This window comes from Acidovorax sp. ST3 (genome assembly GCF_003231145.1).
GTDB lineage: Bacteria > Pseudomonadota > Gammaproteobacteria > Burkholderiales > Burkholderiaceae_C > Acidovorax.
In genome coordinates this window covers 55475-166863 of record NZ_QKVP01000007.1, presented here as the reverse complement: position 1 = coordinate 166863, position 111389 = coordinate 55475, and the positions used below count along the sequence as shown (strand labels likewise).

The window sequence follows — 111389 nt, the reverse complement described above, 5'->3', positions numbered from 1 at the left end:
GTCGTACGCCACGACCTTCTTGGTGTTGGCGTCGTAATACATCATGAAAGCGCTGCCTGCCAGCGTGCTGGACTGCGGCTCCACCAGGCCCAGCACGGCCTGCACGGCCACGGCAGCGTCCACCGCCGTGCCGCCGGCCTTGAGCACGTCGCAGCCGGCCTTGGTGGCCAGCGGGGTGTTGGCCACCACCATGTATTTGCTCGATTGCTTGGCCTTGTAGCCCAGACGGTAGCCCGATGCCGCCTCGGGCGCGGCCGGGTCGCCCGCCACGCCAGAGCCCACCACCACAGCCGATCCGGAGCTGGACACCACCGAGCAGCTCTGGGCATTGTTGTCCACGGCCAGGTCGTTGTCCGAGCCGCTGCCGCAACCCGACAGCACCAGCGCAACGGCCACGGGCGTGAGTGCCCACAGCGCGATATTCCTCTTCCTCATAGTGAATCTCCTGTTGTTGTCCGTTCGTGGGCACCCATTGACCACGCCACATCGTCGGCGCAAAAGGCATGCCATGTCGAATGTTTTTTCGTATCGTTTTCTCAAGGCAGCCATCTCAGGAAGGCAACGACAGGCAGGCCAAAGCTGCGGCACGGCAGCGGGCCGGTCACGTTGGCTGGGCGACTCCCACGCGCGATCCCCGCATGAAAATGGAAGCAAATCCGGCAGTAGCGCTAGTGCATCATGCGCTGGTAGCTATCATTTTTGAGAGTCCGAGCCCCCACCCTGGCTTTGAGCCCGCACCTACACTGCCCCCGTACCGCCGCAGGAGACCCCATGACCCCCGAACAATTTGCAGACGAACTGGCCCGCGAGGGCTTCGAGCCCGCCGTCACCGTGACCCGCGAGGCCGGCGGCATGCTGGGCGACCACACGCACCCGTTCGAGGCCAAGGCGCTGATCCTGTCGGGCGATATTCGCATCGCCACGGCTACGTCAGAACGCGTGTACCAGGCGGGTGATGTCTTTCACCTGGCGGCTGAAGAGCCGCACTCGGAGTTCTACGGAATGCTGGGCGTGCAGTACCTGGTGGGACGCAAGACGCCGACAGCGGCCTGAGCCCACCGCAGCGGCCTGGCGGCTCAGGTCAGCAGCGCGACGGCGGCAGAGAAGCTCAGAAACGCCAGCGCGGTGGACACCAGGATGATGCGCGCCACCCGCCCGTTGTTGGCGCCAAACTTCTCGGCCAGCAGCGACACGTTGCTGGCGCTAGGCAAGGCGGCCAGCAGCACCATCACCGTGAGCGCGAACGGCGTGAGCGGCACCCCCAGTGCCATGGCCGCGGTGCCTGCGCCCCACACCAGTAGCGGGTGCACCAGCAACTTGGCCAGCGCCACCGGCACGTAGTCGCGCGCGGGCACCTGTTCGTGCTGGTTCATCTGCGAACGGGCCAGCACCGCGCCAATGGTGAACAGTGCCACCGGCGAGGCCGCGTCGGCCAGCATGGCGATGGTCTTGTCCACCGGACCGGGCAGCTTGAACTGCAGCGCCGACGCCAGCGCTCCCAGGGCAATCGACCAGGGCATGGGGTTGGTGGCCATGCCCCTGAAGGCGTTCTTCAGCGCCACGCCCACGCCGTGGGTGCCCGCACCATCCAGGCGCGAGAGCGCGATGCACAGCGAGCTGGTGATGACCATATCCACCACGATGGTGACGATGGCCGGGCCTGCGCTCTGCGCGCCCAGGAGGGCCACCAGCAGCGGCACGCCCATGAAGCCGGTGTTGGGGAAGGCCGCAACGAGCGCCCCAAAGGCGGCATCGTTCCAGCCGATGCGCGCGTTGCGCGTGAGCGCCACGGTGGCCCCCACCATCACCAGCGCACACAGCACATAGACGCCCGCCACGGCCGGGTCCAGCAGTTGCCCGATGGGCGTGCTGGCGCCAAAGCGGTACAGCATGCAGGGCAGCGCAAAGTACAGCACGAAGGCGTTGAGCCCCGGGATGGCCGGCTGCGGCAGCACGCCGCGCCGTGCGGCAAGGTAGCCGCAGAGCACAAGCGCAAAGAAGGGAAAGGTGATGAGCAGGACGGACAGCACGGCCCGATTGTCCTTGTTGCGCCTGCGGCCAGGGCCTGCAGCCCACTAGGTGGTCAGCGCAAAGTCAGGTGGGTGGGCTCGCGGGTGGCGAGCGCAGGCACCCGCTTTTTGTTATTGCTTGCGCTGGATGATGAGGTTGCGCTTGGCATCCTCGGGGTAGGCAAAGGTGATCGCGCCGTTCTTGACCATGCCCATGACCAGCATGTTGCGCGTGATCGCGTCCTTGTCCTGCGCGCTGAAGGGCTTGTCGTAGGTGGTGACCACGCCGTAGTAGGTCTTCATCTTGCCCTCCAGCGACTCCTTGATGGCCTTGCCGTTCAGGTTGCCGTCGCGGATACCGAGGAACGAATACATCAGCAGATAGGTGGCGTCGTAGGCGTTGGCCGCAGCCATGGGCACGGCCACCTTGCCTTGGTACTTGCGGGTGTAGCTCGACAGGAACGATGCCCGGCGCTCGTTGCTGGGCTCGGCGATGAAGGTCTGCACCATGAGCGCGCCCTCGGCCGCGTCCTTGGCGCCTTCGAGGAAAAACGGGAACGACAGCGGCCACGGCCCCACCTGCGGCACCTTCCAGCCGAGCGCCTTCTTGCCATTGGCAATGGTGGCGTTCTCCGGCCCCACGGTGTAGCTGTAGACCACGTTGGCGCCCGCGTTGCGCGCCGCAGTCAGCTCGGCCGTCAGGTCCTTCACCCCCAGATCAAAGCGCGCCACATGCACGGGTTTGAGGTTCTTGGCCGCCAGCGCGGCCACCACGTCGTTGTAGCCGCCTTCGCCATAGCCGGTCTTGTCGGCAAAGATGGCGACCTTGTCCCAGCCGCGTTTGACGATGTCGTCCACCAGGAAGGGCGCCTGGATCGCGTCGCGGGCCTGCACGCGGAAGATGTAGCTGTCGGGCGCAGGGTATTTGGCCGTGACGGCCGTGCCCGTGGCGCAGGGCACGATGAGCGGGCTTTTGGCGTCCTGGAACAGGTCGATGGCCTTGAGCGCCACGCCGGTGTTGCAAAAGCCAATGGTGGCGACGACCGTCTCGGCCAGCAGCTCCTGCGACACCTTGCGGCCCTGGTCGGGGTCGGCCCTGTCGTCCTTGATGACCAGCTCCAGCGGGCGGCCCAGGTAGCCGCCCACGGCATTGATCTCATCCACCGCCAGCTTGATGCCATTGAGCATGGGCACACCAAAGTCGGCCGACGGCCCGGTGAAAGGCCCCACCACGCCGATGCGCGCGGGGGCGTTGCCCCCCGCCTGCGCATGCGCCGCCCGTGGCAGCAGCGCCGCGCCCGCCAGCACACCGGCAGCCGCCAGGGCGGCGCATGCGGTCCATAAAGGCAGGGGCAACCGACCGTGGACGGCGCGGGGCGTGGCGGCGGTCAAAGCGATGGAAGGCGGGGTCACAGGGTTCATGGCGGTGCTCGGTTCACAACACTCCCCTCCCGGTGGGGGAGGGACTCTCCAACCAGTATCAAATTGTGAAAACAAAGCCCCTAGCGGGGTTTCCCGGAGCACAGGGCCTGCCCCATGGGCTGCGGGGCGCTCCTGTCAGCCGACCGTCAGGCACCGGTCGCGCGGGGGCGACCAGGGCATGCCGGGGGGTACGCCGGTATCATTGCGCCCTTGCGCTGCACGTCCCCTCGGCGTGCACCCCACGACCGTGGCGCCCACCGCCCCGCGCCTGTCCGGTTCCCCCTTCGCCCTTTCTGCACGTTCCTTTTCCTCCATGTCTGCCGGTCTCAATCTCGCCCAACTCCAGGCCGTTCACTACACCGACGGGGCCTGCCTCGTCCTGGCCGGTGCGGGCTCGGGCAAGACGCGGGTGATCACCATGAAGATCGCCCACATGATCGAAAAGGGCATGGACCCCAAGCGCATCGCGGCCATCACCTTCACGAACAAGGCGGCGTCGGAAATGCGCGAGCGCGCCGGGCACCTGATTGGCAAACGGGCCAAGGATGTGCTGATCTGCACCTTCCACGCGCTGGGCGTGCGCATGGTGCGCGAGGACGGCCATGTGCTGGGCCTCAAGCCCCAGTTCAGCATCCTGGACGCCGACGATGTGACGGGCATCCTGAAGGAAGCCTCGGGTGGCACCACCGACATGGCCACCGCGCGCCAATGGCAGTGGGTGATCAGCAAGTGGAAGAACATGGGCCTGACCTCGGAGCAGGCGCTGGCCCAGGCGGCGGACGACAACGAGCGCATCATCGCCACGCTGATGGCGCGCTATGAAGAGCGCCTGGCGGCCTACCAGAGCGTGGACTTTGACGACCTGATCGGCATGCCGCTGCGCCTGCTGCGCGACTTCCCCGAAGTGCGCGCCAAGTGGCAGGCCGCGCTGGGCCATGTGCTGGTGGACGAATACCAGGACACCAACGCCACGCAGTACGAGCTGCTCAAGCTGCTGGTGGGCGAAAAGGGGCACTTCACAGCCGTGGGCGACGATGACCAGTCCATCTATGGCTGGCGCGGCGCCACGCTGGACAACCTCAAGAAACTGCCGGTGGACTACCCCCACCTCAAGGTCATCAAGCTGGAGCAGAACTACCGCTCCACCAGCGCCATCCTGCGCGCGGCCAACAACGTGATCGGGCCCAACCCCAAGCTCTTCCCCAAGACACTGTTCAGCGAACTGGGCGAAGGTGAGCCGGTGCGTGTGGTGGATGCCGACAACGAGGAGCACGAGGCCGAGCGCGCCGTGGCCCGCATCCAGAGCCTGCGCGCGGCCAGCAACCCACCGCCGGACTGGAAGAGCTTCGCCATCCTGTACCGCGCCAACCACCAGGCCAAACCGTTTGAAAAGGCGCTGCGCAAGGCCAACATCCCCTACAAGGTCTCGGGCGGCACGAGCTTTTTTGACCGGGCGGAAATCAAGGACCTGTGCGCCTGGTTTCGCCTCTGGATCAACAACGACGACGATCCAGCGTTTCTGCGCGCCATCACCACACCCAAGCGCGGCATCGGCCACACCACGCTCGCAGCGCTGGGCGCGTTTGCCACGCAGCACAAGCAGAGCATGTTCGGTGCGCTGTTCAACGGCATGCTACCGGCCGCCGTGCCCAAGCGCGCCATGGACGGCCTGCACGAGTTTGGCCGCTACATCAACTACCTGGAGTACAGCGCCCGCCGCACCGTCGGCGCCGAAGACGCCCGCGCCTTTCTGAACGAATGGCTCAAGGAAATCGGCTACGAGCAGCACCTGTACGACAACGAAGACAGCGAGAAGGTGGCCGCCGCCCGCTGGAGCAACGTGATGGAGTTCTGCGACTGGATGGCCCAGCGTGCGGGCGGGCAGATTGACGACACCGCGGGCGCCGTGGTGGCCAAGGAGACCAAGAGCCTGCTGGAGGTGTCGCAGACCATTGCGCTGCTCTCCACCATCAGCGAGCGCGAGCAGGAGCAGGACATGGTCACGCTCTCCACCCTGCACGCCAGTAAGGGGCTGGAGTGGCCGCATGTGGTGCTGGTAGGTGTGACCGAGGGCATGCTGCCCTTCAAGCTCGACGACGACGAAGGCCGCCAGCAGAAGGTGACCGACGACGTGCTGCAGCGCCTGCAGGAAGAGCGCCGCCTGATGTATGTGGGCATCACCCGCGCCCAGCGCACCCTGGCCGTGAGCTGGACCAAGCGCCGCAAGAAGGGCCGCGAAATGGTGGCCGCACAGCCCAGCCGCTTCATCGCCGAAATGGGCCTGGACAAGACCACCGCCCGCGAAGACCCGCGCGAAAAGCTCAAGGCCCTGCGCGCCGAGTTTGCGGCCAAGGCCCAGGCCACCACGGCGGCCAACGCCGCTGCGGCCGCCAACCCGGCGCCCACCGCCTGAGAGCGCACACGCACCATGGCAAAACACCCCAGCACGTATCCCCATCCATGCTCGGCCCTGCTCCCTGGCCGCAGCGTCTGGAGCATTGCTGCGCTTTTGATAGCTATCAGCGCTTTTCCTACAAGCGCCATCGGCCAAAAAGGCCCACAATCCACTGCGGCATGCCCTACGGCGGCAGACATGGACCACCAACACCTGCAGGGCCAATGGCGCGCCGAGCTGCAGGCCCCTGCGCCGGGGGACCAGCCCACCACCGCCACGCTGCAACTGGGCCCGCACCCCGAGCTGGCACAGAGCGTGCGTGGCACCGTGGTGCGCGGCGGCACCACGGCCCAGGTCAGTGGTGACGTCGATGGCGGCGACCTGACCCTGGAAGAATCGATCAACGGCACCAACATCAGCGCCACCTGGACAGGCCAGGTGGTCGATGGAAGTTGCGGCAAGGAAATACGCGGAACATGGAACAACGCCCACCCCACCCCCACCACGCCGTCGGCACCGTTTGTGCTGCGCAAACAGGCGGCCTGGCAATGAGCGCTGCAACGCGCGTGCCCGCAGCGCCCCATCGGCACCGCTCTCTGGCCCTGCTGCTGGCGGCCGCCCTGGCCCCGGCCGGCGCGGCGCTGGCGCAATCAGCCCCAGCCGCAGCCACCGGCGCCGCAACAGGGACCGACGCAGCCCTGCGCCGCTGCACCGCTATGTCCAGCGACAACCAGGCGCGCCTGGCCTGCTTTGATGCCTGGGCGGCCGAGCAGGCGCAGGCAGCTCCTGCGGGTGGGCAGGCGTGGCAAGCCACAGCGGCATCAGCCAACGCCAGCGGCGCAACGTCTTCGTCGGCCGTGCCACCCCCGGTGGACGCCACGCTGCCCGCCACGCGCATCATCGACGTGGCGCGCACCGAAGGCTGCCGCGACCCACAGTACAGCGACCTCTCCCGCTTCTGGGAGCTGGAGACGGGCACCGACTGCGGCACGTTCAGCTTCCGCGGCTACCGTCCGATCACGGTGTCGGTGGTGGCATCGAGCAGCGTGAACCGCCAGCCCACATCGGATGCCGACGGCAACTCGGCCACCGACTCCACGCCTTACCGCCGCACTGAAAACCGCATCCAGCTGTCCGTGCGCACCAAGATCGCCCAGGGCATGCTGACCCAGGGCCACCCCACGCTCAAGGACTCGCTGTGGTTTGGCTACACGCAGCAGTCGTACTGGCAGCTGTTCACGCCCGAGATCTCGCGCCCCTTCCGCGCCACCGACCACGAGCCCGAGCTGATGTACGTGTACCCCACCACGGCGCAACTGCCGTTTGGCTGGAAGTGGCGCTACAGCGGCATCGGCCTGGTGCACCAGTCCAACGGCCAGAGCAAACCCCTATCGCGCAGCTGGAACCGCGCCTACCTGATGACCGGCATCGAGCTGGACAACCGCCTCAGCGTGAACGCCCGTATCTGGAAGCGCATACCCGAAAGCGCGGGCAGCGACGACAACCCGGGCATCAGCGACTACATCGGCCGGGGCGAGTTGTCGCTGCTGTGGAACGTGAACAAGGACAACACCCTGGGCGCCACCGTGCGCCACACGCTGGCCAGCAGCGACCGGGGCTCGGTGCGCGTGGAGTGGCTGCAGGCCCTGGGTACCGGCCTGTTTGGCAGCAAGAGCAACCTGCGCCTGCACACCTCGCTGTTCAGCGGCTACGGCGACAGCATGATCGACTACAACCGCAAGCGCACGGTGTTCAGCGTGGGGTTGAGTCTGGTGGACTTCTAGAGGCCATCCCCCTGAGCGGCTGCGCCGCTTCCCCCTTCTCTCGCCTCGCTGCGCGAGTCGGGAAGGGGGACGCCACCAGCGCGGCGGGGCGGCCCTTGCGCGGTGGCCCTGGGGTGGGCCGCGCCCGCTGCACAGGCCCGAGACAGGACACAGCCCAACGCTACCAGGGGCCGCGCGAGTCTGCTCACAACTCGTTACGACATCCTTCTCAAGTTTCTCTGGATGGCGCCGACACGCGGCCACAATGGCACGCGCACAGAAACCGGCGTGGCCCCCAGTGAGAGGCGTTCAAAAAGAGCCCCTTTCCCACCGTTTTACCTGCCATTGCCTGCAGCGTGCCCCTCGACAATGCCGACAAAGAGGAACACACCCATGGACATGCAATACCAGCTCAAGGCAGGCAGCTACTACCTGTATGACATGCGCGAGGCGCCCAGCGCCGTCACGGGTGAACGCCGCTTCAAGCTCAAGACCGACACCGTGGCCATTGCGTTCGACAAACACACGGGCGAGGTGCACCAGCATGGCAGCCCCACGCGCATCCAGTCGTGGGCCAACAACACGCGCCGCCGCCTGCGCGCTGCCGGGGCGCAGGACGTGGCCAACGACATCGTGGTGGTGTCGGGACCGCTGCCGGTGGATGAACTCAACAAGTGCCTGTGGGTGCGCGGCTATGTGCGCCGCATGTTCTCGCGCCTGGCCACCCTGCCCCATGGCAAGCTGCAGCGCCCGGCGGCCGAGCCGTTCCGCAAGGCGGCCTGAGCCCGACGCCTCTTCATCCCATTTCCCCCCTCAGGGCCGCACACAGCGGCCCTGGTCGTTTTGGGGGGGCCGAAACGCTTCAGGGTCTCAGACCTCGGCGTCCTCGGCCACGTCGCTGTCCGCGCCCTCCAGCACCTCGGCATGCTTGACGATGGTCACCGGCACGGGGCTGGCATGCGCCACCTCATGCGACACGGAACCCAGCAGCGCACTGGTGATGGCGCCCTGGCCCTTGGCGCCGATGATGACCATGTCGCAGCCCGACCGCTCGATCATGTCCACCAGCGTGTGCGCCACGTCGCCCACCCCCACATCGGTTTCGTAGGCCACCCCGGCGGCATCGAGCAGCGCGCGTGCCGGGGCCATCAGGTGCTCGCCCGCCTCCAGGCTGGCGGCGGCGATCAGGTCGGGGTCGCGCGTGGTGACCAGCTCGTATAACGTGGCGGGCTCCTGCACATTGGCCAGCACCATGGTGGCCTGCAGGCCCTGGCGCACCAGGGTCAGCGCGTGGTGCACGCCGTCCAGGGAGAGTTCAGAGCCATCCACTGCGATGAGGATCTTGAGCATGGTGTTCTCCTTGAGTGAGTCAGTGCAGACCAGTGTAGCCACGCCATCGTCCAGCGCCAGCCTATGCCCTTGCGCCATGTCTGGCAGGGCGCTTTCAGCCTGTCTGGGACAATGCGGCCCATCATGCTGCAGTTCGAACTCCTCAAAACCGACCCCTCCAGCCACGCACGCCGTGGCCAGCTCACGCTCAACCATGGCGTGGTGCAGACCCCCATCTTCATGCCTGTGGGCACCTATGGCACCGTCAAGGGCGTGATGCCACGCAGCCTGCACGACATGGGCGCACAGATCATCCTGGGCAACACCTTTCACCTGTGGATGCGCCCGGGCCTGGACGTGATGCAGAGCTTTGGCGGCTTGCACGGCTTTGAAAAATGGGACAAGCCCATCCTCACCGACTCGGGCGGCTTCCAGGTCTGGAGCCTGGGCGCCATGCGCAAGATCACCGAAGAAGGCGTGACCTTTGCCAGCCCCGTCAACGGCGACAAGCTCTTCATGTCGCCCGAGGTGAGCATGCAGATCCAGACCACGCTCAACTCCGACATCGTGATGCAGCTTGACGAGTGCACACCGTACGAGACCAAGGGCCACAAGACCACCGAGGCCGAGGCGCGCAAGAGCATGGAGATGAGCCTGCGCTGGGCCAAGCGCAGCCAGGACGAGTTCCACCGCCTGAACAACCCCAACGCGCTCTTCGGCATCGTGCAAGGCGGCATGTACAAGAACCTGCGCCAGGAGTCGCTGGAGCGCTTGGTCGAGATGGACTTTCCCGGCTATGCCGTGGGCGGCGTGAGCGTGGGCGAGCCCAAGGACGAGATGCTGGACATCATGGCCCACACGCCGCACCGCCTGCCCGCCAACAAGCCGCGCTACCTGATGGGCGTGGGCACGCCCGAGGACCTGGTGCAGGGCGTGGCCGATGGCGTGGACATGTTCGACTGCGTGATGCCCACCCGCAACGCGCGCAACGGCACGATGTTCACTCGCTTTGGCGATCTGAAGATCCGCAACGCCCGCCACAAGGCCGACCACAAGCCGATGGACACCAGCTGCACCTGCTACGCCTGCGCAGGCAGCTCGGGCGTGTCGTGGGACGACGGCGGGCGCGAAGGCTTCAGTCGTGCCTACCTGCACCACCTGGACCGCTGCGGCGAAATGCTGGGCCCCATGCTCACCACCGTGCACAACCTGCACTACTACCTGAACCTGATGCGCGAGGTGCGCGAGTCGCTGGAGGTCGGCACCTTTGGCCAGTTCCGCGCGCAGTTCAAGGCCGACCGGGCGCGCGGCGTGTGAGCGGCAGATTCGCCCTCCGCCAGTTTGCTATGTTTTACGTAGCACACTAGGCAAGATCCACTAGCGCATCGGGCCAAAATCATTCCAAAAATCCTGCGCCATCTGCTGCACTGGCCCCTGCGGGCCCTCACGGGCCTGGGCAGCGGCCTGCTCGCCCTGCTGATCCTGTTCGAGGAATGGGGGTGGGAGCCATTGCAGCGCCTGCTGGCGCGCATCGGCCGCTGGCCGGGCCTGCGCTGGGTGGAGGGCTGGGTGCGCTCCCTGCCGCCCTGGGCGGCGGTGGCCTTGTTTGCGCTGCCCACGGCGCTATTGTTGCCCATCAAGCTGCTGGCGCTCTGGGCCATCGGGCGCGGGCATGTGGTGCTGGGCATGCTCGTCATCGTGCTGGCCAAGGTGGTGGGCACGGCGGTGGTGGCGCGGCTGTTCACCCTCACGCAGCCTGCGCTCATGCAATTGCGCTGGTTTGCCTGGACCCACGCGCACTGGATGCAGCTCAAGCATGCCGTGATGGAACGTGCCCGCGCCTCGTGGGCCTGGCGCGTGGCGCGGGTGATCCAGCGGCAGTGGAAGAAGCGGTGGCGCCAGCGCTGAGGACCAGCCCCCCGGAATCCACCCTGCGCCGCGCTGGCATCTGTCACCTGTCACTTCTTTCGGCCACCATACGGGGGGACATAGACCACCCGATCTGATCCGCTCCAACAACTGCCATCACACGACCGCCACGCAGCGCCATGGGTTTACAGCTTGACCTCCCCACCGTCCTCCTGCTCTACAAGACCGCCCTGGTCGCCGGCGCGCTGAGCATCTTCCATGTCAGCCGGCATTCCTGCCGTCCGCAAGGGCTCCGGCCGCTGTCGGCGGCCTACCTGCTTCTGGCCGTCGGCGCCGAGCTGGCGGGCCAGGGCGAGTACCAGGTGCTGCCCCAGTGGCTGTGGACGCACACCAGCCTGCTGCTGGGCACGCTGGGCTACATGCTGGTCTGGGCCGGCGTGCGGACCCTGAGCGGGCGCCGGCGGGTTTCGTTGCCTCTGCTGGCGGCCGTGCCGGGCGGCTGGCTGGCACTGGGCATCGCCACACAATTTCCGCTCGACAACCTGCTGCGCGCGGGCGCCTTCCACCTGACGGCCGCGCTAGCGCTGGCGGCGGCGGCCCACGAGGTCTGGCGCGACCGCCACACCGAGCCCCTGCCCTCGCGCGGGCTGCTGGCAGGGCTTTTGCTAATCAGTGCCGGCCTGTTTGCACTGCAGCTGTTTCTCATCGCGACGCACGCCACCAGCCCGCTGGGGTTTGCCCGTGTGTTCTACGCGCAGATGTTCTGCCACTTCGGCGTAGCGCTCATGGTGTCGTCCCTGTCCAACGAGCGGGCCGAGGTGCGGCTGCAAAAGGTGGCCCAGACGGACACGCTCACCGGCATCGGCAACCGCCGCTGGCTCATGTCCATGCTGCCGGCGCAGCTGCCAGTGGGTAGCGCCATCGCGCAGCTGGACCTGGACCACTTCAAGCACATCAACGATCGCTTTGGCCATGCGGCGGGCGACCGCGTGCTGCGGGCCGCGGCCGAGGCCCTGGGCGGCGAGTTGCGGGGGTCGGACCTGCTGGCCCGCTGGGGCGGTGAAGAGTTTCTGGTGTACCTGCCCGACGCAACGGCAGAGCATGCGGCGGCCGTGGCCCAGCGCCTGTGCAGCGCGGTGCAGAACATCCGTCTCACAGAAGCGGGGGAGGGCATCCCCGTGACCGTGAGCATCGGCATGGTCTGCGTGACCTCTGGCGGCGGCAACTGGGCCGAATGGCTAGGCGCCGCCGACCAGGCGCTGTACGACGCCAAACACGCAGGCCGCAACCGCGTGGTGGTGGCCGCAGGGCACCGGGCCTGATCCCGGCCTGCCGCACAATCCCGCCCCATGCCTACCGCCCTCCAAGCCCCCTTGAATGAAGCGCTGGAACTGGCCTTCAACCTGGCCCCCGTCGGCATGTGCGTGACGCGCGAGCGCTGCATCGAGATCTGCAACGACGCCTTTGCCCGCATGTTTGGCTACGAACAGGCCGAGCTGCTGGACCAGCCGCTGGCGCCGCTGTATCCGTCGATGGACGAATTCACCCACACCGGCAACCTGGGCCTGCCCGCCATGATGGACACCGGCAGCTACAGCGACGAGCGAGTGATGCGCCGCCGGGACGGCACGCTGTTCTGGTGCCATGTGGTGGGCCGCGCGCTGGACCGCGCCCAACCGTTTGCGCGCGCGGTGTGGATGTTTGAAGACATCTCGCACCGCCGGGTGGTCAGCACCCCGCTCACGGTGCGTGAGCGCGAGGTGGCGCAGCACATCGTGACCGGCGCCACCAGCAAACAGATTGCCCGCCACCTGAACATCAGCCACCGCGCGGTGGAGGCCCACCGGGGGCGGCTGATGCGCAAGCTGGGCGCCACCAGCACCGGCGAATTGGTGGCCCTGCTGCTGGGCATGCCCTGACACCGGGGACAATCGGGGCCCACGCGCCCCTCCACGCACCCGCGCACGCATCTGCTGCCCACATGCCGCCCACCCTGCCCCGCCTTTTTGCCCCTGCCCGGACCGTCCCCCCGCCTGTGGCCTGGGCAGGCCTGGCGCTGCTGATCTTTGCCGCCTGCCTGGTGGGCATCTTTGCGCGGCCCATCGGCTTTTTGTCGGCGTTCTGGCCTGCCAATGCGCTGCTGCTGGGGCTGCTGGTGCGCTACCCGCATCTGGCACGGCCACCCGCCTGGGTGGCGGCCGCAGTGGGCTATGTGGCAGCCGATCTGGTCACCGGCAGCGCATGGGGCATGGCACTGTGGCTCAATGCCGCCAACCTGCTGGGCGCCACCGCCGGCTGGCTGGTGCTGCGGGGGCTGGACGAGCGCATCCTGCGGCTGCAGCGCACCGTGGCGGCGCTGTACCTGCTGCTGGCAGCACTGGCGGCCAGCGCGGTGGGTGCGCTGGCAGGCTGCGGCGCGGCACCGGTGTATTTCGACTCTCCGTGGACGGACCTGCTGTCGCTGTGGTTCAGCACCGAACTGATGAACTACATGCTCATCGTGCCCGTGGTACTGGCTGCGCCGCGCGCGGCAGATCCCCCCTCGCACACCCAGGACACCCCCCTGTTCTGGCGCGTCGCACCCGTCAGTTCGCTGGTGCTGGCCGAGGGCATCCGCACGCTCATCGGCGGGCCCGGCATGCTGGCTTTTGTCGTGCCGGGGCTGCTGTGGTGTGCATTGAGCTACAGCGCCTTCACCTCCAGCCTGCTGTCGCTGGTGGTGTGCCTGTGGACCATGGCGGGTGTGGCCACGGGTGTGCTCAATTTCACGCCGGCCCATGCGGGCGATGTGTTCTCGCTGCGTGTGGGCGTCACGCTGCTGGCCCTGGGACCCCTGGCCGTGGCCTGTGCCAGCGCGGCACGCGCCGAGGCCCTGCGGCGCCTGCACCATGCCGTGCGCCACGACGACCTGACGGGCGTGCTGGCCCGCCGCGCACTGCTCAAACAGGGCGATCGCCTGCTGGAGCGCTACCAGCGTGAATCCACCGGGCTGGCGGTGATGATGGTGGACGTGGACCACTTCAAGCAGGTGAACGACCAGCACGGACACGGCGCGGGCGACCGACTGCTGGTCAGCATTGCGCAGACCATGGCGCGCGCACTGCGCGCCGACGACGTGCTGGGCCGCATGGGGGGCGAAGAGTTTGCCGCCGTGCTGCCCGGCGTGTCCCCCACCGAGGCCCAGGCCATTGCCGAGCGGGTGCGCAGCGCCGTGGAACGGCAGGCGCTGGATGCGACACAGGGTGGCCCCCAGCGGGCCACCGTCAGCATCGGCCTGGTACACAGTGCCACCCTGGGCGCAGAGGCAGATATGGACACCCTGCTGCTGGCCGCCGACACGGCCCTGTACCGCGCGAAGGCCGAGGGGCGCAACCGGGTGATGGTGGGCTAGGCCAAGCCCCGCATTGGCCCCAGCGCAGCCTGCCTCACTCCTGCGCCAGCTTCACACCCGCCCCGGTGCCGCAGGCATGGCAGAACCGTGCAAACGCGCTCTTGCGGGTGTTGCAGTGGCCGCAGTGGTCGAACAGGCCGATGCCGCAGTGCGGGCAAAAGTCGATCTTCTCGTTCTTCAGGTCCACGGGCCGCTCGCAGCCGGGGCACACGCTTTTGGCCAGGCGGGCCAGGGCCACGTCATAGCTCAGCTCCTTGCGGCGCTCCTGGTCGGGCAGGGCCTCGGCCAGCTTCTGGCGCTCCAGGTAGCGGTTGAGCGCCTGGATGGCGTAGCGCCCCACCACGGCCGTCACGGCAATGCCCACCACGTAGCGCACGTAGCCGCCGTAGCTCGGCAGGTAGGGCACCAGCTCCACAAAGAAGGCAAACAGCGCAAAGAAGATGAAGCCCCACACAAACGGCCAGTAGGTGCTCTTGCGCTTCTTGACGAACAGCCAGCCGGCGGCGGCCAGCAGCGGCAGCGTGAGGGCCAGGCGGTACAGGAACACGCGCAGCTCGACCTTGCGGCGCTCGGCGGCGAGCTTCACGTAGCCGTCAGACTCCATCTGGTTGAGCTGCTCTTGCCGGGCGGCCGCCGCCTGGCGGGCATCGAGGGCGGCCTGTTGCTGCGTCTCCACCGCCTGCTGGGCCTTGCGCTCCACCAGCTTGAGGGCGTCGAGCGCCTGGGTGCGCGCGATCACCTCAGGGTCTTGGTCCGCCCGCTGCGTGGCGCTGCGCGTGGACAGCCAGTTGTTGAAGCTCTCCCGCTCAGCCTGCACCTCGCTGCGCACCTTGCTGCGCTGCAGCTGGGCCTGCTCCAACGCGGTCTGCGCGTCCTGCTCGGCCTGGCGCGCCGTTTTGACCTCGGCACGCAGCTTGTCGGCTGCGGTTTTGTCCAGAAAGTCGTCCACCCGCAGCGGGGTCTCCACCTTGGGCAGATCGCCCACGATGGTGCCGCCCAGCCCGATGAGGAAGCTGGCAAACACCAGCGCCACCAGCCACAGGCCACGACGGAACCATTTTTCGGACAGTCTCAGGGACTTGCTCATGTTCTTCTCCTCGGTGGCGCTGTGCGCCGGGTTGGGTGCGCGCGGTAGCGCACCGGCGAATGCTCTTCTTTTTATAGCTGTCAACGCATGTATTGATTGCGCTTTCTGGCATTTTGATTCAATTTTTGATCGCCAGCACCACCGGTGCGGCTGCCAGCTGGGTGCGCTGCATCCAGGCCAGCACCGAGTCAACGGTCACGGTCTCGATGCGGTCCGAGAACCGCTTTTCGTTCGGATGGTCGTCAAACGCAATGTTGGCCGACCCGACCCGCCCGCCCATGCGCGTGAGCGGCCCCAGCCTGAGAGTCGTGGGCTCATACCCCTTGAACTGCAGCCAGGCCTGCGCCTGGTCGCGCGAGCGCACGGTGGCGGGCTCCATGGCCATCGCCAGGGTCTCCAGCGCCCACTGGTTGGACTGCTGGTATTTGCGGCCCCACGCGTAGCTGACCATGCTGTAGGGCAGGTGCTGCAGCGTCTTGGTGCGGCCCTTGTCCTGCAGCACGGCCAGCAGGCGCTGCTGCACCTCGGGCGTGGGCACGGCGTACACGGCCTCATAGCGCCACAGGTCGTCCAGAAAGAACTCGCCCAAGCCCTGGCGGTACAGGTGGCCCACCGCAGTGCCACATTCGTTGAGCTTGTGCGCCACGCGCCACGGGCCTTCGGTCGTCTTGTAGGCCCAGCCAAAGTGTGAGTAGCGCAGGCCGTATTTGGAGAGGTCCTGTCCCGCACGGGCCAGGGCCACCACCTGCACGCCCGACTTGGCGTGCTCGGCATCGAGCGCGGCCGAGGTCTGCTCGGCCAGCTTCATGCCGCGCTCGATCACCTGCGGCGGAACGGGCTTGCGCGATTCGCAGGAGCGGCCAGCGTGTGCCGGCGTGGCGGCCAGCAGCGCGGCCCCTGCGAAGAACACCATGCCCACCACCGCAGGGATGCGCTGCACGGGGTCGCGGCCAAGGTTCAGGGCTTTCATCATCGCGCTGCTCCTCACAGGCGCTCGTTGTGCAGCAGCGCACGGCCGATGGCATTGGGCACGAAGGCAATCGCCTCACCCGCTGCCGACAGGATCACGCCCGTGCCGATCACGCTGCAGGTCACCACGGTGCCCACCGCGTAGGCCGAGCCCGCCACACCACGGCCGACCACCTCCACACTCACCTGCGCACCATCCGAGGCACGCTCCAGCAGGTACACCGTGCCCACGGCCGAGGCCTCCACCGCCCGCACCGTCAGCACCGCGCCGCCTACCGACAGCGCCGCCGGCACTGTCACCACCGCACCGGCGGCCGCCGAGGCCACCGACGCTGTGCCCACCACCGAGGCCACCGGCAACATCGACAGCGCGGCAGAAGCCTCGCTCTGCGCCCTGGCTGGATTGGCAACCACCAGGGCCGCACACACCACACCGGCCGCCAGCAGGGCGCGGGGCAGGCGTGCCGCAGAGCCCCACGAAGAAAACACGGTATTCATCATCATTCACTCCTCAGGGTACGGCCCGCCCACACCCCCAAGGTGCGGAACAGACCGGGTCGAAAGACCAGAAAGAACCAGAAAAAAATTCGTCCAGAAGGGCGGCGGGTTGCCGCCTGCGCACACCGGGTGCGATCAGTTCACGCTGCTGCTCTGGGCGGCAGCCTGTGCCGCCTCGCGGCGGCCTTGCAGGCGGGCTTCGAGCAGGTCGGCCTCGTGGCGGTCTCGCAGCATCTTGGCCAGCGTGAAGGCGGTGGTGATCAGGTACAGCCAGCTCACGCCCAGAAACGCCTTGTAGGTCACGTTGATGTCCATGCTCAGCAGGCCCCAGCCCGTCAGGCCCATGGCCACCGCAAAGCCACCCCACACCACCAGCTTCCACATGGGGGTGTCGCCACCGCCACGGCGCGAGGCGCTTTCGTTGTCCCGCACAAACTTGGCCAGCACAAAAGCGGCCGAGAGACAGAACACGTAGCCCATCACCATGAACGCCTGCTCCAGTTGCTCGCCCGGCAGCCATGCCAGGCCCACGGCGCACAGAAAAACCGCGATGCCGAACGAGACCCACACCTGCAGCTGCCAGGCCTTGGTGTCACGCTGAACAACGATGGGAGAAGAAGACATTGCTGTGGTGCCCAGAGGGCGTTGGTTGAACACGGAACAAATGGTGCCCAGACGTAACTTGCGTGTCTGCATTGAACCGTAACAGTGGCCACCGGCAGGCCATCTGGTATCGTTTTGCGATACTTTTTCTCAGTAAACGGGGTGTAAGCCGTTGTTCAGGCCCTACGCGGCCCTCGCCATGCACCTGCGCGACAGAGGCAGCAGGCAGGGCCACAGAGAATGGCGGCCTCTCCGGGCAAGGCAGCTTCTGCCTGCCCCCGGACCTTGCACTTTGACGGACGGAGCCCCCACCATGACCAAACCTTTTGACCTCGTCGTCCACGGCGCCACCGGCTTCACCGGCCGCTTGGTGGTCGAATACCTGCTGCAACGCTACCCCGCCGGCAGCGGCCTGCGCTGGGCCATGGGGGGCCGCAATGCTGACAAACTCGCCGCCGTGCGCGACGAAGTGGGCGCCCCCGCCGACACCCCACTGGTCGTGACCGACACCAGCGACCCCGCCAGCCTGCAGGCGCTGATGGGCGCCACGCGCCTGGTGCTGACCACCGTAGGACCCTACCAGCTGTATGGCAACGAACTGGTGGCCGCCTGCGCCAAGGCCGGGGTGGACTATGTGGACCTGTGCGGTGAGCCTGCCTGGATGCGCCAGATGATCGACGCGCACGAAGCCGCCGCCAAGGCCAGCGGCGCGCGCATCGTGTTCTCGTGCGGGTTTGACTCCATTCCGTTCGACCTGGGCGTGTTCCTGCTGCAAAAGGAATTCCGCCACCGCTTCGGCCACCCGGCCCCGCGCGTGCGCGGCCGGGTGCGCAAGATGAAGGGCACTTTCTCGGGCGGCACCGCCGCCAGCCTCAAGGCCACCATGGCGGCCGCTGCCACCCAGCCCGGTGTGCTGGACCTGCTGAAAAACCCCTTCTCGCTCACCCCCGGGTTTGAAGGCCCGCGCCAGCCTTCGGGCAACAAGCCCATGGTGGATGAAGCCCTGGGCGAAGGCACGTGGGTGGCCCCGTTTGTCATGGCGGCCATCAACACCCGCAACGTGCACCGCTCCAACTTCCTGCTGCAGCACGCTTACGGCACGGATTTTGTCTACGACGAAATGCTCATCACTGGCCCCGGCGAAAAGGGCGAGGCCATCGCCAACGCGGTGGCAGGCGACAAGTCGCTGGGCTCGGACAAAGGCCCCAAACCGGGCGAAGGCCCCTCGCGCGAGGAGCGTGAGAACGGCTTCTATGACGTGCTGTTTTTGGGCACCGACGACGCAGGCCACACCCTGCGCGTGGGCGTGAAGGGCGACCGCGACCCGGGCTACGGCTCCACCTCCAAGATGATCACCGAAGCGGCCGTGTGCCTGCTGCAGGAAGCCACGGAAACGCCTGGCGGCATCTGGACCACCGCTCCGGCGATGGGCGACCGGCTCATCGCGCGGCTGCAAGCGAATGCGGGGCTGAGCTTCGCGGTCGAGTCGACATAACGCCCTCTGAACTTCTTCACGGTCTGGTCCGTTTTTGCACCTTGCCCGTCCTGAAACGACCGGCTGGAGGCCTCCCCGATCCCAGAGAATGCAGGGCATGAACAATTCCCTGCGCCCCCGCGACCTCGCCCTGGCCCTGCTTGTCATCGTGGTCTGGGGCCTCAACTTCGCTGTCATCAAGGTGGGCGTGGCCGGGGTGCCGCCCCTGCTGCTGGGGGCCCTGCGCTATCTGCTCGCGGCCTTCCCGGCGCTCCTGTTTGTCAAGCCGCCCAAGGTGCCGCTGCGGCTGTACCTTCTGTACGGCATGACCATGGCCGTGGGCCAGTTTGCGCTGCTGTTCACCGCCATCCACATCGGTATGCCCTCAGGCTTGGCGTCGCTGGTGCTGCAGTCGCAGTCGTTCTTCACCCTGCTGCTGGCCGCGTGGTGGCTGCGCGAAAAATGGCAGGGCAACCAGGTGGCAGGCCTGGCGCTGGCGGGCTGCGGGCTAGTGCTGATCGGCAGCGCGCATGGCGCCTCCATGCCCCTGGCAGGGTTTGCGCTCACGGTGGCGGCAGCCGCCATGTGGGGCTGCGGCAATATTGTCACCCGCGCTGTGGGGCGGTATGGGCCGATGAACCAGTTTGCCTTCATCGTCTGGTCCAGCGTGGTGGCGCCACTGCCGTTTGTGGCGCTTTCGCTGTGGCTGGACGGGCCCGCCACGGTGTGGACGGCCGTGCAGAATCTGTCCTTCCAATCCATGGCCGCCGTCGCTTACATCGCATGGATATCGACCCTGCTGGGCTTCGGGCTGTGGACCTACCTCATGTCGCGTTACCCCGTAAACCGCGTGGCGCCCTTCACGCTGCTGGTTCCCGTGGTGGGCCTGACCACAGGCTGGGTGGTGTTTGGCGAGCAGTTGCTGCCCGTGCACTTTGCGGGCGCCGGGCTCTTGATGGCGGGGCTGGTGGTCAACGTGTTTGGCGGCCCGGCCTGGGCGGCCATGATGGGGCGGCTGCGCGGCGCGCAGTAAACGGGCAGAGGCCGACCGCTACACCGACAGCGGCAGCTCGGTAGTCGATAGCACGTTGCGCAACACCATGAAAGAACGCACCTGCCGCACCCCGGGCAGGTAAAGCAACTGCTCAGCGTGCAAGCGGTTGAAGCTGTCGTTGTCGCGCGTGCGCACCAGCATGAAGTAGTCGAACTCGCCGGTGACCACATGGCATTCCATGCAGCCCGACACCTTGGCCGCTGCCTTTTCAAACTCGGCAAACGACTCGGGCGTGGAGCGGTCCAGCACCACGCCAATCATCACCAGCATGCCCGCCCCAACGGCCTGGGGGTTGAGCAGCGCCACCACCTTGTCGATGAGCCCCAGGCGCCGCAGGCGCTCCACCCGGCGCAGACAGGCGGGCGGGCTCAGATGCACCTTGTCGGCCAGCGCGACATTGGACAGCGACGCATCACGCTGCAGCTGCCGCAGGATGGCTTTGTCGGTACGGTCCAGCTCGGCAGAGACATCGGCCTGTGGTGCATTCTTGGCACGAACTTTTGTTGCGCACATAAACAATCTGAAGAAATATTTTCTGATTGCATTCTCTTTCAGAAAACTGAAACGCCGAAATTTTGACAATTTTTGCAACCACTTGATGCGCGTGTTTTTCTACGATGAAGGCACTGCAAGCCCCCCGCTTGCGACTTCTCTTCACCGACCGGAACACCGCCATGAACCTGCAGAAATTTGCCCGCCACCCGCTCACCTTCGGCCCCTCGCCCATCACGCCCCTCAACCGCCTGTCAGCACACCTGGGCGGCAAGGTGCACCTGTATGCCAAGCGCGAGGACTGCAACTCGGGCCTCGCCTTTGGCGGCAACAAGACGCGCAAGCTCGAATACCTGATCCCCGAGGCGATTGCAGGCGGCTACGACACGCTGGTGTCGATTGGCGGCATCCAGTCCAACCAGACGCGCCAAGTGGCTGCCGTGGCCGCGCACCTGGGCATGAAGTGCGTGCTGGTGCAGGAGAACTGGGTGAACTACTCCGACGCGGTGTACGACCGCGTGGGGAACATCGAGATGAGCCGCATCATGGGCGCCGACGTGCGCCTGGATGCTGCGGGTTTTGACATCGGCATCCGCCCCAGCTGGGAGCAGGCCATGGACGACGTGAAGAAGGCGGGCGGCAAGCCCTTCCCCATTCCCGCCGGTTGCTCCGAGCACCCCTATGGCGGCCTGGGCTTCGTGGGCTTTGCCGAGGAAGTGCGGCAGCAGGAAAAGGAACTGGGCTTCCAGTTCGACTACATCGTCGTGTGCTCGGTCACGGGCAGCACGCAGGCGGGCATGGTGGTGGGCTTTGCGGCCGACGGCCGCGCACGCAAGGTGATCGGCATCGACGCCTCGGCCAAGCCCGAGAAGACGCATGCGCAGATCCTGCGCATTGCCCAGAACACCGCCAAGCTCGTCGAACTGGGCCAGGAGATCACGGCCGAAGATGTGGTGCTGGACACCCGCTACGGCGGCCCCGAGTACGGCCTGCCCAACGAAGGCACGCTCGAAGCCATCCGCCTGTGCGCGCGCCAGGAAGGGATGCTGACCGACCCGGTGTACGAAGGCAAGTCCATGCACGGAATGATCGACATGGTGCGCAAGGGCGAATTCCCCGAAGGCTCCCGCGTGTTGTATGCGCATCTGGGAGGGGTGCCGGCGTTGAACGCCTACAGCTTTCTTTTTCGCAACGGCTGATGCGTCCAGCGAGCAGCGACGGCTGGCACAGCTGGCCGGGCTGTCGTTGATCTGAGCACCTGTTCAAAGGGCCCCTGACCGCCAAGGCAAGGGGCCCGCCCGTTCCCTCGATCCAAGGAGCCCCCATGAAATGCTTGCAGCTTGTCAGTCGGCGTAGCGTGATCCTCGTGGGGGTGGCCCTTGCAGGGCTGGGAATGGGCCCCTTGCGGCTGGCGCACGCCGACGGGTACCCCGCCAAGCCCGTGCAACTTGTTGTGCCCTTCCCGCCTGGGGGCGCTGTGGACATCGTGGGCCGCACCATCAGCAAGAAGCTGGGCGACCGGCTGGGCCAGCCCATCGTGGTGGAGAACAAGGCGGGCGCGGGTACGGTAGTGGGTGCAGCGTATGTAGCCAATGCGCCTGCCGATGGCTACACGCTGCTGATCAGCTCCGGCTCCACCTTCACCGTGAACCCGGCGCTGAACGCCAAGCTGCCCTACGACCCCGTCAAGAGCTACGAGCCCGTCGGCCTGGTCGCCCGGGTGCCCCTGATTCTGCTGGCCCACCGCGATGTGCCGGTCAATAACCTCCGGCAGCTGATCGCCGCCGTGCAGCGCACGCCCGACAAGTTCTCCTACGGCTCGTTCGGCAACGGCACCACCGGGCACTTTGCAGCCGAGCTGACCTGGTCGGCGGCCGGCATCAAGCTGATGCATGTGCCCTATCGGGGCAGCGCCCCTGCCATGGCCGACCTGATGGGCGGGCAGATTCCCTTCACCATCGACACCGTGGCGGCAGCGCTGCCACAGCTCAAGGCGGGCAAGATCAAGGCCATTGCGGTGACGGGCGCCACGCGGGCCACCCAGCTGCCCGACGTGCCCACCGTGGCAGAAAGTGGCTTTACCGGTTTCTCGGCCGACTCCTGGCTGGCCGTGGTCGCGCCGCGTGGCCTGCCCGCCGAGGCCAGGGCCAAGCTGCACAAGGCACTCGCCGAGACGATGGCGGACGCCGAGATCCGCAGCAAGCTCATCGCCGCAGGGCTGGAGCCGTCTTACGCCACGGGCGATGCCGTGCTGGCGCAGATCGAAGACGAGTTGCCACGCATGCGCGCCATTGCCCAGCGCGCGCAGATCAGGGCGGACTGAGCCCGCCCAGCCACGGGCGGCTCGCACGCCCCTCGGTCAGGCCGTCAGCAGCTTTTGCACCCGCTCGCGCAGCAGCGTGGGCTGGACCTCCGTCGGCGCGACGGCAGAGCCCACATTCAGCCCCACGCGGCTGTAGAAGCCCCGGCGGAACGGCCGCACCATGGCGCCGCCCTTTTCGATGCGGCTGAAGTACGAGCCCCACAGGTTGGTCAACGCCATGGGGATCACCGGGGCATCGACACCCTCGGCCTTCGCCCGCTCGATGATCTTCATGATGCCGCCCTTGAACTCCTGCAGCTGTCCATCCTTGGTGATTCCACCCTCGGGGAAGATGGCAAGCAGGTCGCCCTCACGCAACACCTGGGCGGCGCGGTCAAAGGCGGCTTCGTAGGTCTTCGGGTCTTCCTTGTACGGCGCAATCGGGATCGCCTTGGCCAAGCGGAACAGCCAGCCCAGCACCGGCACGCGGAAGATGCGGTGGTCCATCACGAAGTAGATGGGGCGCGGGCTGGCCGCCATGAGCAGCACCGCATCCACAAAGCTCACGTGGTTGCAGGCCAGGATGGCCGCGCCGGTGGACGGCAGGTTCTCGTCGCCTTGCACCTTGAAGCGGTACACGAACCGCGACGACACCCACGCGATGAAGCGCAGCAGGTACTCGGGCACCAGCATGAAGATGTAGAACGCCACCACGGCGTTGGCCAGGCCGGTAAACAGGAAGATCTGCGGCACCGTGAAGCCCGCGCCCAGCAAGGCGCCGGCGATGAGCGAGCTGCCGATCATGAACAGCGCGTTCAGGATGTTGTTGGCCGCGATGATGCGGGCTCGGTGTGTGGGCTGGCTGCGCATCTGGATCAGCGCGTACATGGGCACGCTGTACAGGCCCGCAAAAAGGCTGAGCAGCGCCAGGTCCAGCATCACGCGCCAGTGGGCGCCCTGGGCCACGAAGGCGGCCAGGCCCATGATCTCGGACGGCGGCAGGCTGCGCGATGCAAAGTACAGGTCGATGGAAAAGACGCTCATGCCGATGGCGCCCAGTGGCACCAGGCCGATCTCGACATGGCGGCGCGACAGCACCTCGCACAGCAGCGAGCCCACACCGATGCCGATGGAGAACACCACCAGCAGCAGCGACGCCACCTGCTCGTTGCCGTGCAGCACGTTCTTGGCCAGGCTGGGGAACTGGCTCAGAAACACCGCGCCAAAGAACCACATCCAGCTGATGCCCAGCAGCGAGCGGAACACCACGATGTTCTCGTGCGCCAATTTGAGGTTGCGCCAGGTTTCGGTGAAGGGGTTCCAGTTGATGGTGAGGCCCGGGTCGGTGGCCGGCACTGACGGAATGAACTGTGCCACCGCGCGTCCCGCCAGGGCGACCACCACACAGGCCACGGCCACAGTGGTGTGACCAATGCCTGGCAACGCCACCAGCAAACCACCGGCCACATTGCCCAGCAAGATGGCCACAAACGTGCCCATCTCGACCATGCCGTTGCCGCCCGTCAGCTCCCGTTCGTTGAGCACCTGGGGCATGTAGGCAAACTTGACCGGGCCGAACAGCGTGGAGTGCACGCCCATCAAGAAGGTGCACAGCAGCAGGATGGGGATGTTGCCCGCGATGAAGCCCACGGCCGCCACCAGCATGATGGCGATCTCCAGGTTCTTCACGAAGCGGATCATCTTCGTCTTGTCGTACTTGTCGGTCAGCTGGCCGGACGTAGCCGAGAACAGCAGGAACGGCAGGATGAACAGTGCGCCAATCACCAGCCCCGCCATCGCGGGCGGCAGCCAGTCCACACTGAGTTGGTAGGTCACCATCACCGTGAAGGCGAACTTGAAGAGGTTGTCGTTGGCCGCGCCGGAGAACTGCGTCCAGAAGAAGGGTGCAAAACGCCGCTGGCGCAGCAGGGCAAACTGGTTCGGGTCCTCGTGCGTGGGTGCGGGGGCCACGCTGGTGGAGGCGGTGTCGGGGCTCATGCGTTTCTCCTCGTTTCCGATGGGTTGGCTTGTTGGAATTTTCCGGACCTGCGCTTCATGCGCCGGATCTGCGGGCGACACCCACGGCGTGGGCGCCATTCTGCCCGGACGGCATGACCCGCGGCATCACCGCCGCGTCACTGTGGCGCAAAGCCACCAGAGCCCCCAGCGCCGCCATCACCGGCCACGCGGCGCCCGCCGCCAGCACATGCTTGAGGCTGTGGCCCGACACCCATCCGCCTGTGGCCTCGAACACCGAATGGTCTGCCGCCTCCAGCAGCTTGGCCAGGGCGTACAGCACCACCACCACGCCCAGGTGCAGCGCCAGTCCGCCGACGCGGCGTGGCAGGCATGCCAGCGCCAGCACCACTAGCAGACCGCCCAGTTGCACCACGGCCCACGGCAGCAGGTTGCCGGTGTGCACCCAGGCCCACACGGCCAGTGGCCCCGCCAGCAGCACGGCACTTGCAGCGGCCACGCCCGCCCGCGCGCTCACCCGGCTGGCCGCCGCCAGCCCAAGCAGCCCCGCAAAAGGCAGCACCATGCCCAGGCGGTCCCACAGCAGGCCCGCGTCCTGCGGCTGCCAGTGGTACAGAGCAGAGCCTGCGGCGGTGCACAGCAGCCCGCCAAAGAAGAGGGCAGCCAGCGCACGGGAGATGGCGTCCAGCGCGGCCGACGGCACGCGGCGCAGCACCCACCAACCCCATGCACCTGCCAAGGCAAAGGCCAAGTTGCTCAACACATCCAGCGCACAAGGGATGCCCCACAGCGTGCGCAGGTCGGCAAAGTCATGCTGGTGCGCACTGGCGGGCAGCACGGGGCCGAACAACGCCAGGGCGAGCAGCGCAGCCGCGCCCAGCAACAGGCCGGTTTCGGCACCCGACAGTCGCGACAGCGTTGCCAGGCCGCGCGCACGAGGGGGAGTCACAGGAGAAGAAGACATCACACACACCGTAGAAAGTGAACGATGCCGCGCAGTGTGGGTAGCGGCGCCATCGGTGGCCTCAAAAAGTCGCGCAAGGGGCTACCCACGCACCTTCGGGTATTGATAATCGATACCTAGGAGCCCCCACCATGAGCACGACCGCCGACCTCGTCACCGCCCTGAAAAAGGAACTCAAGACCGCGCAGATGACCTACGCCGATCTGGCGCAGGCGCTGGGCATGGCCGAGTCCAGCGTCAAGCGCATGCTGGCCAGGGGCGACATGCCGCTATCGCGCATCGACGCCATCTGCCGCGCACTGGCGCTGGACTTTGCCGACCTGGCCCGGCGCGTGGCCGACGAGCAGCCCTTGCTGAAAGAGCTGACCCAGGAGCAGGAAAAGGCCGTGGTGGCCGACAAGAAGCTGCTGCTGATGGCGATCTGTGTGCTGAGCCAGTGGACGCTGGAGCAGGTAACCGGCTACTACCGCCTGACCGAGGCCGAGGGCATCAAGTACCTGGCGCAGCTGGACCGCATCGGCATCATCGAGCTGCGACCGCTCAACCGCTACCGCCTCAAGCTGGCCAAGACCTTTCGCTGGCGCCCGCATGGGCCGGTGATGAACTACTTCCGCGACCATGCGCTGCTGGACTACTTTGCGGGCGGCTTTGATGGCCCGGGCGAAGGCGTGCTGCTGGTGCACGGCAACATCAGCCGCAGCCTGGCGCCCGCCTTCATGGAGCGCATGCAGCGCGTGGCGCAGGACTTTGCCCAGCAGCACCTGGCCGACCAGAAGCTGCCCGACCGCGAGCGCGAGGGCTACACCCTGCTGCTGGCAATGCGCAGCTGGGAGTTCGAGGCGTTTGCCAGCATGCGGCGGTAAGCCTCCCGCCGATTTTGCAGTTACCCGCAATCGACGGCCGTCGCTGCAAGCCAACTCCTGCCCTTGGTTGAGCGCAGCGGCCGCCTCACAGGTGCACGGACTGGCCGCAGCGCCATGAACCAGCCTCCATTTACTATCTTTTTGACAGCTATCAGCGCATGAAATACATGCGCTTGAGGCTAAAAACGCCTCAAAACCCATGCTTGCGCCTGCCAAGAGGTGGCTTGACGCCATAAACAGAAATCACTATTCTTTAAATTGAAAAATCAATCAATTTAAGAATAGTCAAATGAAAACCACCCGCCAGCAGCAAGACGCCACGCGCCGCCAGATCGTGGCCAGCGCGGTGGACCTCATGACCCGCCAGGGCTTTGACGGCACGACGATGAAAGACATCGCACGCGCCGCCGGCATTGGCGACGCCACGATCTACAAATACTTCCCCACCAAGGACCGCATCGTGCTGGGCTACCTGGACGACGTGGCGCACCAGGCGCTGGCCGACACGCTGCAGACACCGGGCTTTGCGGGCTACGGCCTGCAAGAAAAGCTGCAGCGCTTGACCGATGCCGTGCTGGAGCGCCTGCTGGCCGACCGCGAGTTTGTGGCCCAGGTGCGCGGTCTGGCGCGGCGCTCGCCGCTGTCGATGCTGGCCGAGCCGCTGGCCGCGCGCCAGAACCTGCGCGAGGCGGTGGCGAGCTTTCTGGAAGCGGCCGAGGCCAGCGGCGAGATCGAGCCCTGCGACTTCAAGGGCCTGGCAGGCAGCCTTTACACCGACTACCTCGCAGGCGTGGTGACGTACTGGCTGGCCGACACCTCCGACGAATTTGCCGACACCACGCAGCTGGTGGACCTGTCGCTGGGCGTGCTGGTGCAGGCGCTGCGCGGCGGGCTGGTCAACCGTGTGCTGCAACTGGGCGGCTTTGTGCTGCGCAGCCAGATGGCCCGCATGGTGCAACACGGCAGCGGCCTGATGGGCATGCTGCACATGGCCCAGCAGGCCATGGCCAGCGCGCCCGCAGCACGGACATCGCAGCCCCCTGCCGGTAAGGCAGCGGCCGAAGGCCTCGCCCCCAAAACTGCGCAGCCTGCGCGTGCACCCCGCAAACCCCGGGCGGCCACCGGCCCCACGGAGGCCCCCACCGCCCCGCGCCCCGCCACGCCCCGCAAAAGAAAGAGCGCCCCATGAATGCGTCCTCTGCCCTCGCCGCCCCCACCACCGCGCGCGCAACCCAGGTGCCGCCCGGCACGGCCATCCACGCCACGCTGCCCGGGGCCGATTTTTTTGATGCCTACGAAGTGGCCGACCGGCACCCCGCGCGCTCAGCCCTGCAGTCGTGGCTGGACGTGGCGGCCCGCACCCCGGCGTGGACACGCGCCCTCATGTTCGTGCGCAACAAGGTCGTGCGCCTGGTGGGCCTGAAGGACCTGGGCCAGCTGGATGACGGCCACCCGCCCGCCAGTGGCCGATCCCTGCGCGACGCGCGCAGCTACCGCGTGGGCGACCGCGTGGGCATCTTCCGCATTCGACACCTGAGCGACACCGAGGTGGTGATGGGCCAGGACGACAAGCACCTGGACGTGCAGGTGTCCATCTGCAAACAGCCCGCCGCCCCCGGCACCGCGCCCCGCGTGGTGCTGAGCACGGTGGTGCACATCCACAACACGCTGGGCCATGCGTACATGGCGGTGATCACGCCGATCCACCGCGTGATTGCACGCGGCACGGCGCAGCGCCTGGCAGACAATGGCCCAAACTGACGCAAACGCACCCCGCACCGGCAAGCTGGCGCGCAGCGCCATCACGGGGCTCGCTGCTGCGCGCATCGGCATGGCCGAGCTGGGACACCGCACGCGCAAGCGCTCGGCCCAGGCGCAGGCAGAGCACGAGGCAGCGCTGGGCCGCATTTTGTTTGGTGCGCTGGGGCAGCTGCGCGGCTCCGCGCTCAAGGTGTCGCAGCTGCTCAGCATGCACCCGGGCCTGCTGCCCGACGGCGTGCGCAGCGAACTGGCACGCGCCCACCACCAGGCCCCGCCGCTCAACCGCGCGCTGGTGGGACGCGTGTTCCGCCAGGCCTTCGGGCAAGAGCCCGAGGCGCTGTTCGACCAGTTCGAGCCCACCGCGTTTGCCGCCGCCAGCCTGGGCCAGGTGCACCGCGCGCAGCTCGCAGGCCACGGCATGGTGGCCGTGAAGGTGCAGTACCCCGGCATTGCCGCCACCATTGCCAGCGACATGCAGCTGATGCGCGCCGCGTTGCGCGCCCTGGCCCACACCGACATGCCGCTGCCCACCGATGCCGTGCTGGACAGCGTGATGACCGAGATCGAGGCCACCCTGCTGCGCGAGGTGGACTACCTGCAGGAGGCCGAACAGCTGCAATGGTTTGCCCAGCATGCCGCGCAGCCGGGCGTGGTGATGGCGCAGCCCATCCTCTCGCACACGCGCGCCCAGGTGCTCACGCAGCAGTTTGTGCCCGGGCTGCCGTTGCAAGCCTGGCTGGCCACACAGCCACCGCAGGCACTGCGCGACCAGGCCGGGCAGCACCTGTGGGACTGGTTCATGCACTGCATCTTTGTGCTGGGGCGGGTACATGCCGACCCGCACCCGGGCAACTTTCTGTTCGCGCCCGACGGCACGGTGGGTGTGCTGGACTTTGGCTGCACGCGCGCCCTGCCCAGCACATTCCGGGCGCAGGTGGTGCAGGCATGGTCTGCCCTGCTGCGCGCCCCTACCGACCCCACGCGCAACGCACAGGTGCTGCAGGCCTACCAGGCGCTGGGGCTCTTGCACAAGGACCTGACCGTGCAGGCCTACACCACCGAACTTGCCCCCGCACTGGCCGAGATGCAGGCCTGGCAGATCGAGCCCTTCACCCAGCCGGTTTTTGACTTTGGCACCAAGACACCCCCGCCCATCACCCCCAGCCATCACCAGCGCGTGCTGGGCCAGCACCTCGCCCAGATCCCCGGCGAGATGCCCGCGTTCGAACGCATGTGGATGGGGCTGATGCACCTGCTGACGCGGCTGGGTGCCCGGGTGCACACCCGCGCCCACAAGGCGCTGGCCGTTCACCCATGACCAACACGGCGCTGACCCTGGCCGCAGCCTGCCTGGCCCTGGTGGGTGTCGCGCACTCGGTGCTGGGAGAGCTTCTGCTGTTTCGCAGGCTGCGCACGCAGGGCCGCCAGACGGCGGGGCGCGCGGAGGCTGGCACTGCGCAGCAGGTGCTGCACACCCCGCACCTGCGCATTCTGTGGGGCACCTGGCATGTGGCCTCGGTACTGTGCTGGGCACTGAGCGCCCTGCTCTGGCGCCTGGGCACCGCACCTTGGGACGCGGCCCTGGGCGCCTGGGCCGCCGACGCCGTGGGCATTGCCACCCTGGCCAGTGGCATGCTGGTGTTCTTTGCCACGCACGGCAGACACCCGGCGTGGTGCGCGTTGCTGGTGATTGCGACGCTGGTGTGGTGGCGCTGAAGCAAGCCATCGCGGGCGGATGGATGGGGGACGCCGACGCCGGACGCCTGAGCAGGCGTGACAAAAATCACACGGCAACCGTTTGCCTCCGAAGTCGGCAACACAACTTCACAAAGCTTCGCAATTGGCCTACACCGGCTTGACGCAGCGTGCGCACCATGAAGTCTCCGGTTCCGCAAGGAATCACATCTGAGGAGAACCTTATGGCCCGCAAAGCACTTGCCGCTGTGTCCATCGCCCTGCTGTCGCTGGGCGCCGCGAGCGCGGCGCAGGCGCAGACCAGCGCCACCGTTGTCATCCAGGCAGGTACGCCTGTCTACCAGCAACCCGCCCCAGTGCGCGTGCAGTACCAGGCGCCGCCCCCACCCCGCTACGAGGTGGCGCCGCACCCGCGCCGCGGCATGGTGTGGGTGCCCGGCCACTGGGAATGGCGTGGCCACCGCCACGTGTGGATGCAGGGCTACTGGGTGAAAGCCCGCCCCGGCTACCACTACCGCGAGCCCCGCTGGGTGGAACACGGCGGCCGCTGGAACATGCAGCCCGGCGGCTGGGACCGTGATGGCGATGGCATCCCCAACCGCCGCGACCGGGACCGTGACGGAGACGGCGTGCCCAACCGCTACGACCAGCGCCCGGACAACCCCTACCGCCGCTGATCCCCCTTGGCGGGACCGCTGCGCGGGCCGACAGGCAATGGGCAGCCCGGCTGACAGACGCGCCACCACCCACTGGCCACGATGAGGCCACAGACGCAACACCCGGCCCGACGCAGGCAGTGCCTGCGGTCGGCCAGACACGACAAGGAGTTCACCATGACCCACGCCACTTTCTTGCGCAACACCTTCACCGCAGCGGCCCTGTCCGTGACAACGCTGACGGCGCTGACAGGGGCCATCACACCGGCACAGGCCGCCACGCAAGCCACTGTCATCGTGCAGTCGGGCCCGCAGCAGGGCATCGTCATTCCGGCACCCCCGCCACCCCGCCGCGAAGCCGTTCCACACGCCCGCAAGGGACAGGTGTGGGTGCCTGGCTACTGGGACTGGCGGGGCCACCGCCATGTATGGGTGGCAGGCCACTTTGAAAAGGTGCGGCCAGGCTACCGCTATCGCCCCCCCCAGTGGGAGCAGCGCGACGGGCGCTGGGAGCTGCACCGGGGCGGTTGGGACCGCGATGGCGACGGCATTGCCAACCGCAATGACCGCGACCGTGACGGCGACGGCGTGCCCAACCGCCGCGACCACCAGCCGGACAACCCACGCCGCAACTGATCGACGCTCCGCTGGCTAGCCAGGGCGCCAGGCCCTGTGCCTTTATGGCAGGTGCAACACCGCCTGCCCCAGCCCGGGAAAGTCGGCCACCACCTCAGCCCCCGGCGCCACCAGCACGGTGCCGGTGCATGACCCGGTGGTGACCCAGTGCCCCGCGCGCAGTCCACCCAGGCTGCGCGCGCCTTCGTTGGCCAGCCACACCAGCAGGCGCAGCGGGTCGCCCGCCGGGTTGCCCCAGGTGGCATGTTGCACGGCCACGGCCCCGTTCACCGACAAAGTCACCGCTTGCGCCAGGGGCTGTGCGGTGGCCACTTCGTCGGTGCCAGTCCCCACAATCAGCGCTCCGTGGCATGCCTGGTCGGCCAGGCGGCTCCACTCGCCCTGCTGCGCCCAGGCAGCAAAGCGCGTGTCGCACACCTCGATGGCGGCCCGCACCGACGCCACGGCCGCCAGCACTTCGGCGGCGCTGTAGGGGGTGGCGCGGGCGGGCAGGTCGGCCCCCAGTTCGTAGACCCATTCCGCCTCCACCCCCATCACGGCAAAACCAGATGCAGCCAGCAACACGGGCTCGCCCGCTGCAGCCACCCACACCGAATCGCGGGTGAGTGCAGCGCGTGCCGGTTGCGCCTGGGGCGACGCAGCCCCGACCTTCCAGCCAGCGATGTGCCCGCGTGCACGCACCACCGCGTCTTGCACGGCATAGGCCTCGGAGGCATCCCGCGGGCGCAGCCCTGCGGGAAAGTCCAACGGGCGGGGCGTGCGCACTTCCCGGGCCTGGGTGATGACGGCGGCGCTGGCGGCAGGGTCCAAAGCGGTGGGGGACATGACAAAACTCTCCGTGGTGCAAGGGGTCGGCGGGATTATCGGCACCTTCCCCCATCGGCCCCGCCCCGCTGCATCAGCAACGATTGCGCCCCATTAGCCGCCGGAGTTGATCCGGCGCACAGGCTTGCCCCCTAGAATCGGCCTCGCAGGAGAGCACGGCAGGCACAGGCCACCGCTGCACCGAAGGCGCAAACTCCCATACACGCTCAGGTCCCGTACTGCACCATTCATCAAAGCCGTCTGGAGAGCCGCCTCGCGCAACGCGAAGCGCACCGAAGGAGCAAGCCGCAGCCCGGGTGGGTGGCGGTGAATCTCTCAGGTACCAAGGACAGGGGGAGCGGCAGCCAGGGCATTCATGCGCCAGCTGCACGCTATTGAATTCATAGCTGCCAGCGCATGTTGTTCTAGCGCCAGAGCCCAGAAAGGCTTTGAAAATCATGCGCGTGATCGTTTTGGGCGCCGGCTTGCTCGGCGTGACTTCGGCTTATTTCCTTTCGCAACTCGGCCACGAGGTGACCGTCATCGACCGCCAGGTTGCGCCCGGTGCAGAGACCAGCTTTGCCAACGGCGGTCAGATCTCGGTGAGCCACGCCGAACCCTGGGCCAACCCCAGCGCGCCGCTCAAGGTGCTGCAGTGGCTGGGCAAAGAGGATGCACCCCTGCTGTTCCGCCTGCGCGCCGACATGCGGCAATGGCTGTGGGGCCTGTCCTTCCTGCGCAACTGCACGCCCGCACGCACGCGCCACAACATCGAACAGATCGTGCGCCTGGGCACCTACAGCCGCGACACGCTGCAGCAGCTGCGCGCGGCCACTGGCATCCAGTACGACCAGCGCACACAAGGCATCCTGCACTTCTATACCAACCCAAAAGAATTCGACGGCGCGCTGGCCCCGGCCGAGCAGATGCGCGCGCTGGGCTGCGAGCGCCAGGTCATCAGCGCCGACGAGGCCGTGCGCATCGAGCCTGCCCTGGCCCACATCCGCCCACAACTCGCGGGCGCCACCTACACGGCCGAAGATGAATCCGGCGACGCCAACCAGTTCACGCGCGAGCTGGCCAAGCTGTGCGGGGCGGCGGGCGTGCAGTTCCGCATGGGCCACCACATCACCGCCTTGCGCGAGGTGGGTGGCCGCATCGACCACGTGGAAGTGACCAATGCCGAAGGCCGCTTCGAGCGTGTGCGCGGCGATGCGTTTGTACTGGCCATGGGCTCGTTCAGCCCGCTGCTGGCGCAGCCGCTGGGCATCCAGCTGCCCATCTACCCGGCCAAAGGCTACTCGGTGACCATGCCGGTCAAGGACGCGGCCAAGGCGCACCAGGTGAGCCTGACGGACGACGAGTTCAAGCTCGTGTTCTCGCGCTACACCAGCGAGCGGGGCGACCGCCTGCGCATTGCGGGCACGGCGGAATTGAATGGCTATGACCGCCACCTGAACGAGGTGCGCTGCGAGGCCATCGTGCGGCGGGTGGAGCAGCTCTTCCCCGGCGCCGGCGACACCACCCAGGCGCAGTTCTGGAGCGGCCTGCGCCCCGCCACGCCCAGCAACGTGCCGCTGATCGGCAAGACCAAAGTGGGCAATTTGTTCCTCAACACCGGCCACGGCACGCTGGGCTGGACGCACGCCTGCGGCTCGGGCAAGGCGCTGGCCGACATCGTGAGTGGCCGCGTGCCCGAGGTGGACTTTGCGTTCCAGGGGCTGCAAGGGCGCGCAGCCGGGGCGGCGCTGGTGCCGTCGCGCACGGCGGCCTGAGGCAGCGCGCGGTTGCAGGCGGTTGCAGCGAGGCCACGCTGCAACCGGTGCGAAAGGCTGCGCCTACTTGGCCGCGCCCGTGGCGTGCGCCACAAACTGCGCCACGGCCAACATGTCCTTCTCGCTCATGCGCTCGGCATACGAGGGCATTACACCGATGCCCGCCTTGAGCGCGCGCAACACGCGGCCCGCGTCGGGCTTCAGCTCATCCAGCACCGGGCCGACCTGGCCCTCAGCACCTGCGGCCTGCAGGGTGTGACACACGGCGCAGGCGGGCTGGATCTTGGTGAACAGCTCCTTGCCGCGTGCCAGTTCGGCGGGGTCGGCGGCCGCAGCCGACGCACAGGCGCCAGCGACCCACAGCGCCGCTGCAAGGCGGCGCGCTCCGTTGCTCCCACCCATCTCAGGCCACGGTCACGGTGACGGCGTGGTCACGCCAGCTGGCGTTGTTGTAGCCGCCCAGGTTTTCCTCACGCTGCTCGGCCTGCACATTGCCTGCCGTGTCGGTGGCGCGGCTGGCCAGCACATGGGTGCCCGCCTCCAGGCGCAGGGGCAGCGCAAACTGCCGCCAGGCAAAGGGGCCCAGGTCGGGGCCGATGAGCTTGGCCGCCTGCCAGGTCTTGCCGCCGTCGGCCGACACCTCCACGCCCTTGATTCCGCGCGTGCCGCCAAAGGCCACGCCATGCACCTGCACCTGGCCGGGCTTGAGGGGACCCTTGTCGGCCAAGGGGCCGTTGATCCAGGACTTCACGCCCATCTCCCACACCGAAGGCTGGTCGGGGCTGGCCTTGCTGCCGGGTGGCGACATGCGGTAGCCGTGCGACATGATGCGTGCCTGCGACTGCGCGCTGGTGAAGGCCACGCGCTTGACGTACTTGATGTTGTTCACGCCCTGGTAGCCGGGCACCACCAGCCGCAGCGGGCCGCCATGCGCCAGTGACAGCGGCTCGCCATTCATCTCCCAGGCCAGCAGCGCATCGTCCATCGCCTTCACGGGCACCGAGCGCTCCACCAGCACCGACAGCGGGTCCACCCCCTCGGGCAGCTTCTCGCCGCCCGTACCGGTCAGGTAGGCCGCGCCGTCGGCCAGCCCGCCCAGGGCCGCCACCACGTTGCGCAGCGGCACGCCACTCCAGACCACGCAGCCTGCAGCACCCACCGCCCAAGGGGTGCCGCTGGGCTTGCTGGGGAAAAAGCCCCGGCCGTTGCCCGAGCACTGCAACACGGTGACCACGGTTTCCACGCCCAACGTCTTGAGCTCAGCCAGGGTCAGGCTGCGCGGGCTTTTGACCCCTTCGATGGACACCGTCCACGCGTCGCGGTTGTCCAGGATGGCCGCGTCGGGCGCGGGCAGGTTGTTGCGCACGTACAGCTGGTTGGACGGCGTGATGACGCTGGTGCCGAACGCGGAGCGCCGCGTTTCCAGGGTGCTGCTGCTGTGCACGATCAGCGCATCCGGCGACTTCCACCCTGCATAGGCGGGCAGCGGCTTGGCTGCGGGGGCGGCGGCTTGCTGGGCGCGCGCACTGCCCGTCCATCCGGCCAGGCCCAGCGCGCTCAAGGCGGCAGCACTTCCGGCCAGCATGTGGCGGCGCGGCAGGGTCATCGAATCTTTCATGCGAACGTCTCCAAAGAGTGGGTGAACAAAACCTTTCGCCCCCGATTCCCCTCGCAAGCGCAGGGCATCGGGCCAGCCCGCATTCTGTGCGGCAGCCCCTCGCACCGCACGCGCGGCGTCGTTAGCAGAAGTAACAAAAACAAAACATCGGAAACATTCGTACGCAGGTGCGGAGGCCGTGGGCATATTCGCGCTTTGTTGTGGGGAGAGGAAAAGCGCTATGAACATCATCAAAAAACGATCTTGGCGACCCATTGGGCTGCTCCTGCTCTGGGGCCTGGGTTGCAGCACCGCGCTGGCCCAGCTGACGGCGATCGTGGTTGTGGAGCCTACGGCCCGCAAGGCTGCGCACTCCATCCTGCGCACTTCGGCCGAGTCGGGTCTGTCGAAGGCCGTGGGCCAGCCTGTGGCGCTGACCACCAGCGACGACCTGGCCGACGTGATGCGCGCCACCCGCAGCGCGGGCTATGACATCTTCATTGCGCCAGCCCAGGTGGCGGCATCTGCACTGCAACGCGGCTACGAACTGGTGGGCGCCACGCACAAATCGGACAAGTACCTGCTGGTCGGCCTGCAGCCCATCGCCGCCGTGCCCGCCATGAAAGGCCGGCGGCTGTACCTGCCTCAGCAGGACTCGGTCTACACCTACATGGCGCGCGGCATGCTGAACGAAGCGGGGCTGTCGTTCCAGGATCTGCGGGCCGTGCAGTACGAAAAGTTCCCCCAGGCGGGCCTCACGGCCCTGACCCTGGGCACGGCCGATGCCACCGTGGTGCGCGAGGACGACTGGGCCGAATGGTCGGCGGCGCACCCCGGCATCGCGCGGGTGCTAGCCACGTCGCAGCCTGTGCCGGGCGGGTTCTCCATCGTGGTCAAGAAAGACCTGCCTGCGGATGCACGCAGCAAGCTGGCCCAGTGGTTCAGCACATCGTCCTCGGCCAGCGGCCTGCCGCTGGTCTCGGTGCGCCCGGAGGCTATGGAATACCGCCGCGTGGCCGAACTGGGGCTGTTCACCCCCACCAGCCTGCCTGGCGTGAACCGCATCACCGCGCGCGAAGCGCAGACCCTGCTGGCACAAGGCGCCACCCTGGTGGACACGCGCACCGAAAAGGAATTCAAGACCAAGCGCATCCGTGGCGCCGTGTTTGCGGCCTACGTGGAAAAGAGCCTGAAGGACGTGGCCTTCAATGCGGCGCAGGACGACTTCCAGGCGCTGGACAAGCTGCCAGGGCTGGACAAGGCCAAGCCGGTGATTTTTGCGTGCAATGGCGCCGAGTGCTGGAAGTCCTACAAGGCCGCCAAAGTGGCCACCACCAAGGGATTCCAGTCGGTGTACTGGCTGCGCGGGGGGCTGCCTGAATGGGACGAGACCGGCTTGCCCACAGAGGGTGGTTAGGAACCTGCGCGGGGCCTCCGGGCCCCAGTCCTTACAATGGGTTGCTTATCAACACCCAAGGGCGCGTAAGGCGCCCTTTGTATGGAAATAGCAATACTGTTCGCCCTCATCTTCCTCAACGGCCTGTTTGCCATGTCAGAGATCGCTCTGGTCACGGCCCGCAAGGTGCGGTTGCAAAAGCTGATTGATGAGGGCGATAGAGGTGCCGCCGCTGCCGTGAAGCTGGGCGAAGACCCCACGCGTTTTCTCTCCACCATCCAGATCGGCATCACGTCCATCGGCGTGCTGAACGGTATCGTGGGCGAGGCTGCCCTGGCAGCGCCGCTGGCATCGTGGCTGGAGCGCCTGGGCGTGCCGCTGCCCTACGGTGGCTACGCGGCCACCGGGCTGGTGGTGGTGCTGATCACGTACTTCTCCATCGTGGTGGGCGAGCTGGTGCCCAAGCGCATCGGTCAGTCGTACCCCGAAACCTTTGCCCGCTTGGTAGCGCGGCCCATCAACTTTCTGGCACTGGCCACCAAGCCGTTTGTGCTGCTGCTGTCCACGTCCACTCGCACCTTGCTGCGCCTGCTGGGCGTGAAGGAAACCAGCGGCAGCCCAGTGACCGAAGAAGAGATCCACGCCATGCTGGTCGAAGGCACGACGGCCGGTGTGATCGAGTCGCACGAGCACACCATGGTGCGCAACGTGTTCCGCCTGGACGACCGCCAGATCGGCTCGCTGATGGTGCCGCGTGGCGATGTGGTGTGCCTGGACATCGATGCTCCGTTTGAAGAAAACCTGAAGTGCATCGAAGACTCCGACCACGCACGCTTCCCTGTGGTGCGCGGTGGCATGGACAACATCCTGGGCGTGATCAATGCGCGCCAATGGTTGTCGCGCACGCTGCGCGACAAGGCGCGCGGCGGCCTGGCCGACCAGCCGTTGCAGACGGCGCTGTATGTGCCCGAGACCATCACGGGCATGGAGCTGCTGGACAACTTCCGCCTGTCGGACGTGCACATGGCGTTTGTGATCGACGAATACGGCGAGGTGCAGGGCATCGTCACGCTGCAGGACCTGATCGAGGCGATCACGGGCGAGTTCCAGCCGCGCGACCCGGAGACCTCGTGGGCGCTGCAGCGCGAAGACGGCAGCTGGCTGCTGGACGGCCACATCCCCGTGCCCGAGCTGAAGGACCGCCTGAACCTGGACGCCGTGCCCGAAGAAGAGCGCGGCCGCTACCACACCCTGAGCGGCATGATCATGCTGCTGACGGGCCGCCTGCCCAAGGTGACCGACACGGTGCAGTGGGAAGACTGGAAGCTGGAGGTGGTGGACATGGATGGCAAGACCATCGACAAGATCCTGGCCACGCGGCTCACGCCCGAAGAAAAGGCCGAGGCCGAGGACAGCCCGGCCCTCTGACCCCAGCCCCTGCGCTCAGCCCTGCGGCCCGCTGTCCACAAACACGGTGAGCACCCCGGTGTAGCCGTAGAGGTGGTGGTGGGCGATCTCGCCGCCCGCAAAAAAACCGGCCAGCGGCGCATCGCCCAGCGCATGGCGCACGATCTGCAGCTCGGCGCTGGGCCCGCCAAAGTGGGGGCCGCCCCGGCCCGAGCAACTCACGTAGATGGCGCCGCAGATGCGCCGCCCCGTCTGGGGCAACACCCCGGCGCCGGGCGTTCCGGGCGCCGGGGCGGGGCCGCCCCGCGCCTCGGACGACGATTCCAGCGGCGCGGGCTCCAGCTCTTCGGGCGACAGCTCCTCGCGGATTTCGGCGCAGATGCGCATCAGGTCAGCACGCGCCGCCGCCACATTGCGCTGGCAGAACGCCAGGTGCATGCCCGCTTCCACCTGGTCGGCCAGGGCCACGCCCCGGCGGCTGCCGTCGAGCCCCACGATGTGACGCACGCGCGTGTCGGCGCCAAAGTGGCCCGTGCGGCGCTGTCCCTGCGGTTGTTCACCGGCGTTGACCAGCCCTGCCAGTGTGGCGCGCACCTTGCGCAGCGCGGGCTGCGGGTCGCCCCCGTCGAGCGAGACCTGTAGCGTGTCAAGCAGCACATCCAGCGCGGGCTCGCCGTCGAGCGCGAGCACCACGTTGTCCTGCGCGGCCGTGATGGTGTGCAGCGGGCCCACGGGCTGGCAGCCCTGCGTGACACGCGACACCAGCGACACGCCCGCGCCAAACGCCACACCCGAGAGACCGCCATCAAACACCCCACTGGCACCGCCTTGCCCGGCCATGTTGCCGTCGCCGCCCACGGCAAACTGCACGCTGGCGGTGCGGCTGGCGCTCAGGCCGCCAAACAGATAGCCTGTGTCGGTCCGCGCAGCCATCTCGGCAAGCAGTTCGGTCAGGTCCGGCGTGTGGCCGTCGGCATGCACCAGCGCGGTGTGGGCCACAAAACCCGTGCCGGCGTGCGGCGCATGGGCAGGCAGCGGCGCCACGCCCGAGAACACGCGGTACTGGTCGGCCGGCACATCCAGCAGCATGACCGAGAGCGCGGGCTCGTCAAAGTATTCGGCATTGTTGGCCGACACGCCCACACCCACAGTGCCGCTCCAGTCGGTCACTTCCGGCAGCTCGCCGCTCAGGTAGTCGAGCAGCGCCTGGGCTTCGTTGGCGTAGTGGTCGGTGATGTAGAGCAGGCCCAGGGTGGGGGCCGATGCGTAGTCGGGCAGCGCCATCTGGGCGCGCAGCTGCGCCAGCACCAGCGCAGCGGCCATGCGCCACTGGGGGTGGGTGGCGTGGCCGGTGGGAAAGAGTTTCATGGTGAGGGTCTCCGTGCCAGGGCGGGAGGTAGGCCAACGTGGGGCCGCCTGCGTGCTGCCGCACCCGCCCGCGTTGGCGTCAGCCCGCTCGCTTGCGGGCAGCCGGGCTGCGGGTGCTGCTGGCCTTCTTGGCGGCGGGCTTCGTGGTGGTTTTGCGGGCTGCGGGCTTCTTGGCCGCAGCAGTTTTCTTTGCGGCGCCTGCGGATGATGCCGCCGCGCGCTTGGCGCCGCCCTGCATGGTCTGCATGCCCTTGGCGGCAAACTGGCTGGCCATGCCGGTGGCCGTCTTGAGGGCTTCCTTGGCCAGGCCGGTGGCCATGTTCTTGGTGGTGTCGATGGCGGTCTGCTTAGCCGCGTCCTTCATGGCGTTGGCCGCGATCTGCTGGAACTGGCTCGTGAGCGCACCCCACCACTGCATCGGGTCCACCACGGCGGGCTCGGCCGCAGCCGCAGTCTTGCCCTTGGCTTTGGGCTTGGCTTGTGCAGCGGGTGCGGGCTCGGCCTCGGTCTCGTCCGGGGTTTCCTCTTCAGCGGCGGCGCGGCCTGTGACGCGGGCCGCCGCGCCAGCCACGGCCTCGGCGGCGCCGCTCACGGTGTCGGCGGCTTTCTGCACGCCACTCATCACTGTGTCGGCGGTCTTGAGCTTGAAGGCGTTGGCCACATCGCCCATGCTGAAGTTCATGCCCTTGAGCGTGGCCAGGGTCATCTTCTGCACCTCCAGCGCCTGGATGGTGGCGGCCAGCGCGCGCGAGTTCTGCTCCAGCCAGAACTGCACGGCCTTCAGCTCTTCGATGCGCTTTTCCAACTCTTCCACGCTGATGGTGGGGGCCACCCAGTTGGACAGGTTGGGCAACTGCGGAATGCTGCTGGACGCCCCCTTGGCCAGGCTTTGCAGAAAGTCAAAACCGGGGACGAATTTGCCGAAACCGAAGTTGTTGGATGTGTCGCTCATGGCCGCTCCGCGAGAGGTGGGTCGTTGGAACCTGCTCCAGGTTCTTGAGGAGGCACAGCTTACTCCAATGCGTTGCGCCCGCGAAGGCGCTGCGGCCGCGAGGATCTCAGTGTTTGTGCCCATCCATCATGCTGCCCGCCGTGGCGCCGCCGGGCGCGGAGGTGCCCACGGGCACCGTCAGGTTCAGCTTGCTTTCCACGCCCTTGGCGTCCTGGAACACCAGGGTGAGCGGCACCGTGCTGTCCTTGGCCAGCGGCGCCTTCAGGTCCAGCAGCATGACGTGGTAGCCGCCGGGCTTGAGCTCCACCGTCTTGCCTGCCGGCAGGTCCAGCGCGGGCACGGCGCGCATCTTCATGATGTCGCCTTCCATCTTCATCTCGTGCACTTCGGCCAGGCCGGCCGCGGGCGATTCGGCGCGCACCAGGCGCGCCCCGTCCTTGGCCGTGAGGCGCATGAACGCGCCCGTGGCCTTCTGGCCCTGCACGCTGGCGCGGGCCCAGGCGCCTTCGACCTTGACGGCTGCGGTCTGTGCCCATGCAGGGGCGCTGAGCAGTGCAGCAACGATGGCGGCGGTGTGAAGCAGTGTTTTCATGGTGAATGTCTTTCGGTTGGCTCAAAGAAAAGAGGGATAGAGGGGGATAAGGGGCTGGGCCCGACTGTCAATGATTGTGGGCAGCCGCGCCACCGCTGGGCAGAATCTCCAGCGCTGCCGCAGGGGACTTGAGGTCTGACAGCTTCTGGCCCGCCTGGGGCACATCCACCCAGTCGTTACGGCCTTCGACGCAGACCTGGCGCACGGGCCAGTACACGGTTCCTGCTTGCTCGGGGGCGGTGGCGACCAGCACGAACTCGTCGTAGTGGGCGCTCTGCAGCATGTCGTCTGCGGTCTTGGCTGTCCAGGTCACGCGCACCACGTCTTCGGTGATGGTGCGGCCATGGCTGGTGTACGGCTGTGCCAGCTTGTCGCGCTGCACGTCGAGCGTCCAGCCCGGCTTGGGCATGGGGCGCGCGCCGCGCATGCCCGCGGGGATGTCCACCACCACCTGCCGCGTGGGCGATGCGCCGCAGCCGTGGCCCACCTTGAACGCGGCCTTGTAGCTGGCGCCGGCCGGTGCCACCTGGTATTCGAGCACCACATGGGCCGATGCAGTGCCAAACAGGGCGGTAGCGCTAGTCAAACATGCGGCAGCAGCTATCTTTTTCATAGTATTCAACAACATGGGGAGTATTCCTTTCAGAGGGAGACCTTCAACTCAGCCATGTAGCTGCGCTGCGGGTAGGGGTGGAAGTTCCAGAACTGGTAGTTGTTCAGGTTGTCGATGCCCACGGCGGCGCTGACCGCTTTGGTGATCTGGTAGCGCACGCGCACATCGGTGGTGAAGTAGCGGCTCGCGCCCTGGTAGGCAAAACCGTTGGGGTCGCTGTTGTCGAGCGTGCTGTATTGCTTGCCGCTGTAGCGCGCGCCCAGGGTGTACGACCATTTGTCGTCCGGCCGGTAGGTCGCCACGGCAGTGGCGCGCCATTCGGGGATGCGTGGCTGCCACTTCCCTACGCTGGTGGGGAACTTGTCGTTGCGCGTGATCTTGGAATCCGTCCAGGTCAGACTGCTGCCCAGCTCCAGCCCGCGCGCAAAGACGTTGGCGGCCTGGTACGACAGCTCGATGCCCTTGGTGCGGATGGCGTCCACGTTCTGCACATTGGTCACGTTGGGCGTGACGAGCACATTGGTCTGCGAGTACAGCGCGTCCTTGGTGCGCTCAAAAAAAGCCGTGAGGCGCAGCAGGCCGTTGCCCAGGTCCCGCTCCGCCGTCAGCTCGGTGGTCCAGCTCTTTTCGGGGCGCAGGTTGGGGTCGTTGTTGATGAGCGTGCCGCTGCCGCTGATGCCGCCCTGGTACAGCTCAGACACCGTGGGCGTGCGTACGGCGCGGCCTGTCGATGCCTTGAGCACCCAGAGGTCGCTGGCCTGGTAGGCCACGGCCGCCTTGGGCGAGACGTAGGTCTCGTTGCGCTCGGGGTGGCTCACGGTGGTGGTGGCATTGCCGGTCTGGCCGTTGCTGGCGCTCCAGCGTTCGGCGCGGGCGCCCAGCACGGCCTTCCACTTCGGCGCGATCTTCCAGGTGTCTTGCGCCCACAGACCCAGCAGCTGGGTGTCGCCGTTGAAGGCCTGGTTGCGGACGCCCGCAGCGCCGTTGATCCAGTTGGTGGTGGTGTTCTCCACCGTGCGCAGCTGGTAGCTGTCGCGCTGCAGGCCAAAGTCCACGATGTGCGCGCCCAACACGCCATCGGGCCGCCAGGTGCCCTTGGCGGCCAGGGTGTTCCAGCCTGTGCCCTTGCTGTTGACGATGCGCCCTGCCCCGCCGTTCAGCGCCGCAGGCAACGCCACGGTGGCGGCGCGCAGGGTGTCGGTCTGGTAGTCGTACAGGCTGGCGGCCACCTCCCAGTCGAACACGCCTTGCGTGCGGCTCTTGACCGACAGGCCGTGCATGAAATGCGTGAGGTTCTCGTTGGACACATTGAAGTCGGTGGGCGTGAGCGCAAACGAGCGGCCATTGATGTTGACCGTGCCGCTGTAGACCGCATTGCCGTTGGCGTCGCGCAGGTAGCTGGTGGGGCGGCCTTCAGATTCGTTGTGCCACCAGCCAAAGGTGTAGGCGGCACGCACGGTAGGCGAGAAGTCGTAGGCGATCTTGGCCTTGATGTGGTCTTGCTGCGTGTGGTACTGCGTGGCAGTGCCCAGCAGATACCAGGGCTGGTTGCTGCGGTTGTTGTCCAGTACGGCGCCCGTCACGGGTGTGCCCGCACTGCCCACGGTGCCGGCGGACACGAGACGCGTGGGGAAGGTGAGCGGCTGGCCTTCGCTGTCGGTCTTGTTGAAGTTCAGGAACCAGGACCAGTCGCCGTTTTTGTTGCCCACCGAGGCGCTGACCAGCTTGCCCCCGTAGGTGCCGCTGGTGTTGTACAGGTCAAACGGCTGGTGCTGGGTGCTGACCTGCCCGTGCGCCTCAAACTTCGTCGGCATGCGCGTGACGTAGTCCACCACCGCGCCCACCGAGTTGCCCGCGTACGCTGCGGAGAACGGACCGTAGAGCACGTCCACGCGCTCGACTTCTTCGGGAGTGACCAGCATCCAGCGCGGCGCGTTGGTGGGGCCGTTGCCCAGGTAGTTGCTCAGCAAGATGCCATCGGCAAACACCATGGACCGCGCCGGGTTGCCCGTGCCCGATGCGCGGGTGGACAGCACGGCGTGGTTGTAGTCGCCGATATAGCGCTTGCGCACCAGCAGACTGGGCAGGTACTTGAGGGCGTCTTCGCTGTCGGTGGCGTTGATCGCATGCTCGATCTGCTCGCGCGTCACGCCCTCGATTGTGGTGGGGATCTGCGTGGGCAGCGAGGTGGGCTGGCCCCCGGTGATGGTGACCACGCCCAGCTCCTTGACCGGGGCATGGCTGGTAGTGCTGGTGCTCGTGCTCTCAGCGGTCTGGGCGAATGCGGATGACGCCCCAGCGGACGCGATGCCAAGGACGAGGGGAAAGGCACTGGCCACGGCCAGCGCCATGCGGCTTTTGCGCATGGAAACTCCTGAAAATCAAGCCAAATAGGCCGCAAGCGCAGGTGAATCATGCGCAAGCAGCTATCGAATCAATAGCGATTTCAGGAGAGCGATGGGGGCCCGCGCGGCGGCAGCGGCGCGGCGGTGCGCGCTGCAATGTGCGCGGCAGGGATGGGGCGCAGGGCATGCGCCAGGGGGTGAACCACAGGCAGCTGGGCCTGGGATGCGGGAGGGGGAACGCCCACATGCGCGCACAACGGGCAGTCCAGCGTGTGGCTGGACAGTTCCTTGGCGCCGTCGTCGGTCTTGACCAGCACCTTGATCGCGCCCGAGCCCGAGCAGATCAGCTCCATGGCCTGCGGATGCACCAGCGGCGACGCCACAGCCACGCCGATCGACAACACAAACCACGCCAGCACCAGGCGGGCGAGCCAGCGAAGGCTGCGGAGGGTTTGCAGGGACGGCAAGGACATGGAGGCGCCATTGTAGGTGCGCGGCTCACGCCGACCGGCGCGCGGGTCATCTGCGTGACCGCTTGGCGCCACCCACCGACCTAGGATGTGCGCCTGCTAACACCACAAACAAGGAGACACGCCATGCTCACACTCTGCGGCTTTTCGGCCAGCAACTACTACAACAAGGTCAAGCTGGCCCTGCTCGAAAAGGGCCTGCCGTTCACCGAAGAACTGGCCTGGGTGGGCGAGACCGACCGCAGCGCCAGCCCGCTGGGCAAGGTGCCCTACCTGCGCACGCCGCAGGGACCGCTGTGTGAGTCCGCCGTGATGGCCGACTACATCGAAGCCGCCCACCCCGAGCACCCGCTGATCCCGGCCGATCCCTACCAGGCCGCCAAGGTGCGCGAGCTGATCACCTTTCTGGAACTGCACCTGGAGCTGGTCGCGCGCAACCTGTATCCGCAGGCGTTCTTTGGCGGCACTGTGAGCGACACGGCCAAGGAAAAGGTCGGCGCACAGCTGCAGAAGAACATCGCCGCCTTCGGCCAGCTGGCCCAGTTCAGCCCCTACGTGGGCGGCGACACCTTCACCATGGCCGACTGCGCGGCCATCGTGCACCTGCCGCTGGTCAGCTCGGCCACCAAGATCATCTATGGCAAGGACTATCTGGCCGACCTGCCCGTGCGCGACTACCTGGCCCGCATGGCCGAGCGCCCCCATGTGCAGCGCGTTAACGCGGACCGCAAGACCAACACCGCCGAAATGCTGGCGCGCCCGCCCAAGCGCTGAGCATGCCCCCCAGCGGTGTCACCCGGGCAGTGACACCGCGCGCCATCCCTTGACCTTGGTCAACCCCTCGCGGCGGGCACAGGCGCACCATGCAGGTATCCGATCACCCCGAGGAGACCCCGCATGGACAAGACCCAAGCCGCCCCATTTCGCCAGCAGTTGCTGACCCAGCAGTCCGAGTTGCTGGCCCAGTTGGCCGCACAGCGCGGCGGCGTCATCGGCCGCGCCGAAGTGGCCGCTGAACACTTTGGGCAACCGGAAGACCCACGCGCCCAGGTGGCCACCGAGCGCGAACTGGAATTTGCCCTGGGCGAACGCGAAACCGCGCACCTGGCGGCTGTTGAATCCGCCCTCGCCCGCATCGAAGCGGGCACCTATGGCGAGTGCACGGACTGCGGCGCCCACATCACCGCCGCCCGCCTGCATGCCCAACCCGAGGCAGCGCGCTGTGTGCACTGCCAAGAAAAGGCCGAGCAACACCCGCGTGCTGCGTGAGCAGGTTCGCCCGCTCTCCCCTCTTCCTTCCCGTTTTGTCATCACTTCAAGAAAGCCGATTCATGAGCACTTTTCACGCCGTTGTATGGATGGACCAATCCGAAGCCCATGTGGTGATGTTCGACCGCGAACACGCCGAGGCCCAGCGCATCAAGTCCCGCAGCCACCACAAGCACCAGGGCAAGGCCGAAGACCTCGCGCCGTTTTTTGCCGAAGTGGCCCAGGCCCTGAGCCACACCCGCGAGGTGCTGCTGGCCGGCCCAGGCCTGGTGCGCAACCAGTTCCGCGACTGGGCCTCCAAGCACCATGCGGCCGTGGCCGGTGTGGTGGTGGACTCGGTGGCCGCCGACCATCCGACAGACGCCCAGCTGGTGGCCATGGCGCGCCAGTACTTCAAGAAGTTTGACAACATGGCCGCCGATCCGTCGGTCGCCTGAGCGACCTCCCGGCCACGCCACGGCGTGGCCCCTGGCTGCTATCCTCCGCGGGATGCGCAGCCTCTTTCACCTCGCCTTTCACGTCACCGACCTGGACGCCGCCCGCCGCTTTTACGGCGGCGTGCTGGGCTGCCAGGAAGGCCGAAGCACCGACACCTGGGTGGACTTCGATTTTTTTGGCCATCAGATCTCGTTGCACCTGGGCACACCGTTTGCCAGCGCCCGCACCGGGCATGTGGGGGACCACCTGGTCCCCATGCCGCACTTCGGCGCCATTTTGGAACTGCCCGACTGGCATGCACTGGCCGCGCGGTTGAAGGCCGCCGGCACCGCCTTCGTGCTGGAGCCGCAGGTGCGCTTTGAAGGCCAGCCCGGCGAGCAGTGGACGATGTTCTTCCACGACCCCAGCGGCAATCCGATCGAGATCAAGGGCTTTCGCTCGCTGGACGCGGTGTACGCAACGTGAGCTACACCTTCGCGTCGGCCACCATCCTGCTCCTGCTGATCACCGATCCGCTGGGCAACATCCCCATCTTTGCCAATGCCCTGCGGGGCGTGGCGCCCGAGCGCCGGGCGCGGGTGATCCTCCGGGAGGTGCTGATTGCGTTTGCCCTGCTGCTGGTGTTCCTGTTCTTCGGGGCAGAGTTTCTGCGGGTGATGAACCTGAGCGACCTGTCGCTGCAGATTGCCGGCGCCGTGGTGCTGTTTCTGATCGCGCTGCGCATGATTTTTCCGTCGGCAGACGGCCCGCAGGCAGAGCTTCCGGGCGAGCCGCTGATCGTGCCGCTGGCCATTCCTGCGCTGGCAGGCCCGTCGGCACTGGCCACCGTCATGCTGCTGGTGGCACAGGCTCCGGAGCGCCGCTGGGAATGGGTGGGCGCGCTGTGCGTCACCATGGCCGTGTGCGCCGTGGTGCTCTTGCTGGCCGAACGCATCCAGCGCCTGGTGGGCGAACGCGTGGTGATGGCGTTTGAACGCCTGATGGGTCTGATCCTGGTCGCGATCTCGGTCGAGATGCTGATCCGGGGCATCAAGCAGCTCGCACACCAGTTGTAGCGTAGCCATCGGCAGCCAGGCAGCCTGCCGCTGCGCCAGCCTCGGTGGGCTTGGCGCCGCACCGGACGCCTTGCACCACCGCAGGGCCCCTTCGCCTCAGCGGCGCTGCAGGATCGGCATGCTCCCCAAGGCAAACACCGAGTTGGGCACATTGACCCTCGCCATCAGCGGACGGGGCTTGGGCGCCAGGGGCAGCTTGGTACGGGCAGCGGGGGCCTTTTCCTCCACCACCGTGCCCTGCTTCAGGGCCTGGTCCACCAAGTCCTGCAGCGTCACCGACTGCAGGTATTCCATCACGCGGGAGTTGAAGCTGGTCCACAGCTCGCCCGTCATGGATTTGACCTGCGCAGCCTGGCCAGCGCCAAGGTTCTGCAGCTCGTCGTTCTTGAGGTTCTCCACCGCCAGGATGATTTCGGCCACCGACACCTGCTCGGCCCGCCGCGCCAGCGTGTAGCCGCCGCCTGGTCCGCGGGTACTGTCCACGAGGCCGGCACGGCGCAGCGCGCTGAACAGCTGCTCCAGGTAGGAAAGGGAAATGCCCTGCCGCGCGCTGATGGTGGACAAGGGCACGGGTCGCAGCTTCTGGCGCAGGGCCAGGTCGGTCATGGCGGATACCGCCAGCTGTCCTCGGGTCGTGATACGCATCGTTGCTACTCCTTGTGAACACAGGCAGCTACAGGCCGCAGCGCAGATCGCCACGGAAGCTGCCAAACGTCAATGTAGAGAGTTTCATACTTCGCGTATATTCGTTTTATCGTGTTTTTTTCTTCGATTTTTTCGAAGCTTTGAGGTCTCCATGAATTTCAAGCACTTGCGTTACTTCTGGACGGTGGCCAAGGCAGGCGGCGTGATGCGGGCGGGTGAGCAGCTGAACACCACCCCGCAAACGCTGTCTGGCCAGATCAAGCAGCTGGAAGAATGGCTGGGCCACGACCTGTTCCGCAAGCGGGGGCGCGGCCTGGAGCTGACCAGCGAGGGCCGCGTGGCACTGGGCTATGCTGAGCAGATCTTTGCGCTGGGGGACGAGCTGGAAAAATCCATCAGGCTGGCGCGGGGGCAGGAGAAGCCCCTGGAGTTCCGGGTGGGCGTGGCCGACTCGATTGCCAAATCCGTCGCCTACCACCTGCTGGAGCCCGCGCTGGGGATGCCGCAGCGCGTGCACATGACCTGCCATGAGGGCAAGTTTCCCGAACTGATTGCGCAGTTGAGCCTGCACCGGCTGGACCTGGTGCTGGCCGATGAGCCGGTGTCCAACAAGATCGGCGTCAAGGCCTTCAACCACCCGCTGGGCACCAGCAGCATGAGTTTTCTGTGCGCCCCCGCCTTGAGGGCCCAGCTGGAGGGACCCTTCCCACAGTGCCTGCATGGCGCGCCCATGCTCATTCAAGGCCCCATGTCGTCCGTGCGCCAGCAGCTCGACCATTGGCTGAACAAGCACCAACTGCAGCCCCGCCTGGTCGGTGAGTTCGACGACAGTGCGTTAATGAATGCGTTTGGACGTGAAGGCCGGGGCATCTTCACCTCCCCCTCCGTACTGGACGAGGAGACCACGGCCCAGTTTGGCGTGGAAGTCATCGGGCGCTCCTCCGAACTGGTGGAGGAGTTCTTTGCCATCTCCGTCGAAAGGCGCATCACCCACCCTTGTGTGGTGGCCATCACCAAAGCCGCGAAGGCGGATCTTTTTGCCCATTGAGCCCGTCGGAAACGTCGCGGTAGTCGGGCACCTCCACAGCAGTCTGAACAGGAGACCGCGAAGGCAATCCACCCTTGGCAGCGCCTAGCGCGTCAACCATCGGGCGCACAAACAAAAACGCCCACTGGGTAGTGGGCGGTTTGCTTTAGCAAGGATTGCTATGTTTTGGTTGCGCGAGAAGGATTTGAACCTCCGACCTTTGGGTTATGAGCCCAACGAGCTACCAGACTGCTCCATCGCGCGGTAAGAAGTAAATTATACCCTATTATTCAGCTGCTGCCGAATTATTTTCGGTTTCTGCAGCACGGTCGACCAGTTCGACCAGGGCCATAGGCGCATTGTCGCCCACGCGGAAGCCCATCTTCAGGATGCGGGTGTAGCCACCAGGACGCACCTTGAAACGGGGGCCCAGGTCGTTGAACAGCTTGGTCACGCTATCACGGTCGCGCAGACGGTTGAAAGCCAGGCGGCGGTTGGCCACGGAGTCTTCCTTGGCCAGGGTGATCATGGGCTCGATCACGCGGCGCAGTTCCTTGGCCTTGGGAACGGTGGTCTTGATGACTTCGTGCTCGATGAGCGAGTTCATCATGTTCTGCAGCATCGCGAGGCGGTGCGAGCTGGTGCGGTTGAGTTTGCGAAGGCCGTGTCCGTGGCGCATGGTGCTTTCTTTCTACTGTCTATGTAATTAAATCGGGCAGCCGGATCAGGTACTGTCCGAGGCACTGTTCCCCGTGGGGAACGAAAAGTCCCCTTTGCGGGGGACATCAAACCGGGCGCCCAAACTTTGGGCAGCCTTCGATTATAGCTTTGGCTTAACGCTTGTCCAGACCTGCTGGAGGCCAGTTCTCAAGCTTCATGCCCAAGGTGAGGCCGCGCGATGCCAGCACTTCCTTGATTTCGTTGAGCGACTTGCGGCCCAGGTTAGGCGTCTTGAGCAGCTCGTTCTCGGTGCGCTGGATCAGGTCACCGATGTAGTAGATGTTCTCCGCCTTCAGGCAATTGGCAGAGCGCACGGTCAGTTCCAGCTCGTCCACGGGACGCAGCAGGATCGGATCGAACGTCGCATTGCCACGTGGGCCTGCAGGTGCGTCGAACGCAGCCAGTTCGCCGCCTTCGAGCTGCGCAAATACCGCCAGTTGTTCCACCAGGATCTTGGCCGATGCGCGCACAGCGTCTTCGGCAGTGATCGCACCGTTGGTTTCGATCTCGACCACCAGCTTGTCCAGGTCGGTACGCTGCTCCACACGGGCGCTTTCCACGGTGTAGCTCACGCGCTTCACGGGGGAGAACGAGGCGTCCAGCACAATGCGGCCAATCGACTTGGTCGATTCGTCAGCGTAGCGGCGCAGGTTACCGGGCACATAGCCGCGACCCTTCTCCACCTTGATCTGCATGTCCAGTTTCCCGCCGGCAGACAGGTTGGCAATCACGTGATCCGGGTTGACGATTTCCACGTCGTGAGGGGTCTGGATATCGCGGGCAGTGACCACACCTTCGCCATCTTTGCGCAGGCTCAGTGTCACTTCGTCACGGTTGTGGAGCTTGAACACCACGCCCTTGAGGTTCAGCAGGATGTTGACCACGTCCTCTTGAACGCCGTCGATGGACGAATACTCGTGCAGAACACCTGCAATCGTGACTTCCGTCGCTGCGTAACCCACCATGGACGAGAGCAGGACGCGCCGGATGGCATTGCCCAGCGTGTGGCCGTACCCACGCTCGAACGGCTCCAGTGCGACCTTGGCACGGTTGTGGCCAAGCTGCTCGACATTGATCGCCTTGGGTTTCAGCAAATTGGTTTGCATTCAGACTTCCTCTCAATACCCCCAGCTCGTTACACCGGTAAGGCTGGTGAAGCACCTAAACCGCGATGCCTCGCGGTTCAGGGACGGTTTGCTTGAAATACTTCCGTACTCTACGGATTAACGCGAGTACAACTCAACGATCAGCGATTCGTTGATGTCGGCGCCGAACTCGTCGCGGTCAGGCACCTTCTTGAACACGCCTTCGGCCTTGTCGGCGTTCACTTCCACCCAGGCAGGCATGCCCACTTGGGCTGCCAGTTGCAGAGCCTCGACCACGCGGGCTTGCTTCTTGGACTTTTCGCGCACGGCCACCACGTCGCCGACCTTGACCAGGTACGAAGCGATGTTCACCGACTTGCCGTTCACCGTGATCGCCTTGTGGGACACCAGCTGGCGCGCTTCAGCGCGGGTGGAGCCGAAACCCATGCGGTACACGACGTTGTCCAGACGCGATTCCAGCAGGAACAGCAGGTTGGCGCCGGTGTTGCCCTTCTTGCCGTCGGCAGCTTCAAAGTAGCGGCGGAACTGCTTTTCCAGCACGCCGTACATGCGCTTGACCTTCTGCTTTTCACGCAGTTGCAGACCGTAGTCAGAGGTGCGGGCGCCCGAAGTGCGGCCATGTTGGCCGGGCTTGGAGTCGAACTTGGACTTGTCCGCGATGGAGCGACGTGCGCTCTTCAGGAACAGGTCGGTGCCTTCACGGCGGGAGAGTTTGGCCTTGGGGCCGAGGTAACGTGCCACTTGAGCTTCCTTTGTGTCATCTGCCGCAAACCATTGCGGGAGCCGCCTGAGGCGCTTGCGCGTTCACAGGCGGCGGTGGGCTTAGAGAGAAATTAGATACGACGACGCTTTTGAGGGCGGCAGCCGTTGTGAGGCACCGGGGTCACATCGGAGATCGATGTGATGCGGATGCCCAGTGCGCCCAGTGCGCGCACCGACGACTCACGGCCAGGACCTGGGCCCTTGATTTCCACGTCAAGGTTCTTGATACCTTGATCGATGGCAGCGCGGCCGGCCACTTCAGAAGCCACCTGGGCTGCGAAGGGGGTGGACTTGCGCGAGCCCTTGAAACCTTGGCCACCGGACGAAGCCCACGACAGAGCGTTGCCCTGGCGATCGGTGATCGTGATGATGGTGTTGTTGAACGAGGCGTGCACGTGGGCAATGCCGTCCGAAACGTTCTTCCGGACCTTCTTGCGGACGCGCTGAGCTGCGTTATTGGCAGGAGACTTAGCCATGATGATCTTTCAATCTTTATTTCTTCAGTGCAGCAGCACCCTTGCGCGGACCCTTGCGAGTGCGTGCATTGGTACGAGTGCGCTGACCACGCATTGGCAGACCGCGGCGATGGCGGAAGCCACGATAGCAGCCGATGTCCATCAAACGCTTGATGTTCATCGTGGTTTCGCGGCGCAGGTCACCTTCAATGGTGAACTGCTCGATTTGCTCGCGAATTTTTTCCAGATCGCTGTCCGTCAGATCCTTGATCTTCTTGGAGTAAGCGATACCAGTTGCTTCGCAGATCTTGCGAGCGCGGGTGCGACCGATGCCAAAAATGGCGGTCAAACCGATTTCCGCGTGCTTGTGCGGCGGAATGTTAATGCCAGCGATACGTGCCATATGCGTCCTCTAATACTTTCCAATCAACCTTGGCGCTGCTTGTGACGCAGATCCGTGCAGATCACACGCACCACACCCTTGCGGCGGATGATCTTGCAGTTGCGGCAGATTTTTTTGACCGAAGCCGAAACTCTCATTGCATTCTCCTAAAACTTTTCCATCCGTCCCGGCTGCTTCGCACGGAACACAATTTGTGCCCGCGAAAATCGTGGGGCGCCAATTCAACCGATATCCAACTCTTTGCAGACAGCGCCGTGCGCCGCCTTGGTGCCATCACCCGCCTGCACCGCCCTTGAAGTTCGCCTTCTTGAGCAGCGATTCGTACTGTTGCGACATCATGTAGTTCTGAACCTGGGCCATGAAGTCCATGGTCACCACCACGATGATCAGCAGCGAGGTTCCGCCAAAGTAAAACGGAACGTTGTACTTCAGGATCAGGAACTCGGGCAGCAGACACACAAAAGTGATGTACACCGCGCCCGCCAACGTCAGGCGAACCAGGATCTTGTCGATGTAGCGTGCAGTTTGCTCACCTGGACGAATGCCCGGAATGAACGCGCCGCTCTTCTTCAGGTTGTCTGCTGTCTCGCGGCTGTTGAACACCAAAGCCGTGTAGAAGAAGCAGAAGAAGACGATCGCTGCAGCGTAGAACATCACATAGATCGGCTGACCTGGCGTCAGTGCACCAGAGATGTCCTTGAGCCAACGCATCGATTCGCCAGCGCTGAACCAGTTCACCACGGTTGCAGGCAGCAGGATGATCGACGATGCGAAGATCGGAGGAATCACACCCGCCATGTTCAGCTTCAAAGGCAAGTGCGACGACTGGCCGCCATACACCTTGTTGCCGACTTGTCGTCGTGCGTAATTCACCAAGATCTTGCGCTGACCACGCTCCACGAACACCACGAAGTAAGTCACGAGACCCACCACGATGACGATGAAGATCGCTGCAAGGATGCTCATTGCACCGGTGCGTACCAGTTCCAGAAGGCCACCGATAGAGCTGGGCAGACCGGCAGCGATACCGCCGAAGATCAGGATCGAGATCCCGTTACCCAGACCACGCTCCGTGATCTGCTCACCCAGCCACATCAGAAACATCGTTCCTGCGGTCAGGCTGACCACTGCCGTCAGGCGGAAGCCAAAACCGGGGCTCAGTACCAGACCTGCAGAGCTTTCAAGGGCTACTGCAATACCCAGCGACTGGAACAGGGCCAAGCCCAGGGTCCCATAACGGGTGTACTGCGTGATCTTCCGGCGGCCGGCTTCGCCTTCCTTCTTCAACTGCTCGAAGGCGGGCAGCACGTACGTCATCAGCTGCATGATGATCGATGCCGAGATGTACGGCATGATCCCCAGAGCAAACACCGTGAAACGCGACAGCGCGCCACCCGAGAACATGTTGAACAGGTTCAGGATGCCGCCCTGCTGGCCACTGAACAGCTGCTGAAGTTGGGCTGGATCGATGCCCGGCACGGGGATATGCGCCCCGATGCGGTACACGACCAGCGCCAGCAACAGAAAAACCAGACGCCGACGCAGGTCGCCGAATTTTCCGGTCTTTGCAATTTGAGCCGCGCTAGTAGCCACAGATGCCTTCCTTCAGTGCCACACTCAGGCGACGCTGCCGCCAGCAGCTTCGATGGCTGCCTTGGCACCTGCCGTAGCGCCCACGCCAGACAGCTTGACTGCCTTGGTCAGGGAACCGCTCTTGATGACCTTGACCACCTTGGCCAGCTCGCCCACCAGACCAGCTTGCTTCAGTGCCAGAACGTCCACTTCAGCCAGACCCAGTTGGTCCAGGGCTGTCAGCGTCACTTCCGCATTGAACTTCAGCAGGTGCGACTTGAAGCCGCGCTTGGGCAAGCGACGTTGCAGAGGCATTTGACCGCCTTCGAAGCCCACCTTGTGGTAGCCACCGGAGCGGGACTTTTGGCCCTTGTGACCACGGCCAGCGGTCTTGCCCAGGCCGGAGCCGATACCACGGCCTACGCGGCGCTTGGCATGCTTGGCGCCGTCTGCGGGCTTGATGCTATTGAGTTCCATGATCTATCTCTCAGACGATTTTGACCAGGTAGCTGATCTTGTTAATCATGCCGCGAACTTCGGGCGAATCCTTCAATTCGCTGACGCTGTTCAGCTTGCGCAGACCCAGGCCACGGACGGTGGCGCGGTGCGATTCCTTGGTGCCAATCGGGCTGCGCACCAGTTGAATCTTGACGGTTTGTTGCGTTGTCATATTCAGGCTCCCGTTCAGGCGAAGATGTCTTCGACTGTCTTGCCGCGCTTGGCTGCAACGTTCGACGGAGTCGTCGAATTGACGAGCGCGTCAAAGGTAGCACGGACCATGTTGTAGGGGTTGGACGAACCATGGCTCTTGGCCACGATGTCGGTCACACCCAGCACTTCAAAGACTGCGCGCATCGGGCCGCCGGCGATGATACCGGTACCCTTGGGAGCGGGAGCCATCATCACGACAGCCGCGCCATGATGGCCGGTCACATTGTGATAGATGGTGCCGTTCTTCAGAGACACCTTGACCATGTTGCGGCGAGCTTCTTCCATCGCCTTTTGCACGGCAGCAGGCACTTCCTTGGACTTGCCCTTGCCCATGCCCACGCGGCCGTCACCGTCGCCAACCACGGTCAGTGCAGCGAAACCGAGGATACGGCCACCCTTCACGACTTTGGTCACGCGGTTGACCGCGATCATTTTTTCGCGCAGACCGTCGTCACGACCTTCGTCTTGCACTTTGGGTTGAAATTTAGCCATTTTGTATTCCGCTCCGCTTAGAACTGCAGGCCGGCTTCACGGGCTGCGTCGGCCAGAGCCTTGACGCGACCGTGGTAGGCAAAGCCTGCGCGATCAAATGCAACCTTCTCGACACCTGCAGCCTTCGCCTTTTCAGCGATACGCTTGCCGATGACCTGGGCTGCAGCGGCGTTGCCACCCTTGCCCGAACCGCCGAGCGACTTGCGCACGTCGGCTTCTGCCGTCGAAGCGCTTGCCAGCACCTTGCTGCCGTCGCCGGAAATCACACTGGCGTAGATATGGAGGTTCGTACGGTTCACGGTGAGACGTGCCACGCCTTGCTGTGCAATGCGGATGCGGGTCTGACGCGAACGACGAAGACGCTGCTCTTTCTTGGTCAACATGTTGCAGCTCCTTATTTCTTCTTGGTCTCTTTGATCGTGATCTTTTCGTCCGCATAGCGGATGCCCTTGCCCTTGTAGGGCTCGGGCGGACGAACAGCACGGATCTCAGCAGCGATCTGACCGACGCGTTGACGATCGGCACCCTTGATCACCACTTCTGTGGGCGTGGGGGTGGCAACCGTGATACCAGCGGGCATCTCGATGTTGACCGGGTGCGAATAACCGACGGCCAGATTGAGCTTGGAACCGGCTGCAGCAGCCTTGTAACCCACGCCCACCAGGCTCAGCTTCTTTTCAAAGCCCTTGCTGACACCGACCACCATGTTGTTGACCAACTGGCGAATCGTGCCGCTCATGGCATTGGCTTCGCGGGAATCATTGGCAGGCTCAAAGCTGAGCTTGCCGTCATTGCTGGACACCTTCACCAGCGCGTTTTGCGCCAGCGACAGGGTGCCGCCAGAACCCTTCACAGAGATCTGGTCGCTTTTCACGGACACATCCACACCTGCGGGGATGGTCACGGGCATTTTTCCTACTCGGGACATTTCAGTTTCTCCTCAATGCCGCGGGTTAGGCCACGTAGCAGAGCACTTCGCCACCGACACCGGTAGCACGCGCTTTGCGATCGGTCATCACGCCCTTGGGCGTCGTGACAATTGCCACACCCAGACCGTTCATGACTTGTGGAATGGAATCACGGCCTTTGTAGACACGCAGACCAGGGCGGCTGACGCGCTCGATGCGCTCAATCACGGGACGGCCTGCGTAGTACTTCAGGGCAATTTCGAGTTCGGACTTGCCAGCTTCGGTCTTGACCTGGAAGCCGTCGATATAACCTTCGTCCTTCAGCACTTGGGCGATGGCGATCTTCACTTTGGAAGAAGGCACCAGAACCGTGGCCTTGGAGACCATCTGTGCGTTACGGATGCGGGTCAGCAAGTCAGCGATGGGATCACTCATGCTCATGTTTAATCTCTCCTGCCTGCTTACCAGCTGGCCTTGGTGACACCGGGGATGTCGCCATTGAAAGCCAGTTCGCGGATCTTGGCGCGAGCCAGACCGAATTGACGGAAGGTGCCGCGTGGACGACCGGTGATTTCGCAACGGTTGCGCTGACGCGTGGGGTTGGCATTGCGGGGGAGCTTTTGCAGGCCCAGGCGGGCTGCATCACGCTCTTCGTCGCTGCGCTTGGCATCGCCAGCGATTGCCTTCAGCTCCGCATACTTGGTTGCGTACTTGGCTGCCAGTTTTTCGCGCTTCAGTTCGCGCTGGATCAAAGCTACTTTAGCCATGCTTCGCCTCAGTTCTTGAACGGGAAACGGAAACCAGCGAGAAGCGCCTTGGCTTCTTCGTCAGACTTGGCCGTCGTGGTGATGCTGATATTGAGACCGCGCAAAGCGTCAACCTTGTCGTACTCAATTTCAGGGAAGATGATCTGTTCTTTGACGCCGATGTTGTAGTTGCCACGGCCGTCGAAAGCGCGACCGGAGATACCACGGAAGTCACGAACGCGGGGCAGAGCCACGGTCACGAAACGGTCCAGGAACTCATACATCTGCACGCCACGCAGCGTGACCATGCAACCGATGGCCTGGCCTTCGCGGATCTTGAAACCGGCGATAGCCTTCTTGGCCTTGGTCACCACAGGCTTCTGACCGGCAATCTTGGTCAGGTCAGCCACGGCGTTGTCCATCACCTTCTTGTCCGAGACTGCTTCGCTCACGCCCATGTTCAGGGTGATCTTGGTCAGACGGGGAACCTGCATCGGCGAGGTGTAACCGAACTGCTTGGTCAGTTCGGGAGCGATCTTGTCGCGGTAAATGTCTTGGAGTCGTGCCATGTTTACCCCTTAGGCCGCCTTGATTTCAGCGCCGCTGGACTTGAACACGCGAACGCGTGTGCCGTCAGCCTGCACCTTGATGCCCACGCGATCAGCCTTGCCAGTAGCGGCATTGAAGATGGCCACGTTGGACTGGTGAATCGGCATGGCCTTTTCGATGATGCCGCCGGTCGTACCCTTCATGGGGTTCGGCTTGGCGTGCTTCTTGACCAGGTTGATACCGTCGATAACGAGGTGGGAGTCATCCTTGCGCAGCGTGACGGTGCCACGCTTGCCCTTGTCACGGCCGGTCAGCACGATGACTTCGTCGCCCTTGCGAATCTTGTTCATGGCGCGTCCTTAGAGAACTTCAGGAGCCAGGGACACGATCTTCATGAACTTTTCGGTACGCAGTTCACGCGTCACGGGTCCAAAGATGCGGGTGCCGATAGGCTCCAACTTTGCATTCAGCAACACTGCAGCATTGCCGTCGAATTTGACGAGCGAACCATCGCCGCGACGAATACCCTTCGCCGTGCGAACCACCACTGCGCTGTAAACCTCGCCTTTTTTGACGCGGCCACGTGGAGCGGCTTCTTTGATGCTCACCTTGATGATGTCGCCAACGCTTGCATAGCGACGCTTCGAGCCACCCAGCACCTTGATGCAAAGGACGGACTTGGCGCCGGTATTGTCGGCAACCTCTAACCGAGATTCTGTCTGGATCATTTCAATATTCCCAACTTGCACCAGAAGACGACAGCCCCAGAGAACTTCTCAAGGGCTGCAAATCAGCCAGTCAGTCTTGGGCCCGTCGTCCGCACCGCAAACCATTTGCAGCACTTCCCGCTGGGCAGAAACTTCACGTAGGAAACGCGAAGCCCTCGATTATTGCAAAACACTTTCGGGAAGTCAAGCCCGTGTTATGCAGGCACATGCAGATACTGTGGTGCCAGCGCCAGGAAGGCGTCCAGTTGCGGGTCGGAGCCCAGCTCTTCGCGCAGGATGCGAGCGACGACGGGCGCCAGCTCCATGGCCTTGCGGGCGTCCAGGAACAGCAGGCGCGAACGGCGTGCCAGCACATCTTCCACCGTGCAGGCATATTCAAACCGGGCCGCAAAACGGACCATGGCCTCGGTCAGGCCGCCGCCCAGATCTGTTTGTGCGCCCGGCATTGCCTGCACTTCGGCCGCTTCGCTACCGTAAGAGTGCAGCCCCTGGGCGTCGCTGATCCGGTGCTGGACCGGCTCCCGTGGCGTGCCCACCAGCAGCAACTGGTTCGTCACGCCGGCGGGCTTTTCGGGCAGCAGGCCCGTGGTGAAGCATTTTTGCAACACATCTTCGGCCATGGCCCGGTAGGTGGTCCATTTTCCGCCGGTCACGGTGATCAGGCCGCTGCGGCTCGCCAGCACCGTGTGCTCCCGGCTGATTTTCTTGGTGTTGTCGCCGTCGTCGTCCTGCGGCTTGACCAGTGGGCGCAAGCCCACCCAGATGCTGCGGATGTCCTCGACGCGGGGCGCGCGGGTCAGGTAGCGGGCGGATTCCTCCAGGATGAAGCGCACTTCCTCCCGGAAGGGCTCGGGCTCCCGCACCACGTCTTGGCGCGGGCTGTCGGTGGTGCCCAGAATGAGTTTGCCCAGCCAGGGCACGGCAAACAGCACGCGGCCATCGGCCGTCTTGGGCACCATCAAGGCGTGGTCGGACGGCAAGAACTCCCGGTCCACCACGATGTGCACGCCCTGGCTGGGCGCCACCATGGGCTTGACGGGCCGCCCGATGGCTTCGCCGTCCATCTGGCGCAGGGTGTCCACCCACACGCCCGTGGCGTTGACCACCGAACGGGCGCGCACGGTGAACTGCCGGCCGCTGTCCGCGTCCTCGCAGACAAAGCCCACGACCTTGCCGGCCTCGTGGACCAAAGATTTGGCTGGGCAGTAATTGACCACCAAGGCGCCCAGGCTGGCCGCCGTGCGCGCCAGCGCCAGCGCCAGGCGCGCATCGTCAAACTGGCCGTCCCAGTATTTGACCCCGCCTTTGAGACCCTCGGTCCGCGCGGTGGGCAGACACCGCAGGGTGCTCTCGCGCCCCAGGAACTGGGTGGAGCCCAGGCCTGCCTTGCCCGCCAGCGCGTCGTACATCATCAGTCCGACGCCGTAAAAAGGGGTTTCCCAGAAACGATACGACGGCATCACGAAAGGCAATGGCTGCGCCAGATGGGGCGCGTTGTGCAGCAGCGTGGTGCGCTCGTGCAGCGCCTCGCGTACCAGGGCGATGTTGCCCTGCGCCAGGTAACGGACTCCGCCATGCACCAGCTTCGTGGCGCGGGACGACGTCCCTTTGGCGAAATCGTGGGAATCCACCAGCACCACGCTGAAGCCGCGTGCCGCAGCATCCAGCGCCACCCCCAGGCCCGTCGCGCCCCCGCCGATCACGGCGAGGTCATATTGGTGCGGCTGGGCCAGGCGGGCCAGGAGGTCGGCGCGCCGTGTGGGGAGGGGAGCGGTGGCAATGGTCATGGGGTGATTGTCCATGGGCGGAGTAAAAACCAAGGGTTTACCCTTGAATTCCTGACACTCCCGGGGTGAGAACCCGCCCCAAACCTTATGGAGGCCGGGGCGGTATGGAGCAAAAAAGGCAGCCAGAGACCTTGTGAGCCCTGGCTGCCGATCAATGGTGGCTACAAGAACCCCTTGATCTGCGGATCAGCGCGTCTTGCCGTCCTTCCACGCCTGCAGCAGTGTGTTGTAGGCAATCGTCTGGCCCTTGGGCTTCTCATTGGCGAGCTTGGCCCAAGGTGCCTGCTTGTCGCTCAGCCATTTGGAAGGATCGCTCTTGGGGTTCAGCTTGGGCGCGCAGTGGGCCATGCCGGCACGCTCCAGACGGGCCATCACCTGGTCCATTTCGTCGGCCAGCGTGTCCATGGCGCCCTGGGGCGTCTTTTCACCCGTCACAGCCTGGGCCACGTTCTTCCACCAGAGCTGAGCCAGCTTGGGGTAGTCAGGCACGTTGGTGCCGGTGGGAGACCATGCCACGCGGGCAGGGCTGCGGTAGAACTCCACCAGGCCACCCAGCTTGGGTGCCATGTCGGTCATGGCCTTGGACTGGATGTCGGACTCGCGGATCGGGGTCAGGCCCACCATGGTCTTCTTCAGCGACGTGGTCTTGGCGGTCACGAACTGGGCGTAGAGCCAGGCGGCAGCCGTCTTGTTGGCATCGTGGTCCTTGAAGAAGGTCCAGCTGCCCACGTCCTGGTAGCCGTTCTGCATGCCCTGCTTCCAATAGGGGCCGTTGGGGCCGGGGGCCATGCGCCACTTGGGCGTGCCGTCGGCGTTCACCACGGGCAGGCCGGGCTTGGTCATGTCGGCCGTGAAGGCGGTGTACCAGAAGATCTGCTGGGCGATCTGGCCCTGGGCGGGCACGGGGCCGGCTTCGCCGAAGGTCATGCCCGTGGCTTCCTTGGGCGCGTACTTCTTCATCCAGTCCACGTACTTGGTGAGGGCGTAGACGGCGGCGGGCGAGTTGGTCGCACCGCCACGGGCCACGCTGGCGCCCACGGGGGTGCACTTGTCGTCGGCCACGCGGATGCCCCACTCGTCGATCGGCAGGCCGTTGGGCGTGCCAATGTCGGCAGAACCTGCCATGGACAGCCAGGCATCGGTAAAGCGCCAGCCAAGGGATGGGTCCTTCTTGCCGTAGTCCATGTGACCATAGATCGGCTTGCCATCAATGTTCTTCACGTCGTTGGTGAAGAACTCGGCGATGTCTTCATAGGCCGACCAGTTCAGTGGCACGCCCAGGTCGTAGCCGTACTTGGCCTTGAACTTGTCCTTCAGGTCCTTGCGGTCGAACAGGTCGGCGCGGAACCAGTACAGGTTGGCGAACTGCTGGTCAGGCAGCTGGTACAGCTTGCCGTCGGGCGCCGTGGTGAACTTGGTGCCGATGTAGTCCTTGATGTCGATGCCGGGGTTGGTCCACTCCTTGCCTGCGCCGCCCATGTAGTCGGTCAGGTTCATGATCTTGCCGTAGCGGTAGTGCGTGCCGATCAGGTCCGAGTCCGAGATCCAGCCGTCATAAATGGACTTGCCCGACTGCATGGAGGTCTGCAGCTTCTCGACCACGTCACCTTCCTGGATCAGGTCGTGCTTGACCTTGATGCCGGTGATTTCTTCAAACGCCTTGGCGAGCGTCTTGGACTCGTACTCGTGCGTGGTGATGGTTTCGGAAACGACCGAAATTTCCTTCACGCCCTTGGCCTGGAGTTTTTTGGCTGCGTCGATGAACCACTTCATCTCGGCCATCTGCTGGTCTTTGCTCAGCGTGGATGGCTGGAATTCGCTGTCGATCCACTTCTTGGCCTCGGCCTCGCCGGCCCAGGCAGCCTGCCCCATCGCCAGAGCCGCGGCGGCGAAAGCGATCGCCTTGAACTGCATCTTCATTGCTGTCTCCTCTCAGATTGAGACCCCCATTGGTAGACCGGCACCAACCCGGGGGGGAACCAGGCCAGGCCTTCGACACTACAAAATCAATAGCTAGCAGCGCATATTCCTCTAGCGCTACCGGCTGTTTTTGCTTCAACCCTTGCGCAGAATCAGCACCAAGAGCGCCATCGACGCCACAAAGCTGATCCACACCGATGGCTCGGCCGACAGGCTGAACCACTGGACCAGCTTGCCGCTGATGCCCACAAAAATCAGGTTCACGTAGGCCGCCGACAGCAGGCCGATAAAGAGGCGGTCACCGCGCGTGGTTTCCAGCGGCAAGAAGCCCTTGCGCATCGTCGTGGGCGACTTGATCTCCCACACCGTCATGCCGATCAGCATCAGCACGATGCACGTGAAGAACACCGCCACCGGCAAAGTCCAGGCCATCCAGTCAAACATGGGTACCCCCCTGAGCGCCTGCGGCGCTTCCCCCCAGGGGGACGCAGCCCGCGGCCGGGCAAAGCCCGCTCCGCGGCTGCCGCTGGCTCGGGAAGCAGCGCGCGCGCTGCTGCGGGTTGTTGTGGTTCATAGGTCGGCTTCCCCTCATATCAAACCCGGCCCATCGCAAAGCCTTTTGCGATGTAGTGCCGCACAAACCAGATCACGATGGCGCCGGGCACGATGGTCAGTACCCCGGCGGCAGCCAGCGTCGCCCAGTCCATGCCGCTCGCGCTCACGGTGCGTGTCATCGTGGCTACGATGGGCTTTGCGTTCACGCTGGTCAGCGTGCGGGCCAGCAGCAGCTCCACCCAGCTGAACATGAAGCAGAAGAACGCCGCCACACCCACGCCCGCCTTGATCAGCGGCAGGAAGATGGTCACGAAAAAGCGCGGAAAGCTGTAGCCGTCGATGTACGCCGTCTCGTCGATCTCGCGCGGGATGCCGCTCATGAAGCCTTCGAGAATCCACACCGCCAGCGGCACGTTGAAGAGCAGGTGCGCCAGCGCCACCGCGATGTGCGTGTCCATGAGCCCCACGGTGGTGTACAGCTGAAAGAACGGCAGCAAAAACACGGCCGGCGGCGTCATGCGGTTGGTCAGAAGCCAGAAGAACACATGCTTGTCGCCCAGGAACTGGTAGCGGCTGAAGGCATAGGCCGCAGGCAGCGCCACGGTGAGCGAAATCACCGTGTTGATGCCCACGTAGATCAGGCTGTTGATGTAGCCCGAGTACCAGGACTCGTCCGTGAAGATGGTCTTGTAGTTGGCCCAGGTGAAGTGCTGGGGGAAGAACGTGAAGGTCGACAGGATCTCCTCGTTCGTCTTGAAGCTCATGTTGACCATCCAGTAGATGGGCAGCAGCGCGAACAGCAGGTAGACCACCAGGAAGATCGACCGCTTCTGGAAGCGCTTTTCATTCATGGCCGGCTCCTTCGTTGCTGGCGGTGCCCACGCGCTGCATCCAGTTGTAGAGGATGAAGCACAGCAGCAAGATGATGAAGAAATAGATCAGCGAGAACGCTGCGGCAGGCCCCAGGTCGAACTGGCCCACGGCCTTGGTCGTGAGGTACTGGCTCAGGAAAGTGGTGGCATTGCCCGGTCCGCCACCGGTGAGCACGAAGGGCTCGGTGTAGATCATGAAGCTGTCCATGAAGCGCAGCAGCACGGCAATCATCAGCACGCCACGCATCTTGGGCAGCTGGATGTAGCGGAACACCGCGAACTTGCTCGCGCCGTCAATGCGGGCCGCCTGGTAGTACGCGTCGGGGATGGAGCGCAGACCGGCAAACGCCAGCAGCGCGACCAGCGGCGTCCAGTGCCACACGTCCATCAGCAGCACCGTGAGCCAGGCCTGCGTGGCGTTACCGGTGTAGCTGTATTCGATGCCCATCTCCTGCAGCAGCCGGCCCATCAGGCCAATATCGGCACGGCCATAGATCTGCCAGATGGTGCCCACCACGTTCCAGGGAATCAGCAGCGACAGCGCCACCACCACCAGCACTGCGGACGACTTCCAGCCCTGCGCGGGCATGGACAGCGCCAGCAGGATGCCCAGCGGAATCTCCACCGCCAGCACGGCCAGCGAGAAGGTAAGCTGGCGCAGCAGCGCGGCGTGCAGCTCCTCGTCGCGCATCACCTGCACGAACCACTCGGTACCCACAAACACGCGGCGCTCGGGGCTGATGATGTCCTGCACCGAGTAGTTCACCACCGTCATCAGCGGCAGGATGGCCGAGAAGGCCACACACAGGATCACCGGCAGGATCAGGAACCAGGCTTTCTGGTTGACGGGCTTGGTCGTTGTGCTCATCCTAGGAGCTCCTCATTTTGGTAGAAGCAGGTGTGCTCGCCCAGCACCTGCAGCCAGGCCGTGTCACCGGCCGATGGCAGGCGCGTCTCGGGCGTGAAACGCGCCTTGACGGTGTGCTCGCCCACCTTGGCGGTCAGCATCTGGTAGGTGCCAATGTCCTGCACCTGCACCACCGTGCCGGGCAGTGCACCGGCCTGTTGCGGCTGGGCCAGCGCCAGGTATTCGGGGCGGATGCCGACCTGCAGGGCGCCAGCGGGTAGCATGCGGCCCACGGGGCTGGCCAGGCGGTTGCCGGCCACGGTGAGGCTGTCGCCCTCGCTGTGCGCCGGCAAGAAGTTCATGCCCGGCGAGCCAATGAAGTGCCCCACGAAGGTGTGTGCGGGCCGCTCGAACAAGGCGTCGGCCGAGCCGACCTGCACGGCCTTGCCGCGCGTCATGACTACCACCTTGTCGGCAAAGGTCAGCGCCTCCACCTGGTCGTGGGTCACATAGATCAGCGTGAGCTTGAGTTCGTGGTGAATCTGCTTGAGCTTGCGCCGCAGCTGCCACTTGAGGTGCGGGTCGATCACCGTGAGCGGCTCGTCGAACAGCACGGCCGCCACGTCCGCGCGCACCAGGCCACGGCCCAGCGAGATCTTCTGCTTGGCATCGGCCGCCAGGCCTGCTGCGCGCTGGTTGAGCTGGCCGCTCATCTCCAGCATCTCGGCAATCACGCCCACGCGCTGCTTGATCTGGTCCTCGGGCACCTTGCGGTTGCGCAGAGGGAAGGCCAGGTTCTCGGCGACCGTCATGGTGTCGTAGATCACGGGGAACTGGAACACCTGCGCAATGTTGCGTTCTTGCGGGCTGGCGCGCGTCACGTCGCGGCCGTCGAACAGCACCTTGCCATGCGAGGGGACGAGCAGACCCGACATGATGTTGAGCATGGTGGTCTTGCCACAGCCCGAAGGGCCGAGCAGCGCATAGGCGCCGCCGTCCTCGAACTCCATCTTGAGCGGCAGCAGCGCGTAGTCGCTGTCCTGCTGCGGGTTGGGCTTGTACGAATGCGCCAAGTCCAGGCTGATGCGGGCCATGTCAGCGCCCTCCTTGTGCGGTAGCAGGCCGGGCGGGCGCCCAGGCCAGTCGGCCGTCGGCACCAAACACGTAGGCCTGGGCGGGGTCCAGGTGCAGCGTGATGGGCGTTCCCAGTTCAAAGTAATGCACGCCGGTCAGCTGCGCCACCAGGTCGCCCCAGGGCGTGGCCGCGTGCACAAAGGTGTCGGAGCCCGAAATCTCGGCCAGTTCCACCACCCCGGCCACGCTGACGTCGCCCGGGCGGGCCGCAACCCGCAGCGCACTGGCGCGCACGCCCACGGTGAGGCCGGCGGCTGCCGCCACGCCTTGTGGCAGCGGCACACTCAGCTCCAGGCCGCCCTGCAGGCGCACCCCGGAAGGCGTGGCCGATGCGGCAATCAGGTTCATCGGCGGGTCGCTGAAAGCGCGCGCCACGCGCAGCGAATTGGGCGCATGGAACACCTCGGCCGTGGGGCCGTACTGCAGCAGCTGGCCTTCGTCCAGCACCGCCGTGTAGCCGCCCAGCAGCAGGGCCTCGCCCGGCTCGGTGGTGGCGTAGACCACGGTGGATTGGCCGGCGGCAAACAGCTGGGTCAGCTCCTCGCGCAGTTCTTCGCGCAGTTTGTAGTCCAGGTTGACCAGGGGTTCATCCAGCAGCATCAGCGGCGCGCCCTTGGCCAGGGCGCGGGCCAGTGCCACGCGCTGCTGCTGGCCGCCCGACAGCTCGGCCGGGTAGCGGTCCAGGAACATGTCGATGTGCAGGCGGCTGGCAATTTCAAGCACGCGGGCGTCGATGTTCTTTTCGCCACGCAGCTTCAGGGGCGACGCAATGTTGGCCGCCACCTTCATCGAGGGGTAGTTGATGAATTGCTGGTAGACCATGGCCACATTGCGGTCGCGCACGGGGGTGCCCGTCACGTCCTTGCCATCTACCAAAACGCGCCCGTGGGTGGGCACATCCAGCCCCGCCATGATGCGCATCAGGCTGGTCTTGCCCGCCTGGGTCGCTCCCAGCAACACCGTCACGGCATTGGGCTGCAGCGACAGGTTCATGTCGTACAGCCAGGTCTGCGCCCCGACTTTTTTGCTGATGCTGTCCAACGCCAGCTGCATGAAGCATCCTCTTCCGGCCCTGCGGCCTGTGTGAAAGGGCTGCACACACGCACGGCAGCCCTCAAATTTCGATTTTTTTCATTTTTGTTCCTTTTTGTTCGAATCGAATCAAGGTTTACCCTTAATAAATTCGTTTTTGTTCGATTTACAGTCTTTAGCGTGTCACCGGGCGCCCAAGCGGATGTTTCAGATTCGTTACGATTCGGTGACAAACCACTGCGCACCACACCCCACCGTGAACACCAATCCCCGCCAACTCCAACTCCTCGAAGAAGTGCGCGCACGCAAGTCCGCCACGGTGGAACAACTTGCCGACACCCTGGGGGTCACGCTGCAGACGGTGCGCCGCGATGTGCAGCGCCTCGCGGAGTCGGGACTGCTCACGCGCTTTCATGGCGGCGTGCGCGTGCCCAGCTCCACGGTGGAGAACCTGGCACACACCCAGCGCGAAAACCTGCATGCCGAAGGCAAGGCACGCATTGCGCGCGCCGTGGCCGAACAGGTGCCCAACGACTGCTCGCTGATCCTGAACATCGGCACCACCACCGAGGCCATTGCCAAGGCGCTGCTGCACCACCGGGGCCTGCGCGTGATCACCAACAACCTGAATGTGGCCGCCATCCTGAGCGGCAACCCCGAGTGCGAGGTCATCGTGGCGGGCGGCGTGGTGCGCGCGCGCGACCGGGGCATCGTGGGCGAAGCGGCGGTGGATTTCATCCGCCAGTTCAAGGTGGACATTGCGCTCATCGGCATTTCGGGCATCGAGCCGGACGGGTCGCTGCGCGACTTCGACTACCGCGAAGTGAAGGTGGCGCAAACCATCATCGAACACGCGCGCGAGGTCTGGCTGGCGGCCGACTTCAGCAAGTTCAACCGCCCGGCCATGGTGCAACTGGCCACGCTGGCACAGATCGACCGCCTGTTCACCGATGCACCGCCGCCTGAGCCGTTTCCTGCCCTATTGCAAGACGCCGAAGTCCTCTGCACAGTCGCCGCCTGAATTCCCGAATCTTCCTCACCATGACCTACTTGCTCGCCCTCGACCAAGGCACCTCCAGTTCCCGCAGCATCGTTTTTGACGAAGGCGGCCACATCGTGGCGCAGGCGCAGCTGGAGCTGCCGCAGATCTACCCCCAGCCCGGCTGGGTGGAGCACGACCCGCTGGAGATCTGGCGCACCCAGCTCGCCACCGCGCGCGATGCGCTGGCCAAGGCGGGCATTGCGGCCCGGGACATCCGTGCCGTCGGCATCACCAACCAGCGCGAAACCACGGTGCTGTGGAACCGCAAAACCGGCCAGCCCGTGCACCACGCCATCGTGTGGCAGGACCGGCGCGCCGAGCCTGCCTGCGCCCAGCTGCGAAGCCAAGGCCACGCCGCCGCCATCCAGGCCAAGACCGGCCTGCTGGTGGATGCGTATTTCTCGGGCACCAAGCTGCAGTGGATGCTGGACCACGTGCCCGGCGCGCGCGACACGGCCGAGCGTGGCGAACTGGCCTTTGGCACGGTGGACAGCTGGCTGATGTGGAAGCTCACCCACGGCAAGGTGCATGTGACGGACGTGAGCAACGCCTCGCGCACCATGCTGTTCAATGTGCACACCAACCAGTGGGACGACGAACTGCTGGCGCTGCTGCGCATCCCCAAGGCACTGATGCCCGAGGTGTTGCCGTCCAGCGCCCACTTTGGCGACACGGCGGCCGACCTGCTGGGCCACGCCATCCGCATCGGCGGCGTGGCGGGCGACCAGCAAAGCGCGCTGTTCGGCCAGGCCTGCTTCACGGCCGGTATGGCCAAGAACACCTATGGCACCGGCTGCTTCATGCTCATGCACACGGGCGGCACGTTCCAGACCTCGCAGAACGGGCTGCTCACCACCAGTGCGGCACAGGCATCGACCCAGCCTGAATTCGCCATGGAAGGCAGCGTCTTTGTGGGCGGCGCCGTGGTGCAGTGGCTGCGCGACGGCCTGCGCGCCATTTCCACTAGCGGCGAGGTCGAGTCGCTGGCCCAAAGCGTGCCCGATTCGGGCGGCGTGATGATGGTGCCCGCCTTCACCGGCCTGGGCGCCCCCTACTGGAAGCCCGACGCACGCGGCACCATCACCGGCCTGACGCGCGGCACCACACTGGGCCACATTGCGCGCGCGGCGCTCGAAAGCATTGCCTACCAAAGCGCCGCCCTGCTGCTGGCCATGAGCCGCGACGCCGTGGCCGCCGGCGGCGCCCCGGTGAGCGAGCTGCGCGTGGACGGCGGCGCGTGCATCAACGACTTGCTGATGCAGTTCCAAGCCGACCTGCTGGGCATCCCAGTGGTCCGGCCCGCGGTCATCGAGACCACCGCTTTGGGCGCGGCCTACCTGGCAGGGCTGTCGAGCGGCGTGTACCGCAGCACGGATGAACTCTCGCGGCTGTGGCGCGCCGACCGCCGCTTTGTGCCCACGCTCAGCAGCGCGCGTGCACAGGAGCTGATGGCGAACTGGGAACACGCTGTTCGCCAAACTATTGCAGAGTAGCCCCCCTGAGTCGCCTTCGGCGCCTTCCCCCCGCTCTCGCATCGCTGCGCGTTGCGGGCGGGGGGACGCTCCCAGCGCGGCGGGGCGGCCCTTGCGCGGGAGCACTGGCATGGGCCGCGCCAGTTGCGCAGGCCATTCGGACAATCACAGGTCTCCGGCGCTACCATGGCGCCTCCCTTTCTCGCCTGACCGTAGCATGACCTCCTCCGCTTCCGCCGCAGCAAATTCCCAACTCCCCACCATCGCCTTCATCGGCGGCGGCAACATGGCCAGCGCCATCATTGGCGGGCTGATCCGCCAGGGCCACCCGGCCAGCCAGATCGAGGTGGTCGAGCCCTACGCCCCCACGCGCGAGGCGCTGCTCAAGAACTTCGGCCTCATCGCGCAACCCGAGGCTGGCCCCGCACTGCAGCGCGCCAGCATCGTGGTCTGGGCGGTCAAGCCCCAGACCTTCAAGGACGCTGCGGCACAGGCCAAGGCCCACACGCAGCAGGCCCTGCACCTGAGCGTGGCGGCGGGCATTCGCTCTGACAGCATCGCCCAGTGGCTCTCCACCGAGCGCATCGTGCGCACCATGCCCAACACGCCCGCGCTGGTGGGCAAGGGCATGAGCGCGATCTACGCACGCCCCGCCGTGACCAGCGCCGAGCGCCAGAGCGTGGAGGCCATCATGGCGTCCACCGGCGAATTCCTGTGGGTGGAGAGCGAGACCCAGCTGGACGCTGTTACCGCCCTCTCAGGCTCGGGCCCGGCCTATGTTTTCTACTTCCTCGAAGCCATGACACGCGCCGGCGTGGGCATGGGCCTGACCGAAGCGCAGGCGCACCAGTTGGCCGTGGGCACGTTTGTGGGCGCGTCCGAGCTGGCCCGCCGTTCCGACGAATCCCCCGCCGTGCTGCGCGAACGCGTCACGTCCAAGGGCGGCACCACCTACGCGGCCCTGCAGTCGATGGAAGCCAGCGGCGTATCGCAGGCGTTCGAGGCCGCCATGCGCGCCGCCGAAAAACGTGCCAACGAACTGGGCAACGAGTTCGGATCTTGATGTTTTGGGGCGGTAGCGCTAGTCGATCAAGCGCTGACCGCTATCAATTGGTGAGCATTGCGCGCACGAGGTAACTGCCCGCAATGCCCGCAAACACCGTGGCGCCCAGCCAGTGGTTGATGCGGAACGCCTTGAAGCAGCCCTCGCGGGTGCGGGTGCGGATGAGCGTGAAGTGCCACACGGCCTGGGCCAACGCCACCGCAAGCGCTATATAAAAAATAGCGCCCAGGGCATATGGTTGTAACGCTACCGCCCAAATTCCCAAGAAAAGCAGATAGAACACCACGATGGCGGCCACATCCAACCGCCCCAGGGTGATGGCCGAGGTCTTGATGCCGATCTTCAGGTCGTCGTCGCGGTCCACCATCGCGTATTCGGTGTCGTAGGCCAGCACCCAGAACATGTTGCCCAGCCACATCCACCACGCGACTGCAGGCACGCTGCCCTGCACAGCCGCAAAGGCGATGACGATGCCAAAATTGAACGCAATGCCCAGCACCGCTTGCGGCATGGAGATGATGCGTTTGGTGAACGGGTAGGCAATGGCCACCAGCACGGCGGGTACCGACCACGCGATGGCGGCGGTGTTGGTGGTGAGCACCAGGCCAAAAGACACCAGCGCCAGCACTGCCCCCAGGCCCAGCGCCTCCTTCACCGACACCGCACCGGTGGTCACCGGGCGCTGCGCCGTGCGCTTGACGTGTTTGTCAAAGTCGCGGTCGGCCACGTCGTTCACGCAGCAGCCTGCGCTGCGCATAAGAAAGGTTCCAAGAACAAACACTGCCAGCAGGTGCCAGCCCGGAAACCCGTCGGCCGCAATCCACAACGCGCTCAGCGTGGGCCACAGGCACACCAGCCAGCCCGCAGGGCGGTCCCAGCGGATCAGGTCGAGGTAAAGCGAAAAACGGCTGCGGGCAGGGACAGATTGCGGCGACATGGCGGGACGATCAAATGCGAAAAAAGCAGGCCCGGCAGCAAGGCGCTGCGGCGGGTGGCAAACCACGGGCGCACCGAATGTAGCAGCTGCGCCGCAGCCCGCTGGCGCAGCGCGCGCAAGCCGCGTAACAGCGCCCTACTGGCGCGTAAAACCCGTTACAGTCTCCGGTCCTCCCCCAACGCACCCGCCCTTTGGGGCACCAACGCATGCCCCATACATCGACCTCCCAGGCCGCCACGCGTTTTGCTGTCCCCCGCGGAATGCTGGTGGGATTTGTGATTGCCGCCCTCGCCACCGTGCTCATCGCGCTGGTGAACTTCCGCACCGCCCATGTGCGCGCGCAAGCGGTGGAAGCCATGGACGAGACCACGGTGACCATGCGCCACCTCAACCTGTTCGTGTCGTCGCTGAAGGACGCCGAGACCGGGCAGCGCGGCTACCTGCTGACGGGGGACGACACCTACCTGCAGCCCTACAACCTGTCGCTGAGCGCCATGGAGCGCAACATGGCGCGCCTGAAGGAACTGACGGACGACAGCGCCGTGCAGCGGCGCCTGGTGCTGCAGATCGACGACCTGCGCCACGAAAAACTGCGCGAGCTGGGCGAGACCATTGAACTGCGCCGCTCCAAGGGCCAGGAAGCCGCCGTGGCCGTGACCCGTAATGATGCCGGCCGCGTGCTGATGGACCGCATCCGCGACCTAGCGTCGGACCTGTCCACGCTGCTGAACCAGCAACTGGAGAGCGACCGCAAGCAATGGGTGGAGGCTGCGGCCATGTCCACCTACTACTCCTGGGGCGGCTCGTTCGTGCTGCTGGTGCTCATCTGCCTGTCGGCCGCCGCCAATGCGCGGGAGTACCGCCTCAAGGCGCAGCAGTCCTGGGTGGCGGCCGGCCTCAACGGGCTGAGCCAGCGCATCCAGGGCGACCACCGGCTGGAAGACCTGGGCCAGCTCACACTCGAATACCTGGCGCAGTACCTGCGCGCCGCCGTGGGTGCGGGCTACCTGGCCGACTGCAATGGCGCACTCACCCTGTTTGGGGGCTACGCCCTGCCCCGCGAGCGGCTGGAGCAGCGCCTGCTGCCCGGCGAGGGCCTGGTGGGCCAGGTGGCGCGCTCGCGCCAGATGCTGCATGTGCGCGATGTGCCCGCCGGGCACCTGATGGTGTCGTCCAGCACCGGCCAGTCCGCACCGACCGAACTGCTGCTGGCACCCGCCATCGAGAACGGCGAAGTCTTTGCCGTGATCGAGCTGGGCTTTCATCGCCCGCTGACGGAGCCCGAGCGCACCCTGATGGAACGCGCCTCGGGCATCCTGGCGGTGGCGATTCGCGCGGGCATTGACCGCAACCGTCTGGAGGCCTTGCTGGAAGAAACCCAGCGCCAGTCCGAAGAGCTGCAGACCCAGCAAGAAGAACTGCGCGTGAGCAACGAGGAGCTAGAGCAGCAAAGCCGCATCCTGCAAGAGTCGCAGGCCCAGATGGAGGTGCAGCAGACCGAGCTGGAGCAGACCAACGCCCACCTGGAGGCGCAGACCCAGCAGCTGGAATACCAGCGCGAACAACTGCTACGCGCCCAAAGCGCCATGACGGACAAGGCCCGCGAGCTGGAGCTGGCCAGCCAGTACAAGAGCGAGTTCCTGGCCAACATGAGCCACGAGCTGCGCACGCCGCTCAACTCCACCCTGATCCTGGCCAAGCTGCTGTCCGACAACAAGCCGGGCAACCTGAGCGCCGAGCAGGTGAAGTACGCGCAGACCATCTACGCGGCAGGCAACGACCTGCTGGCCCTCATCAACGACATCCTCGACCTGTCCAAGATCGAGGCCGGCCAGGCCACTGTGTCGGTGGAAACGGTGACGCTGTCCAAGGCCCTGCAAACCCTCATCGACCCACTGCGCCCGCTGGCACAAGAGAAGGGCCTGACGCTCACGGCCACCGTCGCCCCCGACGCCCCCGCTACGCTGGACACCGACCCGCAGCGCCTGGGACAGGTGCTGAAGAACCTGCTGTCCAACGCGCTCAAGTTCACCGAGAAGGGCTCGGTGGCGCTGCATGTGTCGCGCAACCCGGACGACACCCTGTCGTTCGCCGTCAAGGACACGGGCATCGGCATCCCGGCGCACCAGCAGGAGCTGATCTTCGAGGCCTTCCGCCAGGCCGATGGCAGCACGCACCGCAAATACGGCGGCACGGGCCTGGGCCTGTCGATCTCGCGCGACCTGGCGCAGCTGCTGGGCGGATCGATCCACGTGCACAGCACGCCGGGCGAAGGCAGCGTCTTCACCCTGGTGCTGCCCCAGAAGCTGGTGCCCCCGTCGCCAGAAGCGGCCCCCGCAGCGCCGCTGGCGGCACCTGCTCCAGCCCATGCGGCGGCACCGGTCGTCGCACCGATTCCTACGGCCTCCGCGTTGCCACCCGTGGCGGCCCCGGTTGCGACCGAAGCCCCGCGCCGTGCGGGCGCGCGCAGTATCCTGGTGATCGAGGACGACGTGCGCTTTGCGCAGATCCTGAGCGACCTGGCGCGGGAGATGGACTTTGACTGCCACCTGGCGCACAACGCGGCCGACGGCCTGGCGTATGCGATACACAGCCTGCCCAGCGCCATCGTGCTGGACGTGAACCTGCCCGACTTCTCGGGCCTGGGCGTGCTCGACCAGCTCAAGCGCAACCCGGCCACGCGCCACATCCCGGTGCATGTGGTCTCGGTGGCCGACTACTCACAAGAGGCCCTGGGCCGGGGGGCCGTGGGCTACGCCCTCAAGCCCGTCAAGCGCGACGAACTGGTGCATGCCCTGCAGCGGCTCGAAGCCAAGTTCACCCAGAACCTGCGGCGCGTGCTGGTGGTGGAAGACGACGAGCGCCAGCGCGAGAGCGTGCGCCACCTGCTCACCAACGACGACGTGGAGATCGTGGGCGCCGGCACGGCGGCCGAGGCGCTGGCGCACCTGCGCGGCTCCACCTTTGACTGCATGGTGATGGACCTGAACCTGCCCGACCTGAGCGGTTACGAACTGCTGCAGCAGATGACCGAGCAGGACGGTGTCTCCTTCCCGCCGGTCATCGTGTACACGGGCCGCGCCCTCTCGCGCGATGAGGAGCAGCAACTGCGCCGGTTCTCAAAATCCATCATCATCAAGGACGCGCGCTCCCCCGAGCGGCTGCTGGATGAAGTCACGCTGTTCCTGCACCAGGTGGAGTCGGAGCTGTCGGCCGAGCACCGCCAGATGCTGCAGGTGGCCCGCAACCGCGAGACCGCCCTGGAAGGCCGCAACGTGCTGGTGGTGGAGGACGATGTGCGCAACGTGTTCGCGCTCTCCAGCATCCTGGAGCCCACCGGCATCCGCGTGGAGATTGCGCGCAACGGCCTGGAGGCCCTGCAGGCGCTGGAGCGCGCCGGCAGCGGCGGCCAGCCCGCCATCGACCTGGTGCTGATGGACATCATGATGCCGGAGATGGACGGCTACACCGCCATGCGAGAGATCCGCAACCGCCCCGAGTGGCGCCGCCTGCCCATCATTGCGCTGACCGCCAAGGCCATGAAGGACGACCAGGAAAAATGCCTGGCCGCCGGGGCCAATGACTACATCGCCAAGCCGCTGGACGTGGAAAAGCTGCTGTCCCTGGTGCGGGTGTGGATGCCCAAGTAGGCCCCGCCATGCCGCACCGCAAGGCCCGCACCGCAGACATCGAGCAGCGCCTGCTGATCGATGCGATCTACCACCGCTACCACTACGACTTCCGGGGCTACGCGCAGGCGTCGCTCAAGCGGCGGCTGGCGTCGGCGCTGGTGCAGTTTGACTGCAAGACGCTGTCGCAGCTGCAGGACCGCGTGCTGCACGAACCCGCCGTGTTCCCTGCGCTGCTCGAATACCTCACCGTGCAGGTGAGCGACATGTTCCGCGACCCGAGTTACTTCCAGGCGCTGCGCCAGGAGGTGGTGCCGCTGCTGCGCACCTACCCATCGCTCAAGGTCTGGGTGGCCGGATGCAGCGCGGGGGAGGAGGTGTATTCGCTGGCCATCCTGCTGCAGGAAGAAGGCCTGCTGGACCGCACCCTGATCTACGCCACCGACATCAACCCGCACGCGCTGCGCGCCGCCGAGGCGGGTGTGTTCGACCTGTCCCGGGTGCCTGCCTTCACCGAGAACCATGCGCGCTCCGGCGCCCGCAGCTCGTTGTCGGACTACTACGCTGCCGGCTATGGCCGCGTGGTGTTCGACAAGGGTTTGCGCGAGCACATGGTGTTCTCTGACCACAGCCTGGCCACCGACAGCGTGTTTGCCGAGGTCCATCTGGTGTCCTGCCGCAATGTGCTCATTTACTTCGAGCGCGACCTGCAGAACCGTGCACTCGGGCTGTTCCGCGAGTCGCTGTGCCACCGGGGCTTCCTGGGCCTGGGCTCCAAGGAGTCATTGCGGTTTTCTGCGCACACCGATGCCTTCGAGGACTTCGTGCTGGAGGACCGCATCTACCGAAAAAAGGCCGGACAATGACCAGCCCCGCCCTGGCGCCAAGGCCATCGCCACCGGGGGGCTACCACGCCGTCGTGGTGGGTGGCTCTTCGGGTGGTATTGATGCCCTCTTGCAGCTGCTGCCCGCGCTGCCCGCCACACTGCAGGCCGCGGTTCTGGTCGTGCTGCACCTGCCCCGGGACCGGCGCAGCCTGCTGGTGGACATCTTCCAGCCCCGCTGCGCCCTGGCGCTGCGCGAGGCGCAGGACAAGGACGCCATCACGCCAGGCTCGGCCAGCTTTGCGCCACCCGACTATCACCTGCTGGTCGATGCTGGCCCCCAGGGACCGCATGTGGGGCTGTCGCTGGACGCGCCTCTGCATTTTTCCCGCCCCTCCATCGACGTGCTGTTCGAATCGGCGGCAGACCACTACGGCCCCCGGCTGGTGGGCATCCTGCTGTCGGGAGCCAACGAAGACGGTGTGCACGGCCTGCAAGCCATTCAGGCGGCGGGCGGCCTCACGATCGTGCAAGACCCCGCCAGCGCCAGCATGCCCACCATGCCGCAGGCGGCCATCGCGGCCTTGGCGGTTGACCACATCCTGCCCCCCGAAGGCATTGCCAGGCTGCTGGTGGACCTGCACCGCCGCCAGCAGCTTTGATACGGGCATATGCGTCCTTCCTTGAGAACCCCATCCACCCTCCCCACCGCCCATGCCCCAGACCGACCGCACCAAATGCCTGCTCGTTGACGATGTTGAGGAAAACCTCATCGCCCTGGAGGCGCTGCTGCAGCGCGACGGGCTGGACATCCTCAAGGCCCAGTCGGGCCCCGAAGCCCTGGAACTGCTGCTGGCCCACGACGATGTAGCCCTGGCCTTGCTGGACGTGCAGATGCCCGAGATGAACGGCTTTGAGCTGGCGGAGCTGATCCGGGGCAGCGAACGCACCCGGCACATTCCGCTCATCTTCATGACGGCGGGATCGCGCGAGCAGAACTGGCAGTTCCGGGGGTACGAGAGCGGTGCGGTGGACTTTCTGTACAAACCCATCGACCCGCACATGCTCACCAACAAAGCGAGCGTGTTCTTTGAACTGCACCGGCGCAAGCAGGCACTGGCGCACGAGCTGCGCGCGCGCACCGAGGCGTTGCGCATCAACGAAATGTTCATGGCCGTGCTGAGCCACGACCTGCGCACCCCCCTGCAGTCCATCGTCGCTGCCGCCACCGTGCTCAAGCGCCAGCCGCCGCCCGACAAGGCCGCACTGATGGCCGACCGGGTGCTGGGCGCGAGCCAGCGCATGGGCCACATGATCGAAGACCTGCTGGACGTGACCCGCATCCGCCAGGCGGGCGGGCTGGCCCTGCAACTGGGCCCTGCCCACATGCAAACGCTGGTGCAACGTACGCTGGATGAGGTGGCGACCAGCCACCCGGAGCGCCCCATCGACTCCACGCTCGCGGGGGACCTGGCCGGCACCTGGGACGCCGAGCGCCTGTGCCAGGTGGTCACCAACCTGGTGGGCAACGCCCTGCACCACGGCAGCGTCGACCACCCGGTGCGCATTGCGGTGGACGGCACCCGCCCCGAGGAGGTGAGCATCACGGTGTCCAACGGCGGCACCATTCCCCCGGGGCTGCTGCCACATCTGTTTGACCCGTTCCGGGGCGGTGAGCGCGAGCCGGGCCGCCACCAGGGGCTGGGGCTGGGGCTGTTCATTGCGCACCAGATCGTGCGGGCCCACCATGGAACCATCGAGGCCCGGTCACACAACGATGTGACGAGCTTTCGGGTGACGTTGCCACGCCACGCGCCCGCACGCAGCCCCCGCAGCTGACACAGCGCAGCCCCATCACACGTCTCAGACCCTCAGGGTCCAGGGAGGCGCGATGGGGGAAGAAGAAAAGAGGAAGGCAGGAAACCCGAGCGGTGGCCGCCCGTCAGACTTAGAGCGGCTAACAAACTCAGCGAGGCGGTTCTGGCTAGGCGCTGTGTCGCAGGCAGTACGAGCAGTACGACAAGACACAGCAACGACGCCAGAAGAGTTTTGTTGGCCTCTCCTAACCGGCGGCTGCAGCCAGCGCGGTATGAATGGAAGTCAGGAGTTGCTCCAGCTCTTCCAGCTCGAAAGGCTTGAGCAAGAGGCGCACATTCGGGCCCCATTGGGTTGGATGGCTGCCCAGTTCGTAGCCGGAGCACAGCACTACCCAGCGCTGCGGGTCATCCGCCAGCAGCTGGCGGGCCAAGTCCGTGCCCGAGAGGCCGGGCAGGCTGACATCGGTCACCAGCACGTCAAAGGGGTCGCCAGCATCCAGGGCCATCGCCTCCTCGGCAGAGGCGCAGGGCGTGACCGTCCGGCCTTCACCTTCCATGAGCATGCCAATGGTTTCGCGCAGCTCCGGATGGTCTTCAACGTACAGGATTCGCATACATCAGAGGGGGGTTGAGCCGCCATGCCACCCAGCGAAGAGAGGACATGGCCCAAACACGCATCATGTGCAGGCGGCCATGCCGCGCCGTGTAGGACAAGGCGCTCTTTTGCACCCTAGTGCCCCCTGCGCCCGCGCTGGCTACGCCAGACTTCGGGCAACGCAGGCGGGTGCAACTGGCCTTTTTATTCTTCCAGCAGCGAGCGGAGCATCCACGCCGTCTGCTCATGCACCGTGAGGCGCTGCGTCAGCAGGTCGGCCGTGGGCTCGTCGCTGGCCTTGTCGGCCAGGGGGAACAGGCTGCGCGCCGTGCGGGCCACGGCCTCGTGGCCCTCGACCAGCACGCGCACCATGTCCATCGCCTTGGGCGGCTTGGCCGGTGCGTCAGGCACGGTGGCCAGCTTGCCAAACTCGGCATAAGAGCCCGGGGCCACATGGCCCAACGAGCGGATGCGCTCGGCAATCGGGTCCACCGCGTTCCACAGTTCGGTGTACTGCGCCATGAACATCGTGTGCAGCGTGTTGAACATGGGGCCCGTCACGTTCCAGTGGAAGTTGTGGGTGGTGAGATACAGCGTGTAGGTGTCGGCCAGCAGGCGCGACAGGCCTTGGGCGATGGCAGCGCGGTCTTTGTCGCTGATGCCGATGTTGATGCTGGGGGCAGAGGTTTTGCCGGATGCGGCTTTGCCAGGAGCTTTGGCCATGGGGGAGGTTCCTTCCGTGCGGAAAACATGAAACACCCCGCGCTGTGCGGGGTCCTCAAACACTGTAGCGCAAGCCGCAGCGCCCCTGTGTCAGCCAAGGCCGATGCCTTGTACCAGGGTCAACAAACCAGCGCGGGCGCCCCCATCGGCTGGTTTATTGCATCTTCGGCAAGTTGCCGATGCGCAACAGCATCTCGGTGAACATCTGCATATCGGCATCCAGGTCCGCCACTTCCTTGAACTCCTTGGCGTTGTGGGCCGTGTACTTCTTGCCCGGCATGGCAGGGCCAAAGTTGATGGCATTGGGCATCAGCTTGGCGGTGGTGCTGCCGGCCGTGGGCACGGGCTTGGCTTCGAGGCCAGTGGTGTCGCCGAAGGTGTTGAGCAGCGTGGCCAGCCAGGCGCCCTTGGGGTCGCGCGCCATCCAATTGCCCTGCTGGTGGTCCACTTCCACCGCCACACCGGCCTGGGCGCCCCAGGCCTTGATCTTGGCCGACGTGGCCTGCGTGAGCGCCTCAGGCGTGCTGCCACGGGGCATGCGCACGTTCACCAGCACATCGACCTTGCCGTCCTTTTCACGGATGAGGTTGGGCGACATCGTGAGCGGGCCCATGAAGTCGTCGCTGTAGGCCAGGCCCATCGTGCGCCCCAGGTAGTCGGTGCCGTAGAGGTCGGTCAGGTAGCGCACGGCCTGCGCGTAGCCGTTGGGTGCCAGCGCAAGGCCCGACTCCTTCAGGAACAGCGCCAGGCGCGGCAGGGGGTTCACGCCTTCTTCGGGGCGCGATCCGTGGGCCGATGCGCCCGTCACTTTCACCACCACCGCGCCGCCGTCCTGCGCCACGTCGATGCTGAATGCGCCGCCTTGCGGCTGGTACTTGGCGACAAAGGCGCCCTTCGCCGCGTTCAGCCGCGCAGCCACGTCGGCCAGGTTGCCGCCCTGCAGGCGGGCGGTGGCCGTCTGGGGCACAGCGTTGGCCGATGCAGCACCCGCCATGGCGGTGATGGCCGTAGCGCCCAGGTTGGCAGCCGGTGACAGCGGGAAGGAGGCGCGCAGTGCGCCCGATCCCTTTTCGGCCACCACGGCCGGGTACTTGCTGTCGAGCACGATGTTGTACTCAGGCAGCGCGGTCTTGGCGCGGTAGTACTTCATCGCGTCGCCGCCGGTTTCTTCGGTGGTCTCGATCATGAGGCGGATGGTGCGGGCCAGCGGCAGGCCGCTGTCCTTCACGGCCTTCATCGCAAACAGCACGGTGGCGATGGAGCCTTTGTCGTCGATGGAGCCCCGGCCATACAAGTTACCGCCCACGCGGGTCAGCTTGAAGGGGTCGAGCCGGGTGCCGTCGTCCAGCACCCATTCGTCGGCCACCACGGGCACCACGTCGGCGTGCGTGAGGATGCCGAACTCCTCGGGGCCGCTGCCGGGCAGCTTCACTTCAAAGATGCGGTTGTCCACATTGCGGTACTGCAGGCCAAAGTCCTTGGCCATGCCCTCTACCAGGGCGCCAAACGCAATGATGTGTTTGTCTTCATGCGGCGGCACCTTGTCGGCGCGCACGGTGGGGATGGCCACCATCTTCGCGGTGGCGTCGATCACCGCCGCCTGGTTGCGCAGCCGGTTGTGCAGGCCCAGCAGGCGGCTGATGTTGACCAGGTCATCGCCCGCCAGGGGCTTGTGGGCCAGATACGCCGACACGCCAGTTTGCAACTGCGGCTGCATCTGCGCGGCCAGCGCCAGGAACTGGCGGAAGTCCGCCGACGTTGCTGCCGCAGGCGCCGCCGCAATGCGGTCGAGTGCGGGTTTCTTCAGCGTCTGGGTGGCAGGCGGAGTGGCGGGGGTGGAGCATGCCGTCAGGGCAGCGGCCAGCGTGGCGGTGAGCCAAAGCGTCTTCATGGGAACCTCTTGTGGGGGCAAAGGCACCGACCGCCGATGGGCGGAGGGTGCCGTGGAGGGAGCATCGCCTGCCCAGGCCGGGTGGACCTGAGCAGGGGCGGCGCGAGTGTAGCGCCGATCCCCCGCCGCGAATCGGAGTCCTGACGCAGTCAGGACAGTCGCGTCACGCCCGGGAGCTCACACGCATAGATGGCATTGCGCAGAGCCGCAATGGCTTCATAACGGGTGAAGCTGCGGCGCCAGGCCAGCACCACGCGGCGCATGGGCGGCGGGCCGCCGTCTTCTTCGCGGATGGGCAGGTAGCGGATATAGGTCTCGTCGCTCTTGCGGCGGCGCGACACGGTGAGCAGCGCATCGCGTGGCACCGACAGGCGGGGCACCAGCGTCACGCCCATGCCTGCGGCCACCATGTGTTTGATGGTCTCCAGCGACGAGCCCTCGAACGACTTGCGGATGCCCTCGGCGTTGCTCGCAAAACGCGCGAACTCGGGGCACACCTCCAGCACATGGTCCCGGAAGCAATGACCTGCGCCCAGCAGCAGCATGGTTTCGTTCTTCAACTCGGCCGCCGTGACCGACTTCTTGGATGCCAGCGGGTGCGTGCTGGGCACAGCCGCCATGAAAGGCTCGTCATACAGCGGCGCCATGGCCAGGCCCGTATCAGGGAAGGGCTCGGCCAGGATGGCGCAGTCGATCTCGCCCGTGCGCAGCATCTCCAGCAGCTTCACGGTGAAGTTCTCCTGCAGCATCAGCGGCATTTGCGGCGTGCGCGTGATGGACTGGCGCACCAGTTCGGGCAGCAGATAGGGGCCGATGGTGTAGATCACGCCCAGCGTGAGCGGCCCGGCCAGCGGGTCCTTGCCGCGCTTGGCGATTTCCTTGATGGCCGCTGCCTGCTCCAGCACGCTTTGCGCCTGGCGCACGATGTCTTCGCCCAGCGGCGTCACCGTCACCTCGCCCGCGCTGCGCTCGAAAAGCTTCACGTCCAGCTCTTCTTCCAGCTTCTTGATAGCCACCGAGAGCGTGGGTTGCGACACATAGCAGGCATCGGCCGCATGGCCGAAGTGCTTCTCGCGGGCCACCGCAACGATGTACTTGAGTTCGGTGAGGGTCATGGTGTCATGCCTTGAGATAGTCCGATTTTCCACCCAACCAGCGCGCCACGTGTTTGGCGGCCAGGTCAGGATACCGGTCCAGCATCTGCGGCGCCAGTTCGCGCGCCCATTCCAGCAGATGGGTGTCGGTGGCCAGGTCGGCAAACCGGAGCAGCGCATCGCCCGACTGGCGCGCGCCCAGAAACTCTCCGGGGCCGCGGATTTCCAGGTCGCGCCGGGCAATCTCGAAGCCGTCGTTGGTCTCGGCCATGGCGCGCAGGCGCTCCTTGGCCGTTTCGCCCACGCGGCCGCTGTCGTTGGTGGCGTACAGCAGCACGCAGGCCGACGCCGCCGCGCCCCGCCCCACCCGGCCGCGCAGCTGGTGCAGCTGGCTCAGGCCAAAACGCTCGGCGTGCTCGATGACCATGAGCGATGCGTTGGGCACATCCACGCCCACTTCGATCACGGTGGTGCTGACCAGCACGCCCATCTGGCCGCTGGTGAACAGCGCCATCACGGCCTTCTTCTCGGCCGTGGGCATGCGCGAGTGCAGAAGCCCGACCATCACGCCGGGCAGGGCCTCGCTCAGGTCGGCGTGCGTGGCGGTGGCGTTGGAGAGGTCCAGCGCCTCGCTCTCTTCAATCAGCGGGCACACCCAGTACACCTGCCGCCCGGCCTCCACCTGCGCGCCGATGCGCTCGATCACCTCGTCCTTGCGGCTGTCGGCGATCAGTTTGGTGACGATGGGGGTGCGGCCCGGAGGCAGTTCGTCGATGACGGACACATCCAGATCGGCGTAGTAGCTCATGGCCAGGGTGCGCGGGATGGGCGTGGCACTCATCATCAGCATGTGCGGCTCCATGCCGTGGGCGGCGAGCTTTTGCCTGAGCGCCAGCCGCTGCGCCACGCCAAAGCGGTGCTGCTCGTCAATGATGGCCAGCGCCAGGTTCTTGAACTGCACTTGTTCCTGGATCACGGCGTGCGTGCCCACCACCAGCGCGGCCTCACCGCTGGCCACCAGGGCCAGCATGGCGGTGCGGTCCTTCTTTTTCTGCCCGCCCACCAGCCAGGCCACCTTGCGGCCGTGCTGCGCCAGCAGCGGCTCCAGCCAGCCGATCATCTTGGCGAAGTGCTGCTCGGCCAGGATTTCGGTGGGTGCCATCAGCGCACATTGCCAGCCCGCATCCATGGCCAGGCAGGCGGCCAGGGCCGACACCACCGTCTTGCCCGATCCCACATCGCCCTGCAGCAGGCGGTGCATGGGCACCTGGCGGGCCAGATCGGCCGCAATCTCCTCACCCACTCGGCGCTGGGCAGCCGTCAGGTCGAACGGCAGCACGGCCATCAGCTGTTCGTGCAAGGGCAAGGCGCCCGGGACACCAGGCCGGGGCCGCAGCACGGGCGCACGCAACATGTCGCGTTCGCGCCGCGACTGCTGTTGGGACAACTGCTGGGCCAGCAGCTCTTCCGCCTTCAGGCGCTGCCAGGCGGGGTGGCTGTGGTCCTCCAGCGTGGACAGCGCCACGTCGGGTGTGGGGTGGTGCAAAAATGTGAGCGCCTCGCGCAAGCTGAATGCGCGGTGCAGGCCATTTTTACCATAAAACCGCGCCCAGGGCGGCTCTGCACCCGGCGGCAGCGTGTCCGACAAGTCCACCCGGGTCAGCGCACTGACCACGGCGCGGCGCAGGTAAGGCTGGGGCAGCCCGGCGGTGGTGGGGTACACAGGCGTGAGCGCGGCGGGCAGTTCCCCCCCGGCCAGGCGAAATGCGGGGTGCAGCATCTGCCTCCCCCAGAAGCCACCCTTGACCTCGCCCCGGATGCGCAGCCGGTTTCCCACGGCCAGGGTCTTCTGGTGCGACGGGTAAAAGCTGAAGAAGCGCAGCTCGCAACTGCCGGTGTCGTCCTCCACCTGCACCAGCAACTGGCGGCGGGGGCGCAGTTGCACCTCGCAGGCCGTGACTGTGGCCTCGATCTGCACCGTCTGCCCGTCCCGCGCGTTGGCCAACGGGGTGATGCGGGTTTCGTCCTCGTAGCGCAGGGGCAGGTGCAGGGCCAGGTCAATGTCGCGGCGCAGGCCCAGCTTTTGCAACGCCTTCTGCGCGACCGAGGCCGCGCCCTGGCCCCGCGCTGCCGGGGCGGCGGTGCGTGCAGGGGCTTTGGCGGGGGCTGGGGCGGCAGCGGGCATGGAGAGCAATTTGCTAGGGAAAACGAGCGGAGATGGCAGCCCGAAAAGGCTACCATGGTTACTATTGCTCACGCCTGACCAGGGCGTGTTTTCGAGTCCCGGGTTTCTGCCATGCTCAAGCGCATCCACATCCAACACCTCACCCTGGGCATGTATCTGCACGAGTTTTGTGGCTCGTGGATGGATCACCCGTTCTGGCGGGCCAAGTTCCTGCTCAAGGACCCCAAGGACCTCGCCCGTATCCAGGCCACGGCCATCCAGGAAATCTGGATCGACACGGACAAAGGCCTGGACGTAGCGGAGGGCACCGCATCCATGTCCCGCGAAGAGGTGGATGCGCAGATCGAAACCGACTTCAGCCGCCTGGAAGAACTGCCCCCGGTCAAGGTCAAGCTGCCGTCGCCCCCCCCGCCCCCCAAGCGCGACCGCAAACCGGCCGACATGCACAGCGAGCTCAAGATGGCCGCCGCCATCTGCGTGAAGTCCAAGGAAGCCGTGGTGTCGATGTTCAACGAGGCCCGCATGGGCCGGGCGGTGGACTCTGCGGGCGCCCAAAGCCTGGTGGAGGAGATTTCGGACTCCGTCACCCGCAACCCCGGCGCACTCATCAGCCTGGCGCGGCTGAAGACGGCCGACGACTACACCTACATGCACTCGGTGGCCGTGTGTGCGCTCATGGTGGCGCTGGCCAAGCAGCTCAAGCTCAAGGAAGACCAGCAGCGGCTCGCCGGCATGGCGGGCCTGCTGCACGACCTGGGCAAAGCGGCCATTCCGCTGGCCGTGCTCAACAAGCCCGGCAAGCTCACCGACCAGGAGTTCACCGTGGTGCGCAGCCACCCGGTGGAGGGCTTTCACATGCTCAAGGAGGGTGGCAACGTGCCCGATGCGGTGCTGGACGCCTGCCTGCACCACCACGAAAAGGTGGACGGATCGGGCTACCCCGACAAGCTGGCGGGCGAAGGCATCAGCGTGATCGCCCGCATGACCGCCATCTGCGACGTGTACGACGCCATCACCTCCGACCGGCCCTACAAGCGCGGCTGGGACCCGGCCGAATCGCTGCGCCGCATGGCCGAGTGGACCAAGGACCACTTCGACGCGCGCATCTTCCAGGCGTTTGTCAAGAGCATCGGCATCTACCCCGTGGGCTCGCTGGTGCGGCTGACCTCGGGCCGCATCGGGATCGTGACGGAACAATCGCCCACCGCGCTCACCACTCCCATCGTCAAGGTGTTCTTCTCGACCAAGTCCGACCTGCGCATTCCGCCCGAGGTAGTCAACCTGGCCGCCCCGGACTGCAACGAGAAGATCGTGGCACGCGAAGACCCTGAGAAGTGGCGCTTTCCCGACCTGGACGAGCTGTGGTCCGGCTTCTCCGACAAGGTCTGGTAGACCATGCCCGCACTGATCACGCTGACGCTCAACCCCGCCCTCGACCTGGCGACCACCACCGACCACGTGGCCCCCACCCACAAGCTGCGCTGCGGCCCAGTGCGGCGGTTTGCGGGCGGCGGCGGCATCAACGTGGCGCGGGTGCTGCACCGCCTGGGCGCGGACGTGTGCGCCTGGGCACTGGCGGGCGGCGCGGCGGGCGCCCAGGTGCAACAACTGCTGGCCGACGAGGGCGTGCCCACGCAGCTGCAGCGCATTGCGGGCGACACGCGCGAGAACTTTTCGGTGGTCGAGACCACCACGGGCCAGGAGTTTCGGTTTGTGCTGCCCGGCCCCACGCTGCAGGCCAGCGAGTGGCAGGCCTGCCTGGATGCGCTGGCAACGCACGCCCCACCACGCCGCTGGCTCATTGCCAGCGGCAGCCTGCCGCCCGGCACGCCCGACGACTTCTATGCCCAGCTGGTACGCGCTGTATCCGCTGTATCCGGCCAGGGCGTGCGGGTGGCCGTTGACACCTCGGGCCCGCCGCTGGCGGCGGCATTGCAAGCCGGGGTGGCGCTGGTCAAACCCAGCCTGCGCGAGCTGCGCGACCTGCTGCAACGGCCGCTGGAGCACGCCGCCGACTGGTGCACGGCTGCCCAGTCGCTGGTGCGCAGTGGTGCCGCCGACACCGTGGCCCTGTCAATAGGCGAACAAGGCGCGGTGCTGGCCACGCGGGAGGGGGTATGGCAGGCCCCCGCCCTCAACGTGCCCGCCACCACCGGCACCACGGGCGCGGGCGACTGCTTTCTGGCCGCGCTGGTCTGGGCGCTGGACCGGGGCGATGCGCCTGCCGAGGCGCTGCGCTGGGGCGTGGCCGCAGGCGCTGCCGCGCTGCTGCACCCAGGCACCAGCCTGGCCCAGGCTGGTGATGTGCAGCGGCTGGTGCGCAGCGTGCCCGCACCGGTGGCATTCAACATCCAGCCATAGCACCCCGCCTGCAGGGCCTGCAGCCCCGTGGGACAATCGCGCCTTCCGCAATTTTTACCTTGGCACGGGCCCGTTCGGCCCTCAAGCACGATGACTGATCTTTCCTCCGGCGCAGCCAGCGCGCCCCACGCTCCCCGCGTGTTCACCCTCAGCGACTTCGACTTTTCGCTGCCCCCCGAACTCATTGCCCAGCACCCCGCGCCCGAGCGCAGCGCCTCGCGCCTGCTCGACGGCCGCGCCATGCAGCCGGTAGACCGCATCTTTCGCGAGCTGCCCGGCCTGCTGCGCGAAGGCGATTTGCTGGTCTTCAACGACACGCGCGTGGTCAAGGCGCGCATCTTTGGCGAGAAGACCAGCGGCGGCAAGCTGGAGCTGCTGATTGAGCGTGTGCTGCCCGCCGAAGCCGGTGGAGACTCAGGCGGTAGGGGCAACGAAGTCGTGGCCCACATGAAGGTCAGCAAGAAACCCCTGCCCGGCAGCGTGGTACACATGGCCGGTGGCCGCCAGGCCGGTGGCTTTGACGCCCAGCTGCTGGGCCGCTGGCCCACCGAGGACGGCCCGCTGTTCCGCTTTGCGCTGCACGGCCCGGCGGGCGAATCGCCCTGGGAGCTGATGGACCGCCACGGCCACCTCCCGCTGCCGCCCTACATCGAACGCCACCAGAACAGCGACCACGACCCCGACGAGGCCGAAGACAGCCAGCGCTACCAGACCGTGTTTGCCAGCAAGCCCGGTGCCGTGGCCGCCCCCACCGCCGCGCTGCACTTTGACGAAGGCGTGCTGGCCGACCTGGCTGCGCGCGGCATCGAGCGCGCCAGCGTCACGCTGCACGTGGGCGCAGGCACCTTCCAGCCCTGCAAGACCGAGAACCTGGCCGAACACCAGATGCACAGCGAGTGGTACGAGATTCCGTTGGCCACGCTCGCTGCGCTGGAGCGCTGCCGCCAGCGCGGCGGCCGCGTGGTGGCCGTGGGCACCACCACCGTGCGCACGCTGGAGTCGTGGGCGAAGACCGGTCAGGCCTCGGGCGACACCAACATCTTCATCACGCCGGGCTTTGCGTTCCAGGTGGTGGATGTGCTCATCACCAACTTCCACCTGCCCAAGAGCACGCTGATGATGCTGGTGAGCGCGTTTGCGGGCTACGCCCACATCATGGGCCTGTATCGGCACGCGATTGCGCAGCAGTACCGCTTCTTCAGCTATGGCGACGCGATGCTGCTAGAGCGCGCACGCAGCACGCCGTGAGTCCCCCCGGCCCTAGGTTGTCGACCAGCCCTGCAGCCCGCCGGCGTGCGGCGCTGGCAGGCATCGCGCTGGCAGTGGTGGCCTGCGCGTTCTTTGCGCTGCTGGACACCGCCAGCAAGCTGGTCAGCGTGGGCGTGCCCATCGTCATGGCGCTGTGGATGCGCTATGTGTTCCAGTCGCTGCTGACCACGGCCTTCGTGCTGCAACGGGCGGGGCGCCCAGCCCTGCGCACCACACAGCCCCGCTTCCAGGCCTTGCGCGGCGCGCTGTTCGCCATGACCAGCCTGTTCGGCTTCATCAGCCTCACCGCCCTGCCGCTCGCAGAGTTCACGGCCATCGTGGCGACGGTGCCGCTGTGTGTGACGGTCGTGGCAGCCCTGTGGCTGCACCAGCCTGTGAGCCCTTTGCGCTGGCTGCTGGTGGTGGCCGGGCTGGCGGGCACGCTGGCCATCATCCGGCCCGGGGGTGATGCCTTCACCTGGGCGCTGCTGTGGCCGCTGTGCATGCTGGCTGCGGGCACGGGCTACCAGGTGCTGAGCAGCAAGATGGCGGGCCAGGAGAGCCCCGCCACCACGCAGCTCTACACCAGCTGGATCGCCACCGCGCTGGTGTCGCTGGGCGTGCCGTTCTTCTGGCAGCCGGTGAGTGACCCGTGGATGTGGGCGGGCATGTTCACCATGGGCCTGTCGAGCGCGGTGGGACACATGTTGCTGCTCAACGCCTATGCACGCACCACGCCGGTGACGATTGCGCCGTTTCTGTATTCACAGATCGGGTTTGCCATGCTGGCGGGCTGGCTGGTGTACCGCCATGTGCCCGATGCGTGGTCCATGGCGGGCATCGCGGCCATTGTGCTCAGCGGCGCGGCCAGCGCCTGGCTGACCGTGCGCGAGACACGTTAAGCACCCAAACAGCCGGTAGCGCTAGTGCAATATGCCCGAGCAGCTATATATTCAATAGCGTCAAGCCCGCCGCCTGGGCATGGATCAGAACGCCACCGCGTGCCCGTCCTTGCGCGGGTCGGAGCCCGCGATGTAGCTGTTGCCGTTCTTGAGCACCAGCTGGGCGCCGCCAAAGGCGAACACGCCGTTGCCCTCTTCCACCGTCACCTCGTGCCCGCGCGCGCGCAGCGCGGCGACCACGGCGGGGTCAAAGCCTGGTTCCACCGCCACTCCCTTGCCACCCGTCACGCGCCAGCGGGGCGCATCGGCCGCCGCCTGCGGGTTCTGGCCGTAGCGCAGCACGCGCAACGCCATCTGGGTGTGGCCCTGGCTTTGCATGGGGCCACCCATCACGCCAAACGCCATCTGCGGCGTGCCGTCGGCATGCATGGCAAAGGCCGGGATGATGGTGTGCGAGGGGCGCTTGCGCGGCGCCACCTGGTTGGCATGGCCCGGAGTCAGGTTGAAGCCGTGGCCCCGGTTCTGCAGGCTGATGCCCGTGCCCGGCACCACCACGCCCGAGCCAAAGCCCATGTAGTTGGACTGGATGAACGAGACCATCATGCCGGACGCATCGGCCGCTGCCAGGTACACCGTGCCGCCGGGGCGCGGCGCGCCGTAGCCGGGGTCGCCAGCGCGCGTGGTGTCGATCAGCGCGGCGCGGCTGCGCAGGTAGTCGGGGTTCAGCAGCGCATCGGGCTTGACGTGCATGGCCTCGATGTCGGCGTTGTACTGGTGCAGGTCGGCAAACGCGAGCTTCATGGCCTCGATGCTGGCGTGCACGGTCTCCACATCGTCCACTGGGTGCGCGCCAATGCCGTGCGCGTCGAGCATGCCCAGCGCCATCAGCGCGGCGATGCCCTGGCCGTTGGGCGGGATCTCGTGGATGACCGAGTCGCCAAACCGCTGCTGGATGGTGCCCACCCAGTCGGCCTGGTGTGCGGCCAGATCGGCCATCGTCATGGCGCCGCCGTTGGCTTGCGCATGGGCGGCGATACGCTCGGCAATCACGCCGCGGTAGAAGGCCTCGCCCTCGGTTTCGGCAATCAGCTCCAGCGTACGCGCATGGGCTTCACTGCGAAAGATTTCACCCGCCTTTGGCACCCGACCATTCGGCATGAAGCACTCGGCAAACCCGGGCTGCGTGCCCAGCTTGGCCGCGCCCAGCGCCCACAGGCGGGCGATGGTGGGCGACACCGGAAAGCCATTGCGCGCGTAGTCGATGGCGGGCTGGGCCAGCTGCGCAAACGGCAGCTTGCCCAGGCGCTTGGACAGCGCCACCCAGGCCGACACGGCGCCCGGCACGGTGACGGCATTCCAGCCGGTTTCAGGAATGCCGCCCAGCTTTTCGAAGTATTCAGGCGTCCACGCCGCAGGCGAGCGGCCCGAGGCGTTCAGGCCGTGCAGCTCCTTGCCATCCCACACGATGGCAAACCCATCGCTGCCCAGGCCGCAGCCCGTGGGCTCCACCACCGTGAGCGCCATGGCGGCGGCAATGGCGGCGTCCACCGCGTTGCCACCGACCAGCAGCATGCGCAGGCCCGCCTGCGCGGCCAGCGGCTGCGAAGTGGAGACCATATTGCGGCCCATGACCGCGCTGCGGTTTGAGGCGTAGGGAAGGGACCAGTCGAGGGATGGGGTATTCATAGCGTTCTGACTCTGTTGCCCCGCACAGGGCGGGCTGCATAAAACCGGCGCGGCGCAAAGCGAGGGACGCCGAGGAAGGGCCGCCCCGCACCGAGGGCGTCGTCCCCCTTCCCGAATGGCAACGCCATTCGAGAGAAGGGGGGAAGCGGCAAAGCCGCTCAGGGGGATGTCACTCCAGGGTTATTTTGTGCTGGCGAATCACCGTCGCCCAGCGATTGCTATCGGCCTGCACCATGGCACCAAACTGCGCGGGCGTGCGCGGTGCGGCGGGCTCCACGCCCAGCTTGGCCAAGCTCTCGGCCACTTCGGGAGCCTGCACGGCTTTGGCAAAGGCCTTGTGTACCTTCTCCACCAGCGCGGGGGATGCCCCGGCAGGCAGGTACACACCAAACCAGGTCACCGACGAATAGCCGGGCAGGCCAGATTCGGCCAGCGTGGGCAGCTCGGGCGCCAGGGTGCTGCGCTTTTCGCTGGTCACGGCCAGCGCGCGCAGGCGGCCGGCCTTGGCGTGCGGCATGCCGGTGGGCAGCGAGTCAAACAGCACATGCGTCTGCCCGGCAATCAGGTCGGGGATGGCCAGGGCCGTACCCTTGTAGGGGATGTGGGTCATCTCCACACCCGCCTGGGCGCTGAAGGCCGCAGTGTTCAGGTGCACGATGGTGCCGTTGCCGCTGGTGGCGTAGTTGAGCTTGCCGGGGTGGGCCTTGGCATAGGCAATCAGTTCGCCCACGGTCTTGACCGGCAGCGAGTTGGTGACCAGCAGAACGCTGGGTGCGTCAGCCACATGGGCCACAGGTGTGAAGTCCTTGCGCGCGTCGTAGGCCAGCTTGGGCATCAGGTGCGGCGAGATGGCGTGCGTGCTGCTGGTGGTCAGCAGCAGGGTGTAGCCGTCGGGTGCGGCCTTGGCCGCCTCGGCCGTGCCCAGGGTGCCGCCCGCGCCAGGCTTGTTGTCCACCACCAGTTGCTGGCCCAGGTCGGCCGCTACGCGCTGGGTGACCACGCGGGCCACCAGGTCGGTCGCGCCGCTGGCCGGGAAGGGCACGATCACCCGCACGGGGCGGTCGGGCCAGTTGGCTTGTGCCTGCGCGGCAGACGCCAGCACCAGCAGGCCGGCCAGGCCCCAGACACCACGGCCCCAGGAAAGTAGACGCATACAGAGCACTCCCGCAAAGAAATCGGACACAACAAAGGATGGACCCATCTTAGGAAGCTGCGCCTTGCTTGACCACCAGCATTTCAGCAAGCTGCTTTGCCACCACGGCAAACCGTCGCATACTGCGGGCTTCCCTCTGCCCCTTCCCCCATGCGCCCTCACCTGCTGCAAGACACCACCCTGCGCTACTTTCTGGCCGTGGCGCAGAGCGGCTCGCTGACCGAAGCCTCGGCCCGCCTGCATGTCGCCGCCTCGGCGCTAAGCCGCCAGATCGCGGGGCTGGAGGCCCAGCTGGGCACGCCCCTGTTCGAGCGCCACCCGCGCGGCATGGTGCTGACGGCGGCGGGCGAGATCCTGGCGGTGCATGCACGCCGCACCTTGCTGGACGCCGAGCGCGCGCTGGGCGAGATCGGTGCGCTGCAGGGCCTGCGGGCCGGGCAGGTGCGCCTGGCCACGTCCGACGCGTTTGCCAACGAGCTGGTGCCACGCCTGTGCGTGGAGTTCCAGCGCACCTATGCCGGGGTGCAGTTCAGCGTGATCGCCCTGCCCACCGCCCAGGTGCCCGACGCCGTGCGCAGCGGCGCGGCCGACATCGGCCTGTGCTTCAGCCGCGCGCCGCACAAGGACATCGACGTGGCCTACCGCCAGAGCGCCCCGGTGCTGGCCCTGCTGCCGCCCGGCCACCCGCTGGCCAGCGCAGGCAGCGTGACCCTGGCGCAGATGGCCGCCTACCCCCTGGCCCTGCCCCCGGCCGAAACCACGGTGCGCCAGATGATCGACATCGTCTGCAGCCGCCAGGGCCTGCAGCTCGAAGCCGTGCTCATCAGCAACCACGCCAAGACGGTGGTCAACTTTGTGCAGCAGGGCGGCGGGCTGTCCGTGGCCAGCGAGATCGCCGTGCGCCACCTGGTGGCCGAAGGCGCCATCGTGGCCCTGCCCATCAGCGACCCTGGCATGGACCTGCGCGACATCGAAATCCAGACCCTGGCCGGGCGCAGCCTGCCGGTGGCGGCGCAGGCGTTTCTGGAGCTGCTCAAGGAACAGTTGCCGGGCTCGGCCACGCCCGTCACTGCGGCTGCCAGAGGTGGGCCAGCCGCGTGAACCCATGGGTGTGCGGGTCTTCCCGCGCGACGATGTGGTCCGCCTCGCCAGGGCGGGACAGGTCCAACACCCGCTGCTCGATGTGCGAGCCGGAGCGCAGTGAAAAGAACACGCGCACCCGGGGCGCGGTCAGTGCCCCGGGGTTGTGCACCACCACCACGGCGAGCCGGCCCGACGCCAGGCGCACCAGCGACCCCACGGGGTAGATGCCCACCACGCGCACAAAGGCGTGCAGGATCGACGGGTCGAAATGCCCCTCCCACTGCGCCATGCGCGCCAGGGCCAGGGCCGGGTCCCATGCGTTCTTGTAGGCCCGCTCGGAGGTCACCGCGTCATACACATCACAGACCGCCGCCATGCGCACCAGCAGGCTGATCTGCCCCTGTGGCAAGCCATGCGGGTAGCCGCTGCCGTCCATCTTTTCATGGTGGTGCAGACAGACGTCGATCACGGAGTCCGGCACCTGGCCGCCACGGCGCAGGATCTCCACCCCGTGCTGCGGATGCATCTGCATCACCCGGAACTCTTCGGGCGTGAGCTTGCCCGGCTTGTCGAGAATATGGCCTGGCACCCGCAGCTTGCCCACGTCGTGCAGCAGCCCACACATGCCTGCCTCGCGCACCTGATCGGGCGCCAACCCCAGCTGGCGCGCCAGAGCGATCATCAAAGTGCACACCGCCACGGAATGCGCGAAGGTGTAGGTGTCCTTGCTCTTGAGGCGCACCAGCCCGATCAGCGCCCCAGGCTGCGTCGCCACCATGGCCGTCAACTCATCCACGATGGCCAAGCTGTGGTCCAGAGAGATCGCCTGCCCCGCACGGGCCTGGCAGAACAGTGACCGAACCACCTCACGCGCCTTCAGCGCCAGCCGCTCGGCGCGGTGGGGCGGCGCAGCCGAATCGCCAAGGGCCGACACGCGGTGCTGCAGCGCTGCAGGCTCTGCGGCGGGGGCGGCGGACGACTCCGCTGGAATATCCACACCGTCCTCGCGCGCGGGCGCCGCCTTGGGCGCCACATCTAAGCCGCGCGAAATGTCGATCCAGCAATGTTCCACGCCGCTGCTGCGCAAGGCCTGCACGTCGCCCTCGCTCTGCAACACAAACCGGCTGCGCCAGAACGGATGGTCCATCCACGACGCATCCAGTGCGTGGACAAACATGCCAGGCAGGGCCTGATCCACCGGAATCCTTTTCAACACGGGGGCACGGTCCATGGCTATCTACCTGGCAAGGGCAACCCGGTGGGGTTCAACCCCTGCCACTGCACAGGGTGGATCAGAACCGCTTCCAGCTGGCATCCGCGCCCGGTGCCGCGCTTTGCGCCGCCTTCTGTGCGGCGGGGGGCAGTGCCGGGGCCTGCCGCTGCAGTGCGCCGGGCGCAGCAGGGCGGGTGGCGGGTGCAGGCCGCTGTGCTTGTGTCCCCAGGCGAAACACGGCCACCGCCTGCACCAGTTGCTGGGCCTGGTGGTTCAGGCTGTCGGCGGCTGCCGCCGCCTCTTCCACCAGGGCGGCGTTCTGCTGGGTCACCGTGTCCAGCTGGGTCACGGCTTCGTTGATCTGGCTGATGCCTGCGGTTTGCTCCTGCGTGGCGGTGGTGATGTCGCCAATCAGGTCGGCCACGCTGCGCACCTGGGCCACAAGGGTGTCCATCACCTGGCCGGCGTCGTTCACCAGCTGGCTGCCTTTTTCCACCCGGCCCACGCTGTCCTCGATCAGGCCCTTGATTTCTTTGGCCGCTGCGGCGCTGCGTTGGGCCAGGCTGCGCACCTCGCTCGCCACCACGGCAAAACCACGGCCCTGCTCGCCCGCACGCGCAGCCTCCACCGCCGCGTTCAGCGCCAGGATGTTGGTCTGGAAGGCGATGCCATCGATCACGCCGATGATGTCGGAGATGCGCTGGGAGGATGTATTGATCTCCGCCATCGTGGCCACCACCTGCCCCACCACGCGGCCGCCATCGTGGGCCGCCGCGCTGGCGCTGCGTGCCAGCTCAGCCGCCTGGCGCGAGACGTCGGCACTGCTTTGCACGGTGCTGGTCAGCTCTTCCATCGAGGCCGCCGTCTCCTCCAGGTTGCTGGCCTGCTCTTCGGTGCGCTGGGACAGGTCCGCATTGCCCACCGAGATTTGCCCGGCGCCCGTGGCAATGCTGTCGCTGGCCTCGCGCACCGTGCCCACCACGCTGCGCAGTGCGCGCTGCATGTCGTGCATTGCGGCCACCACACTGCCCGCCCGGGCGCGCGAGGTATCGATGGGCAGGGACAGGTCCCCGGCAGCGATGGCGTTGGCGGCCTGCGCCACGGCGGCCGGCTCGCCGCCCAGCGCGCGTGTGAGGCTGCGGGTCAGGGCCACACCAATCGCGAGCCCCACCAGCGCACCGCCGGCCGTCAGGGAAATCAGCAACACGCGGATGCGGCTGTAGATAGTGTCCGTTTCATCGTTGAGCGCCTTGGCGTCGCTGCGCTTGCGCTCGACCAGCTTGCCCAGCAGGTCGTCGGCCTTGTCGGCGAGGGTGCGCACCGCGCGCATCTTGTCGGTGGAGGCGCGCACATTGGCCAGCTCCTCCTCCTTGAGCAGCGCCGCCACCTGGTCCAGCCCGGCGGCGTAGTCGCGCAAAGCCGCACCAGCGTCCCGCGCAAGGGCCTTGCCACTGTCGGTGACGAAGTACTGGGCGGATCGCTCCAGCTCGCTCTGCGCCTGCGACACGCTTTCTCCGGCAGAGCGCAACTGCGTGGCACGCTCCTGCTCCGACGCCGCCAGCAGCGCGCTGCGCATGGCGCGCCCGGCCATGACGAGGTTGATGTTGGCCTCGGTGGCATGCAGCATGCCTGTCATCTCGCGCTCATACATCAGCTGGGCCAGATCGTTGATCTGGGACGATTTCTGGATGCCGTTGATCCCGATCACCGCCCCCACTGCGGCGACGGCGAGAAACCCGCCAATCAGCTTGCTCCCCACCGGAAGCTTCTTGAACCATTCCACGATGTCGTTTCCTTTGCTGTGTTCGTGTCGATGGCAAGACACCGTGGATGCACCGCGCCACAGCCACCCGGCGGCGACATGCGCCGCCGGGCCCGCAGACCTCCCCCGACTCGGCGGGATTGTCCGGATGGAGCCCGGCCGCCGTCTACACGATTCGCGCAGTTGTCTGCATGTTTAACGCAAAAGTAACCTCCAGGCGTTTTTTTGACAGCTATTGACAGCTTGGACTGCTTGTACACTGCGCCACTCGGGACCTCCCTGCGGACCCCAGGGCTCACACCCGGCCATCTCCGGTTTCTCTCTTCCTGCCTTCAGCGGTACCACGCTCTGAACCCCACGTCCGCCCCGTCCCCTTTGCTGTTCGGCAACGACCGCTGCGCCACCTTCTCCGCCCCTGCGGCGTTTGGAGAGTCGGTCTTGCCCCTGTGGCCCAAACTCCAGGATTGCGATGCCCAGCCACGGGACAAAGCCTTTGCGGGCCAGTCGGCCTCCGTGGTGCTGCCCGGCATCTCAGCCATAGCCGCCTCGTTCACGTCGCTGCGTGTGGCGGTGGCCGACAACACGCGCGCCTCCGTGTCCTTCAAGCTGCAAGGCCACAACGAGCTGCGGGTGCAAAACCAGAAGCTGGAGTTGACCGGGCCCCGCTGCGTGTTCATTCCGGCGGGCTCCGGCCCCCAGGAGGCCATTGGCCAGGGGCAGAACGTGCTCATGCTGCAGCTGGACCCCCACGGGCTGCACATGGCGGCGCGCGCACTGCGGGGTCTGGAGGCGGGGTGTCCGGTCGATCTGGACCAGGGGCGGGTCCGCTTCCTGACCTCGCAGACGGGCCCCTCTCTGGAGGCCCTGGCGCGGCACATCGGGGCCACCATCCATCTGCACCTGGACCAGCCAGAGGTGTTGCACCGGCTGGGCTTCCAGGATTTTGTCTACCGCCAGCTGGTGCTGCTGTTCCGGCCCGACTGGCTGACCGCCGAGATCCGCCCGCCCCGCCCCGGCAGCCTGCGCGAACGCCTGGCCGTGGACAAGGTGTGCGATGCCATGCTCGCCGAGCCTGGGGCGCGCTTCACCCTCAGCGAACTGGCCCAGCTGGGCTGCCTGTCGGTGCGGGCGCTGCAGTATGCGTTTCAGCACCGGTTCGGACAATCCCCCCTGCAGTGGCTGCGCGACCAGCGTCTGGCAACCGCGCGCCAGCGCCTGCTGCAGGACAGCGCAGACACCATCGCACAGATTGCCATGGATTGCGGGTTTGCCAGCGCCAGCAGCTTTTCAGCGTTCTACCGTGAGCGCTATGGCGAGTTGCCCGCCCAGACCCGCACCCGGAGGTTTTGACGGCGGAAAGGACGGCCCATGCAGGGCCCATGGCTGCCGCCCGGCAACGGCTCAGTAGCCGTGCTGCGCGCGAAAATCCCGCGCCTTGCTAAAGTGCCCGTTGCCAATGAAGGGCACCGGCGGGCGCAGCGCGGACAACGGCGAGGGGTGGTTGGACGTGAGCACCAGGTGCCCCCGGTCGGCGGGAATCCACGCCCGCTTGGACTGGGCGTGCGAGCCCCAGAGCATGAACACCACCGGGCGCGGCCCCTCGGCCACGTGGCGGATGACGGTGTCGGTCAGCTCCTCCCAGCCTTTGCCTGCATGGCTGGCGGCCTGGCCCTCTTCGACCGTGAGGCAGGTGTTGAGCAGCAGCACGCCATTTTTGGCCCACTTAACCAGACTGCCGCCCGGGTTCGGGAACGGGGGGAAAGCCACCCCCAGGTCGCGCTGCATCTCCTTGAAGATGTTCTGCAGCGAGGGCGGCAGGCGCACGCCTGGCGCGACGGAAAACGCCAGCCCCTCGGCCTGGCCCCGGCCGTGGTACGGGTCCTGCCCGAGGATGACCACACGCACCTCATCGGGTGGCGTCAGCTCCAGCGCGCGCAGCGGCTGGGGCGGAAAAATCGCCGCCCCCGCCTGCAACCGCGCCTGCAAAAACGCGAGCAGTGCCTGCCCACGCGCGCCGGCAAAGAACGCGTCCACCAAGGGCTGCCAGCCCGGGGCTACCGGCCAGTCGGCGGGTTGGGCCGTCTGGAGTTGCGTGGCGGGCATTTCAGAGGGATTCATGGCGAAATAGGCTGATAGCTCATGTGATATATGCGCCAACAGCTATCAAAATCATAGCGATTGATCACTGTCAAGCAAACAGCTTGGCCAGCGCCAGGCCGGGGTCGTCGGCGCGCATGAAGGCCTCGCCCACCAGGAAGGCGTGCACACCCGCGTCGCGCATGGTCTTCACGTCGGCAGGCTTCAGGATGCCCGACTCGGTGACCAGCAGGCGGTCGGCGGGCACGTCCTTGAGCATGCCCAAAGTGGTGTCCAGCGTGACCTCGAACGTGCGCAGGTTGCGGTTGTTGATGCCGACCAGCGGGGTCTTGAGCTTCAGCGCGCGCTCCAGCTCGGCGCGGTCGTGCACCTCCACCAGCACCGCCATGTCCAGGCTGCGGGCGATGGCTTCAAAGTCGGCCATCTGGGCATCGTCCAGGCAGGCCGCGATCAGCAGGATGGCATCAGCGCCCATCGCGCGCGATTCGTAGATCTGGTACGCGTCCACCATGAAGTCCTTGCGCAGCACGGGGAGCGTAGTGCTGGCGCGGGCCTGCTTGAGGTAATCGGGCTGACCCTGGAAGAACTGCCGGTCGGTCAGCACCGACAGGCAGGCCGCGCTGACCTTGCCATCGCCTTCCATGTAGCTCTGGGCGATGTCGGCCGGCTCGAAGTTGGCACGCAGCACACCCTTGCTGGGGCTGGCCTTCTTGACCTCGGCAATCACGGCCGCCTGGCCCTTGGCGATCTTGGCGCGCAATGCGCCTTCAAAGTCGCGCGTGAGCACGCGGCTCTCGGCGTCGGCGCGCATGGCGTCAAAGGGCAGGCGCTTTTTGGCGGCGGCCACTTCTTCGTGCTTGACGGCCACGATCTTGTTGAGGATGTCACTGCTCATGGTGGGCTGCCTTGTCGGTTTCAGTGGGCTCGGCGGAGCCCTGTTTCAGAATACGGGTGAACACGCGGTGCAGCACGACCCCTGCCACGATGAACAGGGCAGAGACGCCCAGTGCAATCCAGGTGCCAGGGTCGCGCCACATGGCTAGGTCAGGCCGTCGTATCAGACCGCTGCCGCCAGCGCGTGCGTGCACGTAACCACCTGCTCCAGCTTGGCCAGCGCGGCGCCGGAGGCAATCGCGGCGCGTGCCTTGGCGATGCCGGTCTGGATGGAGTCGGCCACATTGGCGGCGTACAGGGCCACGCCTGCGTTCAAGCAGACGATGTCCTGCGCAGCGCCGGGCTCGCCCTTGAGCACGCCGATCAGCATCTCACGCGACTGCTCGGGCGTTTCGACCTTGAGCGCGCGGTTGCTCGCCATCGGCAGGCCGAAATCTTCGGGGTGGATTTCGTACTCGGTGATCTGGCCGTTCTTCAGCTCACCGACCAGCGTGGCGGCGCCCAGGCTCACTTCGTCCATGCCGTCACGGCCGTAGACCACCAACGCATGCTCGGCGCCCAGGCGCTGCAGCGCGCGCACCTGGATACCCACGAGGTCGGGGTGGAACACGCCCATCAGGATGTTGGGTGCGCCTGCGGGGTTGGTGAGCGGGCCCAGGATGTTGAAGATGGTGCGCACGCCCAGCTCCTTGCGCACCGGGGCCACGTTCTTCATGGCGGGGTGGTGGTTGGGTGCGAACATGAAGCCGATGCCGACGTCGGCAATGCACTGGGCGATCTGCTCGGGCTTGAGGTTGATGTGGATGCCCAGGGCTTCCATCACATCAGCGCTGCCGCTTTTGCTCGACACGCCGCGCCCGCCATGTTTGCTGACCTTGGCGCCTGCGGCGGCGGCCACGAACATCGAGCAGGTGGAGATGTTGAAAGTGTTGGCACCGTCGCCGCCCGTTCCCACGATGTCCACCATGTGGGTCGCGTCCTTGACGTGCACCTTGGTGCTGAACTCGCGCATCACCTGCGCGGCGGCGGTGATCTCGCCGATGGTTTCCTTCTTCACACGCAGGCCGGTGATGATGGACGCCGTCATGACCGGCGAGAGTTCGCCATTCATGATGAGCCGCATCAGGTGCAGCATCTCGTCGTGGAAGATTTCGCGGTGCTCGATGGTGCGCTGCAGCGCTTCCTGGGGGGTAATGGGCATGGAATGTCTCCTGGTATTTATGCAGAGGGCTGGTCCGTGAAGGCCAGCTTGAGTCCGAAGCCGACGAACATGGCACCCGCCACGCGGTCCAGCCAGTGCATGCCGCGCTGGATCACCCCGGCGCGGCGCGCCATCCAAGACGCGGCCAGCGCCCAGCCCACGTTGACGGGGATGGCGTTGAGGTTGAACAGCACGCCCAGCAACACAAAGGCCAGTGCCTTGTTGTCCGCACCCGGCGCGATGAACTGCGGCACAAAGGCCAGGAAGAAAATCGCCACCTTGGGGTTGAGCACATTGGTCCAGAAGCCCCCCAGGAACACCTTGCGGAGCGGCGTGTGCGGCGCAGGGGCCGCCTGCGCAGCTTCCAGCGCTGCGCTGTTACCGCCATCAGCACCGGGCTTGGACAGCAGCATGCGCACACCCATCCACATCAGGTACGCGGCACCGATCCACTTGAGCACGGTGAACGCGGTGGCCGATGCGGCCAGCAGTGCGCCCACGCCCACGGCAGCCGCAAAGATGTGCACAAAGCACCCGGCCGTGATGCCCAGCCCCGCCACGATGCCAGCACGCGTGCCGGACTTGAGCGCGTTGGTCACGATGTAGAGCACATCCGGCCCGGGCGTGAGGTTGAGCAGCCAGCCGGCAGCGATGAACATCACCAGCTGGTGGGCGTCGATGAAGTTCATGCGCGCTGCTCCAGAAAGTTCTTCAGCATGGCGTGGCCGTGTTCGGTGAGGATGCTTTCGGGGTGGAACTGCACGCCTTCGATCGGCAGCGTCTTGTGGCGCACGCCCATGATTTCGCCGTCGTCCGTCCACGCCGTCACCTCCAGCACCTCAGGGCACGAGGCGCGCTCGATGGCCAAGGAGTGGTAGCGGTTGACCGTGAACTTTTCGGGCAAGCCCGCAAACACGCCCTTTTGCGTGGTGGAGATAACGCTGGTCTTGCCGTGCATCAACTCCTGCGCGCGGACGATGTTGCCGCCGAAGGCCGCACCAATGGCCTGGTGGCCCAGGCACACGCCCAGGATGGGCAGCTTGCCGGCAAAGTGCTGGATCGCGGCGACCGAGATGCCGGCCTCGGCGGGGGAACAAGGACCGGGCGAGATGACCAGGCGATCGAGCTGCCCAGCATTCAGTCGCGCCTCGATCTCGGCCACGGTGATCTCGTCGTTGCGGAACACCTCCACCTCGGCACCCAGTTCACCGAAGTACTGGACGATGTTGTAAGTGAAGCTGTCGTAGTTATCGACCATCAAGAGTTTTGTTGTCATGCGGCGCTCCCGGCCAAGGCGGGCTCGCGCAGACGGGCGAACTCGCGGTGTTCATAGGCAATGCAGGCTTCCATGAGGCTGCGGTAGATGGCTTCGATCACGTCGGCGTCGCCGCCTTCGGCCGTTGCACGCTCGCGCACCCGGTCCACGATGGCCTGGATACGCGCTTCATCGCGCACCTGCTCAGCGCCTTGCTTGATGCGCGCGGCCTGGGTCATGTAGCCCACGCGCTCTACCAGCAGGGGCACCAGCACGTCGTCCAGCGCGTTCACTTCGCGGCGCACGTCCTGCATGGTGGTGCAGTCCTTCACTTTGGCAATGGCCTTGGTTTCAGAGGACGTCATTCCAGCCCCTCCTCGACCAGCTCGGCGGCACGCAGCAGTGCGCGGGCTTTGTGCTCGGTTTCCTTCCACTCCAGCTCGGGCACCGAATCGGCCACCACGCCCGCAGCGGCCTGCACGTAGAGCGTGCCGTTCTTGATGATGCCGGTGCGGATGGCAATGGCCACATCCATGTCGCCCGCGTAGCTCAGGTAGCCGCAGGCGCCGCCGTACAGGCCGCGCTTGGTGGGTTCGAGCTGGTCGATCAGCTCCATCGCATGCACCTTGGGCGCACCGGTGAGCGTGCCGGCGGGGAAGGTGGCCTTGAGCACATCCATGCTGGTCATGCCGTCGTGCAGGATGCCTTCCACGTTGCTCACGATGTGCATCACGTGGCTGTAGCGCTCCACCGCAAAGGCCTCGGTCACCTTCACGGTGCCGGTCTTGGCGATGCGGCCGATGTCGTTGCGCGCCAGGTCGATCAGCATCACGTGCTCGGCACGTTCCTTGGGGTCGTTGATGAGTTCGACCTCGGTGGCCTTGTCCTTCTCGGGCGTGGCGCCGCGCGGGCGGGTGCCGGCCAGGGGGCGGATGGTGACCTTGGTGCCTTCGTCGGTCTTTTCCTGCCGCACCAGGATCTCTGGGCTGGCGCCCACCACATGGAAGTCGCCAAAGTCGTAGAAGTACATGTACGGCGACGGGTTCAGCGAACGCAGGGCGCGGTACAGCGACAGGGGCGATTCGGTGTAGCGCTTGTGGATGCGCTGGCCCACCTGCACCTGCATGAAGTCACCGGCGGCAATCAGCTCCTTGGCGCGCTCCACGGCGGCCAGGTAGTCGGCCTTGGCAAAGTCGCGCTGGGCGGGGTGGCTTTCGGTGGGCTTGACCACGGGCGCGCTCACCGAATATTTGAGCTGCTCCTTGAGGTCGCGCAGGCGCTTCTTGGCCTTGGCATACGCCTCGGGCTGGGCCGGGTCGGCGTAGACGATGAGGTAGAGCTTGCCCGACAGGTTGTCGATGACGGCCAGCTCCTCGCACTGCAGCAGCAGGATGTCGGGGCATCCCAGGGTGTCGGGCGGGCAAGTGGTTTCGAGCTTCTTCTCGATGTAGCGCACCGCGTCGTAGCCAAAGTAACCGGCCAGGCCACCGCAAAAACGCGGCAGGCCGGGGCGCAGGGCCACCTTGAAACGTTTTTGGTAAGCCTCGATGAAATCGAGCGGGTTGCCTTGCGCGGTCTCGACCACTTGGCCATCGGTGACGACTTCGGTGCGCGCTGCGGCCCCGAAGCCGCTGGCCCGCAGCAAGGTGCGTGCAGGCAGGCCGATGAAGCTGTAACGCCCGAAGCGCTCACCGCCCACCACCGATTCGAGCAGAAAGCTGTGCTTGCCGCCGTCTTTGGTATGCGCCAGCTTCAAATAGAGCGAGAGCGGGGTTTCCAGGTCCGCAAAGGCTTCGGCCATGAGCGGAATGCGGTTGTAGCCTTCGCTGGCCAAGCTTTTGAATTCAAGTTCTGTGATCACGGGGAGGGCTCCCAGCTGTCGCAGCACGTGTCCCTGTGCAATGAAAAGGGGTGCTGCGGTCCATTCAATCGGCCTCACCGCATCGGGGTGGAGGCCACGGGTGCACGCTGGGGCTGCTGCCCAGGTGCCATCAGGCGTTCAAAGCGACAGGCTGACGCCAGGGCCAGGCTCCCCGGTCGCTGCAACCTGTGATGAACACGTGGTGAATGAACATGGGCCAAAGTGTAGCAAAGCTTTTTTGGCGGGCCGATTTGACCGTCCTCACAGCGAGATCGCACAACCGCTCGAAAACCCTGTTGCGGCCCGAAGGGAGCGCTGCAACAATTTGAAACGAACGACCGTTCTTTTTTAGGAGCTGCGCATGAAATTCCTGACGCGATGGGCTGTGATGGCCGGTGCATGCCTGCTGGCAGCCAGCGCCGTTGCCCAGCCCATGACCGTGGCCGACGTGAAATACGAAGAAACCGCCAGCGTGAGCGGCAGCACCCTGCAGCTCAATGGCGCCGGGGTGCGCTACAAGGCGGTTTTCAAGGTGTACACGGCAGGGCTGTATCTTGAAAAGAAAGCCGGCACACCTGCCGACGTCATGGCCCAGAAAGGCCCCAAGCGCATGAGCATCACCATGCTGCGCGACATCGACTCCACCGAGCTGGGCAAGCTGTTCTCGCGGGGCATGGAGGACAACATGGACCGCGCTGCGTTCTCCAAGCTCATCCCGGGCGTGCTGCGCATGAGCCAGATCTTCTCGGACCACAAGAAGCTGGTGGCGGGCGACCAGTTCCAGATCGACTGGATTCCCGGGACCGGCACCATCATCACCGTCAAGGGCAAGCCGCAGGGTGAGCCTTTCAAGGAGCCCGAGTTCTTCAACGCGTTGCTGGGTATCTGGCTGGGCAACGCGCCAGCGGACTGGAAGCTCAAGGACGCCTTGCTGGGCAAGACCGCCCAATCCCCGTCCTAAAAGGCTCTGTTTGCCCTAGGGCAAACACCCACGCTCTCCCGGCCCCAGTTGTCGCGCGTCCGACAGACGCGCCCTCTACCCGGGAGTAGCCTGCCTCTTACTTATTTCGCCACAGCCATTTCCCATCTTTTTGAGACTTCCGACGACGCGACAACCGGCCTCCCGCTGCGCACACCCGCAGCGCCCGAGGCCACGGCCTGAACCGAGTTTTATGCGCTACCCGCGCCCCGCAACGAGCCGTCTGTAACGCCCCTTGTGATCCCTGCCCTCCTTCGCGCCAGACACCACCATGAAACTCAGCAACCTTTCCGTCGGCTTGCGCCTGAGCGCATCCTTCGGCGCCATTTTGCTCATCACAGCCCTCATCGCGGCCACCGGAATGTGGCGCATCGCCAGCCTGCAAAGTGCCAGTGAGCGCGTCGCCACGCAGGAGATCGAGCAGCAGACCCTGGTGGAAGACTGGGCGTCGGACATCCGCCTGAACTGGGTGCGTACCGAAGCGTTTCTCAAGGCCATCGACCGCGACTACATGGACAAGCTCACCGCAGACACGCAGGCAACGGCCAAGGGCATGGAAGCCAAGGTCAAGCGCATTGAGGGGCTGGTGCAAGGTGACAAGGCCAAGGGCCTTTTGGCTGCGATTGCCACGGCCCGTCAGGCCTACAACGACAAGCTCAACGAAATCCGGGAACTGCATCGCGGCGGTGAGCCCAACGTGCCCGCCCTGGTGGACAAGGACCTGCGCCCGCTGGCCGACAAGTACCTCCAGTCCCTGGACGACCTGCGCAAGACCATGGCCGCCCAGCTGGCCGAAAGCCAGGCCGACACCTCCACCCTGGCCAAAGCCAGCCAGGTGCTACTGGGGGTGGGCACGCTGGTGGCCGTTGCGCTGGGCGCGCTGATGGGCCTGACCGTCACGCGCTCCATCGTCCGCCCCTTGCAGCAAGGCCAGCAAGCCGCCGAAAGCATTGCCGATGGCGACCTGACCCACCCCATCACCGCCAGTGGCAACGATGAAACCGGCCAGCTGCTCCAGGCACTGTCCACCATGCAATCACGTCTGGCCACCATCGTCGGCAACGTGCGCTACAGCGCTGAGGGCGTGGCCACGGCCAGTGCCGAGATTGCATCGGGCAATAACGACCTGAGCGCCCGCACCGAACAGCAGGCCAGCGCACTGGAAGAAACCGCCGCCTCCATGGAAGAGCTGGGCTCCACCGTGCGCCAGAACGCCGACAACGCCCGCACCGCCAACCAGCTGGCCATGAGCGCATCCACCGTCGCCCAGCAGGGCGGCGACGTGGTGGCCGAGGTGGTGGACACCATGAAGGGCATCAACGACAGCAGCCGCAAGATCGCCGACATCATCAGCGTGATCGACGGGATCGCCTTCCAGACCAACATCCTGGCGCTGAACGCCGCTGTGGAGGCTGCCCGTGCCGGCGAGCAGGGCCGGGGCTTTGCCGTGGTGGCGGGCGAGGTGCGCAGCTTGGCGCAACGCAGCGCCGAAGCCGCCAAAGAGATCAAGGGCCTGATTGGCACCAGCGTGGAGCGCGTGGAGCGCGGCACAGCCCTGGTGGACAAGGCCGGTGCTACCATGACCGAGGTGGTCAGCGCCATCCGCCGCGTGACTGACATCATGGGCGAAATCAGCGCTGCCAGCAGCGAACAGAGCCAGGGCGTCTCACAAGTCGGCGAAGCCATCACGCAGATGGACCAGGCCACGCAGCAAAACGCCGCCCTGGTGGAACAAAGCGCCGCAGCCGCCGACAGCCTCAAAACCCAGGCCGGCCAGCTGGTGGATGCCGTGGCAGTGTTCCGCCTTTCGGACAACGCCACGCGCCACAACAGCTCCGCGCCCGCCCCAGTGCGCAGCAGTGCCCCCACAGCGTCGCGTCTGGACTACCGCAACGTGGCGCCGCGCCAGCTGACCGCCTGAACGCCAGCGCCCCGCGGACCGAACCGGCAGGCTCAGGTCAGCTGGGCCAGCGAATCCACAAAACCATCGGCGTCCACGGCCCGCACGGGCTGGCCGTGGTTGTAGCCGTAGGTGACCAGCACGACAGGGCACCCGGCCGCCCGTGCAGCCTGCGCATCGTTGCTGGAGTCGCCCACCATGAGCGTGCGCGCGGGGTCGGTACCCAAGGCTTCGCAGGTCTTGAGCAATGGCAACGGGTCGGGCTTTTTGCGCTCGAACGAGTCGCCACCGAAGACATTCTCGAAATACCCGTCAAGGCCCTTGGACTGCAGCAGGGGCAGCGCAAAGTCCCGGGGCTTGTTGGTCAGGCACGCCAGCCGCAGGCCACGGGCTTGCAAAGCCTGCAGCCCCGCCTTCACACCGTCATACACCCCCGCGTACTGGCCATTGATGGCGAGGTAGTGGCGCTGGTAGCTGGCCCATGCCGACGGATAGAGCGCTTCAATTTCCGTAGCAATAGAGGCTTGATTGACATGCGCCAGGACGTGATTCAGCACTGAGCGCAACAGATGCTCCGACCCCTTGCCCACCATGTGCTCGATCGTCTGGGCTGCAATCGACGGCAGCTCCAGCTCACGCAGCATGCGGTTCAGGGCCTCGTTGAAATCACCCATGGTGTCCACCATGGTTCCGTCCAGGTCGATGATGGCGGCGTCCACACGGGTGAGCAAGGTGGACAGCGAAGGCGTAACGGCAGCGGGCATGAAGCAGGCATTCAGTGAGAAAGACGGGGCCAAGTTTACGGACCCCGCCAAATCCTCCCCCGACCTAGCTTGCTTCGTTCAACGCAAGCTCAGCGTTTCGCGCTTCCATGCCGGGTCTTGCCAGCGCTGGAACAGGGGCAGCGCTGCCACATCGCCCGTCACGCGTTCGGTGGTTAAACCCTCCAGCCGCACCACCTCAAAGCTCTTGCGGTAACGGCCCTGGCCCCGGGCTTCGCGGGCCACCAGCATTTGCTGGCCGCCGGGCACCCAGCCCGCCCATTCGGCCACGCCGGTCTCGGGGGTGGTGGCGGCCGGCGGCAGCACGTCGGCCAGCCAGCCGCCTTCGGTTTTGCGCAGCACCCACAGCTCGCGCCAGCCTTCCATGGGTTGCACAGCCAGGGCCACGGCCGTGCCTTCGCGGTTGGTGCTGGCCGATGCGGCCCATACCACGCCATAGGTGCAGCGGCGGAGTAGCGGGGCCTTGGCGCTGTGCTGTGCGTCCACCAGCAGCACGCAGGTTTCGCCGGGGGCGCCGGGTTCGGTCAGCAATGTGGGGCGGTTGCCCGCAGCCGCCACCGGGGCCGTAGCAGGCACCAAGGCCCAGCGCACAGCGCTCACGCGCATGGCGGCGTCGTTGTAGGCGGCCTGGTCTTCGTCCGGCAGTTCGGCCTTGCTCACGCCGCTGAGTTCAGTCAATGCGCGAGCAGCGGCAGCGGCCACCGGTGGGTCGGCAGCGTTCTTGCGCGCCAGCTGAAAGGCGGCAGCACCCCACACGCTGGCGCGGCGCATTTGCAAGCGGTTGCGCAGGTAGCCGGGCAGGTTGGCCACCTCCACGCGCTCCAGCACGTCGGCCTGCCAGGTGGTGACCTTGGCACGCTCGTGCGCAGGCAGGTCGGGGTTGATGCACTCGGGGCGGGTCAAGGCCAGGGCGGCGCGGGCGCGCTGCTCGGCATCGGCCACGGGCATGGCCAGCAGGCGGCGAAACGCCTCGCCCTCGTAGCAGACCTGCATGCGGCCTTCGACCTCGTAGGTGGCAAAGCGCACGCCGTAGCCGTTGGCTACATCCAGGTGCGCCGACAGCGTGGCGCCCGAGGCCTTGCCCGGCACGGCCACCGAGGCGCGGCGGGCCAGCCGGTCGGCAAAGGTGCCCAGCGCATCAAAGGCCTGCGAGCCCTCCGCGCCAGCCAAAGCCTTGGCGGGCGCGGCTTGCAGGTAGGCGGCCGTCAGGCCAATGCCCAACGCCTCTGCGCCGGGCGTGTCTTGCACAAAGCGCATGACGGCCAGCAGCGCGGGGCCTTCGGCCTCGGTCAGGGCCACGCGGCGCACATCGCTGGCGCGGATGAAGCCACCGCGCTCGCGCTTGTGGTCCCACACCTGCAGGTAGTCGAGGCGCTCGCCGCGCACTTCGAGCACTTCGCCCTGCCACAGGCTGGCCTGCTGCTGGGCGCCGTCGCGCGGGGCGGCGCGCAGGCTGGCCTGGTCTTGCACGACGATGGCGCTGCCCTGGGCATTGGTTGCGGGTACTGGTGCGGGTACAGGGGCGGCCTCGGCCGCCACGGTCACTGCGGCGCTGGCGACGGCGGCCAGCAAAGTGGCGAGGGTGGCGTTCATGTTCACTGCTCCACGGCTTGTGTGGTGGTGGCGTCGTCGGCCACGGCCGCAGCCTGCGCTGCACCGGCCTGGGCGTTTCGGTTGCCGCCCAGCAGCGCGGCGCCGATGAAGTCGCCATTGGTGGGCGGGGGCGCGATGATGACCTGGATCTTGTCCGAGAGCTTGTCGGCCAGCGTCTTCTGGATGAGCAGCGGGTGCTTGGTCACCAGCGCGCCTTCGCGGGCCATCTGCTCGGCATTCACCTTGCCCACGCGGTCCATGCGGTAAGCCTCGGCTTCGGCCAGCTTCTGGCGGGCGTCGGCCTCACCATTGGCTTCGATGCGGCGGGCCTGGGCGGCGCCTTCGGCCGCTTTGACGCGGGCCACGCGTTCGGCTTCGGCTTCCAGCTGGCGCTGCTCGATCTGGCGCTGCTTGAAGGGCAGCACATGCTTCATGGCCTCTTCTTGGGCCTTCGCGGCGATGACCTGCTCGCGGGCGGCGGCTTCGGCGGCCACTTCGCGGCGCACCTTGTCGGCGTTGGCGTCCAGCTCGGTTTCCTTCACGCGCTTGTCTTTCAGCTCCAGCGTGTAGCGCATTTTTTCGGAGGCCAGCTCTTCGGCCAGCAGGCTATCCATGCCCCGGCGGTACTCGGCGGGTAAATCCACCTTGCCAATCTGCAGGCTGCGCAGCGTGACGCCATCAGCCGCCAGACGGGTGCGCAGCTCCGTTTCGATGATCTGCGCGATCTCGGCACGCTTGGACGAGAAGATTTCACGCACTGTGTAGCGGGCAAACACCTTATAGACCAGGCCTTGCACGGCGGGCTCGACGATGTCGGCGCCCACGTTGTCGGGCAGGTTGCCGGCCTTGACGGCGGGTGAGTTGGGGTCCAGCGCATAGCGCACGCTCAAATCCAGCCCCAGCGACAGGCCTTCCACCGACTGCAGCGGCGCGCTGCCTGTGGCCTGGCGCATGGCTTCGGGGCGGTAGCTCTGATCGCGCAGAGAGAACACGCGCACTGTGTGCAGGCCGGGCACCACCCACACGCTGCCATCGCGCCACAGGCTCACCGCGCCGGTGAACTGGTTCAGGCGCACACCCAGGTCACCTTGCGCCAGGTGTTGCACGGGCGGGTTGCGGTACACCATCAGGCCCGCTGCGGCGACCACGGCGCCAGCGGCCAGCCAGCGTACGGTGCGGGCCGTGGGCAGCAGGTAGGCCCAATTCAACGGGGCGGCCGACGCGGGGCCCGCTGTGGGGGGGATGCCTTGCAGATCAGCGTCCAACACGGGTTCCGTGCCCGCTTCGGGCAAGGGGGTGGAGCGACGGCCCTTCAGGGTCTGCACGATTCGATTCCAGGTGGCTTTCATGGTGTTTCTCTCTCAGATTGGTTCGGTGTTGTTGTCGGTTCTGAGCGGCCAAAGTGGCTGGCTCATTGAGGACCGATTGTTCGGATCCGCCCCGGAAGCAACAACGCAGCGCAGCCCCCAATGCGCTCACACCGCGCGCACGAACCTTCCGCCCCCGGAAGAAAAACTCACACCGCCCGGCGCGGGCCGCCGGGATAATCCGCCCAACCCTTACTGCCCGCCCTGCCTATGACCCGCATTGCCGTGATCGAAGACGACCTGCCCACCAGCAACCAGTTGGCCGGGTGGATACGCAGCGCCAAGAGCGGCATCGTCATCGACCAGTGGTTCACCCGCGACGAGGCCGAGGCCGCGCTGGCACGCGAGCACTACGACGCGGTGGTGCTGGACATCGAACTGGGCCGCGAGCGCCATGCGGGCGTGGCCCTCATCAACGCCATCAACAAGCTGCGCCAGGGCACGCCGGTGCTGGTGGTATCGGCCATGCCGGCGGCCATTTACCGCAGCATCATGAAGGCGCTCGATGCGTGGGACTACCTGCAGAAAACCACGTTTGAAGAGGCCGATTTCATCGAGACCTTTCTCGACATCCTGCGTACCACGCAGGCGCAGGCCCCGGTCAGCGCAGCCCCTGCCCCCGTGGGCGACGCACTGGTGCTGGACCCGCTGTGGCAACGCACCCCCACCTGGCGCGGCGAGCGCATCAACCTGCCCCTGACGGCCCAGCGCATCCTGGCCACGCTGCACCAGCGCAGCGGCGAAGTGGTGTCGTACGACGAACTGTTTGAGGTGGTGAAAAGCGGCCGCAACCGCGACAACGTGCGCAAGCATGTGAGCACCATCCGCGAAGCGCTGCGTGAAGTCGATCCTGGGTTTGAGGGAATAGAAAACGTGCCCATGCGCGGCTTCCGCTGGACGGGAAGGTGAACACCCCCCTGAGGCCCTGCGGGCCTTCCCCCCGCTCTCGCATTGCTGCGCAATGCGGGCAGGGGGACGCCGCCAGCGCGGCGGGGCGGCCCTTGCGCGGCAGCCCTGGCCTGGGCAGCGCCAGCTTTGGCCGCCCTGAACGGTACTTTCACGCGAGAGGAATGGAGTGAAACGCCTACTGCACCCCGCACTTGAAATATCACGCCTGGAAATGCCCCGCCTAGGCCTGCCCGCATTCCGCCTGCGCATCTTGGTGCGCGGCGTGTTTGTGCTGCTGGCCCTGGCCACGGTGGCGCTGAGCGTGGTGGTGCTCAAAGACGAAAAGGAGCGCGCCTGGCAGGCCTACCAGCACGGCTTTGTGCGCAGCCAGGCCGAGGTCATGGCGCGGCTGCGCCACCCCTCGGGCCAGTTGGCGCTGCTCAACGCCAGCCACCTGGGCCAGGGCGTGACGCCGCTGGCACCGCTGCTGCTGCCCTACGCAGCCATCGACTTTGACGACCCGCAAAAATCGCAGCAGGCGGTGGAGATGGCGGGCTGCTCGGTGCAGTACCCCGACGGGGCCTCGGTGTGCGCAGCGATTGGTAACAACCCCTATGCGGGCGGTTTCATTTACCTGGTGGGCAGCTTTTATGCGGGCGAGCTGACGCCCCGCGAGCGCGGTGCGCTGGTGCCTGCCGAGGCGCACCGTGCGCGCATCAGCCTGGACATGCGCGGCGCCACCTACCGCTGGATTGCGCCGTACGAGGCCATGCCCGCGCAGGGAAGCGCTGCCGTGCGCGGGCGCCTGACGGGATTTGTGGACAACGGCGCGCCGCAGCTCGACGCGCGTGCACGGCCCGTGCGCGACTTTCGCGGCTGGCTGTGGCAAAACGGCCAGTGCCGCGATCTGCCGCCTAAGCCCACCAACCAAGCCTCCACTGGCACCTCTGCTGGCGCCCTCACTGGCGAGGCTTCAGCGACGGACTGCCTGCGCCGCACCCACTACTCGATCCGCCTGCCCGTCGAGCTGTTCCGCGAAGCGCTGTTTCGCAAGGACGAGCCCCTGGTCTGGCCGCCCGAGGATCTGGGGCAAATGCGTGTGCGGGTCGAGATGCTGGCGCCGGGCGAAGACGCCAGGCCGCTGTTTGACAGCAACGCGCCCGGTGCGCAATTGGCCGCATCGCTGGGCGACCTCTCGCGCAGCCTGCTGCCGGGCGAACGGGTGCAGATCCGCAAAATGGGCAGCGACGAGGCCAGTGCCCTCACCCTCAAGGGCGTCGAGGTGCAGGCCGAGCCCTCAGCGCCCTGGCTGCTGCGGCTGATCCGCTGGCTGCCGCTGGAGGCAGCAGGCGTGGGCCCGGCAGCTACGCCACCAGAGGCCCCCACAGGCCTGGACATTCTGGACACGCCGACCGGCAACTACGTGGTGAACTTCACCGGCCATCTGCGCGGGGTGGAGCAAGGCCTGGCCGCCGTGGCCACGCGCCTGTCGTGGTACCTGGGCGCCATGCTGGGCGCCATTGCGCTGGCCTGGTTGGTGGTGGAGGTCGGCCTGATCCGCCGCGTGACAGCCCTCACCCGCCGCGCCGCTGCGGTGTCATACAACGTGCAGCCCGGCCACACCGGGCCCC

The 111389-nt window shown here is 66.2% G+C and carries 113 protein-coding genes, 1 tRNA gene and 1 riboswitch (2 of these 115 running past the window's edge); of the genes, 47 read left to right on the top strand and 67 right to left on the bottom strand.

Features of this window, described 5'->3' with window-relative positions; all coding sequences use genetic code 11:
- Positions 1-435 carry the beginning of a gamma-glutamyltransferase family protein gene (locus DNK89_RS22020; RefSeq protein ID WP_110961833.1) on the bottom strand. The gene continues 1527 nt to the left of window position 1, outside the view, so 435 of the gene's 1962 nt are visible here — the first part of the coding sequence; its start codon is at positions 433-435; the stop codon falls past the left edge of the window.
- A gap of 336 nt (positions 436-771) precedes the next feature.
- Here DNK89_RS22020 and DNK89_RS22015 point away from each other — a divergent pair, with 336 nt between their 5' ends.
- Positions 772-1053, top strand: a complete 282-nt coding sequence (locus DNK89_RS22015) for a cupin domain-containing protein (protein ID WP_110961832.1) — start codon at positions 772-774, stop codon at positions 1051-1053.
- Between the two features lie 23 nt (positions 1054-1076).
- Here the strand turns inward: DNK89_RS22015 and DNK89_RS22010 are convergent, their stop codons facing one another.
- Together DNK89_RS22010 and DNK89_RS22005 are read right to left on the bottom strand one after the other, a co-directional pair.
- A complete protein-coding gene (locus DNK89_RS22010; RefSeq protein ID WP_110961831.1) occupies positions 1077-2030 on the bottom strand; it encodes an AEC family transporter in 954 nt (317 codons plus the stop codon).
- A 111-nt stretch (positions 2031-2141) separates the two neighbouring features.
- Positions 2142-3431: an ABC transporter substrate-binding protein gene (locus DNK89_RS22005; protein ID WP_110961830.1), complete on the bottom strand. Its 1290-nt coding sequence runs from the start codon at positions 3429-3431 to the stop codon at positions 2142-2144.
- Between the two features lie 313 nt (positions 3432-3744).
- On the opposite strand from DNK89_RS22005, the gene DNK89_RS22000 reads away from it, so the two are divergent.
- The 4 genes from DNK89_RS22000 to DNK89_RS21980 all read left to right on the top strand — a co-directional run bounded on the left by DNK89_RS22000 (position 3745) and on the right by DNK89_RS21980 (position 8372).
- Complete coding sequence (locus DNK89_RS22000) at positions 3745-5844, top strand: ATP-dependent helicase (RefSeq protein ID WP_110961829.1); 2100 nt, start codon at positions 3745-3747, stop codon at positions 5842-5844.
- Between the two features lie 180 nt (positions 5845-6024).
- Complete coding sequence (locus DNK89_RS21995) at positions 6025-6378, top strand: hypothetical protein (RefSeq protein WP_238990895.1); 354 nt, start codon at positions 6025-6027, stop codon at positions 6376-6378.
- On the top strand, positions 6375-7610 hold the full coding sequence (locus tag DNK89_RS21990; RefSeq protein ID WP_110961828.1) for a phospholipase A: 1236 nt from the start codon (positions 6375-6377) through the stop codon (positions 7608-7610). The genes DNK89_RS21995 and DNK89_RS21990 overlap by 4 nt, the downstream gene beginning before the upstream one ends.
- Before the next feature lie 372 nt (positions 7611-7982).
- The gene (locus tag DNK89_RS21980) at positions 7983-8372 is read left to right on the top strand and encodes a hypothetical protein (RefSeq protein WP_008903515.1); all 390 of its coding nucleotides are present in this window, start codon (positions 7983-7985) and stop codon (positions 8370-8372) included.
- Positions 8373-8459: 87 nt separating this feature from the next.
- Here DNK89_RS21980 and DNK89_RS21975 read toward each other — a convergent pair whose 3' ends face one another.
- Positions 8460-8939 (bottom strand): universal stress protein, encoded by a 480-nt coding sequence (locus DNK89_RS21975; RefSeq protein ID WP_110961902.1) that lies wholly within the window; start codon positions 8937-8939, stop codon positions 8460-8462.
- Between the two features lie 123 nt (positions 8940-9062).
- On the opposite strand from DNK89_RS21975, the gene tgt reads away from it, so the two are divergent.
- From tgt to DNK89_RS21950, 5 genes are all read left to right on the top strand, one after another.
- Positions 9063-10235, top strand: coding sequence for a tRNA guanosine(34) transglycosylase Tgt (gene tgt, locus DNK89_RS21970; protein WP_110961901.1), 1173 nt, complete (start codon positions 9063-9065; stop codon positions 10233-10235).
- Positions 10236-10427: 192 nt separating this feature from the next.
- Positions 10428-10826: a hypothetical protein gene (locus tag DNK89_RS21965; RefSeq protein ID WP_110961827.1), complete on the top strand. Its 399-nt coding sequence runs from the start codon at positions 10428-10430 to the stop codon at positions 10824-10826.
- 140 nt (positions 10827-10966) lie between these two features.
- Positions 10967-12109, top strand: a complete 1143-nt coding sequence (locus DNK89_RS21960; protein WP_110961826.1) for a diguanylate cyclase — start codon at positions 10967-10969, stop codon at positions 12107-12109.
- 27 nt (positions 12110-12136) lie between these two features.
- Positions 12137-12706, top strand: coding sequence for a PAS and helix-turn-helix domain-containing protein (locus tag DNK89_RS21955; RefSeq protein WP_110961825.1), 570 nt, complete (start codon positions 12137-12139; stop codon positions 12704-12706).
- 116 nt (positions 12707-12822) lie between these two features.
- Positions 12823-14178, top strand: coding sequence for a diguanylate cyclase (locus DNK89_RS21950; protein WP_238990894.1), 1356 nt, complete (start codon positions 12823-12825; stop codon positions 14176-14178).
- A 34-nt stretch (positions 14179-14212) separates the two neighbouring features.
- Here DNK89_RS21950 and DNK89_RS21945 read toward each other — a convergent pair whose 3' ends face one another.
- From DNK89_RS21945 to DNK89_RS21930, 4 genes are all read right to left on the bottom strand, one after another.
- Positions 14213-15265, bottom strand: a complete 1053-nt coding sequence (locus DNK89_RS21945; protein WP_108627145.1) for a zinc ribbon domain-containing protein — start codon at positions 15263-15265, stop codon at positions 14213-14215.
- A gap of 118 nt (positions 15266-15383) precedes the next feature.
- Entirely contained in the window at positions 15384-16178 is a 795-nt protein-coding gene (locus DNK89_RS21940; RefSeq protein WP_203422460.1) for a DUF2145 domain-containing protein, read from the bottom strand.
- 71 nt (positions 16179-16249) lie between these two features.
- On the bottom strand, positions 16250-16735 hold the full coding sequence (locus tag DNK89_RS21935) for a hypothetical protein (RefSeq protein WP_370220956.1): 486 nt from the start codon (positions 16733-16735) through the stop codon (positions 16250-16252).
- Between the two features lie 132 nt (positions 16736-16867).
- On the bottom strand, positions 16868-17356 hold the full coding sequence (locus DNK89_RS21930) for a YiaA/YiaB family inner membrane protein (protein WP_110961821.1): 489 nt from the start codon (positions 17354-17356) through the stop codon (positions 16868-16870).
- A 292-nt stretch (positions 17357-17648) separates the two neighbouring features.
- On the opposite strand from DNK89_RS21930, the gene DNK89_RS21925 reads away from it, so the two are divergent.
- Both DNK89_RS21925 and DNK89_RS21920 read left to right on the top strand, forming a co-directional pair.
- On the top strand, positions 17649-18830 hold the full coding sequence (locus tag DNK89_RS21925) for a trans-acting enoyl reductase family protein (protein ID WP_110961820.1): 1182 nt from the start codon (positions 17649-17651) through the stop codon (positions 18828-18830).
- A 97-nt stretch (positions 18831-18927) separates the two neighbouring features.
- The gene (locus DNK89_RS21920) at positions 18928-19842 is read left to right on the top strand and encodes an EamA family transporter (RefSeq protein ID WP_110961900.1); all 915 of its coding nucleotides are present in this window, start codon (positions 18928-18930) and stop codon (positions 19840-19842) included.
- Between the two features lie 18 nt (positions 19843-19860).
- On the opposite strand, the gene DNK89_RS21915 is transcribed toward DNK89_RS21920, so the two are convergent.
- The gene (locus DNK89_RS21915) at positions 19861-20376 is read right to left on the bottom strand and encodes an Lrp/AsnC family transcriptional regulator (protein WP_110961819.1); all 516 of its coding nucleotides are present in this window, start codon (positions 20374-20376) and stop codon (positions 19861-19863) included.
- Positions 20377-20537: 161 nt separating this feature from the next.
- Between DNK89_RS21915 and DNK89_RS21910 the strand changes: the two genes are divergently transcribed.
- Positions 20538-21554: a 1-aminocyclopropane-1-carboxylate deaminase gene (locus tag DNK89_RS21910; RefSeq protein WP_015015981.1), complete on the top strand. Its 1017-nt coding sequence runs from the start codon at positions 20538-20540 to the stop codon at positions 21552-21554.
- A gap of 194 nt (positions 21555-21748) precedes the next feature.
- A complete protein-coding gene (locus tag DNK89_RS21905) occupies positions 21749-22678 on the top strand; it encodes a Bug family tripartite tricarboxylate transporter substrate binding protein (protein WP_370220958.1) in 930 nt (309 codons plus the stop codon).
- Positions 22679-22714: 36 nt separating this feature from the next.
- Here DNK89_RS21905 and DNK89_RS21900 read toward each other — a convergent pair whose 3' ends face one another.
- On the bottom strand, positions 22715-24655 hold the full coding sequence (locus DNK89_RS21900) for an MFS transporter (protein WP_110961817.1): 1941 nt from the start codon (positions 24653-24655) through the stop codon (positions 22715-22717).
- Positions 24656-24710: 55 nt separating this feature from the next.
- Positions 24711-25598, bottom strand: coding sequence for a hypothetical protein (locus DNK89_RS21895; RefSeq protein ID WP_238990893.1), 888 nt, complete (start codon positions 25596-25598; stop codon positions 24711-24713).
- A gap of 131 nt (positions 25599-25729) precedes the next feature.
- Between DNK89_RS21895 and DNK89_RS21890 the strand changes: the two genes are divergently transcribed.
- The 7 genes from DNK89_RS21890 (at position 25730) to DNK89_RS21860 (ending at position 31209) form a co-directional block, all read left to right on the top strand.
- The gene (locus DNK89_RS21890; protein WP_110961815.1) at positions 25730-26461 is read left to right on the top strand and encodes a helix-turn-helix transcriptional regulator; all 732 of its coding nucleotides are present in this window, start codon (positions 25730-25732) and stop codon (positions 26459-26461) included.
- Positions 26462-26750: 289 nt separating this feature from the next.
- Entirely contained in the window at positions 26751-27650 is a 900-nt protein-coding gene (locus DNK89_RS21885) for a TetR/AcrR family transcriptional regulator (RefSeq protein ID WP_110961814.1), read from the top strand.
- The gene (locus tag DNK89_RS21880; protein ID WP_110961813.1) at positions 27647-28222 is read left to right on the top strand and encodes a DUF2867 domain-containing protein; all 576 of its coding nucleotides are present in this window, start codon (positions 27647-27649) and stop codon (positions 28220-28222) included. The genes DNK89_RS21885 and DNK89_RS21880 overlap by 4 nt, the downstream gene beginning before the upstream one ends.
- A complete protein-coding gene (locus tag DNK89_RS21875; RefSeq protein ID WP_110961812.1) occupies positions 28209-29540 on the top strand; it encodes an AarF/ABC1/UbiB kinase family protein in 1332 nt (443 codons plus the stop codon). Before DNK89_RS21880 ends, DNK89_RS21875 begins: the two co-directional genes overlap by 14 nt.
- Positions 29537-29938, top strand: a complete 402-nt coding sequence (locus tag DNK89_RS21870) for a hypothetical protein (protein ID WP_110961811.1) — start codon at positions 29537-29539, stop codon at positions 29936-29938. The genes DNK89_RS21875 and DNK89_RS21870 overlap by 4 nt, the downstream gene beginning before the upstream one ends.
- A gap of 203 nt (positions 29939-30141) precedes the next feature.
- Entirely contained in the window at positions 30142-30594 is a 453-nt protein-coding gene (locus tag DNK89_RS21865) for a YXWGXW repeat-containing protein (protein ID WP_015015990.1), read from the top strand.
- 156 nt (positions 30595-30750) lie between these two features.
- Positions 30751-31209 (top strand): YXWGXW repeat-containing protein, encoded by a 459-nt coding sequence (locus DNK89_RS21860; protein ID WP_110961810.1) that lies wholly within the window; start codon positions 30751-30753, stop codon positions 31207-31209.
- A gap of 42 nt (positions 31210-31251) precedes the next feature.
- Here DNK89_RS21860 and DNK89_RS21855 read toward each other — a convergent pair whose 3' ends face one another.
- A complete protein-coding gene (locus tag DNK89_RS21855) occupies positions 31252-32034 on the bottom strand; it encodes a 2-keto-4-pentenoate hydratase (RefSeq protein ID WP_110961809.1) in 783 nt (260 codons plus the stop codon).
- Positions 32035-32264: 230 nt separating this feature from the next.
- Positions 32265-32376, top strand: a riboswitch (glycine riboswitch).
- 95 nt (positions 32377-32471) lie between these two features.
- On the opposite strand from DNK89_RS21855, the gene DNK89_RS21850 reads away from it, so the two are divergent.
- Positions 32472-33788 (top strand): D-amino acid dehydrogenase, encoded by a 1317-nt coding sequence (locus DNK89_RS21850; RefSeq protein ID WP_110961808.1) that lies wholly within the window; start codon positions 32472-32474, stop codon positions 33786-33788.
- Positions 33789-33851: 63 nt separating this feature from the next.
- On the opposite strand, the gene DNK89_RS21845 is transcribed toward DNK89_RS21850, so the two are convergent.
- Together DNK89_RS21845 and DNK89_RS21840 are read right to left on the bottom strand one after the other, a co-directional pair.
- Complete coding sequence (locus DNK89_RS21845) at positions 33852-34190, bottom strand: cytochrome c (RefSeq protein ID WP_203422435.1); 339 nt, start codon at positions 34188-34190, stop codon at positions 33852-33854.
- A 1-nt stretch (position 34191) separates the two neighbouring features.
- Entirely contained in the window at positions 34192-35406 is a 1215-nt protein-coding gene (locus DNK89_RS21840; RefSeq protein ID WP_110961807.1) for a sulfite oxidase, read from the bottom strand.
- 220 nt (positions 35407-35626) lie between these two features.
- Here DNK89_RS21840 and DNK89_RS21835 point away from each other — a divergent pair, with 220 nt between their 5' ends.
- The gene (locus tag DNK89_RS21835; protein ID WP_110961806.1) at positions 35627-36802 is read left to right on the top strand and encodes a rhodanese-like domain-containing protein; all 1176 of its coding nucleotides are present in this window, start codon (positions 35627-35629) and stop codon (positions 36800-36802) included.
- 81 nt (positions 36803-36883) lie between these two features.
- Positions 36884-38209, top strand: a complete 1326-nt coding sequence (locus DNK89_RS21830; protein ID WP_110961805.1) for a hemolysin family protein — start codon at positions 36884-36886, stop codon at positions 38207-38209.
- Positions 38210-38224: 15 nt separating this feature from the next.
- On the opposite strand, the gene DNK89_RS21825 is transcribed toward DNK89_RS21830, so the two are convergent.
- The 6 genes from DNK89_RS21825 to DNK89_RS21800 form a co-directional block, all read right to left on the bottom strand.
- A complete protein-coding gene (locus DNK89_RS21825) occupies positions 38225-39556 on the bottom strand; it encodes an FIST N-terminal domain-containing protein (protein WP_110961804.1) in 1332 nt (443 codons plus the stop codon).
- 79 nt (positions 39557-39635) lie between these two features.
- On the bottom strand, positions 39636-40508 hold the full coding sequence (locus DNK89_RS21820; RefSeq protein WP_110961803.1) for a PhaM family polyhydroxyalkanoate granule multifunctional regulatory protein: 873 nt from the start codon (positions 40506-40508) through the stop codon (positions 39636-39638).
- Between the two features lie 106 nt (positions 40509-40614).
- The gene (locus tag DNK89_RS21815) at positions 40615-41100 is read right to left on the bottom strand and encodes a copper chaperone PCu(A)C (protein ID WP_110961802.1); all 486 of its coding nucleotides are present in this window, start codon (positions 41098-41100) and stop codon (positions 40615-40617) included.
- Positions 41101-41167: 67 nt separating this feature from the next.
- On the bottom strand, positions 41168-41728 hold the full coding sequence (locus tag DNK89_RS21810; RefSeq protein ID WP_203422433.1) for a YcnI family protein: 561 nt from the start codon (positions 41726-41728) through the stop codon (positions 41168-41170).
- Between the two features lie 14 nt (positions 41729-41742).
- The gene (locus tag DNK89_RS21805) at positions 41743-44079 is read right to left on the bottom strand and encodes a TonB-dependent receptor (protein WP_110961801.1); all 2337 of its coding nucleotides are present in this window, start codon (positions 44077-44079) and stop codon (positions 41743-41745) included.
- A gap of 80 nt (positions 44080-44159) precedes the next feature.
- Entirely contained in the window at positions 44160-44531 is a 372-nt protein-coding gene (locus tag DNK89_RS21800; RefSeq protein ID WP_203422431.1) for a DUF2946 family protein, read from the bottom strand.
- A 123-nt stretch (positions 44532-44654) separates the two neighbouring features.
- On the opposite strand from DNK89_RS21800, the gene DNK89_RS21795 reads away from it, so the two are divergent.
- The 5 genes from DNK89_RS21795 to DNK89_RS21775 all read left to right on the top strand — a co-directional run bounded on the left by DNK89_RS21795 (position 44655) and on the right by DNK89_RS21775 (position 47290).
- Positions 44655-45302 (top strand): glutathione S-transferase, encoded by a 648-nt coding sequence (locus tag DNK89_RS21795; protein WP_110961800.1) that lies wholly within the window; start codon positions 44655-44657, stop codon positions 45300-45302.
- A 123-nt stretch (positions 45303-45425) separates the two neighbouring features.
- A complete protein-coding gene (locus tag DNK89_RS21790) occupies positions 45426-45797 on the top strand; it encodes a TraR/DksA family transcriptional regulator (protein ID WP_110961799.1) in 372 nt (123 codons plus the stop codon).
- 62 nt (positions 45798-45859) lie between these two features.
- Positions 45860-46234: a hypothetical protein gene (locus DNK89_RS21785; protein WP_110961798.1), complete on the top strand. Its 375-nt coding sequence runs from the start codon at positions 45860-45862 to the stop codon at positions 46232-46234.
- 52 nt (positions 46235-46286) lie between these two features.
- On the top strand, positions 46287-46700 hold the full coding sequence (locus tag DNK89_RS21780; RefSeq protein ID WP_110961797.1) for a VOC family protein: 414 nt from the start codon (positions 46287-46289) through the stop codon (positions 46698-46700).
- Entirely contained in the window at positions 46697-47290 is a 594-nt protein-coding gene (locus DNK89_RS21775) for a MarC family protein (RefSeq protein ID WP_015016008.1), read from the top strand. Before DNK89_RS21780 ends, DNK89_RS21775 begins: the two co-directional genes overlap by 4 nt.
- 96 nt (positions 47291-47386) lie before the next feature.
- Here DNK89_RS21775 and DNK89_RS21770 read toward each other — a convergent pair whose 3' ends face one another.
- Complete coding sequence (locus tag DNK89_RS21770) at positions 47387-47935, bottom strand: Rrf2 family transcriptional regulator (protein WP_110961796.1); 549 nt, start codon at positions 47933-47935, stop codon at positions 47387-47389.
- Between the two features lie 151 nt (positions 47936-48086).
- Here DNK89_RS21770 and nhaR point away from each other — a divergent pair, with 151 nt between their 5' ends.
- Positions 48087-48983 carry a transcriptional activator NhaR gene (nhaR, locus tag DNK89_RS21765; RefSeq protein WP_110961795.1) on the top strand — a complete coding sequence of 299 codons (897 nt, stop codon included), beginning with the start codon at positions 48087-48089 and terminating at the stop codon, positions 48981-48983.
- A gap of 166 nt (positions 48984-49149) precedes the next feature.
- Here nhaR and DNK89_RS21760 read toward each other — a convergent pair.
- The 25 genes from DNK89_RS21760 to DNK89_RS21640 form a co-directional block, all read right to left on the bottom strand.
- Positions 49150-49226: transfer RNA gene (locus DNK89_RS21760), tRNA-Met, on the bottom strand.
- A gap of 22 nt (positions 49227-49248) precedes the next feature.
- Positions 49249-49641, bottom strand: a complete 393-nt coding sequence (rplQ, locus tag DNK89_RS21755) for a 50S ribosomal protein L17 (protein ID WP_008906513.1) — start codon at positions 49639-49641, stop codon at positions 49249-49251.
- Between the two features lie 154 nt (positions 49642-49795).
- On the bottom strand, positions 49796-50788 hold the full coding sequence (gene rpoA, locus DNK89_RS21750; protein ID WP_005793666.1) for a DNA-directed RNA polymerase subunit alpha: 993 nt from the start codon (positions 50786-50788) through the stop codon (positions 49796-49798).
- 117 nt (positions 50789-50905) lie between these two features.
- Positions 50906-51529: a 30S ribosomal protein S4 gene (rpsD, locus tag DNK89_RS21745; RefSeq protein WP_015016011.1), complete on the bottom strand. Its 624-nt coding sequence runs from the start codon at positions 51527-51529 to the stop codon at positions 50906-50908.
- A gap of 92 nt (positions 51530-51621) precedes the next feature.
- On the bottom strand, positions 51622-52026 hold the full coding sequence (gene rpsK / locus DNK89_RS21740) for a 30S ribosomal protein S11 (protein ID WP_005793662.1): 405 nt from the start codon (positions 52024-52026) through the stop codon (positions 51622-51624).
- A 16-nt stretch (positions 52027-52042) separates the two neighbouring features.
- A complete protein-coding gene (gene rpsM / locus DNK89_RS21735) occupies positions 52043-52408 on the bottom strand; it encodes a 30S ribosomal protein S13 (RefSeq protein ID WP_060987448.1) in 366 nt (121 codons plus the stop codon).
- A 23-nt stretch (positions 52409-52431) separates the two neighbouring features.
- Positions 52432-52545, bottom strand: a complete 114-nt coding sequence (rpmJ, locus tag DNK89_RS21730) for a 50S ribosomal protein L36 (protein ID WP_005793651.1) — start codon at positions 52543-52545, stop codon at positions 52432-52434.
- Positions 52546-52681: 136 nt separating this feature from the next.
- Positions 52682-54001 (bottom strand): preprotein translocase subunit SecY, encoded by a 1320-nt coding sequence (gene secY, locus DNK89_RS21725; RefSeq protein WP_015016012.1) that lies wholly within the window; start codon positions 53999-54001, stop codon positions 52682-52684.
- A 24-nt stretch (positions 54002-54025) separates the two neighbouring features.
- Positions 54026-54457, bottom strand: coding sequence for a 50S ribosomal protein L15 (rplO, locus tag DNK89_RS21720; RefSeq protein WP_015016013.1), 432 nt, complete (start codon positions 54455-54457; stop codon positions 54026-54028).
- A 10-nt stretch (positions 54458-54467) separates the two neighbouring features.
- Positions 54468-54650, bottom strand: coding sequence for a 50S ribosomal protein L30 (gene rpmD / locus DNK89_RS21715; RefSeq protein WP_005793644.1), 183 nt, complete (start codon positions 54648-54650; stop codon positions 54468-54470).
- Between the two features lie 14 nt (positions 54651-54664).
- Entirely contained in the window at positions 54665-55183 is a 519-nt protein-coding gene (gene rpsE / locus DNK89_RS21710; protein ID WP_015016014.1) for a 30S ribosomal protein S5, read from the bottom strand.
- 17 nt (positions 55184-55200) lie between these two features.
- Complete coding sequence (rplR, locus tag DNK89_RS21705; RefSeq protein ID WP_015016015.1) at positions 55201-55566, bottom strand: 50S ribosomal protein L18; 366 nt, start codon at positions 55564-55566, stop codon at positions 55201-55203.
- 11 nt (positions 55567-55577) lie between these two features.
- Positions 55578-56111 (bottom strand): 50S ribosomal protein L6, encoded by a 534-nt coding sequence (gene rplF, locus DNK89_RS21700; RefSeq protein ID WP_015016016.1) that lies wholly within the window; start codon positions 56109-56111, stop codon positions 55578-55580.
- Positions 56112-56136: 25 nt separating this feature from the next.
- Positions 56137-56532 carry a 30S ribosomal protein S8 gene (rpsH, locus tag DNK89_RS21695; protein ID WP_005793636.1) on the bottom strand — a complete coding sequence of 132 codons (396 nt, stop codon included), beginning with the start codon at positions 56530-56532 and terminating at the stop codon, positions 56137-56139.
- 20 nt (positions 56533-56552) lie between these two features.
- Entirely contained in the window at positions 56553-56858 is a 306-nt protein-coding gene (gene rpsN, locus DNK89_RS21690) for a 30S ribosomal protein S14 (protein ID WP_015016017.1), read from the bottom strand.
- An 8-nt stretch (positions 56859-56866) separates the two neighbouring features.
- Positions 56867-57406 (bottom strand): 50S ribosomal protein L5, encoded by a 540-nt coding sequence (gene rplE / locus DNK89_RS21685; RefSeq protein ID WP_015016018.1) that lies wholly within the window; start codon positions 57404-57406, stop codon positions 56867-56869.
- A 9-nt stretch (positions 57407-57415) separates the two neighbouring features.
- A complete protein-coding gene (rplX, locus tag DNK89_RS21680) occupies positions 57416-57736 on the bottom strand; it encodes a 50S ribosomal protein L24 (protein ID WP_060987447.1) in 321 nt (106 codons plus the stop codon).
- Positions 57737-57745: 9 nt separating this feature from the next.
- Positions 57746-58114 carry a 50S ribosomal protein L14 gene (gene rplN / locus DNK89_RS21675; RefSeq protein WP_007861702.1) on the bottom strand — a complete coding sequence of 123 codons (369 nt, stop codon included), beginning with the start codon at positions 58112-58114 and terminating at the stop codon, positions 57746-57748.
- Between the two features lie 194 nt (positions 58115-58308).
- Positions 58309-59901: a glycerol-3-phosphate dehydrogenase/oxidase gene (locus tag DNK89_RS21670; RefSeq protein ID WP_110961896.1), complete on the bottom strand. Its 1593-nt coding sequence runs from the start codon at positions 59899-59901 to the stop codon at positions 58309-58311.
- Positions 59902-60087: 186 nt separating this feature from the next.
- On the bottom strand, positions 60088-61821 hold the full coding sequence (locus DNK89_RS21665) for an ABC transporter substrate-binding protein (protein ID WP_015016021.1): 1734 nt from the start codon (positions 61819-61821) through the stop codon (positions 60088-60090).
- Positions 61822-61956: 135 nt separating this feature from the next.
- Positions 61957-62265 (bottom strand): DUF2160 domain-containing protein, encoded by a 309-nt coding sequence (locus DNK89_RS21660; RefSeq protein WP_015016022.1) that lies wholly within the window; start codon positions 62263-62265, stop codon positions 61957-61959.
- A gap of 149 nt (positions 62266-62414) precedes the next feature.
- Entirely contained in the window at positions 62415-63227 is an 813-nt protein-coding gene (locus tag DNK89_RS21655) for a carbohydrate ABC transporter permease (RefSeq protein ID WP_015016023.1), read from the bottom strand.
- Complete coding sequence (locus DNK89_RS21650; RefSeq protein WP_110961794.1) at positions 63220-64116, bottom strand: carbohydrate ABC transporter permease; 897 nt, start codon at positions 64114-64116, stop codon at positions 63220-63222. Before DNK89_RS21650 ends, DNK89_RS21655 begins: the two co-directional genes overlap by 8 nt.
- Entirely contained in the window at positions 64113-65189 is a 1077-nt protein-coding gene (locus DNK89_RS21645) for an ABC transporter ATP-binding protein (RefSeq protein WP_110961895.1), read from the bottom strand. The genes DNK89_RS21650 and DNK89_RS21645 overlap by 4 nt, the downstream gene beginning before the upstream one ends.
- A 1-nt stretch (position 65190) precedes the next feature.
- Positions 65191-66282 (bottom strand): ABC transporter ATP-binding protein, encoded by a 1092-nt coding sequence (locus tag DNK89_RS21640; RefSeq protein ID WP_110961793.1) that lies wholly within the window; start codon positions 66280-66282, stop codon positions 65191-65193.
- 235 nt (positions 66283-66517) lie between these two features.
- On the opposite strand from DNK89_RS21640, the gene DNK89_RS21635 reads away from it, so the two are divergent.
- From DNK89_RS21635 to proC, 3 genes are all read left to right on the top strand, one after another.
- Positions 66518-67282 (top strand): DeoR/GlpR family DNA-binding transcription regulator, encoded by a 765-nt coding sequence (locus DNK89_RS21635; RefSeq protein ID WP_056648352.1) that lies wholly within the window; start codon positions 66518-66520, stop codon positions 67280-67282.
- 20 nt (positions 67283-67302) lie between these two features.
- Positions 67303-68796 (top strand): glycerol kinase GlpK, encoded by a 1494-nt coding sequence (glpK, locus tag DNK89_RS21630; protein ID WP_110961792.1) that lies wholly within the window; start codon positions 67303-67305, stop codon positions 68794-68796.
- 196 nt (positions 68797-68992) lie between these two features.
- Positions 68993-69838, top strand: a complete 846-nt coding sequence (gene proC / locus DNK89_RS21625) for a pyrroline-5-carboxylate reductase (RefSeq protein ID WP_110961791.1) — start codon at positions 68993-68995, stop codon at positions 69836-69838.
- Between the two features lie 43 nt (positions 69839-69881).
- Here the strand turns inward: proC and ubiA are convergent, their stop codons facing one another.
- Positions 69882-70775, bottom strand: coding sequence for a 4-hydroxybenzoate octaprenyltransferase (gene ubiA / locus DNK89_RS21620; protein WP_110961790.1), 894 nt, complete (start codon positions 70773-70775; stop codon positions 69882-69884).
- A gap of 206 nt (positions 70776-70981) precedes the next feature.
- Between ubiA and DNK89_RS21615 the strand changes: the two genes are divergently transcribed.
- From DNK89_RS21615 to DNK89_RS21600, 4 genes are read left to right on the top strand one after another with little or no spacing between them, the layout of a single operon-like run.
- Positions 70982-74425: a response regulator gene (locus tag DNK89_RS21615; RefSeq protein WP_110961789.1), complete on the top strand. Its 3444-nt coding sequence runs from the start codon at positions 70982-70984 to the stop codon at positions 74423-74425.
- Between the two features lie 8 nt (positions 74426-74433).
- Entirely contained in the window at positions 74434-75270 is an 837-nt protein-coding gene (locus DNK89_RS21610) for a protein-glutamate O-methyltransferase CheR (RefSeq protein WP_108497479.1), read from the top strand.
- Positions 75267-75890, top strand: coding sequence for a chemotaxis protein CheB (locus DNK89_RS21605; protein ID WP_108497466.1), 624 nt, complete (start codon positions 75267-75269; stop codon positions 75888-75890). The genes DNK89_RS21610 and DNK89_RS21605 overlap by 4 nt, the downstream gene beginning before the upstream one ends.
- A 52-nt stretch (positions 75891-75942) precedes the next feature.
- Complete coding sequence (locus DNK89_RS21600) at positions 75943-77067, top strand: response regulator (RefSeq protein WP_110961788.1); 1125 nt, start codon at positions 75943-75945, stop codon at positions 77065-77067.
- A 223-nt stretch (positions 77068-77290) separates the two neighbouring features.
- On the opposite strand, the gene DNK89_RS21595 is transcribed toward DNK89_RS21600, so the two are convergent.
- The 5 genes from DNK89_RS21595 to recG form a co-directional block, all read right to left on the bottom strand.
- Complete coding sequence (locus DNK89_RS21595; RefSeq protein WP_110961787.1) at positions 77291-77659, bottom strand: response regulator; 369 nt, start codon at positions 77657-77659, stop codon at positions 77291-77293.
- Between the two features lie 185 nt (positions 77660-77844).
- A complete protein-coding gene (locus DNK89_RS21590) occupies positions 77845-78363 on the bottom strand; it encodes a Dps family protein (RefSeq protein ID WP_015016036.1) in 519 nt (172 codons plus the stop codon).
- Between the two features lie 154 nt (positions 78364-78517).
- Positions 78518-80254, bottom strand: a complete 1737-nt coding sequence (locus DNK89_RS21585; RefSeq protein WP_110961786.1) for a dipeptidase — start codon at positions 80252-80254, stop codon at positions 78518-78520.
- A gap of 149 nt (positions 80255-80403) precedes the next feature.
- The gene (locus DNK89_RS21580; protein WP_060984996.1) at positions 80404-81369 is read right to left on the bottom strand and encodes a LysR substrate-binding domain-containing protein; all 966 of its coding nucleotides are present in this window, start codon (positions 81367-81369) and stop codon (positions 80404-80406) included.
- Between the two features lie 4 nt (positions 81370-81373).
- Positions 81374-83533 (bottom strand): ATP-dependent DNA helicase RecG, encoded by a 2160-nt coding sequence (gene recG / locus DNK89_RS21575; protein ID WP_110961785.1) that lies wholly within the window; start codon positions 83531-83533, stop codon positions 81374-81376.
- A 111-nt stretch (positions 83534-83644) separates the two neighbouring features.
- Between recG and DNK89_RS21570 the strand changes: the two genes are divergently transcribed.
- From DNK89_RS21570 to DNK89_RS21555, 4 genes are all read left to right on the top strand, one after another.
- A complete protein-coding gene (locus tag DNK89_RS21570; RefSeq protein ID WP_110961784.1) occupies positions 83645-84925 on the top strand; it encodes an HD-GYP domain-containing protein in 1281 nt (426 codons plus the stop codon).
- Positions 84926-84928: 3 nt separating this feature from the next.
- Positions 84929-85894, top strand: coding sequence for a 1-phosphofructokinase family hexose kinase (locus DNK89_RS21565; RefSeq protein ID WP_110961783.1), 966 nt, complete (start codon positions 84929-84931; stop codon positions 85892-85894).
- 90 nt (positions 85895-85984) lie between these two features.
- Positions 85985-87142: a tRNA preQ1(34) S-adenosylmethionine ribosyltransferase-isomerase QueA gene (gene queA, locus DNK89_RS21560; protein ID WP_110961782.1), complete on the top strand. Its 1158-nt coding sequence runs from the start codon at positions 85985-85987 to the stop codon at positions 87140-87142.
- Positions 87139-88044, top strand: a complete 906-nt coding sequence (locus DNK89_RS21555) for a DMT family transporter (RefSeq protein WP_238990892.1) — start codon at positions 87139-87141, stop codon at positions 88042-88044. Before queA ends, DNK89_RS21555 begins: the two co-directional genes overlap by 4 nt.
- 84 nt (positions 88045-88128) lie before the next feature.
- Here DNK89_RS21555 and DNK89_RS21550 read toward each other — a convergent pair whose 3' ends face one another.
- A complete protein-coding gene (locus tag DNK89_RS21550) occupies positions 88129-89730 on the bottom strand; it encodes a gamma-glutamyltransferase family protein (RefSeq protein ID WP_110961780.1) in 1602 nt (533 codons plus the stop codon).
- A 169-nt stretch (positions 89731-89899) separates the two neighbouring features.
- The gene (locus tag DNK89_RS21545; protein WP_110961894.1) at positions 89900-90883 is read right to left on the bottom strand and encodes a tripartite tricarboxylate transporter substrate binding protein; all 984 of its coding nucleotides are present in this window, start codon (positions 90881-90883) and stop codon (positions 89900-89902) included.
- A gap of 150 nt (positions 90884-91033) precedes the next feature.
- Between DNK89_RS21545 and DNK89_RS21540 the strand changes: the two genes are divergently transcribed.
- A complete protein-coding gene (locus DNK89_RS21540; protein WP_110961779.1) occupies positions 91034-91984 on the top strand; it encodes a LysR family transcriptional regulator in 951 nt (316 codons plus the stop codon).
- On the opposite strand, the gene DNK89_RS21535 is transcribed toward DNK89_RS21540, so the two are convergent.
- Positions 91950-93197, bottom strand: coding sequence for an HD-GYP domain-containing protein (locus DNK89_RS21535; RefSeq protein ID WP_110961778.1), 1248 nt, complete (start codon positions 93195-93197; stop codon positions 91950-91952). The two genes, DNK89_RS21540 and DNK89_RS21535, sit on opposite strands and share 35 nt — an antisense overlap.
- Before the next feature lie 61 nt (positions 93198-93258).
- The gene (locus tag DNK89_RS24975; RefSeq protein WP_110961777.1) at positions 93259-94962 is read right to left on the bottom strand and encodes a methyl-accepting chemotaxis protein; all 1704 of its coding nucleotides are present in this window, start codon (positions 94960-94962) and stop codon (positions 93259-93261) included.
- A gap of 354 nt (positions 94963-95316) precedes the next feature.
- On the opposite strand from DNK89_RS24975, the gene DNK89_RS21525 reads away from it, so the two are divergent.
- The gene (locus tag DNK89_RS21525) at positions 95317-96291 is read left to right on the top strand and encodes a helix-turn-helix domain-containing protein (protein WP_110961776.1); all 975 of its coding nucleotides are present in this window, start codon (positions 95317-95319) and stop codon (positions 96289-96291) included.
- A gap of 51 nt (positions 96292-96342) precedes the next feature.
- On the opposite strand, the gene DNK89_RS21520 is transcribed toward DNK89_RS21525, so the two are convergent.
- The 8 genes from DNK89_RS21520 to trpE form a co-directional block, all read right to left on the bottom strand.
- The gene (locus DNK89_RS21520) at positions 96343-97059 is read right to left on the bottom strand and encodes a uracil-DNA glycosylase (RefSeq protein ID WP_110961775.1); all 717 of its coding nucleotides are present in this window, start codon (positions 97057-97059) and stop codon (positions 96343-96345) included.
- 70 nt (positions 97060-97129) lie between these two features.
- Positions 97130-97933 carry an indole-3-glycerol phosphate synthase TrpC gene (trpC, locus tag DNK89_RS21515; protein WP_110961774.1) on the bottom strand — a complete coding sequence of 268 codons (804 nt, stop codon included), beginning with the start codon at positions 97931-97933 and terminating at the stop codon, positions 97130-97132.
- A complete protein-coding gene (locus tag DNK89_RS24600) occupies positions 97923-98075 on the bottom strand; it encodes a hypothetical protein (RefSeq protein ID WP_203422429.1) in 153 nt (50 codons plus the stop codon). The genes trpC and DNK89_RS24600 overlap by 11 nt, the downstream gene beginning before the upstream one ends.
- Before the next feature lie 20 nt (positions 98076-98095).
- The gene (trpD, locus tag DNK89_RS21510; RefSeq protein ID WP_110961773.1) at positions 98096-99133 is read right to left on the bottom strand and encodes an anthranilate phosphoribosyltransferase; all 1038 of its coding nucleotides are present in this window, start codon (positions 99131-99133) and stop codon (positions 98096-98098) included.
- A 17-nt stretch (positions 99134-99150) separates the two neighbouring features.
- Positions 99151-99822: a LysE family translocator gene (locus DNK89_RS21505; protein ID WP_110961772.1), complete on the bottom strand. Its 672-nt coding sequence runs from the start codon at positions 99820-99822 to the stop codon at positions 99151-99153.
- Complete coding sequence (locus DNK89_RS21500; protein WP_110961771.1) at positions 99819-100409, bottom strand: aminodeoxychorismate/anthranilate synthase component II; 591 nt, start codon at positions 100407-100409, stop codon at positions 99819-99821. The genes DNK89_RS21505 and DNK89_RS21500 overlap by 4 nt, the downstream gene beginning before the upstream one ends.
- Complete coding sequence (locus DNK89_RS21495; RefSeq protein ID WP_110961770.1) at positions 100406-100753, bottom strand: chorismate mutase; 348 nt, start codon at positions 100751-100753, stop codon at positions 100406-100408. Before DNK89_RS21495 ends, DNK89_RS21500 begins: the two co-directional genes overlap by 4 nt.
- A complete protein-coding gene (gene trpE / locus DNK89_RS21490) occupies positions 100750-102249 on the bottom strand; it encodes an anthranilate synthase component I (RefSeq protein WP_110961893.1) in 1500 nt (499 codons plus the stop codon). Before trpE ends, DNK89_RS21495 begins: the two co-directional genes overlap by 4 nt.
- 361 nt (positions 102250-102610) lie before the next feature.
- Here trpE and DNK89_RS21485 point away from each other — a divergent pair, with 361 nt between their 5' ends.
- Positions 102611-103210 (top strand): chalcone isomerase family protein, encoded by a 600-nt coding sequence (locus DNK89_RS21485; protein WP_060986298.1) that lies wholly within the window; start codon positions 102611-102613, stop codon positions 103208-103210.
- 289 nt (positions 103211-103499) lie between these two features.
- Positions 103500-105149, top strand: a complete 1650-nt coding sequence (locus DNK89_RS21480) for a methyl-accepting chemotaxis protein (protein WP_110961769.1) — start codon at positions 103500-103502, stop codon at positions 105147-105149.
- Between the two features lie 32 nt (positions 105150-105181).
- On the opposite strand, the gene DNK89_RS21475 is transcribed toward DNK89_RS21480, so the two are convergent.
- The 3 genes from DNK89_RS21475 to DNK89_RS21465 form a co-directional block, all read right to left on the bottom strand.
- Positions 105182-105892: a phosphoglycolate phosphatase gene (locus tag DNK89_RS21475; protein WP_110961768.1), complete on the bottom strand. Its 711-nt coding sequence runs from the start codon at positions 105890-105892 to the stop codon at positions 105182-105184.
- Between the two features lie 78 nt (positions 105893-105970).
- Positions 105971-107503: a hypothetical protein gene (locus DNK89_RS21470; protein WP_238990891.1), complete on the bottom strand. Its 1533-nt coding sequence runs from the start codon at positions 107501-107503 to the stop codon at positions 105971-105973.
- A gap of 2 nt (positions 107504-107505) precedes the next feature.
- Positions 107506-108852 carry an SPFH domain-containing protein gene (locus DNK89_RS21465; RefSeq protein WP_110961767.1) on the bottom strand — a complete coding sequence of 449 codons (1347 nt, stop codon included), beginning with the start codon at positions 108850-108852 and terminating at the stop codon, positions 107506-107508.
- A gap of 228 nt (positions 108853-109080) precedes the next feature.
- On the opposite strand from DNK89_RS21465, the gene DNK89_RS21460 reads away from it, so the two are divergent.
- Both DNK89_RS21460 and DNK89_RS21455 read left to right on the top strand, forming a co-directional pair.
- Complete coding sequence (locus DNK89_RS21460; protein WP_110961766.1) at positions 109081-109779, top strand: response regulator transcription factor; 699 nt, start codon at positions 109081-109083, stop codon at positions 109777-109779.
- Positions 109780-109990: 211 nt separating this feature from the next.
- Positions 109991-111389, top strand: partial view of a HAMP domain-containing sensor histidine kinase gene (locus DNK89_RS21455; protein ID WP_238990890.1) — the 5' portion only. It continues 770 nt past the right edge of the window; the window shows 1399 of its 2169 coding nt (coding positions 1-1399); it begins with the start codon at positions 109991-109993; its stop codon lies off the right edge, out of view.

Excerpts from the sequence above, each read along its gene's own strand:
- DNK89_RS21835 (WP_110961806.1), top strand. The coding sequence starts at position 35,627 with ATGAACATCATCAAAAAACGATCTTGGCGACCCATTGGGCTGCTCCTG.
- rpsH (WP_005793636.1), bottom strand. The coding sequence starts at position 56,532 with ATGAGCATGAGTGATCCCATCGCTGACTTGCTGACCCGCATCCGTAAC.
- DNK89_RS21880 (WP_110961813.1), top strand. The coding sequence starts at position 27,647 with ATGAATGCGTCCTCTGCCCTCGCCGCCCCCACCACCGCGCGCGCAACC.
- DNK89_RS21770 (WP_110961796.1), bottom strand. The coding sequence starts at position 47,935 with ATGCGTATCACGACCCGAGGACAGCTGGCGGTATCCGCCATGACCGAC.
- DNK89_RS21610 (WP_108497479.1), top strand. The coding sequence starts at position 74,434 with ATGCCGCACCGCAAGGCCCGCACCGCAGACATCGAGCAGCGCCTGCTG.
- DNK89_RS21585 (WP_110961786.1), bottom strand. The coding sequence starts at position 80,254 with ATGAAGACGCTTTGGCTCACCGCCACGCTGGCCGCTGCCCTGACGGCA.
- DNK89_RS21940 (WP_203422460.1), bottom strand. The coding sequence starts at position 16,178 with ATGGTGTTCTTCGCAGGGGCCGCGCTGCTGGCCGCCACGCCGGCACAC.
- DNK89_RS21820 (WP_110961803.1), bottom strand. The coding sequence starts at position 40,508 with ATGAGCGACACATCCAACAACTTCGGTTTCGGCAAATTCGTCCCCGGT.
- DNK89_RS21855 (WP_110961809.1), bottom strand. The coding sequence starts at position 32,034 with ATGTCCCCCACCGCTTTGGACCCTGCCGCCAGCGCCGCCGTCATCACC.
- DNK89_RS21600 (WP_110961788.1), top strand. The coding sequence starts at position 75,943 with ATGCCCCAGACCGACCGCACCAAATGCCTGCTCGTTGACGATGTTGAG.
- recG (WP_110961785.1), bottom strand. The coding sequence starts at position 83,533 with ATGCCCGCTGCCGCCCCAGCCCCCGCCAAAGCCCCTGCACGCACCGCC.
- trpD (WP_110961773.1), bottom strand. The coding sequence starts at position 99,133 with ATGCCCATTACCCCCCAGGAAGCGCTGCAGCGCACCATCGAGCACCGC.
- DNK89_RS21980 (WP_008903515.1), top strand. The coding sequence starts at position 7,983 with ATGGACATGCAATACCAGCTCAAGGCAGGCAGCTACTACCTGTATGAC.
- DNK89_RS21660 (WP_015016022.1), bottom strand. The coding sequence starts at position 62,265 with ATGTTTGACTGGATGGCCTGGACTTTGCCGGTGGCGGTGTTCTTCACG.
- DNK89_RS21910 (WP_015015981.1), top strand. The coding sequence starts at position 20,538 with ATGAACCTGCAGAAATTTGCCCGCCACCCGCTCACCTTCGGCCCCTCG.
- rplX (WP_060987447.1), bottom strand. The coding sequence starts at position 57,736 with ATGAACAAGATTCGCAAGGGCGACGAAGTCATCGTGCTGACCGGCCGT.
- rplF (WP_015016016.1), bottom strand. The coding sequence starts at position 56,111 with ATGTCCCGAGTAGGAAAAATGCCCGTGACCATCCCCGCAGGTGTGGAT.
- DNK89_RS21580 (WP_060984996.1), bottom strand. The coding sequence starts at position 81,369 with ATGACCCTCACCGAACTCAAGTACATCGTTGCGGTGGCCCGCGAGAAG.
- DNK89_RS21845 (WP_203422435.1), bottom strand. The coding sequence starts at position 34,190 with ATGGGTGGGAGCAACGGAGCGCGCCGCCTTGCAGCGGCGCTGTGGGTC.
- DNK89_RS21650 (WP_110961794.1), bottom strand. The coding sequence starts at position 64,116 with ATGAGCACAACGACCAAGCCCGTCAACCAGAAAGCCTGGTTCCTGATC.
- rpmJ (WP_005793651.1), bottom strand. The coding sequence starts at position 52,545 with ATGAGAGTTTCGGCTTCGGTCAAAAAAATCTGCCGCAACTGCAAGATC.
- DNK89_RS21865 (WP_015015990.1), top strand. The coding sequence starts at position 30,142 with ATGGCCCGCAAAGCACTTGCCGCTGTGTCCATCGCCCTGCTGTCGCTG.
- DNK89_RS21840 (WP_110961807.1), bottom strand. The coding sequence starts at position 35,406 with ATGAAAGATTCGATGACCCTGCCGCGCCGCCACATGCTGGCCGGAAGT.
- DNK89_RS21655 (WP_015016023.1), bottom strand. The coding sequence starts at position 63,227 with ATGAATGAAAAGCGCTTCCAGAAGCGGTCGATCTTCCTGGTGGTCTAC.
- DNK89_RS21470 (WP_238990891.1), bottom strand. The coding sequence starts at position 107,503 with ATGAACGCCACCCTCGCCACTTTGCTGGCCGCCGTCGCCAGCGCCGCA.
- DNK89_RS21485 (WP_060986298.1), top strand. The coding sequence starts at position 102,611 with ATGAAATTCCTGACGCGATGGGCTGTGATGGCCGGTGCATGCCTGCTG.
- rpmD (WP_005793644.1), bottom strand. The coding sequence starts at position 54,650 with ATGACAACGCAACAAACCGTCAAGATTCAACTGGTGCGCAGCCCGATT.
- DNK89_RS21795 (WP_110961800.1), top strand. The coding sequence starts at position 44,655 with ATGCTCACACTCTGCGGCTTTTCGGCCAGCAACTACTACAACAAGGTC.
- DNK89_RS21955 (WP_110961825.1), top strand. The coding sequence starts at position 12,137 with ATGCCTACCGCCCTCCAAGCCCCCTTGAATGAAGCGCTGGAACTGGCC.
- DNK89_RS22015 (WP_110961832.1), top strand. The coding sequence starts at position 772 with ATGACCCCCGAACAATTTGCAGACGAACTGGCCCGCGAGGGCTTCGAG.
- DNK89_RS21565 (WP_110961783.1), top strand. The coding sequence starts at position 84,929 with ATGCCCGCACTGATCACGCTGACGCTCAACCCCGCCCTCGACCTGGCG.
- DNK89_RS21495 (WP_110961770.1), bottom strand. The coding sequence starts at position 100,753 with ATGACGTCCTCTGAAACCAAGGCCATTGCCAAAGTGAAGGACTGCACC.
- queA (WP_110961782.1), top strand. The coding sequence starts at position 85,985 with ATGACTGATCTTTCCTCCGGCGCAGCCAGCGCGCCCCACGCTCCCCGC.
- DNK89_RS21915 (WP_110961819.1), bottom strand. The coding sequence starts at position 20,376 with ATGTGCGCAACAAAAGTTCGTGCCAAGAATGCACCACAGGCCGATGTC.
- rpsM (WP_060987448.1), bottom strand. The coding sequence starts at position 52,408 with ATGGCACGTATCGCTGGCATTAACATTCCGCCGCACAAGCACGCGGAA.
- DNK89_RS21570 (WP_110961784.1), top strand. The coding sequence starts at position 83,645 with ATGCTCAAGCGCATCCACATCCAACACCTCACCCTGGGCATGTATCTG.
- proC (WP_110961791.1), top strand. The coding sequence starts at position 68,993 with ATGACCTCCTCCGCTTCCGCCGCAGCAAATTCCCAACTCCCCACCATC.
- DNK89_RS21590 (WP_015016036.1), bottom strand. The coding sequence starts at position 78,363 with ATGGCCAAAGCTCCTGGCAAAGCCGCATCCGGCAAAACCTCTGCCCCC.
- DNK89_RS21505 (WP_110961772.1), bottom strand. The coding sequence starts at position 99,822 with ATGAACTTCATCGACGCCCACCAGCTGGTGATGTTCATCGCTGCCGGC.
- DNK89_RS21870 (WP_110961811.1), top strand. The coding sequence starts at position 29,537 with ATGACCAACACGGCGCTGACCCTGGCCGCAGCCTGCCTGGCCCTGGTG.
- DNK89_RS21670 (WP_110961896.1), bottom strand. The coding sequence starts at position 59,901 with ATGACCATTGCCACCGCTCCCCTCCCCACACGGCGCGCCGACCTCCTG.
- DNK89_RS21615 (WP_110961789.1), top strand. The coding sequence starts at position 70,982 with ATGCCCCATACATCGACCTCCCAGGCCGCCACGCGTTTTGCTGTCCCC.
- rplQ (WP_008906513.1), bottom strand. The coding sequence starts at position 49,641 with ATGCGCCACGGACACGGCCTTCGCAAACTCAACCGCACCAGCTCGCAC.
- DNK89_RS21665 (WP_015016021.1), bottom strand. The coding sequence starts at position 61,821 with ATGAAGATGCAGTTCAAGGCGATCGCTTTCGCCGCCGCGGCTCTGGCG.
- DNK89_RS22005 (WP_110961830.1), bottom strand. The coding sequence starts at position 3,431 with ATGAACCCTGTGACCCCGCCTTCCATCGCTTTGACCGCCGCCACGCCC.
- DNK89_RS21790 (WP_110961799.1), top strand. The coding sequence starts at position 45,426 with ATGGACAAGACCCAAGCCGCCCCATTTCGCCAGCAGTTGCTGACCCAG.
- rplR (WP_015016015.1), bottom strand. The coding sequence starts at position 55,566 with ATGTTGACCAAGAAAGAGCAGCGTCTTCGTCGTTCGCGTCAGACCCGC.
- rpsN (WP_015016017.1), bottom strand. The coding sequence starts at position 56,858 with ATGGCTAAAGTAGCTTTGATCCAGCGCGAACTGAAGCGCGAAAAACTG.
- DNK89_RS21935 (WP_370220956.1), bottom strand. The coding sequence starts at position 16,735 with ATGATGAATACCGTGTTTTCTTCGTGGGGCTCTGCGGCACGCCTGCCC.
- DNK89_RS21960 (WP_110961826.1), top strand. The coding sequence starts at position 10,967 with ATGGGTTTACAGCTTGACCTCCCCACCGTCCTCCTGCTCTACAAGACC.
- DNK89_RS21885 (WP_110961814.1), top strand. The coding sequence starts at position 26,751 with ATGAAAACCACCCGCCAGCAGCAAGACGCCACGCGCCGCCAGATCGTG.
- DNK89_RS21975 (WP_110961902.1), bottom strand. The coding sequence starts at position 8,939 with ATGCTCAAGATCCTCATCGCAGTGGATGGCTCTGAACTCTCCCTGGAC.
- DNK89_RS21995 (WP_238990895.1), top strand. The coding sequence starts at position 6,025 with ATGGACCACCAACACCTGCAGGGCCAATGGCGCGCCGAGCTGCAGGCC.
- rpsK (WP_005793662.1), bottom strand. The coding sequence starts at position 52,026 with ATGGCTAAGTCTCCTGCCAATAACGCAGCTCAGCGCGTCCGCAAGAAG.
- DNK89_RS21825 (WP_110961804.1), bottom strand. The coding sequence starts at position 39,556 with ATGAAACTCTTTCCCACCGGCCACGCCACCCACCCCCAGTGGCGCATG.
- DNK89_RS21475 (WP_110961768.1), bottom strand. The coding sequence starts at position 105,892 with ATGCCCGCTGCCGTTACGCCTTCGCTGTCCACCTTGCTCACCCGTGTG.
- DNK89_RS21535 (WP_110961778.1), bottom strand. The coding sequence starts at position 93,197 with ATGGACCGTGCCCCCGTGTTGAAAAGGATTCCGGTGGATCAGGCCCTG.
- rpsE (WP_015016014.1), bottom strand. The coding sequence starts at position 55,183 with ATGGCTAAATTTCAACCCAAAGTGCAAGACGAAGGTCGTGACGACGGT.
- DNK89_RS21830 (WP_110961805.1), top strand. The coding sequence starts at position 36,884 with ATGGAAATAGCAATACTGTTCGCCCTCATCTTCCTCAACGGCCTGTTT.
- DNK89_RS21800 (WP_203422431.1), bottom strand. The coding sequence starts at position 44,531 with ATGTCCTTGCCGTCCCTGCAAACCCTCCGCAGCCTTCGCTGGCTCGCC.
- DNK89_RS21595 (WP_110961787.1), bottom strand. The coding sequence starts at position 77,659 with ATGCGAATCCTGTACGTTGAAGACCATCCGGAGCTGCGCGAAACCATT.
- DNK89_RS21860 (WP_110961810.1), top strand. The coding sequence starts at position 30,751 with ATGACCCACGCCACTTTCTTGCGCAACACCTTCACCGCAGCGGCCCTG.
- DNK89_RS21925 (WP_110961820.1), top strand. The coding sequence starts at position 17,649 with ATGACCAAACCTTTTGACCTCGTCGTCCACGGCGCCACCGGCTTCACC.
- DNK89_RS21890 (WP_110961815.1), top strand. The coding sequence starts at position 25,730 with ATGAGCACGACCGCCGACCTCGTCACCGCCCTGAAAAAGGAACTCAAG.
- DNK89_RS21780 (WP_110961797.1), top strand. The coding sequence starts at position 46,287 with ATGCGCAGCCTCTTTCACCTCGCCTTTCACGTCACCGACCTGGACGCC.
- DNK89_RS21540 (WP_110961779.1), top strand. The coding sequence starts at position 91,034 with ATGCGCCCTCACCTGCTGCAAGACACCACCCTGCGCTACTTTCTGGCC.
- DNK89_RS21785 (WP_110961798.1), top strand. The coding sequence starts at position 45,860 with ATGAGCACTTTTCACGCCGTTGTATGGATGGACCAATCCGAAGCCCAT.
- DNK89_RS22000 (WP_110961829.1), top strand. The coding sequence starts at position 3,745 with ATGTCTGCCGGTCTCAATCTCGCCCAACTCCAGGCCGTTCACTACACC.
- trpC (WP_110961774.1), bottom strand. The coding sequence starts at position 97,933 with ATGAGCAGTGACATCCTCAACAAGATCGTGGCCGTCAAGCACGAAGAA.
- rplE (WP_015016018.1), bottom strand. The coding sequence starts at position 57,406 with ATGGCACGACTCCAAGACATTTACCGCGACAAGATCGCTCCCGAACTG.
- nhaR (WP_110961795.1), top strand. The coding sequence starts at position 48,087 with ATGAATTTCAAGCACTTGCGTTACTTCTGGACGGTGGCCAAGGCAGGC.
- DNK89_RS21920 (WP_110961900.1), top strand. The coding sequence starts at position 18,928 with ATGAACAATTCCCTGCGCCCCCGCGACCTCGCCCTGGCCCTGCTTGTC.
- DNK89_RS21875 (WP_110961812.1), top strand. The coding sequence starts at position 28,209 with ATGGCCCAAACTGACGCAAACGCACCCCGCACCGGCAAGCTGGCGCGC.
- ubiA (WP_110961790.1), bottom strand. The coding sequence starts at position 70,775 with ATGTCGCCGCAATCTGTCCCTGCCCGCAGCCGTTTTTCGCTTTACCTC.
- rpoA (WP_005793666.1), bottom strand. The coding sequence starts at position 50,788 with ATGCAAACCAATTTGCTGAAACCCAAGGCGATCAATGTCGAGCAGCTT.
- DNK89_RS21465 (WP_110961767.1), bottom strand. The coding sequence starts at position 108,852 with ATGAAAGCCACCTGGAATCGAATCGTGCAGACCCTGAAGGGCCGTCGC.
- DNK89_RS21900 (WP_110961817.1), bottom strand. The coding sequence starts at position 24,655 with ATGAGCCCCGACACCGCCTCCACCAGCGTGGCCCCCGCACCCACGCAC.
- glpK (WP_110961792.1), top strand. The coding sequence starts at position 67,303 with ATGACCTACTTGCTCGCCCTCGACCAAGGCACCTCCAGTTCCCGCAGC.
- DNK89_RS21480 (WP_110961769.1), top strand. The coding sequence starts at position 103,500 with ATGAAACTCAGCAACCTTTCCGTCGGCTTGCGCCTGAGCGCATCCTTC.
- tgt (WP_110961901.1), top strand. The coding sequence starts at position 9,063 with ATGCTGCAGTTCGAACTCCTCAAAACCGACCCCTCCAGCCACGCACGC.
- DNK89_RS21930 (WP_110961821.1), bottom strand. The coding sequence starts at position 17,356 with ATGTCTTCTTCTCCCATCGTTGTTCAGCGTGACACCAAGGCCTGGCAG.
- DNK89_RS21945 (WP_108627145.1), bottom strand. The coding sequence starts at position 15,265 with ATGAGCAAGTCCCTGAGACTGTCCGAAAAATGGTTCCGTCGTGGCCTG.
- DNK89_RS21545 (WP_110961894.1), bottom strand. The coding sequence starts at position 90,883 with ATGCGTCTACTTTCCTGGGGCCGTGGTGTCTGGGGCCTGGCCGGCCTG.
- DNK89_RS21990 (WP_110961828.1), top strand. The coding sequence starts at position 6,375 with ATGAGCGCTGCAACGCGCGTGCCCGCAGCGCCCCATCGGCACCGCTCT.
- DNK89_RS21905 (WP_370220958.1), top strand. The coding sequence starts at position 21,749 with ATGGGCCCCTTGCGGCTGGCGCACGCCGACGGGTACCCCGCCAAGCCC.
- DNK89_RS24600 (WP_203422429.1), bottom strand. The coding sequence starts at position 98,075 with ATGTGGCGCGACCCTGGCACCTGGATTGCACTGGGCGTCTCTGCCCTG.
- DNK89_RS21500 (WP_110961771.1), bottom strand. The coding sequence starts at position 100,409 with ATGACAACAAAACTCTTGATGGTCGATAACTACGACAGCTTCACTTAC.
- DNK89_RS21815 (WP_110961802.1), bottom strand. The coding sequence starts at position 41,100 with ATGAAAACACTGCTTCACACCGCCGCCATCGTTGCTGCACTGCTCAGC.
- DNK89_RS21550 (WP_110961780.1), bottom strand. The coding sequence starts at position 89,730 with ATGAATACCCCATCCCTCGACTGGTCCCTTCCCTACGCCTCAAACCGC.
- DNK89_RS21605 (WP_108497466.1), top strand. The coding sequence starts at position 75,267 with ATGACCAGCCCCGCCCTGGCGCCAAGGCCATCGCCACCGGGGGGCTAC.
- rplO (WP_015016013.1), bottom strand. The coding sequence starts at position 54,457 with ATGGAACTCAATAGCATCAAGCCCGCAGACGGCGCCAAGCATGCCAAG.
- DNK89_RS21640 (WP_110961793.1), bottom strand. The coding sequence starts at position 66,282 with ATGCAGCTGGCGTTGGACAGCATCAGCAAAAAAGTCGGGGCGCAGACC.
- DNK89_RS21895 (WP_238990893.1), bottom strand. The coding sequence starts at position 25,598 with ATGTCTTCTTCTCCTGTGACTCCCCCTCGTGCGCGCGGCCTGGCAACG.
- rplN (WP_007861702.1), bottom strand. The coding sequence starts at position 58,114 with ATGATCCAGACAGAATCTCGGTTAGAGGTTGCCGACAATACCGGCGCC.
- DNK89_RS21810 (WP_203422433.1), bottom strand. The coding sequence starts at position 41,728 with ATGTTGTTGAATACTATGAAAAAGATAGCTGCTGCCGCATGTTTGACT.
- DNK89_RS21850 (WP_110961808.1), top strand. The coding sequence starts at position 32,472 with ATGCGCGTGATCGTTTTGGGCGCCGGCTTGCTCGGCGTGACTTCGGCT.
- DNK89_RS21520 (WP_110961775.1), bottom strand. The coding sequence starts at position 97,059 with ATGAATCCCTCTGAAATGCCCGCCACGCAACTCCAGACGGCCCAACCC.
- DNK89_RS21645 (WP_110961895.1), bottom strand. The coding sequence starts at position 65,189 with ATGGCCCGCATCAGCCTGGACTTGGCGCATTCGTACAAGCCCAACCCG.
- DNK89_RS21805 (WP_110961801.1), bottom strand. The coding sequence starts at position 44,079 with ATGCGCAAAAGCCGCATGGCGCTGGCCGTGGCCAGTGCCTTTCCCCTC.
- DNK89_RS21460 (WP_110961766.1), top strand. The coding sequence starts at position 109,081 with ATGACCCGCATTGCCGTGATCGAAGACGACCTGCCCACCAGCAACCAG.